Here is a 114,202-nt window from a genome sequence, read left to right on the forward strand (position 1 = left end):
TCGCTAGAGTCCCGCGCATGTCCGTACTTCCGCTGGTCTTCACCAGCGGCTGGGCGAGCGGGATCAACGCCTACGCCGTCGTGCTGCTGCTCGGTGTGATGGGCAGGGCGGGTATCACCGACGAGGTGCCGCTCTCGCTCCAGCGCACCGATGTGCTGCTGATCGCGGCCGCCCTGTTCCTCTGCGAGGCGGTGGCCGACAAGATCCCTTACGTGGACTCGGCGTGGGACGCCGTGCACACGGTGATCAGGCCGGTCGCGGGCGCGGTGGTGGCGGCGCTGCTGGCCGGGCAGTCGGGTTCGCTGTCGGAGCTGGCGGCGGGCGCGGTCGGCGGGTCCACGGCGCTGGCCAGCCATCTGGTGAAGGCGGGCACGAGGCTGGCGGTGAACACCTCGCCCGAGCCCGCGAGCAATATCGTGGTCAGCCTCGCCGAGGACCTGGGCGTCGCGAGCATCGTCACCTTCGCGCTCTTCCATCCGCTGCCGGCCGCGATCATCGCGGCGGTGCTGCTGGTGCTCGGCATGACCGTCGTGCTCCTGCTGCTGTCCCGGATCCGGCGCGCGCTGCGCCGCCGCAGGGAGCGCAGGGAGCGCAAGAACCGGAACGGCACCCCGGCGCCCACCTGAGAGCCTGTCGGGCGGCCTTCGATACAGTCCCTGCCATGGCACGGATTGCGGTGATCGGCGCGGGTATGGGCTCGCTGGCGGCGGCGGCCAGGCTCGCCATCGGCGGCCACCGGGTGGTGGTGCACGAGCGGTCGGCGACGTACGGCGGCGGTGTGGGCCGGGTCGAGAGGGACGGTTTCGCCTTCGACACCGGCCCCGGTCTCCTGCTGCTGCCCGCCGTGCAGCGCGATCTGTTCGTCAAGACCGGCCGGGAGTCGCTCGAACAGTCCGTCGGTCTGGCGCAGGCCGATCCGGCCGCCCGCCACGTCTTCGCCGACGGTACGGATCTGACGCTGCCCAACGCCTCGCGCTCCGGGGTCATGGAGGCGCTGGACGGCGCTCTGGGCGCCGGAAGCGGCGAGCGGTGGAGCGAGGTCATGCTGCGCGCCCGGGAAGCCTGGGAGGCCACTCGCAGGCCCTTGTTGGAGGACGCGGTGTCCGGGGCGACCGCCGCGCTGCGCGAGGATCCGTATCCGGCGGCCGGGAAGCGCGGTCTGCTGCGGCGCCCGGCGCGGGCGCGGACCCTGTCCGCCGTCGCGGACGGCGAGTTGCGCGACCCCCGGCTGGCCGCGCTGCTGGAGAGCTATCCGCTCGACTACGGCCTCGACCCGCGCACCGCTCCCGCCTCGGCGACCGTACTGGCGTACGTGGAGCAGACCTTCGGGGTCTGGTACGTGCCCGGCGGGCTGCGGGCGCTGGCGGACGCGGTGTACGCGCGCTGTCTGGCGCGGAAGGTGGAGTTCCGGTTCGACGCCGAGGTCACCGGGGTGCTGGAGAAGGACGGCCGGGCCGCCGGGGTGGAACTGGCCGACGGCGGTACGGCGGAGGCCGACTTCGTGGTGGCGGGCGCGCCGCTGCCCGCGCTCTACCGGGACCACGTGCTGCCCTGGGAGTCCGAGGACGAGTTGCCCGACTGGGGCCCGCGGCACCCGCGGGGCGTCCTCACCGTCCACCTGGCGCTGCGCGGCGCGCGCCCGGCCGACGCCGTGCACCGTACGGTCGTGCACGCCCCGGACCGCGAGCGCGCGCTGACCTGGGCATTCGACTCCCCAGGCACCACGGACGCCGTCCCCACGGTGACGGTGCTGCGGCCCGACGACCCCGCGCTGCGCCCGGACGGGCACGAGGCGGTCACCGTGAGGGTGACCGTGCCGCCGCACGGCCGGGCCGGCCTGGACTGGACGGCTCCCGGCGCCGCCGACGCCGTCGCCGAGCGGGCGGTGGCCGCCGCGGAGGCGGCCGTACCCGGCCTGCGGGAGCGGGAGTTGTGGCGGATCGTGCGGACACCGGCGGACACGGAACGCGAGACCGGCGCACCGGGCGGCTCGGTCCCCGCCCCGGCGCTCGCGGGCGCGCACGGCTCACTGCTGCGCTCCCCCAACGCCGACGCGCTGCCCGGTCTCTACCGGGTCGGCGGCTGGGCCCACCCCGGCGGCGGACTGCCGCACGCGGGCATGTCGGGCGCGATCGTGGCCGACCTGATCATGGGCGGGCCCGGCGGCAGCCGGTGAACGGGCGTGCGCCGCGCGCTCGTTGACGGCCCGCTCGACGGATTCCCCTCCGCTGGCCGCCTCTTGCCGCCCCCGTTACCGCCGCGAAGATCCTTAAGCGGACCACCGCCCGGATTCAACCGATCGGACGGAAAAGCCCGGCGGGCGCTCCGGGGGCGCGCGGTGGCCGCCTAGCGTGAACGGCGGCCCGTGATCACCGAGCGGAAGGCCGTACGAAGCATGCCGCAGCCCTTCGAACTCCCGCAGTTCTACGTGCCGTATCCGGCGCGGCTCAACCCCCACCTGGAACGGGCCAGGGAGCACTCCAAGGCGTGGGCCCGCGAGATGGACATGATCGAGGGCTCAGGGATCTGGGACGAGGCGGACTACGACGCCCACGACTACGCGCTGCTGTGCGCGTACACCCATCCCGACGCGTCGGGTCCCGAACTGGACCTGGTCACCGACTGGTACGTGTGGGTGTTCTTCTTCGACGACCACTTCCTGGACATCTTCAAGCGCAGCCAGGACATGCAGGGCGCGAAGGCGTACCTGGACCGGCTGCCCGCCTTCATGCCGGTGGATCCCGGACAGCCGGTGCCGGAGCCGACCAACCAGGTCGAGGCGGGGCTCGCGGACCTGTGGGCGCGCACGGTGCCGACGATGTCGCAGGACTTCAGGGAGCGGTTCCACGAGAGCACGTACTACCTGCTGGAGGAGTCGCTCTGGGAGCTGTCCAACATCAACGCGGGCCGGGTCTCGAATCCGATCGAGTACATCGAGATGCGCCGCAAGGTGGGCGGCGCGCCCTGGTCGGCGAATCTGATCGAGCACGCGGCGGGCGCCGAGGTACCGGCGCGGATCGCCGGGAGCCGTGCGATGCGGGTGCTGCGCGACTGCTTCGCGGACAGCGTGCACCTGCGCAACGACCTGTTCTCGTACCAGCGCGAGATCGAGGACGAGGGCGAACTCTCCAACGCCGTCCTGGTCCTTGAGCGGTTCCTCGATCTGACCGCCCAGCAGGCAGCGGACCGGGTGAACGACCTGCTGACCTCGCGGCTGCACCAGTTCGAGCACACCGCTCTCACCGAAGTGGAGCCGCTGTTCGGGCAGTTCGGCCTGACCCCGCAGGAACGTCTCGGCGTCTTCGCGTACGTCAAGGGACTCCAGGACTGGCAGTCGGGCGGCCACGAGTGGCACATGCGCTCCAGCCGGTACATGAACGGCGCGGACGGCAGTTCCCGCGCGGTGGGCGCGGGCGCCGGTATCGGCGGCGGCGCGATCGGCGGGCCGACGGGCCTGGGCACCTCGGCCGCGCAGATCCTGCACTCGCTGGCCGCGACCTTGCCGCAGCGCGCCCGGTCCTTCTCGCACGCCCCGCACCAGCGCACCGACACGGTCCGGCGCGCCGAGATCCACATGCCGTTCGAGACCACGCTCAGCCCGCACTTGGACACCGCCCGGCGGCACAACATGGAGTGGGGCCGGGCGATGGGCATCCTCGGCGCGGAGCCCGGCTTCCCCGTCCCCGGCGGGCTGTGGAACGAACGCAAGCTCGCCGACTACGACTTCGCGCTGTGCGCGGCGGGCATCCACCCGGCGGCCTCGGCGGAGGAGCTGAACCTCACCACGGACTGGCTGACCTGGGGCACCTACGGCGACGACTACTACCCGCTGGTCTTCGGCCGGTCCCCCGACACCGGAGCGGCCCGGCTGGCCACCGAGCGGTTCAAGCTGTTCATGCCGCTGGGCGACGAGCCCGCGCCCACGCCGGTGAGCGCACTGGAACGGGGTCTGGCGGACCTGTGGCGGCGCACCGCGGGCCCGATGTCCCCCGACGCGCGGGGCAAATTCCGCTTCGCCGTCGAGGACATGTGCGAGAGCTGGCTGTGGGAGCTGGCCAACCAGAAGCAGAACCGGGTGCCGGACCCGGTCGACTACATCGAGATGCGCCGCAAGACCTTCGGCTCCGACCTGACGATGAGCCTGTCGCGGATCGGCCACGGTGACGCGCTGCCGGACGCCGTCTACCGCTCGCGGCCCGTGCAGTCCATGGAGGTGGCCGCCGCCGACTTCGCCTGCCTGCTCAACGACGTGTTCTCGTACCGCAAGGAGATCGAGTTCGAGGGGGAGATCCACAACGCGGTGCTCGTCGTGCAGAATTTCCTGGACTGCTCGCCGCAGGAGGCGATGGACGTGGTCGGGGATCTGATGGCCGCGCGGATGCAGGAGTTCCAGCACATCACCGAGAACCAACTGCCCACGCTCTTCGAGGAGTTCGCACTCGACGACGCGGCGCGCGAGGTGCTGCTCGGCTACGCGCAGGAGCTGCGCGACTGGCTGGCGGGCATCCTCACCTGGCACGAGGGCTGCCACCGCTACGAGGAGGAGACGCTGCGGCGGGACTTCCCACACGTGGCCGCCGTGCTGCCCGCCCAGACCTGGGCCGCGCCCAACGGCCTGGGCACGGCGGCGGCCCGGCTGCCGTCACTGCTGCACGCGGCCCGCACCCAGGCCGGGTAGCGGGCCGGGCGGCGGGACGAACTCTCAGTAGCGGTAGGGGTCGTACGGGTCGGCGTACTGCGGCTGCTGCTCCTGCTGCGGCGGTTGCTGCTGCTCGTACGGCGACTGGTACTGCTGCTGGGGGATGTACGGCTGCGCCTGCGGGTCGGGCTGCTGCTGGTACGGGTAGCCGTACGGGTCGCTGCCCAGCGGCTGTTGCTCCTGCTCCTGCTGACCGCCGTAGGTCTCGTACCGCGGCTGGGGCTGCGGATACGGGTACGGGTAGGGCTCGCCGCCGCCGGCCGGGGTGTCGTAGCCGTAGGGGGCGGGGGCGGGCTCCTGGTAGGCGCCCGGGTCGTAGCCGTACTCGTGGCCGCCCCAGCCGGACTGGTCGGAGCCGTCACCGGCGTAGGAGGCCGCCGCGGGCTGGGGTTCGCCGCCCCAGCCCGCATAGCCCTGCGCGCCGTACCCCTCGTAGCCGCCGCTGGTGTACGGGTCGGGGGTGTACGTCGACTGGCCGTCGTAGACCGGGTATTCGCCGCTGTCCTCGTGCATCGGGACCGGCTGGTAGATCTGGCCGGAGTCCAACGGCCGCCCGCCGCCGAACAGATCGGGCTCGTCCGCGTCGAGTTCGTCGCGCGGACCCGGCTGCCGGGCGGCGGCGAATTCCTCCGGGTACTCCTCCTCGACCGGGCTGACCTCCAGCACCGGCTCGGTCACCCCGCCCTTCCTGCGGCGGCGGCTGGAGCCGGGACGCCCGCCGAGCGCCCAGCCGGTGGAGAAGCCGCGCTTGTAGGAGAGCGTCACGAAGGACTGACCCGCGCCGAAGGCGAGCGCGCCGAGCACGATGATGATCACATTGCGCTGGGACACGCCGACGACCACGCCCAGGAACCCGGCGAAGGCCAGTACGCGATAGCGCAGCCGCGCCTTGTACTGGAGCAGTACCTCACCGAGCAGCCACAGCGCGACGATTCCGAAGGCGACGTACAGCACCGAGTAGCCCATGCGCCCACTTCCTTAACTGGACCGAGCCGACTGTACCGAGCCGGTCACGTCCGCTGGTGCAGACCGAGGTTCTCGTAGATCTCCAGCGACGCTGTCGAGTGGTTAAGAGTAATGAAGTGCAGCCCCGGAATGTCCTCCGCCATCAGACGGCGGCACATCTCGGTGGTGAACTCGATGCCGATCGCCCGGACCGCGACCGGGTCGTCCTGCACCGCGAGGATGCGTTCGGCCAGGTCGGAGGGGAAGGGGGCGTTGCCGAGCTGGGCGAAACGCTCGATCTGCCGGACGTTGGTGACCGGCATGACCTCGGGGATGATCGGGGTGCTGCACCCCGCCGCGTCGACCCGGTCGCGCAGCCGCAGGTAGTCCTCCGCGTCGAAGAACATCTGCGTGATGGCGAAGTCGGCGCCCGCGCGGCACTTGTCCAGGAAGTGCCGGGTGTCCTCGGCCGGGTCGGTGGAGCGCGGGTGCATCTCGGTGAACGCGGCCACGCCGACGCAGAAGTCGCCCGACTCCTTGATCAGCCGGACCAGTTCCGCCGCGTACGTCAGGCCCTCCGGGTGCGGCACCCACTCCGCGAGCGGGTCGCCCGGCGGGTCTCCGCGCACAGCCAGGATGTTGCGGATTCCGGCGTCCGCGTACTGACCGATGATGTTGCGCAGCTCCGCCACCGAGTGGTTCACGGCCGTGAGGTGCGCGCACGGGGTCAGCGTGGTGTCCGACACGATCCGGTCCGTGGCCCGCACCGTGCCCTCCCGCGAGGAGCCGCCCGCGCCGTAGGTCACCGACACGAACGTGGGGCCGACCGCCTCGATCCTGCGGATCGCGTTCCACAGCGTCCGCTCGCCCTTCTCCGTCCTCGGCGCGGCGAATTCGAACGAGTACGAGCGCTCGCCCCGCGCCAGGAGCTCACGGATCGTGATCGCCCGGTCTGTTCGCGTGGAAGGTGTCCCCAAAGCCATGCCTTGAAGGCTAGCCCCGGCTGGCCACCGTCCGTAACCGGACGGGGCGATATGACCTCGTACGTCCGTTTCCTGGCCACCGGCGGTCCACGGATTGGACACCGGGTGGGCTTGGCGCCCATGCCCGCGCCTTCCCCGGGGCGCGGCCCCGGGCGGTTCCTTTGCCAGGGGCGGCACGCCGGGTTTTCCGGGGGCGCGGGCCCGGGCGGTTTCTCTGCCGGGAGCGGCACGCCGGGTTTTTTAGGGGCGCGGGGAACTGCGCGCTCGGCCACGGCGGTGGCGCGCCTTTGAGAACCGGCCCCAGCGGGGCAGATGCTGTTGTTTCCGGGCTGACAGCCCGGTAGGGGGCTGGTCGCGCAGTTCCCCGCGCCCCTGAAAAGACCGGCCAGCCGCCCTGGCAGAAAGACCGCCTCGGGGCCGCGCCCCGAAAAGACCGGCTTGCCGCCTGCGGGAGAGGACCGTCCAGGGGCCGGGCCCCGGGAATGCTCACCGCCTAGGTGTCAGGCGAGGGCGGCGCGGAGGGCGGAGGCCGCACCGGCGGGATCGGCGGCCTCGGTGAGGGCGCGGACGACGACGACGCGGCGCGCACCGGCGGCGCGGACCTGGGCGATGTTGTCGAGGGAGATGCCGCCGATGGCGAACCAGGGCCGGTCGGTCGTGAGCCCGGCGGCGTGCCGGACGAGGTCGAGCCCCGGGGCGGGACGCCCCGGCTTGGTGGGCGTGGGCCAGACGGGCCCGGTGCAGAAGTAGTCGGCGCCGGGCTCCACGGCGGCGGCGTCCACCTCGGAAGCGGCATGGCAGGAGCGCCCGATCAGCACCTCGTCGCCGAGGATGGCGCGCGCGGCCGGGACCGGCAGGTCCCCCTGGCCGAGGTGCAGGACGTCGGCCCGGGCCGCGTGCGCCACGTCGGCGCGGTCGTTGACCGCGAGGAGCTTGCCGTGCCTGCGGCAGACCTCGGCGAGGACGGCGAGGGCCGCCAGTTCGGCCCCCGCCTCGATGCCCTTGTGCCGGAGCTGGATGACGTCCACCCCGCCGCTCAGTACCGCGTCCGCGAACTCGGCGAGGTCGCCGCGCTCGGTCCTGGCGTCGGTGCACAGATAGAGCCGGGCGGCGGCGAGCCGGTCACGGGCGGTGCCCACGGCGGTGGCGGCGGCGGTGGTCGTCATGCGGGCGGTTCCCCCTGAGGCGTACGGGTTACACGGCGAGCGCCTGCGCTCGGCGCTTCACCTCGGTCCCGCGATTCTCGCGCAGTGCCTGGGCGGGGGTGCCGGGGAGGCTCGGGTCGGGCGTGAAGAGCCATTCCAGCGCCTCATCGTCCGAGAACCCGTCGTCCTTGAGCACGGTGAGCGTGCCGGACAGGCCCTTGGTGATGGCGCCTTCGCCGACGAAGTCCGCGGGCACCATGAGCACCTTGTTCTCACCGCGGCGGACCGCGATGAGCTGGCCCTCCTTGATGAGGGGGCGAATCCGGGTGATGTCGAGTCCGAGCCGCTCCGCGACCTCGGGCAGCGTGAGCCACGAGGGGACGAGAGCGTCAATGTGTGCGTCAACCGACGAGAAAACAGTCACAGGACAAGGGTGCCACCCGCCGCCGACAACCGCTGCGGCACTGCGCCGTTAGCGGGACGCCCCGCTCAGCGCAGGACCGCCGACTTGAGCTGCACCGCCGGGTCGGCGGCGAGCGCCGGGTCCAGCACCGCCGCGCGGGCGACCAGCTTGCGGGCCTGCGCCAGGTCCCGCGGCCGGTCCACGGCCAGCAGCGCGGCCAGGGCGCCGCCGCGCAGCCAGCACACCGACCAGGACGGGCTCGCCGGGTCGCCGCGCAGCAGCATCGTGTCGGCGCCCGTGTGGTGCCCTGCGTACTGCACGAAGCGGCCGAACTGCTCGGACCAGAAGTACGGCACCGGGTCGTACGCCTCGTCGCCGCCGAGGACGTTGGCGGCGGCGGTCCGCGGGCCCTGCACGGCGTTGTCCCAGTGGTGGATGAGCAGCCGCTCGCCGTAGCGCGCGGACGGGAACGACGCGCAGTCGCCGACGGCGTACACGTCGGACGCGGTGGTGCGCAGCCGGTCGTCGGCGAGTACGGCGCCGTCCGGGCCGAGGCCGACGCCGGAACCGGCCAGCCAGCCGGTGGCGGGCCTGGCGCCGATGCCGACCACGACGGCCGCGGCGGGCAGCCGGGTGCCGTCGGCGAGCACCACGGCGCCGGGTTCGACCTCGGCGACGGGCGTGCCGGTGAGCAGCCGTACCCCGGCGTCGGCGTACCAGGCCCGCATGTGGCCGGTGATGGTGGCGGGCAGCGCGCCGGACAGCGGCCGGTCCGCGGCCTCCACGACGGTCACCTCGCAGCCCGCCTGCCGCGCCGCGGTGGCGAATTCGGCGCCGATCCAGCCCGCGCCGACCACCACGACGTCCTTGTGGGCGTCCAGCACCGGGCGCAGCGCCGCCGCGTCGTCCAGGGTGCGCAGCAGGTGGACGCCGGGCAGGCCCGCCGTGCCGGGCAGGGCCACGGGGTAGGCGCCGGTCGCGACGACGAGACGGCCGTAGCGCAGGCCGCCCTTGTCGGTGACGACCTCGTGGTCGCCTGGCCGCAGCCCCTGCGCCCGTACGCCCAGGCGCAGATCCACGTCCAGGGCGTCGAAGTCGACGTCGAAGCGGACGTCGGTGTCCTCGCCCGCCGTGCCGAGCAGGACCGCCTTCGACAGCGGCGGGCGGTCGTACGGAGGGTGCGGCTCGTCGCCGACCAGCACGATGCCGTCCCGCCAGCCCTGCTCGCGCAGGCAGACCGCCGTCTGCACCCCGGCCATCCCGGCCCCGACAATCACGACGTCGTTCACATGATTCACGGTAGTCGGTACGGGCCGCCGACGACGCCGGGCCACCCCCGGGCGGCGGGCGGGGATATGGTGTCGGGGCCAGAGAACACGCGGGAGCCCGGACGCACCGGGCTGAGAGGGCGGCTGGACGGCCGCCGACCGTACGAACCTGATCCGGGTCATTCCGGCGAAGGGAGGGCGGTATTCGATGGGTACACCTGAACCGGCGGCGCCGAGCGGACCGGCGGCTCCGACGGCCGCGCCGCGGAGTTCCCGCGCGGCGGCGTCGTACGACGTCCTGGTGGTGGGCGGCGGCATCATCGGCCTGGTCACCGCCTGGCGGGCGGCGCAGCGCGGCCTGCGGACCGCCGTGGCCGACCCGGACCCCGGCGGCGGCGCGGCGCGGGTGGCGGCGGGCATGCTGGCCGCGGTCACCGAATCGCAGTACGGCGAGCAGACGCTGCTGGACCTCAATCTGGCGTCGGCGCGCCGATACCCGGATTTCGTGGCCGAGTTGACCGAGGCGACCGGCCTCGACGTCGGCTTCCGCGCCTGCGGCACCCTGACCGTCGCGCTGGACGCCGACGACCGCGCGCACCTGCGCGATCTGCACGCCTTCCAGACCTCGCTGGGCCTGCCCTCGGAGTGGCTGAGCGGCCGGGACTGCCGCCGCCTCGAACCGCTGCTCGCCCCCGGTGTCCGCGGCGGACTGCGGGTGGACGGCGACCACCAGGTCGACCCGCGCCGTCTCGCCACGGCGCTGCTGCGGGCCGCGGAGCTGGCCGGTGTGGTCCTGCACCGCTCGGCGGTGGCCCGCGTCGAGATCTCGGGCGGCCGGGCCGTCGGCGCGCTGCTCGACGACGGTACGGCGGTCACGGCCGGTCGTACGGTGCTGGCCGCGGGCAGCGACAGCGGCCGGATCGCGGGCGTGCCCGAGGCCGCGCTGCCGCCGGTACGGCCGGTGAAGGGGCAGATCCTGCGGCTGCGCATCCCGCCGGGCCACGCGCCGTTCCTGTCCCGTACGGTCCGGGCGGTGGTACGCGGCAGCCATGTGTACCTGGTGCCGCGCGAGAACGGGGAGCTGGTACTCGGCGCGACCAGCGAGGAATTGGGCTGGGACACCACGGTGACCGCGGGCGGGGTCTACGAACTCCTGCGGGACGCGCACGAGTTGGTGCCCGGCATCACCGAACTGCCGCTCACCGAGACCCTGGCGGGCCTGCGGCCGGGGTCCCCGGACAACGCCCCGCTCCTCGGCCGCGGCGCGCTGGACGGCCTGCTGCTGGCCACCGGCCACCACCGCAACGGCGTGCTGCTCACCCCGATCACCGGCGACATCATGGCGGAGGCGCTGGTCACGGACGAACTGCCCGCGTACGCGCGGCCGTTCGCCGCCTCCCGGTTCGCGGCCGTCCCGGTGCCCGTCTTCCCCGTATCCGGTCCCCCGGCCGCCGCCGCGCGTGAGGAGCAGACCGTATGACGATCACGGTCCTGGTGAACGGCGAGCGCCGCTCCCTGCCCGCGCCCCTCGCCCTCGACGCCCTGGTGGCCGACCTCACCCCGGCCGCCTCCGGCGTGGCCGCCGCCCTCAACGAGACGGTCGTCCCGCGCACCCGGTGGGCGGCGACGCCGCTGTCCGACGGTGACCGCGTGGAAATCCTCACCGCCGTGCAGGGGGGCTGAGGGATGACGACTTCCGCTGTCGACGTCAGCGACCCGTTGCGGATCGGGGACGCCGTCTTCTCCTCGCGGCTGATCATGGGGACCGGCGGGGCGCCGAGCCTGGAGGTGCTGGAACAGGCGCTGCTCGCGTCCGGTACGGAGCTGACCACCGTCGCCATGCGGCGGCTCGACCCCACGACGAAGGGGCCGGTGCTGTCGGTGCTGCGGCGGCACGGCATCCGTGTGCTGCCCAACACCGCCGGGTGCTTCACGGCCGGTGAGGCCGTGCTGACCGCGCGGCTGGCGCGTGAGGCCCTCGGCACCGACTGGGTGAAGCTGGAAGTCATCGCGGACGAGCGGACGTTGCTGCCCGATCCGGTCGAACTCCTCGACGCCGCCGAGACGTTGGTGGACGACGGCTTCACGGTGCTGCCGTACACCAGCGACGATCCGGTGCTGGCGCGGAAGCTGGAGGATGTGGGGTGCGCGGCGATCATGCCGCTCGGGTCGCCGATCGGGTCGGGGCTCGGAATCCGCAACCCGCACAATTTTCAACTCATCACCGAGCGGGCCGGTGTTCCCGTCGTCCTCGACGCCGGGGCGGGGACGGCGTCCGACGCCGCGCTCGCCATGGAACTCGGGTGCGCCGCCGTCATGCTGGCCTCGGCCGTCACGCGGGCGCGGCAGCCGGTTCTCATGGCCGAGGGCATGCGTCACGCCGTTTCGGCCGGGCGCCTGGCCTTTCGTGCCGGGCGTATCCCCCGCCGCCACTTCGCCCTCCCCTCCTCCCCGCCCGAAGGTCTCCCCTCCCTCGACCCCGAACGCCCCGCCTTCTAGGCCCCGGGGCCCCGCGTCCACCGCGCACAGGACGTGCCCACTGCGACCCTTGAAGGATCGGGCCGCCGCCCTCCGTGAAGGGCCGTACAGGGGCGGAGCCCCGGGGAAGGGCGCCGACCCGGGCAGGGGGACGGGAGGTCACGGAAGCGTTGCGGCACGCAACAGGTGGGGTACAGACCGGGCGCGCAGCGCCGTTCGGGGCATTCCGGCCTCGTAGAATCGGCGATCGTGGACACGACCGTGCAGGACCCGCTCGTCGGGCAGACGCTCGACCGCCGTTACCGGGTCGAGGCGCGCATCGCTGTCGGGGGGATGGCCACGGTGTACAGGGCCGTGGACACCCGCCTCGACCGGGTGCTCGCGCTCAAGGTGATGCACCCGGCCCTGGCGACCGACACCGGCTTCGTCGAGCGCTTCATCCGCGAGGCCAAAGCCGTGGCGAAGCTGGCGCACCCGAATGTCGTCGGGATGTTCGACCAGGGCGCCGACGGCACCTACGTGTATCTGGCCATGGAGTACGTGGCCGGCTGCACGCTGCGCGACGTGGTGCGCGAGCGCGGGGCGCTCCAGCCGCGGGCGGCGCTGGACATCATGGAGCCGGTGCTGGCGGCGCTCGGCGCCGCGCACCGCGCGGGCCTGGTCCACCGCGACATGAAGCCGGAGAATGTGCTGATCGGGGACGACGGCCGCGTGAAGGTCGCCGACTTCGGCCTGGTCAGGGCGGTGGACACTCAGACCAGCGCGTCGACCGGCTCGCTGCTGGGCACCGTCTCGTACCTCGCCCCCGAGCAGATCGGGCACGGCGTGGTCGACCAGCGCACGGATGTGTACGCGTGCGGGGTCGTGCTGTACGAGACGCTGACCGGCCGCAAGCCGTACGACGGGACGACGCCCGCGCAGGTGATGTTCCAGCACCTCAACGAGGACGTGCCCGCCCCGTCCTCGGTCGTCGCCGGTCTGGCACCCGCGCTGGACGCCCTGGTGGCGCGGGCCGCCTGCCGTGACCCGCGGGGCAGGCCCGCGGACGCCGTGGACCTGCTGGCCGAGGTGCGCGACGTGCGGGCGGCGCTGACCCCGGCGCAGCTGGACCGCGAGCCCGCGGACACCATCGGCGAGATGAGCGGCGCCGGGTCCGAGGACCCGACCAGCGTCGTCCACCGCTATCCGTCGGCGGCCTTCGCGTCGGAGCCGATGCCCGCGTCCGCGCCGCCGGTACCGGCGGCGGCCGACAGCGGCGAGCTGAACCGTACGAGCAGGCTGCTGTTGCCGCCCCCGCCGCCCGAGGAGCCGCCCGCGGGTCCTCGGCAGCCGCGGCGGCGGGGCCGCGGGGACGGTGCGCCGCGGCGGCGCGGGCCGCTGGCGGTGGTGCTGGCGCTGCTGGTGCTGCTCGGGGTCGGCGCGGGCGTCTGGTACATCAGCGACGGGCAGTTCACGAAGGTGCCCGCGGTGCTGGCGCTGTCGCAGGCCGACGCGGAGAAGAAGCTGGACGCGGCGGGGCTGCGCGCGAAGGTGACGCGGGACTTCTCGATCACGGTGCCGCGCGGCAAGGTGATCTCGACGGATCCGGGTCCCGGCAAGCGCGTCCGGGACAACGGCACGGTGACGCTGAAGGTCTCCAAGGGCCCGCAGCAGGTCCAGGTGCCCGACGTCCGGGGCAAGCCGCTGGAGACCGCGCGCAAGGAGCTGAAGGACGCGGGTCTGACGCCCGGCACGGTGGCCCGGGAGTTCAGCGAGGACGTGCCCCGCGGTCAGGTCGTCTCCACCGACCCCGCCGGCGGCATCCGCCGGGCGCCCGACACCCCGGTGGCGATCAAGGTGTCGCGCGGGGCTCCGGTCGACGTGCCGGACGTGATCGGCGACTCGGTCACCGACGCGCAGCAGCAGCTCGAGGACGCGGGTCTGAAGGTCGTCCTGGCGCCGGACAAGGTGTTCTCCGACGTCGCGGACAAGGACCAGGTCGCGCTGGCGTCCCCGGAGGTGGGGACGCAGGTCGGCACCGGCGACACGGTGACGATCACCGTGTCCAAGGGCCAGCAGCAGTTCGACGTGCCGGGCGTGACGGGCAAGAAGAAGGACGAGGCCAAGCAGATCCTCCAGGACGCGGGCTTCGACGTCCGGGTGATCACCGTGTTCTTCGGCGACACCGTCTTCAGCCAGTCCCCCGACGGCGGCGGGCAGGCGCCCAAGGGCGCGACGATCACCATCTGGGTGCGCTGATGCGCGTGGTGACGGACGCGCCGACGGGTGCGGCGGGCTGATGCGGTCGCGCAATCCGGTGGGCAGCCATGTGCCGGTGGCCGGCGGGCTGGCCACCGTGGGGCTGGGGTACGCGGAGCGGATCGGCGCGGAGACCGTCCAGGTCTTCGCGGCCAATCCGCGCGGCTGGGCGACTCCGCCCGGCAGCCCTGTCCAGGACGAGGAGTTCCGGACGCGCTGCGCGGAGCTGGACCTGCCCGCGTACGTGCACGCGCCGTATCTGATCAACTTCGGCTCGCACACCGAGGCGACGGTGGACCGCTCGGTGGAGTCGCTGCGGCACTCGCTGCGCCGGGCGCGGGCGATCGGCGCGCTGGGCGTGGTGGTGCACACCGGCTCGGCGACCGGCGGCAGGACCCGCGAGGTGGCGCTGGCGCAGGTGCGCGAGCGGGTACGGCCGCTGCTGGACGAGCTGACGCACGACGACGACCCGTGGCTGCTGCTGGAACCGACGGCGGGGCAGGGCTCCTCGCTGTGCTCGCTGGTCGCGGACCTGGCCCCGTACATGGCGGCGCTCGACCGGCATCCCCGGCTCGGGGTGTGCCTGGACACCTGTCACGCCTTCGCGGCGGGGCACGACATGGCGGCGCCCGGCGGGATGACGGCGATGCTGGACGAGCTGGCGGCGACGGCGGGCGAGGGGCGGCTGCGGCTGGTGCACGCCAACGGCAGCAAGGACGTGTGCGGGGGGCGCAAGGACCGGCACGCGAACATCGACGCGGGCCATCTGGGCGCGGAGCCGTTCCGTGAGCTGCTGCGGCACCCGGCGACGGAGGGCGTGCCGCTGGTCATCGAGACGCCGGGCGGCCCCGAGGGGCACGCGTCGGACGTGAAGCTGCTGAAGGAGCTGCGCGGATAGGGGCTGTTCCCGCCCCCTCAGGAATACCCCCAGGGGGTATGTGGTTGTGCTGACCGCAAGGCACCGCACGCACTTCCTGAGGACGGGGACATCCCATGGCGTACGAGCACACGGCCCACGACCACGCGGCGCACGATCAGGCAGCTCATGGCCAGGCAACTCACGACCCCGCGGCCCACGACCACGCGGCGCACGCGCACCACGGCGGCAGCGGCGGCGGGGCGGGCTGGCGGACGGCCGCCCAGGCGACCCTGCACTGCCTCACCGGCTGCGCCATCGGCGAGGTCCTCGGCATGCTGATCGGCACGGCGCTCGGCTGGGACAACGTGCGGACGATGCTGCTGGCGATCGTGCTCGCCTTCGTCTTCGGCTACTCGCTCACCATGCGCGGCGTGCTGCGCGCGGGCCTGGACCCGCGCTCGGCGCTGCGGGTGGCGCTCGCCGCCGACACCGTGTCGATCATCTTCATGGAGCTGGCCGACAACGGCACGATCCTGGTCTTCCCCGGCGCCATGGACGCGACCTTGGCCGACGCCCTGTTCTGGGTGAGCCTGGCGCTCTCCTTCGTGGTGGCCTTCGCCGTCACGACCCCGGTCAACAAGTGGCTGATCGGGCGGGGCAAGGGCCACGCGGTGGTGCACCAGTACCACCACTGAGCCGCTACAGCTCGGGCCCGTCGCCCGGCTCCTCCTGGTACGAGTAGCGCTGCTCGTTCCAGGGGTCACCGAGGTTGTGATAGCCGCGCTCCTCCCAGAAGCCGCGGCGGTCCGCCGTCATGTACTCCACCCCGCGGACCCATTTGGGGCCCTTCCAGGCGTAGAGGCCGGGGACGACGAGGCGGACCGGAAATCCGTGTTCCGCAGTGAGGGGTTCGCCGCCCTTATGGGTCGCGAATATCGACTTGTCGTCGATGAAGTCCTCGATCCGCAGATTCGAGCTGAATCCGTATTCGGCCCACACCATCACATGCGTGACGTCGTCGGCGGGCGGCGCCAGTTTCAGCACGGTATCGGTGGAAACCCCGCCCCATTCGATGCCGAGCATCGAGAACTTCGTGACGCAGTGGAAGTCGGCGACGACCGTGGCATACGGCAGCGCGGAGAACTCCTCGTGGTTCCAGCAGGTCTTGTCGTTGTCGGCGGTCGCGCCGAAGACCCGGAACTCCCAGCGGTCCGCCGTGAAACGGGGTACGGGGCCGTAGTGCGTGACCGGCCAGCCCCGCTGGATCCGCTGCCCCGGAGGAAGCTCCCCCGTCTGGCGTTCGGACTGACCCATGTCTCCATGGTGACAGACGGGGCGTGATGCTTCCGACCGGGCGGGGTCTTTCCGGGCAAGCCGGGCCCCGGAACGTAAGCCTGCACTTACTGGATCAGATGCCTGAGCAGTGCGAAGATGCGCGGAACCTGACAGCCCGATCGGAAGGACGGCGTTGCCATGCAGGGCGACCCCGAGGTCATCGAGTTCCTCAACGAACAGTTGACCGCTGAGCTGACCGCGATCAACCAGTACTTCCTGCACGCGAAGATGCAGGAGAACTTCGGCTGGACGAAGCTCGCGAAGTACACCCGGTCGGAGTCGTTCGACGAGATGAAGCACGCGGAGATCCTGACCGACAGGATTCTCTTCCTCGACGGGCTGCCGAACTACCAGCGGCTCTTCCATGTCCGGGTGGGCCAGACGGTCACCGAGATGTTCCAGGCCGACCGCCAGGTCGAGGTCGAGGCGATCGACCGCCTGCGGCGCGGCATCGAGGTCATGCGCGCCAAGGGCGACATCACCTCGGCGAACATCTTCGAGTCGATCCTGGAGGACGAGGAGCACCACATCGACTACCTCGACACCCAGCTCGAACTGGTCGAGAAGCTGGGCGAGCCGCTGTACATCGCGCAGCTCATCGAGCAGCCGGAATCCTGACGGACGGTCCCGCCGGCCGGCGCGCCGCGGTCCCGTAGCCGCGCTTCGCGGCCCCGGTCAGGCCGCCTGCGCGGCGGCGGGCGGCTCGTTGGCGCCGGGCACGGCGATCCGCTCGGCGCGGGCCGCCGCCGGGACGTCCGGCTCGACCCGTGCCGCGGCCGGCTGCTCCGCGCCGCGGGCGTCCGCGAGCATCGCCGCGAGGCGCTGGGTGCGGGTGGTGGCCGGGGCGGCGCCGCGGCCGAGGAGGCCCTGGATGCGCTTGACGCAGGAGCCGCAGTCGGTGCCCGCCTTGCAGGCGGAGGCGATCTGGCGCGGGGTGCAGCGGCCGTCGTCGGCGTGCTGCTTGACCTGCTGCTCGGTGATGCCGAAGCAGGAGCAGACGTACACGCGGTCACCGCCGATCAGGGCCCAGGAGTGCCTCAGGAGCTGAGGTTACCCTTACCTTACCCGGCGCCCCTGGTCAGGAAAAGCGCCGAGGGGCGCGGATCGGTGTGATCCGCGCCCCTCTGGACGAAACGGCCGGTGGGGCCGCCGCGCGCTACTGCCCGCGGTACATCTCGGCCACGAGGAAGGCCAGGTCCAGCGACTGGCTGCGGTTGAGCCGCGGGTCGCAGGCCGTCTCGTACCGCTGGTGCAGGTCGTCGACGAAGATCTCGTCGCCGCCGCCGACGCACTCGGTGACGTCGTCACCGGTCAGCTCGACGTGGATGCCGCCCGGGTGCGTACCGAGGGCGTGGTGCACCTCGAAGAAGCCCTTGACCTCGTCGAGCACGTCGTCGAAGCGCCGGGTCTTGTGGCCGGAGGCCGCCTCGAAGGTGTTGCCGTGCATCGGGTCGGAGACCCAGGCGACCTGCGCGCCGGACGCGGTGACCTTCTCCACCAGCGTCGGCAGCTTGTCGCGCACCTTGTCGGCGCCCATCCGCACGATGAAGGTCAGCCGCCCCGGCTCGCGCTCCGGGTCGAGGCGCTCGATGTAGGAGAGCGCCTCCTCCGGGCTGGTGCCGGGACCGAGCTTGATGCCGATCGGGTTGCTGATCCGGGACGCGAACTCGATGTGCGCCCCGTCGAGCTGCCGGGTCCGCTCGCCGATCCACACCATGTGGCCCGACACGTCGTACAGCCGGCCGGTCCGCGAGTCGGTACGGGTCAGCGCGGTCTCGTAGTCGAGCAGCAGCGCCTCGTGGGAGGCGTAGAACTCGACCGTGCGGAACTCGGCCGGGTCGGTGCCGCAGGCGGCCATGAAATTCAGCGCGTTGTCGATCTCGCGGGCCAGCGCCTCGTAACGCTGCCCGGACGGCGAGGACTTGACGAAGTCCTGGTTCCACGCGTGCACCTGGCGCAGGTCGGCGTAACCGCCGGTGGTGAAGGCGCGCACGAGGTTCAGCGTGGACGCGGACGCGTGGTACATCCGCTTGAGCCGCTCGGGGTCCGGGATGCGGGCCTCTGGGGTGAAGTCGAAGCCGTTGACCGAGTCGCCGCGGTAGGTCGGCAGGGTCACGCCGTCGCGGGTCTCGGTCGGCTTGGAGCGCGGCTTGCTGTACTGCCCGGCGATCCTGCCGACCTTGACCACCGGCACGGACGCCGCGTAGGTGAGCACCGCTCCCATCTGGAGCAGCGTCTTGAGCTTGTTGCGGATCTGGTCCGCGCCGACGGCGTCGAACGCCTCCGCGCAGTCACCGCCCTGGAGCAGGAACGCCTCACCCTTGGCCACAGCCGCCAGGCGACTGCGCAACTGGTCGCACTCCCCCGCGAAGACGAGCGGCGGATACGAGGCGAGGTCGGCGATCACATCGCGCAGAGCCTCGGAGTCGGGCCACTCAGGCTGCTGCGCCGCGGGAAGAGAATGCCAGGTGTTGTCACCGGCGTGGATATCTGCGTTCACGGTCACGGGCCCAACATTACGGGGTCGTGTCACGTGCTTATGGCCCCGCTCAGGAAGTGAGACGGACCCGGTGGCCACCATCGGTCGAAAACGGAGGCGAAAGGTCCGGCGGGCGACACGGACCCGGTCCACTCCTGCCCCTTCCGTGACTGCTAATGTCTGGCCGCCTAGGCCCGTCGGGCTGATTGCACGAGCGGTCCAGCAGCCGAAGGGGCCCGTTCGCGATCCGCCGGACCGGCCTCAGGGCCGGTGACCGCCAAACCCCGCGGTCATCAAGGGGAGGGCGCGCGACTCGCGTGCCGGAATAGCCGAGGGCTGCGCGTTGACACGTAGACACCGCCGGAAGAAATCACTGATCGCTTACGGAGCCGCCGCCGTCGTGCTGGCCTCCGTCGCCACCTACGGCACCATCGCCATCGCGACACCGTCATCCGGGGGCGGGACGGACGCGAAGGCGGATGGCTCCACCACCTCGTTGCAGGACGCCTTCGCGTCCGCGGCGAAGGAGTTCAAGGTCCCGCAGAGCGTGCTGATGGCCGTTTCGTACCAGCAGACGCTGTGGGAAGCGCACAACGGACAGCCGAGCACCACGGGCGCGTACAACGTCATGGGGCTGACCCAGGTCGAGCCCGAGGACCTGGAGGAGTCGAGCACCGCCGACAAGCTGGCGGAGGTGAACCTCAGCGGCGACCCGGCGGTCACCAAGCACTTCAACGCCGCGCGGGCGCTCAAGTCCGACCCGGCGAAGGTGAACACCGACGACCCGCGGCTGCACACGCTGGACGCGGCGGCCAAGCTGACCCGTACCTCGCAAGAGGACGTACGCACCGACGAGCGGCAGAGCGTCCGCGCGGGCGCCGCGCTGCTCGCGCGGTACCAGAAGGAGGCCACCGGCTCGCTGCCGGCCGACCCCGGCCAGTGGTACGCGGGCATCGCGCGCTACAGCCAGTCGACCGACCCGCAGGGCGCGCAGCTCTTCGCGGAGCGCGTGCTGGGCTCGGTGAAGACCGGCGTCAGCCGGGTCACCACCGACGGCCAGTCGCTGACGCTGCCCGCCGACCCGACGGTGCGCGTGGTCAAGCCCGCCAAGGTCCCGGTGACGGCGACGTTCGCGAGCACGGCGGCCGTCCCGACCCCGGAGTGCCCGGCCGAGCTGCACTGCACCTTCGACCCGGCCGCCTACGCCAAGGCCGGTTCCGCGGCGGACGACTTCGGCAACTACAACGAGTCGAACCGGCCCGCCAACGGCGAGGACATCCGCTACATCGTCATCCACGACGCCGAGGGCACCTTCGCGGGCACCCTGGCGACGTTCAAGGACGTGTCCCGGTACGCCAGCGCCCACTACGTGGTCGGCGGCCAGGGCCAGGTCGCCCAGGCCGTGGAGACCAAGAACGAGGCGTGGCACGCTGCCAACAAGACCGTGAACATGCACTCGGTCGGCATCGAGCACGAGGGCTACGCGATCAAGAACGGCCAGTGGGTCTCCGAGCAGGAGTACCAGTCCTCGGCGACGCTGGTGAAGTACCTGGCCGCGAAGTTCAACATCCCACTGGACCGTGAGCACATCATCGGCCACGACGAGGTGCCGGGCGTGCTCGACACCAACGTCAGCACGCAGCACTGGGACCCGGGACCGTTCTTCGACTGGAACCACTACATGTCGCTGCTCGGCGCGCCCGACGGCGCCGGCGGCGCGGGCGGACCGGTCAAGGCCGGCCAGCTCGTGCGGGTCGTCCCGCCGTACAGCACGGCGAACCAGCCGAAGCTGACCAACGGCGGCACCGCGGTGGCCGCGCAGCCCGCGAACTTCCTGTACCTGTACACCTCGCCGTCCACCACCGCCGCGCAGCCGACCGACCCGTACGTCGGTACGGGCCCGCTGCCGACCGAGGGCTCCAACTGGTCGAACAAGGTCCTCGCGGGCGGCGCCTACGTCGTCGCCGAGGCGCAGAACGACTGGACGGCCATCTGGTACGGCGGCAAGAAGCTGTGGTTCCGCAACCCCGGCGGCCAGTACACCTCGGTCGTCACGCCGACCAGCGTGATCACCCCGAAGACCGGCGCGACCTCGATCCCGGTCTACGGCCGGGCGTACCCGGAGGACGCGGCGTACACCGGCACCAACGTGCCGGTGCAGTCGCAGAACAACGCGTCGCTGACGAAGTACAGCGTGCTGTCCGGGCAGGCGTACCCGACGGCGGGTGTGCAGAAGGCGGGCGACTACTGGTTCGCGGGGACCTTCGCGGGCACCGCGGCCGGTGACCGCACGCTGGTGCAGGGCAAGACGAACCTCTTCTACCCGATCCGGTACAACCACCGGATCGCCTGGGTGAAGGCCAGCGACGTCCAGCTCAAGACCAGCACGGCGGCGGACTCCGGCACCACGCGCTACAACCTGCTGGCCCGCGACGCCTCCGGCGGCCTGTACCAGTACCAGGGCACGGGCAGCGCGACCACGCCCTTCTACACGAAGTTCAAGGTCGGTCCCGGCTGGCAGATCTTCAACACGGTCACCGCGATGACCGCGCTGCGCGCGGACGGCACCGGTGACCTGGTGGCCCGCGACACCTCGGGCGTGCTCTGGTACTACCAGGGCAGCGGCAAGCCGTCCGGGCCGTTCAAGGCGCGGCTGAAGACCGGGGCGGGCTGGGGCGTCTACAACATGATCATCGGCGCCCGGGACATCACCGGGGACGGCAAGCCGGACCTGATCGCGCGCGACTCCTCGGGCAACCTGTGGCTGTACAAGGGCACGGGCAACCCGGCGGCGCCGTTCGCGGCCAAGGTGAAGATCGGTCCCGGCTGGAACATCTTCAATATGCTGATCAGCACGGGTGACATCACCGGCGACGGCAAGGCGGACCTGCTGGCCCGCGACACCGCCGGTGTGCTGTGGCTGTACAAGGGCACCGGCAGCCCCACCGCCCCGTACGCGGCGCGGGTAAAGGTCGGCGGCGGCTGGAACGCGTACAACACCATCGTCGGGGTCAGCGACCTCAACGGCGACGGGAAGCCGGACGCCGTGGCGCGGGACGCCTCGGGCACCTTGTGGTTCTACAAGGGCACCGGGACCGCGACGGGCGGACCCTTCGCTGCCAAGTCCCAGATCGGCGGCGGCTGGAACGCGTACAACCTGCTGTTCTGACCCACCGCCGCCGCGCGTGACCACGGGCCCGGCCCGCGGGTGGAATCGGCTGTCCCACCCGCGGGCCGTGCGCTAAGGTCGGCGGTATGAACGCGCCGACAACGACGATTCAGTCGCTGAACCAGAACTGGTGGTGGACCGCTCCTCCGGCGGCCCACTGATCGCGCGCACGACACTTCGCGAAGGCCGCCCCCAGGGGCGGCCTTCGGCGTTTCCCCGCCGGGCCGGCCGCCCCTTCCGAACTCCCTTGGAAGGAACCGCCGTGCACGTCACCCAGCCCACCCCGCACGCCCTCGTCGAGCGCCTGACCGCCCCCGGCTGCCCGCCGTTCGCGCTGCTGCACCGCCGTACGCCCGGCCGCCCGGACGCCGTGGTGGAGGTGCTGCTCGGCCCGGTCGGGTCCGTCGAGCGGCTGGCCGACATCCCGCTGCCGACGGGTGCGCCCGCCGACGGCTCCCCGGCCACCGACGCGCTCGCCCTCGTCCCGTTCCGGCAGATCCGCGAGCGCGGCTTCGACGTCCACGACGACGGCACCCCGCTGACCGTCCTGCGGCCCGACGAGTCGTACGCGTTCGCGCTCGCCGACCTGCTGGCCGCGCTGCCCGACCGCGAGGTACGCGTCGAGGGCGGCGACTTCGACGTGGACGACGACACGTACGCGGGCATCGTCGAGCGGGTCATCGAGGACGAGATCGGGCGCGGCGAGGGCGCCAACTTCGTGATCCGCCGCACCTTCCGGGGCACGGTCGCCGACCACGGCCCGGACGCGGCGCTCGCGCTCTTCGCCCGGCTGCTGCGCGGCGAGCGCGGCGCGTACTGGACGTATGTGGTGCACACGCCCGAGCGCACCCTGGTCGGGGCGAGCCCCGAGGTGCACGTACGGATGTCGGGCAGCGCGGTGGTGATGAACCCGATCAGCGGCACCTACCGCTATCCGGCCGAAGGGCCGTCGGCCGAGGGGCTGCTGGCGTTCCTGCACGACCCGAAGGAGGTGGAGGAGCTGACGATGGTCGTGGACGAGGAGCTGAAGATGATGTGCACCGTCGGCGACCTCGGCGGGGTCGTCGTCGGCCCGCGGCTGAAGGAGATGGCCCATCTCGCGCACACCGAGTACGAGTTGCGCGGGCGCTCCACCATGGACGTGCGTGACGTGCTGCGCGAGACGCTGTTCGCCGCGACCGTGACCGGCTCACCGGTGCAGAACGCGTGCCGGGTCATCGAGCGCTACGAGCCGGTCGGGCCCGACGGCGCGGGGCGCGGCTACTACGCGGGCGCGCTCGCCCTGCTCGGCCGCGACGCGGGCGGCGCGCAGACCCTGGACTCGCCGATCCTCATCCGCACCGCCGACATCTCCCCGGCCGGGGAGCTGAAGGTGCCGGTCGGCGCGACCCTCGTCCGGCACTCCGATCCGTACGGCGAGGTCGCCGAGACCCACGCCAAGGTCGCCGGGGTGCTGACCGCCCTCGGGGTCCGCCCGGCCCCCGCGGCCCCGGCGAGCGGGGTACGGCCGAGGCTGGCCGACGACATCCGGGTACGGGCGGCGCTGGACGCCCGGCGGGCGCACCTCGCCCCGTTCTGGCTGCGGATGCGGACCGCGCGCACGGACGAGGCGCCGCCGGCCGGGCACGCGCTGGTGGTGGACGGCGAGGACACCTTCACCGCGATGCTCGCGCACGTCCTGCGCTCCTCGGGGCTGGCCGTGACGGTACGGCGCTTCGACGAGCCCGGTCTGCGGGAGGCCGCCCTGGGCCACCCGGGGCCGGTCGTCCTCGGCCCCGGGCCCGGCGACCCGTCGGACACCGCCGACCCCAAGATGCGGCTGCTGCGCGGCCTGGCGGCCGATCTCGTCGCCCGGCACCGGCACGGCATCCTCGGGGTCTGCCTCGGCCACGAACTGCTCGCCGCCGAACTCGGCCTCGACATCGTCCGCAAGGCGCGTCCCGCGCAGGGTGCCCAGGAGCGGATCGACTTCTTCGGGCGCCCCGAGACCGTCGGCTTCTACAACACCTTCACCGCCCGCTGCGCCCCCGGTTCCGCCGTCGCGGAGGAACTGGCCATGCACCAGGTCGAGTTGAGCCTGGACCCCGCCACCGGCGACGTCCACGCCCTGCGCGGCCCCGGCTTCGCCGGCGTCCAGTTCCACCCCGAGTCCGTCCTGACCCTGAACGGCCCCGCCGTGGTGGCCGAGCTGCTGACGTCGGTGACGGTCGCCTGAAGGTCCGCTCGGCGGGCGGCGGTTCCTCGTTTCGTTCCTCAGGGGCGCGAGGAACCGCGCGGCCACGTCCCACCGGCCGGTGGGAGGGATCAGACCGCGAGCGGCTCGGCCTGCGGGGCGAGTGCCGCCACGCTGTGGCTGATCGCGCAGCTCCCCGCGCTCCTCGGGGGCAGCGTCATGAGCGCGGTCACCGCACGCAGCATCGACGCGCCGTCCGCCGTGCCGTCGAGCACGAGATCGGCACGGGCCCGGGACGGGGCGACGTAGGCCGCGTGGCGTTCGCGTCCGCTCTGAAGGTAGTTGAGGAGGGAGAGCCGCGGGTCCTGGCCGAGGACGTCGATCTTGCGGAGGATCTTCCGGGCCAGCCGGATGTCGTCCGGCGTGTCGACGTAGACGCGCCAGGTGGCGCGGGCGACGACGGCGGGGAGGGTGAGGGCGAACAGGCCCTCGACGACGACCAGCCGGTACCGCCCGCCGGAGGTCGCGGCGTCGACGGCCGCCGTGACGGCCCCCTCGTCGATGGAACCCGGATGGTTCCAGTCCAGCGTGTCGGCGCCCGAGGCGCTCCGCGTACGTACCCCGCGCACAGGATCGTGCGCGGGGACGTAGAAGTCGTCGAGATGGATGAGACCGACGGTCTCCGGGTCATGCCGCGCCAACGCCTCGGCAAGCGTGGACTTGCCGGATGCGGTGCCGCCTGCGACCGCCAGTAGGGGCACGTGCTGCCCACTCGCCACACCCGTCATACCGGGCGCTCCTCATGTGCTCAATGGGGGGAAACGAAGCGGCGGGACTGGACAGGTCCGATGCCGGGTGGAGGGAGAATAGGGCGAGGAGATCGCTGGTGACAAGCGGTGTCGGGCAAGCGACGGGCAAAAGAATTTCCGGCGGGGAGCAGCCCTAGCCGAAGAAGACGCCGACCTCCTCGTAGAGCAGCGGATCGACGGTCTTGATACGGGCGGTGGCGTCCGCGATCGGCACCCGGACGATGTCGGTGGCGCGCAGCGCGACCATCGTGCCGAAGTCCCCGTCGCGGACCGCCTCGATGGCGTGCAGGCCGAAGCGGGTGGCGAGCCAGCGGTCGAAGGCGCTGGGGGTGCCGCCGCGCTGGACGTGGCCGAGGACGGTGGTCCTGGCCTCCTTGCCGGTGCGCTTCTCAATCTGTTTGGCCAGCCATTCGCCGATCCCGGAGAGCCGGACGTGGCCGAAGGAGTCCAGGGTGCCGTCCTTGAGGACCATGTCGCCGTCCTTGGGCATGGCGCCCTCGGCGACGACCACGATCGGCGCGTAGCGGATCTTGAAGCGGCTCTCGACCCACGCGCAGACCTGGTCGAGATCGAAGCGCTGTTCCGGGATGAGGATGACGTTGGCCCCGCCCGCGAGGCCGGAGTGCAGGGCTATCCAGCCCGCGTGCCGTCCCATGACCTCGACGACCAGGACGCGCATGTGGGACTCGGCGGTGGTGTGCAGCCGGTCGATGGCCTCGGTGGCGATGTTGACCGCGGTGTCGAAGCCGAAGGTGTAGTCGGTGGCGTCGAGGTCGTTGTCGATGGTCTTGGGGACGCCGACGACCTTGACGCCGTGTTCGTCGTGGAGGGTGGCTGCCACGCCGAGGGTGTCCTCGCCGCCGATCACGATGAGCGCGTCCACGCCCTGTTCGACGAGATTGCGCTGGACGCGCTCCACGCCGCCCTCGACCTTGAGCGGGTTGGTGCGGGAGGACCCGAGTATGGTGCCGCCGCGCGGCAGGATGCCGCGCACGGCCGGGATGTCGAGCGGCACGATGTCCCCTTCGAGGGGACCGCGCCAACCGTCCCGGTAGCCGGTGAATTCGTACCCGTACTCCTGGACGCCTTTACGGACGATGCCGCGAATGACCGCGTTGAGACCTGGGCAGTCACCGCCGCCGGTCAGAACTCCGACCCGCATGGACTCTTCCCTTCGTCGCAAGCCAGCTGTGCCGGATGTGACAAACACCGGCCAAGCTAGCGTGACTTGGGTCACATGTCGCCGTCCAGGTCGCCGTCAAGACCGGCCTCGATCGCGTATCGGACAAGCTCGACGCGATTGTGGAGCTGGAGTTTGCCGAGGGTGTTCTGCACGTGGTTCTGCACGGTCCGGTGGGAGATGACCAGGCGCTGCGCGATCTGCTTGTAGCTCAGGCCCTTGGCGACCAGCCGCAGCACCTCGGTCTCGCGTTCGGTGAGCCGGGGCGCGGCGGGTTCGCCGGTCGTGGCGGGCGGCGGCACGGTCGCGAGCCTGCGGTACTCGCCGAGCACGAGTCCGGCCAGGCCCGGTGTGAACACCGGGTCGCCGACGGCGGTCCTGCGCACCGCGTCGACCAGTTCGTCCCGGCCCGCGGACTTCAGCAGATAGCCGGTGGCACCGGACTTCACCGCCTCCAGGACGTCCTCGTGCTCGCCGCTGGCGGACAGCACCAGGACGCGTATGGCGGGGTCGTCCGACATGACCTGCTTGCACACCTGCACGCCGGAGGCGCCGGGCAGGTTGAGGTCGAGGACGATCACCTGCGGGCGGGCGGCGCGCGCCCGCCTGATCGCCTCGGGGCCGTCGCCCGCGGTGGCCACCACCGTGAAGCCGGAGTCGGACAGATCGCGGGCCACGGCGTCGCGCCACATGGGGTGGTCGTCGACGACCATCACCGTCACGGACTGATCGGTCATGCGGTCCTGCTTCCCTCTGTCTCGCTGAGTACGGGCACGGGCCGGGACACGGAGTCAGGGCCGGATACGGGCGCGGGGTCGGATACGGGTGCGGGGTCGGTGTCCTCCGGCTCGGACACGGGCGGGGGTCCGGGCTCGGACACGGGCGCGCGGTCGGGGTCGGGCTCGGCAGCGGGCTCGAACGCGGGTGCGGGGTCGGTGTGCTTCGACGGCCCCCTGGGCAGCCGCAGTTCGACCTCCGTGCCCTGGCCCGGCACCGACTCCACCACGGCGGTGCCGCCGAGGTCCCGCAGTCGGCCGCGAATCGACTGGGCGACACCGAGCCGCCCCTCGTCCTCCGCCGCGGCCAGCCGCCCCTCGGTGATGCCCGGGCCGTCGTCCCGCACGCTGACCAGCACCGCGTCCGGCTCGTCCTCGACCAGAATCCAGGCGTGCGCGCCGTCACCCGCGTGCTTGCGCACATTGTCCAGCGCCGCGCCCACGGCGGCGGTCAGTTCGGCCGCCGCGTCCGGTGCGAGCAGGACGGGCGTGCCGGGCGCGGACAGCGTGACGCTCGCCGAGGCGTACGGCGTGAGGAGCGTGGTGAGGTCGTGCGGGCCTGAGGTCAGGGCGTCACCGGCGCCGCGCGCCTCGGGCAGCGGGCCGCCGGTGATCAGGGTGCGCAGCGCGGCCTCCTGCTCGCCCGCCATCCGGCCCAGCTCCGCGGCCTCTCCCCCGGCCTGGTTGCCGCGCCGCTGCACCATGGCGAGCACCTGGAGGACGCCGTCGTGGATGTCGCGGGCCAGCCGCTCGCGCTCCCGGGTGGCGGCCTCGATCTGGAGGGCGCGGGCCAGGGTGCGCTCACTGGCCCGCGCGACCTCGACCACATAGCCGATGGCGATGCTCGCCACCCAGATCAGCACGACATTGTGCAGGGTGTCGCGGCTGGGGGTGCCGCGCTCGATCAGGTCCGCGGCGGCGACCAGCGTGGAGGCGACCGCGGCCCACCGCCAGCCGCCCTTGACGGCGAAGGCCAGCACCGAGCCCGCGGTCCATATCGACGGCAGCGTGAAGGAGCCCGAGTCGATCCTGGCCTGGGTGTCGACCACGGCGGTGAGCAGGATGCCGGTGATCGCGACCGTGAGGTCGATGGTCAGGAAGCGCTTGGTGCAGCGCTCGGCCGACATCACGCGGCCGAGCGTGGACAGCGTCCACACCGCGAGCACCAGCATGTACGCACCCGCGCCGAGCGGGTGCAGCAGGTCGTGGTACGCGTAGACGTACAGCGACAGCGCGTAGCCGAGGGTCAGGACACGGTAGGCGACCAGCGCGCGCCACAGCGGCTGTTCGACGGACATCCTCATGCCGGGTCCCCTCCCCCGCGGCCGGTCACTGGCCTGCGGGCTGCTCCTGCTTTATGTCGCCGGGGCCGCCCTCGCCGGTTCCCCCGGAGCCGGAGTCCCCGGTGCCGGAGTCCCCGTCCGTACCGGATTCCCCGCCCGTACCGGAGTCGCGGCCCCCCGCCTTCTCCAGTTCGGCGGCGCGCTTGGCGGCCTCGGCGATCTGGCGCTTGGCGGCGGTGGCGTAGATGTCCACGTACTCCTGGCCGGACAGCTTCATGATCTCGTACATCACCTCGTCGGTGACCGAGCGCAGGATGAAGCGGTCGCCCTCCATGCCGTGGTAGCGGCTGAAGTCCAGCGGCTTGCCGATCCGGATGCCGGGGCGGATGGAGAGCTTGGGCATCACCTGGCCGACCGGCTGCACCTTCTCGGTGTCGATCATCGCGACCGGGATCACCGGGGCGCCGCTGGCCAGCGCGACACGGGCGAGCCCGCCGGGCTTGCCGCGGTAGAGGCGGCCGTCGGGCGAGCGGGTGCCCTCGGGGTAGATGCCGAACAGCTCACCGCGCTCCAGCACCGCGATGCCGCTCTTGACCGCGGCCTCGCCCGCGCCGCGCGCGCCCGAGCGGTCCACCGGGAGCTGCCCGACGCCCTTGAAGAAGGCGGCCGTCAGCTTCCCCTTGACTCCGGGGGAGGTGAAGTATTCGGCCTTCGCGATGAAGGTGACCTTGCGGTCCAGCATCGCGGGCAGGAAGAAGGAGTCCGAGAAGGACAGGTGGTTGCTCGCCAGGATCGCCGGCCCTTCCCTGGGGATGTTCTCCAGGCCCTCCACCCAGGGGCGGAAGGCAGCCTTGAGCGGCGAGCCGATGGCGATCTTCATCGCACCGTAGAACAACCGAGGACCTCCTGTAGCCGACGGGAAGACCTTAACGCCAGTCGGGCCCGGTCTCTCCCCACGCACCCCGGCACCGCGGCCACGCCGTGACGACATCACGGCACCGTCGTGCCGCCGCCATGAAGGTGCCATGGTCACGCCACGGCCGCCCGGGCCACGCTCGCCGCGGCCACCGACGGGGCTTACCGCTTGGTATCCGGTCCGCGTACGCTGAACCTCTCACCTTCGTGTACCCGCGATCGCGCCCTCGAACAGGAGACCCACGGTGCCGCTCATGCCCGGAGCCGAGCCGTACCGCCATGACGGCGGCGAGATCGGCGTCCTGATCTGTCACGGATTCACCGGTACACCGCAGTCCATGCGTCCCTGGGGCGAATATCTGGCCGCCCGCGGGCTGACCGTCTCCGTTCCCCTGCTGCCCGGCCACGGCACCCGCTGGCAGGACATGCAGGTCACCGGCTGGCAGGACTGGTACGCCGAGGTCGACCGCGAGCTGCGGTCGCTGTCCGACCGCTGCTCGCAGGTCTTCGTCTGCGGTCTGTCGATGGGCGGCACACTGGCGCTGCGGCTGGCCGAGCGGCACGGCGCCGCGATCAGCGGGCTCGTGCTGGTGAACCCGTCGGTGAAGGCCGACAGCCTCCAGCTCAAGGCGGTGCCCGTGCTGCGGCACCTGGTGCCGTCGGTGCCCGGTATCGCCAGCGACATCGCGCGTGAGGGCGGCGCCGAACTCGGCTACGACCGGACGCCGCTGCACGCCGTGCACTCGCTCAGCAAGTTCTGGCCCGTCGTGCACGCCGGGCTGCCGCAGGTCACCCAGCCGCTGCTGCTCCTGCACAGCAGGGTCGACCATGTGGTGCACCCGTCGAATTCGGCGGTGGTGCTCAGCAAGGTCTCCTCGACCGATGTCACCGAGCGGGTGCTGGAGCGCAGCTTCCACGTCGCCACGCTCGACCACGACGCCGAGCAGATCTTCACGGAGTCGTACGACTTCATCCAGCGGCTGTCCCGGCCGGGTGGGGAGCCCGCAGGGGACCTCGCCGAGGGCGGCGCGGCCGACGAAGCGGTAAAGGGGGGTACGGCCGGTGGCTGACCGCGAGGACGAGGGCACCGCACCGCAGGAGGAGCCGGCCCGTCCGCCGCTCGACGAGGACGCGGCGTGGGCCGCGCTGATCGCCGGATACGACGACGAGCCCGAGCCGGGGTCGGTGGCGTGGCCGGACTCGGAGAACGTCACGGAGACGGCCTCGGGACCCACCACGTCGGGCACGGGTCAGCGGCCGGGCGACCGGTCGGCGGACGGCTCGGGGGCCGGCTCCGGGCGCGCCTCGGGGAACAGCCCGGGGGACGGCTCGGCGGACGCGGAGAAGGACGGCGAGAAGGACGACGAGGGCGAGGCCGGGACCGGCACGAAGGCGGACGCCGGACGTCCCGCGCTGCCCGGCTCCAGCCGCAGCATCGTCGTGCACCCGGTCATCCAGGGTCCGCGCGACTACGAGCTGGCCGACGACGACGAGGACGCGCATTACGTGCCGCCCGAGCCGCCGCCGCTGCCCGACGCGGACGTCACCACGAAATTCGCCTGGATCGCGGTCCTGGGCGGACCGCTGCTCATGCTGGGCTTCGTCCTCTTCCAGGTCGAACTCACCTGGTGGGCCATCCTCTTGGGCGTCGGCGGATTCCTCGGCGGCTTCACGACGCTGGTCGCGCGGATGCGTACGGGAGAGGACGACGACGACCTGCCGGGCGGCGGGGCCGTCGTCTGAGGCCCCGCGTCCCTGACGAGGAGCGGCGGCGGGGCTAACCCGCCGCTTCCACCTCGGCTTCTGCCTCGGTACCGGCCCGCGCGTCCGCCCCGGCCTCCGCTTCCGCGTGGCCCTCCGCTTCCGCCTCCATCGCGGTGGCGGGTACGCGGAGCGCGGCGAGCACCGGCATGTGGTCGGTGGCCGCGTACAGATCGGCCTCGTTGACTCCGGGCAGGCCCAACGGGACCCCGCAGCCCAGCACCTCGATGCCCGGTGTGCTGAAGACGGCGTCGATCCGCTGGAACGGCGCCCGGTGGTTGGTGATCTCGGCGCCCCACGGCGCGGTGGCGTAGCCGTCCTGGAGGACGTCGGCGATCCGGGAGAAGCCGGGGCGGTCCGGCGGCTCGTTGAAGTCGCCGCCCAGCACCACATACGGCTCGCCCATCGCGGCCACCCGGTCCAGTACGTATCCGGCCTGCTCGTACCGCTCGGCGGGCGACAGGCTCAGGTGGGTGGAGACGGCGGCCAGCCGCGCGCCGCCGATCCTGAGCACGGCGGTCGCGAACCCCCGCTGGTGCAGCGGGGGCCGGTGCGGCATGAGCGGATCCTCCACCCGCTCCACATGCGCGCGGAGCGAGGAAAGGATCATCGGGCCCGCGGCGGTCGCCCCGCCGGTCACGTACACCAGGCCGGACGCACGGGCGAGGCGGGCCGCGGCCTTACGCCATCGGAAGAACCGCGGAGCCTCTTGGACGAGGACGAGATCGGGGGCGCAGGCTCGGATCACCCGGGCCAGCGCCGCCGTGTCGTCCCGCATGGAACGGATGTTGTAGCTGAGCACGCGGACGACCGCCGAGCCCCCCGGCTCGGTGGCGGAACTCGGCAGATCCTCCACTGTCATCGTGTCAGCCCTGTCGTGCCAGGTCGGCCGCGCCCACCAGCCCCGCCTTGCCGCCGAGTTGGGCGGCCAGCACCTGGGCGTGCGGACGCCACTCCCCGCCGATCAGCCAGCGCCGGAAGGACTTGCGGATCGGGTCGAGGACCAGTTCGCCCTCGTCCGACACACCGCCTCCGACGATGAACGCCGACGGGTCGAAGAGCGAGGCCAGGTCGGCCAGCCCCGCGCCCGCCCAACGGGCCAGCTCGCGGAAGGAGTCGACGGCGACCGGGTCGCCCTGGCGGGCGGCGGCACTGATGTGCCTGCCCTCGATGCCGTCGACCGTGCCGTCGCCGAGGGCGAGCAGCACTTCCGCGTTCTCCGGGGTGGCGTTGGCCCGCTGCTTCGCGTACCTGACCAGCGCGCGCCCGGACGCGTACTGCTCCCAGCAGCCCTGACTGCCGCAACCGCACAGCAGCCCGTCGGGCACGACCCGGATGTGACCGAACTCGGCCGCGACGCCGAACCGGCCGCGCCGCAGCTTGTTGCCGATGATGATGCCGCCGCCGAGACCCGTTCCGAGCGTGATGCAGATCACATCGGAATGGCCCTGCCCGGCACCGAACCGGTACTCGCCCCAGGCCGCCGCGTTGGCGTCGTTCTCCACGACCACGGGGAGCCCGACACGCTGCTCGACCTTGTCCTTCAGTGCCTCGTGCCGCCAGTTGATATTGGGGGCGAAGAGGACGGTGGCGCGCTTGTCGTCGACATAGCCGGCGGCGCCGATGCCGACGGCTTCGATCTGGTGACCGGTGCTGACCTGGCGTACCGCCTCCACGATCGCGTCGATGACGCCCTCGGGAGTCGGCGGCGTCGGCACCTTGACGGTCTCGAGAATCGAGCCTTCCTCGTCGACCACGCCGGCCGCGATTTTGGTGCCGCCGATGTCGACGCCGATGGTGAGTCCCATGTGTCCCTCAGTTTTCGGTCGATCCCCGCTTAGGAGAACCGTACCGGAGGGGAGGTCAGTCGAGGTCGATGTGTTCAGTCGGTGAACTCGGAGCGCGGTCCTCGCCCGTCCACCGCGTCTCGTGTTGGGCCACCGCAGAGCGGTATGCGGCGAGCAGTTCGGCTCCCGCGGCCGTCAGATGGTCGAACACATCCGGATTACGGTCCTTGATGGGTTCGACAACTGAACGCACCTGGGACATGACGCCCTGGGCGGCCATCTGTACCGCGGGGTTCCGCAGCGCCCCCAGTTTGTCCGTGACGGCCTCGCCGAACGCCTCCGCGAGGCGGCGCAGCTCCTCGCCCGCGCTGCCGACTCCCTGCCCCGCCTGCTCGCGCCGTCTGGCGTGCTCGGCCGCGATGTCCTCGGCGCTGGCCTTCGCCCAGGCGTCGGCGTCGGGACGTTCCGTGGATTCGCTCATGATCGGCTCCAAAAGCCGGCGCTCCGGGCTGGTTGCGTCGGCTCCCTCGACGGTACCCGACCGGCCGACGGGACAGCGGGTACCGGCGGCAGGCAGCCGGGAACGGGCAGCCGGCGCCGGGGAGCCCGGGGAGGGCCGGGGGCGCCCGCTCAGTTCGGCCAGAGCGCCGGGTCGGGCGTGAACCGTACGCGCAGCACGCCGTCCCGCAGCGCGGCGCCGGAGACCGTACAGCGGCGCAGGGCGGACGGCAGCGGCACGATCCGCCGGAAGCCGCCCGCGTCCAGGACGAGTTCGTCGCCGCGGCGGACCAGGTCGAGCCCTTCGCGGCTCGCGCCGGGCAGCGGCAGCGACCACACGAAGTGGCCCTCGGCCGCGAGGCGGTCGTCGACACTCCAGGGGTCCGCGGCCCGCGAACCCGAGACACCGGCACGAGGAGAGCGGTGCTCGAAGGTGTCGACGGCCAGCGCCGCCAGTTCCGCGGGTCCTCGCGGTTCCGCGCCCAGGTGCGGCAGTTCGCGCAGCGCCACCGCGTCGGCCGCGCAGGTCTCGGCCATCGCCTTGAGCCGGTCCTGCTGGCGGGCGCCGAGCCCGGCGAGGAAGGGGTCGGCGGAGTCGGCGGGCAGCAGCCGGTTGGCGACCACGGCTTCGAGGCGGTGGCCGAACAGGGCGAGTCCGGTACGGGCGTCGCGCAGCACGCGCTCGGCGTGCGGTCCCGGCTCCACGACGACCGCCACGGTCGTCCCGGTGTCCTCGATCACCGACTGCACGGCGGACAGCTCGCGGTCGGCGCGGGCGGCGGCCTCGTACGCCCACTCGGCGGGCATCGGGACCCCGGCGAGCTGGGCGAGCACCGGGCGCAGCGCGCGGGCGGCCTGCCGGTCGGCGGGCAGCAACCGCCGCAGGTAGCGCCGCAGTTGTTCCGGCAGGGCGAGCAGCGCGACGGCGTCGCGCACGGGCGGCAGGTCGACGACGACCAGGTCCCACGGCGGCCGGTCGTCGTGGCCGACGGTGTGCACGTCGCGCAGCGCCCGCAGCAGGGCGAGCGCGTCGGCGCCGGGGACCTCGGTCAGCTCCTCGGGGTCGAGGGGGGCCGCGCCGAGCATGTCGAGCAGGGTGCCGATCCGCTGCTGGAGGTCGAGGGTGGCGGCCCGGTAGGAGGCGGCGGTGTCGACGGCCGCGACCCGCAGTTCCGGCACGCCGTCCACCGCGCTGGGGCGGCCGAGCGCGGGTGATCCGGACAGCGGTCCGGCGGCCTCGGGCGCGGCGGACAGCGGCAGCAGGGCGGCCACGTCGGCGCGGTCGCCGGTGAGCAGCACCGTACGGACGCCGTCGCGGGCGGCGGCCACGGCGGTCGCCGCCGCGACCGTGGTGCGGCCCGCGCCTCCGTGGCCGGTGACGAGCAGGGTGCGGGGCGGTCGCGGGGCGCGGGTCACCGGGTCAGGCCGGGTCGTCGGGCTTGGCGGCGGAGTCGGCCGCGGCGTCGGCGGAGTCCGGCACGCCGGCCGCGTCCCCGCCCTCACCGCTCCCGGACTCGACGCGCTTCTTCAGGCCCGCGAGCGCCCGGTCGATGATGACCTTCTCCGCCTTGCGCTTGATCATGCCGAGCATGGGGATCTTGACGTCCACGGTGAGCTGGTACGTCACCTCGGTGCGCGTGCCGCCGTCGCGCGGCGCGAGGGCGTAGGAGCCGTCGAGGGTGCGCAGCATCTGGGACTTGACCAGCGACCAGCGCACCTCGGTGGCGCTGATCCAGGTGTACGCCAGGGTGTGGTCGTCCTTGATCGCCCCGGCGTCGAGCACCAGCCGGACCTGCTCGGCGCGGCCTTCGGCGTCGGTGGCGAGGACTTCCGCCTCCTTGACCTCTCCCGTCCACTCCGGGTAGCGGCCGAAGTCGGCGATGACGCCCATGACGGCGGCCGGAGCCGCCTCGATCGTGATGCTCGACTTCGTGTGTTCCGCCATCGCCGTAGCCCCTCCGGGACATCGCATGCCATTGCTGCTGAAGGCTACCGCGTGCAGGTGGGGCGGCCGTCACCGCTGCGGGCGCCGCCGGTCGCGTCCGGCGGCGCGGTCACCACTCCAGGACCCACGGCCGACGGGTGTGGTTGAAATGCCCGACGTTGACGCATTCGGTGCGGCCGATCCGGGTGCGCGGCACCAGCGGCTGGTGGACGTGGCCGAAGAGCGCGAATTTGGGCCGGACGGTGTGGATCGCCTCCAGCAGCGCCTGGCTGCCGCGCTCGAAGCGCCGGGCGGCGGTGTCGTAGCAGAGTTCCGGGATCGCGGGCGGGATGTGGGAGCAGAGCACGTCGACCGGGCCGAGGGCGGCGACCTTGGCCGCGTACTCCTCCTCGGAGATTTCGTACGGGGTGCGCATCGGGGTGCGCAGGCCGCCGCCGACGAAGCCGAAGACCCGGCCGCCGATCTCGGCGGTCGCGCCGTCCAGGACGGTGGTGCCGGGGCCCGCGTACTCCGGCCAGAGGGCCGGGATGTCGACGTTGCCGTAGGTGGCGTACGTCGGGGCGGGGAAGGCGGCGAACAGCTCCGCGTACTGCTTGCGTACCGCGGACTCGATGGCGGTGCGCCGGTCGGTCCCGGCCCACAGCTCCTGGTCCAGGACCCTGGCCTCGTCGAAGCGGCGGGCGGTGCGCAGCTCGACCATCCGGTCGGCGTTGGCGACGCCGAAGAGGTCGGGGAAGATGCCGCGGGAGTGGTCGGCGTAGTCGAGGAAGAGGACCAGGTCGCCCAGGCAGACCAGCGCGTCCGCGCCGTCCCCGGCCCGGCTCAGGGCCTCGGCAGCGCCATGGACGTCACTCACCACATGGACCCGCATGCGGACACTTTATAGCCGGACAGACCCTAGCGGGTCAGCGGCGGCCCGGCCGCGCGCTGGACTACTCTTCCGGGCAGGAACCCAGCCGCTCCGCCCCGGTGTGTGAAGCGCGTGTGATGTGTGTGTGACGCTGAGAACATCTGTACGGCCCCCCTATCGCCAGAGCTTTACCGATGGGTAACGTCCACGCCGTCCACATCTTCCCTCCGGGTGCGCCGTGGCACCGATGAGGAGCAGCCGCCTTGCGTGAGTTCAGTCTTCCGGCCCTGTACGAGGTCCCCGCGGACGCCAATCTGACGGATCTGATCCGCCGCAACGCCGCTCAGCATCCGGACACCGCCGTCGTCGCCCGCAAGGACTCCGCGGGCCGGTGGCAGGACGTCAGCGCGACGGGTTTCCTCGCCGAGGTGCGCGCCGCGGCCAAGGGTCTGATCGCCTCGGGCGTGCAGCCGGGCGACCGGGTGGCCGTGATGTCCAGGACGCGGTACGAGTGGACGCTGCTGGACTTCGCGATCTGGAGCGCGGGCGCGGTCACCGTGCCGGTCTACGAGACGTCGTCGGCGTCCCAGATCGAGTGGATCCTCAGCGACTCGGGCGCGGTCGCGGCGGTCGTGGAGTCCGAGCCGCACGAGAGCGCGGTGGAGTCCGTACGGGAGCGGCTGCCGCGGCTCAAGCACCTGTGGCGGATCGACACCGGCGCGGTGGACGCGCTGAACGCGGCGGGTACAGACATCTCCGACGCGGTGGTGGACGAGCGCAGCGCGAGCGCGGGCGCCGACTCCCCCGCGACCGTCGTCTACACCTCGGGCACCACGGGCCGCCCCAAGGGCTGTGTGCTGAGCCACCGCAGCTTCTTCGCGGAGTGCGGCAACGTGGTGGAGCGGCTGAGCCCGCTGTTCCGTACCGGGGACTCCTCGGTGCTGCTCTTCCTGCCGCTGGCCCACGTCTTCGGGCGGCTGGTCGAGGTCGCGGCCGTGATGGCGCCGATCAGGCTCGGCCATGTGCCGGACGTGAAGAACCTCACCGACGACCTCGGCTCGTTCCGGCCGACGATGGTCCTGGGGGTGCCGCGGGTCTTCGAGAAGGTCTACAACACCGCGCGGGCCACGGCGGAGGCGGGCGGCAAGGGCAAGATCTTCGACCGCGCGGCGGCCACCGCGATCGAGTACAGCCGGGCGCTGGACACCACGGCGGGCCCGTCGCTGAAGCTGCGGTTCACGCACAAGGTCTTCGACCGGCTCGTCTACGCCAAGCTCCGCGCGGTCCTCGGCGGCCGGGCCACCCACGCGATCTCCGGCGGCGCGCCGCTGGGCGAGCGCCTCGGCCACTTCTACCGCGGTATCGGCTTCACGGTGCTGGAGGGCTACGGCCTCACCGAGTCCTGCGCGGCCACGGCCTTCAACCCCTGGGACCGTACGAAGATCGGTTCGGTCGGCCAGCCGCTGCCGGGGTCGACCGTGCGGATCGCGGACGACGGCGAGGTGCTGCTGCACGGCGAGCACCTGTTCACCGGGTACTGGAACAACGAGGCGGCGACCGCGGAGGCGGTCTCCGACGGCTGGTTCCACACCGGTGACCTGGGCTCGCTCGACGAGGACGGCTATCTGTCGATCACCGGCCGGAAGAAGGAGATCATCGTGACGGCGGGCGGCAAGAACGTCGCGCCCGCGGTGATCGAGGACCGGATCAGGGCGGACGCGCTGGTCGCCGAGTGCATGGTGGTCGGTGACGGGCGCCCGTTCGTGGCGGCGCTGATCACCCTGGACGAGGAGTTCCTGCCGCACTGGGCCGAGCAGCACGGCAAGGCGGGCGCGGGCGTCGCCGAGCTGGCGGCCGACCCGGAGCTGCTGGCGGCCGTGCAGCGCGCGGTGGACGAGGGCAACGCGGCCGTCTCCAAGGCCGAGTCGGTGCGGAAGTTCCGTATTCTGCCGACCCAGTTCACGGAGGAGTCCGGCCACGTCACGCCGTCGCTGAAGCTGAAGCGGAATGTCGTCCTGACGGACTTCGCGGCGGAGATCGAGGCCCTTTACCAGCGCTGAGGTTCTGTCCTCACACGCCGGACGGGCTGATTTCGGCGAGGGCGCTGTCCATGAGCCGCTCCGCGAGCGCGGTGATCGTCACGAACGGGTTGACGCCGATGGAGCCGGGGATCAGGGAGCTGTCGGTGACGTAGAGGTGGTCGTAGCCGCTGACACGGCCGTACGCGTCGGTGGCGCGGCCGAGCGGCAGGCCGCCCAGCGGGTGGTAGCAGAAGTCGTCGGCGAAGGCTTTGTTGCCGCCGAAGAGGTCGTAGCGGTAGATCGTGCCCTGCTTGCGGTTGATCCGGTCGAAGAGGGTCTTGGCGGCCTTGACCGAGGGCTGGTTCTGGGCGAGCGTCCAGTTCAGCCGGGCGGAGTCGGTGGCGGCGTCGTAGGAGAAGGTGCCGCGTTCGGGGTTCTTGGTGATGGCCAGGTAGAGGCTGATCCAGGTCTCGAAGCCGATCGGGAGCGGCGCGATCTCGGCGAAGACCGGGTTGCTCGCGTTGGACCAGTCGTCGATGCCCATGACGGGGATGGTGGACTGGTGCGCCCCGGTGGGATTCCACAGGTAGTTGGCGCGGGCGAGCATGATGTTGCCGTTGCCGCCCCAGGCGGTGCCCACGCTCGCGTTGAGCCGCGGGAGGGTGCCGGTCTCGCGGGCCCTGACCAGGATCTCGGTGGAGCCGAGGCTGCCCGCGGCGAGGAAGAGGTAGCGGCAGCCGACCTCGCGGGTCTCCACGACCGCGCCGGTCAGGTCGATCCGGTCGACGGTGAGCACGTACGTGCCGTCGGCCGCTCTTCTCACGGCTCTGACCCGGCTGAGGGTCTCTATGGTGACGTGCCCGGTGCCGAGCGCCGAGGCCAGATAGGTCTTGTCGACGCTGCGCTTGCCGTGGTTGTTGCCGTAGATGACCTCCTGGTCCAGCGCGGACTTGGTGGCGGTGCCCGCGGCCTCGGCCTTCATGTACGAGAAGTCGTACACGTTCGGCACGAAGGTGGTGCTGAGGCCGGCGCTGTGGGCCTGGTCGCGGGAGACGCGGGCGAACTGGTACCACTCGGTGGACTCGAACCAGGCGGGGTCGACGGTGTTGACGCCGAGCATGCTGGTGGCGCGCGGGAAGTACGTGGAGTACATCGCGGTGGAGTCGACCTGCGGGAGGACTTCCTCGAAGTACGCGCGGGACGGGGTGACGGCCATGCCGCCGTTGACCAGGGAGCCGCCGCCGACGCCGCGGCCGACGTAGACGGACATGTCGCCGTAGTGCACGCGGTCCAGGACGCCGGGGTAGGGGGTGATGTCCTTGTTGACGAGGTCGAGCCAGAGGAAGGTCGCCAGCGGCGCCTCGGTGCGGCTGCGGAACCACATCGACCGCTGGTCGGGCGAGCTGGTGTTGCAGAAGATCTTGCCGTCGGCGGCGGGGGTGTCCCACAGCCGTCCCATCTCCAGGACGGTGGTGGTGACACCGCGCTGGCCGAGCCGGAGGGCGGCGACGGCGCCGCCGTAGCCGGAGCCGATCACGATCGCGGGGCTGAAGGTGGTGGCGGCGGGCTCCGCCTGCGCGGCGGACGCGGGGGTCGCGGAGAGCGCGATACGGGTGAGGCCGAGTGCTGCTGCGGTCTGGAGGGCGCCGAGTCCCAGAAAGTGACGGCGCGTCAGGTCTGATGTCATGCGCGCATGATGGGCGGGTCCGCGTGAACCCTCCATGCCCATGACGCATGGTCTTTTACGGCGGCCGGTTCTCGTACGACGACGGCGCCGGGACGGCGGCCGTGACCGCGCCCATCGGGTTACAGCAGGGACGTGAGCCGCTGCGCCAGCAGGTCCCAGCGCCAGGCGTCCTCGACCCAGCGACGGCCGCGCTCGCCCATCCGGGCGCGCAGTTCGGGGTCGCGCAGCAGGGTCAGGACGCGGTCGGCGCACTGCGCGGGCGAGCCGCCCGCGACCACCCAGCCGGTCTCGCCGTCCAGGACCGCGTCGGGCGCGCCGCCGGAGTCGCCCGCGATCACCGGCAGCCCGGTCGCGGACGCCTCCAGGTAGACGATGCCGAGCCCTTCGACGTCCAGGCCGCCGCGCCGGGTCCTGCACGGCATCGCGAAGACGTCACCGGCGCCGTAGTGGGCGGGCAGCTCCTCCCACGGCACAGGCCCGGTGAAGCGCACCGCGTGGCCGACGCCGGTCCGCTCCGCCAGCTTCTCCAGGTCCCCCCGGTACGGTCCGCCGCCGACGATCAGCAGCGCGGTGTCCGGCACCTCGTGCAGGATCCGGGGCATGGCCTGGATCAGCGTGTCCTGGCCCTTGCGCGGCACCAGCCGCGACACGCACACCACCACCGGGCGGTCGGCGAGGCCGAGCCTGGCCCGTACCACCGCGCCGCCCGAGCCGGGGTGGAAGGTCTTCTCGTCGACGCCCGGCGGCAGTTGGACCATCCGGGCGGCGGCGGCCGGGGTCAGCGCGGCGGCGATCCGGGAGCGGGTGTACTCGCCGAGGTAGGTGAGGGTGTCGGTGCCCTCGCCGATCCGGCGCAGCAGCGAGCGGCTGGCGGGGAGCTGCGCCCAGCCCGCCTCGTGCCCGTGCGTGGTGCCGACCAGCCGCCGCGCGCCGGCCTTGCGCAGCGCGGGCGCCATCAGGCCGAGCGGGGCGGCGGCGCCGAACCAGACGGAGGAGCAGCCGTGTTCCCGCAGCAGGTCGGCGGCGCGCCGGGTGACCCTGCGGGTGGGCAGCAGCATCGAGGTGCGGTCGCGGACCACGGGGAAGGGCTGCTCCGCGTCGAAGCGGGCGACCTCGGCGCCGTCCTTCCAGGTGGAGGTGTAGACGACGACCTGTCCCGGGTCCATCCGCAGCGCCATGCTGTGCACGAAGGACTGGATGCCGCCGGGCCTGGGCGGGAAGTCGTTGGTCACGATCAGGGTCTTGTCCATCGCCGCCGACAGTACCCGCTCACGCGGTGTTCACCCGGCTGGCCGCCACCGGCCGCGTCCGTCCCGCGACCGGGCCGCCGCTCACCGCATGATGCGTATCGTGACAAACACACATATCAGCGGTCGGGGCTGGGCCGTGCTCACCTGGGTCGTCACCCGAGCCGCGTTCTTGTTGTTCGTGTTCGAGGTCGTCCACTTTCCCGGCCAGTACATCGCCCACGATGTCTCGTCCGTCTACCACCGCTGGTACGGGGTGCTGAGCACGGGCAGCTTCCCGCTGCACGACGTGACCTGGCAGTACCCGCCGGGGGCCGCGCTGGTGATCCTCGCGCCCGGCCTGCTGCCCTTCCTCAGCTACACCGCCGCCTTCTTCTGGCTGGCCTTCCTGGCGGACGCGGTGATCCTGGCGGTGCTGCTGCGCGACTCGCGGGTCAGGCGCGGCGGCCGGATGGCCGGGGTGTGGGTCTGGGTCGGCGGCGGCGCGCTGCTCGGCCCGATCATCTACGCCCGCTACGACGTGATGGTCACCGCCGTCGCCGTGGCGGGGCTGCTCCTGCTGCCCCGCCGCCCGAAGGCGGGCGGGGTGCTGGCCGGGGTGGGCGCCATGCTCAAGGTGTGGCCGCTGCTGCTGCTCATCGGGACGCCCCGCGGCCGTACCACCCGGCGGTCGTGGATCTCGGCGGCGGTGACGATGGCGGTGATCGCGCTCGCCTTCCACCTGGCCATGCCGGGCTCGCTGTCCTTCCTCACCTTCCAGCGCGACCGCGGCACCGAGGTCGAGTCGCTGGGCGCCACCGTCTTCCACATCGCCCGGCACTTCGGCTGGCACGGCACCGCGCGGATGCACTACGGGTCGGTCGAGTTCATCGGCCCGCATGTGCACCTGGTGAGCACCGCGGCGATGGCGCTGTCCCTGCTGGCCTTCGCCTGGCTGCTGCTGTGGCGGGTGCGGGCCCGCTCGTACTCGGTCGCCACGCCCTTCGACGCGGCCTTCACCGCGGTGCTGGTCTTCACCACCACCAGCCGGGTGATCAGCCCGCAGTACATGGTGTGGCTGGTCGGCATCGGCGCGGTCTGCATGACGCTGCGGGAGTCGGTGGTACGGCGGCCGGTCGCGCTGATGCTGGGCGCGACGCTCTTCACCACGCTGGAGTTCCCGATCTTCTTCGAGGACATCGCCCACAGCGACAAGCTGGGCGTGGCGCTGATCGTCACCCGTAACGGCCTGCTCGTCCTGGCGTCCCTGAGCGCCTGCCGTCGGCTGTGGGCGGCCACCGTGCCGCGCCGCGCGGCGCGCGGCGCGGTCGAGGGGGAGCCCGCCGACGCCCCGGCCGCGGTGCTCACCCGAGCCGAGCGGGTCGGGGTGCACGACAAGGGCTAGAGCGTGTCCTGCGGGGCGGCCGGGCGCCAGGCGCGGGCGGCGGCGATGCGTTCGGCGGGGGTGGGGTGGGTGCCGAACATCAGGTGCAGGGCGCGCGGCGGGTCGGGGTCGCCGATGTTCGCGACCGTCAGGCGGCGCTGCATCGCGATGAACTCGGCCGGGTCCGCGGTCAGTTCGAGGGCGTGCCGGTCGGCGCGCCGCTCGACCCCGCGGCTCACCGCGCAGCCCAGCGGCCCGGCGACGGCGCCGCCGACAGTGGCGACGGCCGCCAGCAGCCAGGCGGAGCGCGGGTCCGCGAAGTCGTCGGCGCCCGCGAGGTCGAGCAGGGGCCGCCAGGTCACCACGGCGGCCAGGACGCACACGCCGACGGCCGCGCCCAGCGCGCCGAGCGCGGTGCCGCGCGGCACGTCCCGGTGCACGACGTGGCCGAGTTCATGGGCGACCACCAGTTCCACCTCGCGCGGCTGCGCCGTGGTCAGCAGGGTGTCGTAGACGACGATGCGGCGGGTGCGGCCGAAGCCGGACACATACGCGTTGAGCGCGGTCGTACGGCGCGAGGCGTCGGCGACCAGCACATCCTCGACGGTGACGCCGTCGCGGGCGGCGAGCGCCAGCAGTGCGTCCCTGAGAGGGCCCGGCTCCATCGGCGTGAAGCGGTTGAACAGCGGCTCGAAGATCATGGGCGCCGCCCAGGACATCAGGACGGTCAGCGCGGCGGCGCCGAGCGCGGCCCACACCCACCATTGGCCGGTCGCCCCGGCGAGGGCGTAGACGGCGAAGAGCGCGCCGAAGGTGAGCGGCAGCGAGATCAGCAGGCCGCGCAGCACGTCCGCCCACCACCCGCCCCAGCCCTGCGTCACCAGGCCGAACCGGCGGCGGACCACGCGCCCGCGCGCCGCGAAGGGCAGCCCCAGCACCTCGGGCAGCAGCACCAGGGACACCGCCGCGCCCGCCACCCGGCCGCTCCACGTCCCGCCGCCGAACGCCGCGACCAGCCCCGCTCCCCCGGCCGTCAGCCCCAGCCCCAGCATCAGCCCCAGCGCTGCCACCCGCCCGCCGAGCGCGACCGGCCACACCCCCCGCCGCAAAGCCCGCGCCCGCCCGACCTCCTCCGCACTGAAGTCCCCCACCCCCGCAGCAGAAGACCCGGCATCCGCCGACGGCGAAGATCCTGCTGGCGGCGGGGTGTGCGGGGGGCGTCCTGGGGCGGCGTTCGACGGAGGCGGGGGCCGGTGGGCCGGGGGTTCCGCGGCGGGGTCACGGGTCATGGCAGCTCCTGGTGGAGGTAGGCGCGCCAGCGGGCGGTGAAGGCGGGGAGGGTGGTACCGAGAGTCGTGCGCAGGTGGGAGTCGACGGTGCCGCCGGAGGCGACGGCGCGGTAGAAGGCGACGAGCGCGTCCGGGGACCACTGGTCGGCGATCAGGCGGCAGGCGAGCCAGCCGCCCTCGTAGGCGCGGGAGAGGGTGTCGGCGTCGGCGGAGTGGAAGTCGGCGTCGGCGGGCAGCGCGGCGGGGACGCGGCCCGCGGCCACGGCGGCGGCCAGCTCCGGGGCGAGCTCGCGGGCGGTACGGCCCGCCGTACGGTAGGCGGTCCAGTCGGCGGCGCCCTCGGAGAGCCACAGCGGGGTGCGGGCGGTGGTCCACGCGCGGGTGGCGACATGCGTGGTCTCGTGGGTGAGCACGGTCTGCCGGCCGAAGGCGGAGAGCCCGCTGAACGCCTCGGGGTTGATGATCACCCGGTCGGAGCCGACCCGCGCGCTGCCGCCGCCCTCCCCCGTGGTGACGGCGGCGATGTTCCGGTAATCGGCCGGGTCCGCGTCGGCCAGCGCGGCCATCTGGTCCAGCGTGCGCGGCACCTCGACCACCACCTTGCCCGACCACCCGGCGCCGCCCCAGGTCCGCCGGACCTCCGGCACCGCCCGGTCCACGTCCTCGGCGTAGCCGCGCAGCCCGGCGGCGTCGCCGAGCCCGAGCACCAGGCTGTCCGTGCCCCGCACCACCGTCACCCGGCCCTGGTCCCACAGCTGTACGGCGCCGCGGTGCCCGGACGCGGCGCCGTCGTCGTCCCCGGCCACGTACCAGCTCCCGCCCCGCCGGGACAGCGTCAGGTAGTCGGTCGCGGCGACCGGCGCCGCGTCGAATCCGCTGAGCCGGTAGCGCAGTTGGACCTCGGCCGCGGCCCGTACCGTGCCGTCGGCGGTCGGCGGCAGCCCGAACGCGCCGGTCCGCACCAGCCGGTAGGACCAGTCGGCCAGCGGCACGTCCGCGATGTCGGTGAACATCGCCTTCTGCCGGTCGAGGAAGCGCGTCGCCCGCGGGTCGATCCCGGCGAGGAAGGCCGCCCGGTCGTGGTGCAGCACCGCGGCGGCCCGCCGGTCGAGCGCCTGCCGGATCCCGCCGTCGGTGGCGTCCGCCGTGGGCCGCCCGCCCGAGGCGGTCCCGCCGCACCCGGCGACGAGCGCCGCCAGCAGCGCCAGGGACAGGCCGAGCGCCGCCGCCCGGACACGGGAAGCGGTCGGCGTACGTCGGAGGGGCGCCACGGCCATGGGCCCGATCGTACGGCCCCGAGGACGCCCCCCACGGCCGGGGCGCCGCGCCCTTACGGCCGGGTCACGGCCGTGATCGGCATCATGCCGACCGGGTCGTAGCGGACCCTGGCGCCGGGGTAGGGGGCGTGGATGACCTGGCCGCCGCCGACGTACATCCCGACATGGCTGGCGTCGCCGCGGTAGATCACCAGATCGCCGGGCCGCGCCTGGTCCAGCGGCACCCGCTGCCCGGCGTTCATCTGCTCCTGCGAGGTGCGCGGCAGCGCGACCCCGGCCCGTGCGTACGAGTACTGCATCAGGCCCGAGCAGTCGAAGGAGTTGGGCCCGGTGGCGCCCCAGACGTAAGGGGCGCCGACCATCTGGCGGGCGGCGGCCACGGCCATCGCGCCGCGCCCCGAGGCGGCGGGCAGATTCGGGATGGCCGGCAGGTCGGCGGTCGTACGGTCGCGGGAGGCGCGCCCGGCGTCCATGCCGGGCCGGTATCCGGCGCGCTGGGCGGCGGGCATCGCGTTGAGCAGCCGCTGGGCCTCGGCGAGCGCCCGCTGCACCGACCGCTTGCGGTCCTGGAGCACCGCCCCGGCCTTGTCCAGTTCGGCGAGCTTGCCCGCCGCCTGGGAGCGCTGCTGGAGCAACAGCCGCTCGGCCTCCTGGAGTTGGCGCAACCGCCCGGCCTGCTGGGCGCTGAGCCGGTCCAAGGTGGTGGCCCGGTCCAGGTACTGGTCGGGGTCCGAGGACATCATCAGGGCGAGCGAGGGGTCGATGCCGCCGCTGCGATACTGCTCGGAGGCGAGCGAACCCAGCTCCTGCCGCATGTCGTTGACCCGCTGCTGCCCCTCGGCGGCCCGGTCCTGGAGGGTGGTCAGGTCGGCGCGGAGCCGCTTGGCGTGCTCCTGCGCCGCGTTGTACTTCTCGGTGGCCTGCTCGGCCTGCTGGTAGAGCCGGTCGAGCCGGGACGCCGTGTCGGGTGCGCCCCCGCCGGGATCGGCCGAGGCGACCTGCGCCGCACCGCCGGACAGCGCCGCGGTGGCCGCGGCGGCCGCGGACAGCACGGTGACCCGGGTGGTGCGGGCGGCGAAGCCCGGCTGTGGGGAGCGTCGATGGGAAGCCACGGGAGCTGACAGTAGTCAGCGCGACGCGGAGAGTTCAAAGAAGGCGCGGCCCCCGCATCGCCGCGCCGCGCCTCCCGCCCAGGTCACACACCCGCACCGGGCGGCACCGGGCACTTGTTCATCACCCGAACGCCGTAGGAGTCCGAACGCCGTATGAAAGCACCGGGGTCCGCGGGAGACTCCCGCGGACCCGTGAAATCGGTGAGGAACGACGCCGGAAGACGTCAGATGCGGACGCCGAACTGGAACGGCATGTTGCCGATCGACTCGTAGCGCACCGAGGCGCCCGGCTTCGGCGCGTGCAGCACCATGCCGTTGCCCGCGTAGAGGCCGACGTGGTGGTAGTCGCCGTAGAAGATGACGAGGTCGCCGACGGCGAGCTGGGAGGTGGAGTAGATCCGGGTCCCGGCGTTCGCCTGGGCCTGCGAGGTGCGCGGTATCGTCACGCCGGCCTGGTGGTACGCCCACGAGGTGAGGCCGGAGCAGTCGAAGGAGCTGGGGCCCGAGGCGCCGTACACGTACGGCAGGCCGACCCTGGACTGCGCGGCGGAGAAGGCGGCGGCGGCGCGCTGCGAGGCGGGCTTCGCGTCGCCGAGGTCCACGCGGGTGGTGGAGCGGTTGGCGCGGGCGTCGGCGGCGGCGATGGACGCGCGCTGCGCGGCCGTCAGCGAGTTGAGGATCTGCTGGGCCTGGGCCAGCTTGTCCTTCGCCTCGGCCTTGCGCTTGGCCAGCTCGGTGCGGGTGGTCTGGAGCTCGGTCAGCTTGGCGGTCGCCTCGGCGCGCTGCTGGTCCAGGGTCCGCTTGGCGTCCTGGAGTTGGTGCAGCGAGTCGGTCTGGATCGACGTGAGCTGGTTGAGCGTGGTCGCCTGGTCCAGGTAGTTGTCCGGGTTGGACGACAGGAAGAGCTGGAGCGACGGGTCGATGCCACCGCTGCGGTACTGGGAGGCGGCGATGGCGCCGAGGCCGTCCCTGAGCTGGTTCAGGTGCTGCTGCTGCCTGGCCACCTGGTCCTGGAGAGTGCCCGCCTCCTTCTGGAGGGTGTGCAGCTTCTCGTTGGCCCCGTCGTACTTCTCTGAGGCCTGCTCAGCCTGCTCGTACAGCGCGTCCACCTTCGCCTTGGCGTCCTTGACGGTCGGCTTGGCGGGGGCGGCCTGGGCCGCCTGGGAGGTGAGGGCCACCGCGGCTGCGGCGGTGGCGGTCAGCACGGTCACGCGCGTGCGGCTTGCCGGCTTGGGACGACGGTGGGACGCCACGAAGGCGAGCTCCTTCTTCCTTCAGCCGCCTACCGGTTGACTGGCGGGCGGCCCCCGGCGCGCCATCCGGATTGGATGATCGACTGCGCGGAGGTTCGACGCCCGACCTTAGTGACCTATCTGTGATCGGTTCAAATCCTTGTTGGCAAAATCTCGACCGGTTCGCACATTCTTTACGACCTTCGTACGCGCAGTGAGGGTGGATCAACGCTCCGTCGACGATGGCGCGTTCGCGAACCGAATACTCGAACGAATAGTGATGTGTTCGGTGGTGCGGCGACCGGGAGCCGGGGGGCCGGAGGCGCGGGCGGCGCGAGCGGCAGGCGCGGTTCAGACGCGTGCGAGACGTTTCAGCAGCAGGACGGAGGCGACCGGGCGGGCGCCCGCCTTGGCCACGCCGTCGGCGACTTCGCGGTCCGCGGAGACCACCACGATCTGCCGGCCGGGCGGTTCCGCCCGCACCAGCCGCCGGATCAACTCGTCAGCGGTCTCACCGGCCTTGCTGAACAGCACCCGCACCCCGCGCGGCGGCGCGAGCAGCACCGGCATGTCCAGGTCGGCGCCGTCGAAGACACAGGTGACCTCGGCGCCGCTCTGCGCGGCCAGCGCCGCGAGCCCGCCGAGCAGCCGCAGCCGCTGTTTCTCCAACGGCATCGACGGATAGCCGGTCTTGGTGACGTTGTAGCCGTCGACGACGAGGTGCGCCTGCGGCAGCGCGAGCAACTGGTCGAGCAGCGCCGGGTCGGTCTCGGACAGCGCGCGGGTGGCGATGTCGCGCGGGCTGAAGGCCCCGGGCGCGACCGCGTCCACCGTGTCGGCGGGGCGTACGCCCAGGGTGTCGCGCGGCGGCAGCGCCAGTTCACGGCGGAGCCCCGAGGCCGCGTCGAGGACGGTGTCCAGCAGCAGGCGCAGCCGTACGTCCTCGATACTGCGGCCCTCGCGGGCGGCGCGGCGGCCCGACTCGACCGCCGCCTCGGCCTCGGCGAGCCGGGTGCGCAGCCGCCGTGCCTCGCTCTCCGCGGCGGCCTTGTCCTGGGCGGCGGCGGCCCGCGCCTCGTCCAGTTCCGCCTGGATCTTGCGCTGGGCGGCCTCGGCGCGCTTGACGTCGCTGAGGGCGCTGCGCAGCTTGCGGTGCACCGAGTCGCCCTCCTTGCGGACGGCGTCCAGTTCGGCGCGGGCCCGTACGGCGTCCGAGCGCAGCTGCGTGTGCAAACCCTGGACCTCCTCGCGGAGCTTGGCCAGTTCGCGCAGCGTCTCCTCGTCGGCCCGCTCGGCGTGCGCCCGTTGGGCCTCCTCGCCCGCGGTGGTGACAAGCTTGGCCCAGCCCGCGGGGCGCAGCAGATAGGCCGCGGCGGCCACGTCGAGCGGGTCCGCGGCGGGCGGCGGGGTGCCGGCGTCCAGCGCCCCGGTCAGCTCCGGCTGCGCCTCGCGCAGTTTGCCCGCGACCTTGTGCCGGAAGGCCGGGTCGCCCTCCAGCGCGGTGGCCAGCGCGGTGGCCGCGTATTTCACACGTCTGGACGGGGTGAAACGGGCGTACGGCCGTAGCGAGACCGGCAGTTCGGCGAAGGTGAACCCGCCGAAGGCGTCGGCGGCGATGGCGACGACGCGGTGGCGTACGCCTTCGGGCAGCGGCCGGTCGAGCGCGGGTTCATGAGCGGCGTCGTCATGAGCGGCGTCGTCATGAGCGGCGTCGTCATCGGCAGTGACACCGGTGTCGGCGGGGTCACCGGGAGCGTCGGCGCCGGGGGCAGCGTTGCCATCGGGAGCGCTGCCGGAGACGCTGCCGGTAGAGCCGTCGGGAGTGCCGCCGCCGTCACGGCCGGGCGGTGCTTCGGCGCCCGGTTCGTCGTCGGCCCGCGGTGTGTCGGGGTCCTGCGCCGCGGCGCCGGACGCGTCGGCGCCCGGCCCGTCGGCGGCATCCGTCTCGGACCCCCTCGCCTCGGCCCGCGGAAAGCCGCCGATACCGTCCACCAGTCACTCCCGTCCGGTTACACGGCGCCTCCCCGGCCCCCTTCGATCCCTCCGGCCGCCGCCTCTTGCATCCATTGTCCCCGTAAGGAGGCTCAGTCCCGCGCCGAACCGGTCTCCGCGTCCGCGCCGGAGTCCGTTTCCCCGGCCGTTCCCTCGGACGTTCCCGCGGCCACGGCCGCGCCCGGCCGGTCGACCAGCTCGATCTGGTCCGCGGCGTTGCACCAGCGGCACCGCACGGACTCGACCGTCTCGGTCAGCACGTCGGTCTCCTCGATCCGCGGCTCGCCGCCGAGGTCGAGATGGACGTACTCCACGACCCGCGTGGAGCGGGTCACGTCGAACCGGGTCAGATTGCCGCACTGCGTGCAGCGCCACCGGGTGGTGGCGGTGGGCATGGGCACCGGCATCGGTCCTGCACCTCTTCCTCGGTCGGGCGTATCAGTGCTGACGGGCGTACGTCGGGGTCACCTTACGGCCTCCGACCCGCGACGCGCTGCGGCGAGGCGGCCTATGTCCGTTACGACCGCTGCGTCATCATCGGTCCATGGTCATCCCGGTGTACGACAAGAACCCGGTCCGCCGCACGCCGGTCGTGACGTATGCGCTGATCGCCCTGTGCACCGTGGTCTTCCTCCTCGGACCGCTGTCCGGCTTCAACCCCTCCTACGGCACGGGCGACAAGCTCCAGTGCGCGCAGGCCGTCTACTTCGCGCACTGGGGTGTCATCCCCAGTGAGCTGTTCCACGGCCGGCTCCCGATGGACCGGCTCGACCTGCCCGCGGGCTGCGCGGCCCCGCACGCGTACGCGAAGTCGCCGCTGCTGTCGGTGCTCACGGCGATGTTCCTGCACGGGAGCTGGCTGCACCTGATCGGCAACATGCTCTTCCTCTACGTCTTCGGCGACAACGTCGAGAACCGGATGGGCCGGGTGCGCTTCGCGCTCTTCTACCTGGTCGCGGGCTATCTGGCGACGTACGGCTTCGCGCTCGCCAACCCCGAGTCGACGCAGAGCCTGGTCGGCGCGTCCGGGGCGATCTCCGGGGCGCTGGGCGCGTATCTCTATCTGTACCCCAAGGCCCGGGTGACGAGCCTGTTCCCCTTCCTCTTCTTCATCCCGCTGCGCTTCCCCGCGTGGATGGTGCTCGGCTTCTGGTTCGTCCTCCAGTGGCTCGCCGCCCAGACCGGCAACAACGGTCCGGGGGTGGCGTATCTCGCCCATGTCGTCGGCTTCGCCTTCGGGTTCCTGTGCGCCTGGGTGTGCTACCGGCCGCGTCGTAAGCTGAGCGTCGTAGTCGGGTCGACCCAAGGAGACATCCAGCCGTGATCACCGCGATCGTGCTCATCAAGACTTCCGTCGACCGGATTCCGGAGATCGCCGAGGCCATCGCCGCGCTGGACAACGTCAGCGAGGTCTACTCCGTGACCGGCACGTACGACCTCGTCGCGCTGGTCCGCGTCGCCCGCCACGACGACCTGGCCGACATCATTCCGGGCCGGATCTCCAAGATCCCCGGCGTCGAGGCCACCGACACCCATGTCGCCTTCCGCACGTACTCGCAGCACGACCTTGAGGCCGCGTTCGCGATCGGCCTCGACGCCTGAGGCTGATTCCCTCTACGGATTCCGCCTACGGGTTCGTCCTACGGATTCGGCCTGCGCTCCCGGTACGCGGTCACGCGCGGGCCGCGTCGAGCAGCGGGCCCAACTCCCGTGCGGCGGTGGTGAGGGCGCGGACGTCGCGCTCCGCCCTGGCGATCAGGATCGCGCCCTCCAGGGTGCTGATCATGAGGGTCGCCAGCGGTACGGACCGGTCCTCGGGAACGCCCATGCCGGTCAGCGCCGCGGCCACCGGCGCGGTCCAGGCCGCGAAGGCGGCGGCGGTCGCCTTCCGGGTGGACTCGGTGGTCCGCGCGCAGTCCACCGAGGCGGCGGCGACCGGGCATCCGGCGTCGAAGCCGTCGGCCGCGTACTCGTCCGTCCACTGGCCGACCATCGCGGCGAACAGCCCGCCGGGGGTCGGCTCGGGCAGCGCGGCCAGGAAGCGGGCGACGCGCTTGGCGGCGTAGTTCCCCGCCCAGACGACCGCCTCGTTGACGAGCTGTTCCTTGCCGTTGGGGAAGTAGTGCTGGAGCGAGCCGCGCGGGGCGCCCGCGTGGGCGGCGACCTCGCGCATGCCGGTCGCGCCGACGCCCTCGCGCCGGATGAGCTGGGCCGCGCTGAAGACCATCCGCTCGCGCGGTCCGCGTTCTGACCCGGCCATCGTCGACACCTCCACGGAGCTACTGCGTTCCGACCCCTGCCGCCCGGGTCGTCCGGGCCACCTTATAGACGGCGGTCAGACCGTCCGGGGTGTACGACGCGCGGACCGGTTCCAGGCGGCGGCCGAGCGCGGCGAGCAGGCCCCGCCTGCCGTGCGGGACGTTCACCGTCACGTGCTCGACGCCCCTGGCCCGCGCGCGGGCGAGCAGCAGGCCGACCATGGCGGTGCCGACGCCCCGGCGCTGCCAGGCGTCCACGACCAGCACGCCCAGCTCGCCACCGGTTCCCGGCCCGGCGGTGTCGTCCGCCGCGAAGCCCGCGATTCCCACCAGGCGGTCCCGGCCGCCGCGGTACGCGACCACGGCGTCGTGCGCCGCGGGCGGTCCTGCCAGCAGACGGTCCAGGTGGGCGCGGGGGAATTCGCGCGCGCCGCCGAGGAAGCGCAGCCGGACCGTCTCCGGGGAGCAGGCCGCGAAGAGGGCGGCCACCGCGTCCGCGTCGGCGGGCCTGAGCAGGTCGATCCCGTCGGCGGGAGCGGCCGCCCGCCGCTCCGCACCCTCTATGACCACTGTCATAACGACCAGTATTATGACGGCTGTCATAAACGGCAAGAGAGGCGGCGGTGCGTCGTGGACATCGGTTTCCTGGGGCTCGGGGTCATGGGCCGGCCCATGGCGCTCAATCTCCTCCGCGCCGGGACCCCGCTGGTGGTGTGGAACCGCAGCGCGCCCGCCGCCGAGGCCCTGCGGGCGGCGGGCGCCGAAACCGCCGACAGCCCCGCCGACCTCTTCCGCCGCGCCGGGACCGTCTTCGTGATGCTCGCCGACGGCGCCGCCATCGACTCCTGCCTCGGCCGCGGCACCCCCGCCTTCGCGGCGAACGTCGCGGGGCACACCCTCGTGCACATGGGCACGACCTCGCCCGAGTACTCGCTCGGCCTCGAAGCCGAGGTCCGCGCGGCGGGCGGCCACTACGTCGAGGCCCCGGTCTCCGGCTCCCGCGCCCCGGCCGAGGCGGGCCGCCTGGTGGCGATGCTCGCGGGCGAGGACGCCGTCGTCTCAGCGGTACGGCCGCTGCTGGCGCCCATGTGCCACGAGACCTTCGTCTGCGGGCCGGTGCCCGGCGCCCTGCTCATGAAGCTGTCGGTCAACCTCTTCCTGATCACCGTGGTCACCGGGCTCACCGAGGCGTTCCACTTCGCCGAGCGGCACGGCGTCGACGCCCGTCAGTTCCTCGCCGTGCTCGACGCGGGGCCGATGGCCAGCGGCGTCTCCCGTATGAAGTCCCCCAAGCTGCTCGCCCGCGACTTCACCGTCCAGGCCGCCGCCGCCGACGTCCTCATGAACAACCGCCTCATCGCGGAGGCCGCCCGCGCCTCCGCCACCGCCACTCCCCTGCTCGACACCTGCCTCGCCCTGTTCACCGAGACCGCCGCCACCGACCCGGCCGCGGACATGATCGCCGTCCTGAAGGCCATCGAGTCCCGCACCGAAGGCGCCGTTCGTGTTCGGCCGGACAGGCGCTAGCGCCTGTCCGGCACGCAGCGGCCGTCCTCCGTGCGGTAGTTCCACTGGGCGCCGTCGCGCACGAGGGTGCGGACGGCGTGGACGAAGCGGTCGACGTGCTCCTCGGGGGTGCCCGCGCCGAAGCTCACGCGGATGGCGTTGAGGACGCGCTCGCCGGGCGCGGCCTCGGGAGCGCCGCACTCGCCCGGGTCGTCGCCCTCGGCGCCGAGGAGCGTACGCACCAGCGGGTGGGCGCAGAAGAGACCGTCGCGGACACCGATCCCGTACTCGGCGGAGAGCGCGGCGGCGAAGTGCGAGCTGTTCCAGCCCTGGACGACGAAGGAGAGCACGCCGACCCGGGGCGCGTCCTCGCCGAACAGGGAGAGCACCCGCACCTCGGGCACGGAGGCGAGCCCTTCCCGCAGCCGGGCGAGCAACCGCTGCTCACGGGTGACGAGTTGGTCGAACCCGGCCTCGGTCAGCGCCTTGCAGGCCGCGGCGATGGCGTAGACGCCGATGACGTTCGGCGACCCGGCCTCGTGCCGCGCCGCGGTGGTGTGCCACTCGACGTCGACTCCGCCGTCCGCGCGCCGCGCGACCTTGCGGCTGGCGCCGCCGCCCGCGAGGTACGGCTCGGCCTCGCGCAGCCAGTCGGCGCGGCCCGCGAGGACACCGGAGCCGAAGGGCGCGTACAGCTTGTGGCCGGAGAAGGCGACCCAGTCGACGTCGAGCGCGGCGATGTCCACCGGGTGGTGCGGGGCCAGTTGGGCGGCGTCCAGGACGATACGGGCGCCGTGCCGGTGCGCGGCGGCGGCCAGCTCCCGTACCGGCCACAGCTCACCGGTGACGTTGGAGGCGCCGGTGACGCAGACCAGCTTGGGCCCCTTGGGGGCGCCGTGCAGGGCCACGTCGAGCGCGGCGACGGCCTGCTCGGGCGTCCGCGGCGCGCCCAGGACGGTGACCCGCGCGTCGTCCCGCGTCTGCCACGGCAGCAGCGAGGCGTGGTGCTCGGTCTCGAAGACGAAGACGTGGGTGCCCGCCGGGATGACGGCGGCGAGCAGATTGAGCGAGTCGGTCGTCGAACGGGTGAAGATCACCTGGTCCTCGGCCCGACAGCCGAGGAATTCCGCGACCGTGACCCGGCTCTGCTCGAACAGGTCGGTGGAGAGCTGCGAGAGGTAGCCGGCGCCGCGGTGCACGCTGCCGTAGTAGGGGGCGTAGGCGGCCACGTCGTCCCACACCCGCTGGAGCGCGGGGGCGCTGGCGGCGTAGTCGAGCGCGGCGTACGTCACTTCGCCGCCCGTCACGAGCGGCACGAGGACGTCCCGGCCCAGAACGGGCAGCGGGGTACAAATCTCACGGTCGGTGGCAGCGATGGACACAGTCATGGCGATCTCCCGGATTACGGCAGGCGAAATCACCGCACATCTGAAGCCGAAAAGGAATGGCTCGCGGTACAGAAGCGCGGGATGGAAACGTCGAACGAAAGGCGGAACGGCGGAACCGGGCCGACAGGCCCTATCGCATTCGCTTGCTCATGAAAGAACTCCCCAAGTCCGGCTTGCCATGAGCCTCGCTGCTCACGGCCTGGTCATCACCCGGGGCACCCCGCCTCGGACGGAGGGTTGCCGGACAGCGAGCCGGGGCCTTGACGCTGTCACTCGTGACCTGGACAGCATTCTGCCACAAGGCGCCGAACGCACAAGACGCCGTCCAGAAATTGGACAGCGTCGTGTGCTCGGTCCCCGGGGGACCTATCCGAATTCCGCCACAGTGGCGATTACGCGTTGCTCGCCGCCGCCCACCGCTCCAGCGTCGCCGCCGCCGCGCCCGAGTCGATCGACTCGGCCGCCGTCACCAGACCGGCCGCGATCTGCTCCTCCAACGGCCCGCTGCCGGGCCGCAGGGCCACCAGCGCCGCCGCCGAGTTGAGCAGCACGGCGTCCCGTACGGGCCCGGTCTCGCCCGCGAGCAGCCGCCGGGCGACGTCCGCGTTGTGGGCCGCGTCGGCGCCGCGCAGCGCCTCCACGGGCACCAGGGGCAGGCCGACGTCCCGCGGGTCGAAGGCGGTCTGCTCCACCTTGCCGTCGCGCACCACCCACACCTGGGAGGTGGCGGTGGTGGTCAGCTCGTCCAGGCCGTCGTCACCGCGGAACACCAGTGCGGACGAGCCGCGTTCGGCCAGCACGCCGGCCATGATCGGCGCCATCCGCGGGTCCGCGACCCCGGTGGCCTGCGCCCGTACCCGGGCCGGATTGGTCAGCGGGCCGAGGAAGTTGAAGACGGTCGCCACCCCCAACTGGCTCCGGGCGGTGCCCGCGTGGCGCAGCGCGGGGTGGAATTTGATCGCGAAGCAGAAGGTGATGCCCGCCTCCTCCGCGACCTCCACGACCCGCTGCGGCGTCAGTTGCAGATTGACGCCGAGCTCTCCCAGGACGTCGGAGGCGCCGCTGGCCGAGGACGCGGCGCGGTTGCCGTGCTTGACGACCTTCGCCCCGGCGCCCGCGACCACGATCGCCGACATGGTGGAGATGTTGACGGTCTTCGCCCGGTCGCCGCCGGTGCCGACGATGTCCACGGTCGCGCCGGGCACCTCGATGGTGTTCGCGTGCGCGTACATCGACCGCACCATGCCGGAGACCTCTTCGACGGTCTCCCCCTTCGCCCGCAGCGCGACGACGAACCCGGCGATCTGCACGTCGCTCGCCTCGCCGCGCATGATCGCGTCCATCGCCCACGCGGTGTCGTCCCCACCCAGATTCCGCCCTGCCAGCAGCGTGGTCAGCACGTCCGGCCAGGACCGCGTCGCCGGACTCTCGCCGCCTGCCGGGGTCACAACGCTCATGGTCCACGCTCCTGGTGGTGGGATGGGGAACTGCGCGCTCAGCCTATCCGCGCCGCGGGGCCCGACGGCTCCCTGCCCGCACTGCGGACGGCGGACGCCGAAGGGCCGGGCCCGGGACTCCCCTGAGGGGGATTCCCGGGCCCGGCCCGTGGGTGGCTCAGCTCAGCGGCGGCGGCTCAGTGGTGGCCGTGTCCGCTGGTGATCTCCTCGTACTCCTCGGCCGTGGGCTTCGGAATCTGGCTGTGCTCGCCGTAGAAGCCGCGGGAGAGCTTGGCCCGCGCCTTCTCGATCGGGTTGAGCTTGCGCTCCACGCCGTTCTCGTCCACCTCGGGGCCCGCGTCGATCGGCTCCGGCTGGACGTGCGCGGTGAGGATGTGCCGCTGCTCCTGCGAGATCGGCTCGTGCACCTCGATGTACTCACCGTGCGGCAGCCGCTTGATGATGCCGGTCTCACGACCGTGCAGCACCTTGTCGCGGTCACGCCGCTGGAGACCCAGGCAGATCCGCTTGGTGATGATGAAGGCCAGGACCGGCGCGACGAAGAAGCCGACGCGGACGAACCAGGTGATCCAGTTGATCGACAGGTGGAAGTGCGTGGCCCACAGGTCGTTGCCGCCACCGATCAGCAGCACGAAGTACTCGGTCAGCCAGGCCACACCGAAGCCGGTGCGCACCGGGCGGTTGCGCGGCCGGTCCAGCAGGTGGTGTTCGCGCTTGTCCCCGGTGACCCACGCCTCGATGAACGGGTAGACGGCGATGGCCGCCAGCACCACCGGGAAGACCATCAGCGGGATGAACACGCCCAGGACGAGTGTGTGTCCCCAGGCGTTGATCTCCCAGCCGGGCATCACACGGATCAGGCCCTCGGAGAAGCCCATGTACCAGTCCGGCTGGGCGCCGGTGGACACTTGGTCCGGCCGGTACGGTCCCATCGACCAGATCGGGTTGATCGACACGGTCGCGGCGATGGCCGAGATCACGCCGAATACCAGGAAGAAGAAGCCGCCCGCCTTCGCGGTGTAGATCGGCAGCAGCGGCATGCCGACGACGTTCTTCTCGGTCTTGCCCGCACCCGGGAACTGCGTGTGCTTGTGGTAGAAGACCAGGATCAGGTGGGCGGTCAGCAGACCGGCCATCAGACCCGGCAGCAGCAGGATGTGGATCGAGTAGAACCGGCTGACGATGTCGTGGCCGGGGAACTCCCCGCCGAACAGGAAGAACGACAGGTACGAGCCGACCACCGGGGTGGCGAGCACCGCGCCGTCGGCGAACCTGATGCCGGTGCCGGACAGCAGGTCGTCCGGGAGCGAGTAACCGGTGAAGCCGGTGAACATGCCGAGGAACAGCAGCGTCCAGCCGAACAGCCAGTTGATCTCACGCGGCTTGCGGAAACCGCCGGTGAAGAACACGCGCATCATGTGCACGATCATCGCCGCGATGAAGATCAGCGCGGCCCAGTGGTGGATCTGCCGGATCAGCAGACCGCCGCGCACCTCGAAGCTGATGTGCAGGGTGGAGGCGTACGCCTCGGACATCCGCACGCCCTGGAGCGGCGCGTACGGGCCGTGGTAGACGACCTCGTTCATGCTGGGGTGGAAGAACAGCGTCAGATACACACCCGTGAGGATGAGGATGACGAAGCTGTAGAGGCAGATCTCGCCCAGCATGAAGGACCAGTGGTCCGGGAAGATCTTCCGCATGTTGGCCTTGGCCAACTTGTAGATACCGAGCCGGGGGTCAGTCCACTCGGCGGCCCGCTGGCCGACCGGCTTTTTGCCCCGACGGGTCGAGCTTTCCGTCGTAGTACTCATCCGCGCTCCCAGAATGCCGGACCGACGGGCTCATCGAAGTCGCCGAGAGCGACGAGATTGCCCTCACCATTGACGCTGATCCGAAGCTGCGGCAGCCGGTGCCCCGCCGGGCCGAAGATCACCCGCGCGCCGTCCGACAGGTCGAACGTCGACTGGTGGCACGGGCAGAGCACGTGGTGCGTCTGCTGCTCGTAGAGGCTGATCGGGCAGCCCACGTGTGTGCAGATCTTGGAGTAGGCCACGATTCCCTCGTGGGCCCAGTCACGCTCGCGCTTGTCCTTGATGTCGTCCGGCTTGATCCGGACGATCATCAGAGCCGCCTTGGCGATCTGCTCCTGGAAGTCCTCCTGGGACTCCTCCAGACCCTCGGGCATCGCGAAGGTGAGCGAGCCCACCACGATGTCCTCGGGGCGCAGCGGCTTGTTCGTGTTCTGGTTGATCAGCACCTTGCCCTTGGCCCACAGGGTGTGCCGGAGCTTGTCCTCCGGCAGCGGGCCGAGGTCGCGCAGGATCACGACACCGGCCAGCGGGACCAGGGTCAGGGCGCCGAACATCGTGTTGCGGATCAGCTTGCGCCGTCCGAACCCGCTCTCGCGGGCGCCCTGCGCCCACTGCTGCTCGATGTTCTCGCGCAGTTCCTCGTCCGCGCCCGCCGCGTGGCGTTCGTCGGCGAACTCCTCGTCGGACATCAGGGTGCGGGCCCAGTGGACCGCGCCCGCGCCGATGCCCAGCAGCGCCACGGCGAGCGTGAGGCCGAGCGAGAAGTTCAGCGCGCTCACGTTGCCGAACGGGAAGATGAAGACGATCTTGTCGACCGGGAAGATCACGAAGCAGGCGATGAACGCGACGGTGCCGAGCATCGACAGGCCGAACAGCCCCGCCACGACCCGCTCGGAGTGCTTCTCGGCCCGCTCGTCGATGTCCTGACGGCGGTACTCGTGGGGGGGATGGCCGGGGTTGGCGAACGGGTCGTCGGGGACCGCTGGTTCGCTCCCGTGAGCGCCGTGCTCACTTGGCAGGTTCTCTGACACGTCTTTGTGAGATCCAGTCTCGCTCATGACTTCTTGGCCTTGGTCGTCCGGGCGGCGATCCAGGTGGTGCAGACGAGCAGGAAGCCGAGGCCGAAGACCCAGGCGACCAGACCCTCGGACACCGGACCGATGCTGCCCAGCGAGAGACCGCCGGGGTTCTTCGTCTCGCTGCTGTTGACCTCGTGGAGGTACGCGATGATGTCCGCCTTCGTGTCCTGCGGCATCGTGCTGTCCGGGAAGGACGGCATGCTCTGCGGACCCGTCAGCATGGCCTCGTAGATGTGCTTGGGCGAGGCGCCCTGGATCGTCGGCGCGTACTTGCCGTTGGTCAGCGCACCGCCCTTGCCGACGAAGTTGTGGCACTGGGCGCAGTTGGTGCGGAACAGCTCCCCGCCCTTGCCGGCGTCCGCGCCCGCGGGGTTGTACTGGTCCTTGCTCGGCACGGCGGGGCCGGGGCCGAGGGACGCGATGTACGCGGCGAGCTGGTCGATCTCGGCCTGGTCGTAGATGACCTTCTTCTTCGGGATCTGCGCGCCGGGCTGCTGCGCGGGCATCCGGCCGGTGCCGACCTGGAAGTCGACGGCGGCGGAGCCGACGCCGACCAGGCTCGGTCCGTCGGAGCTGCCCTGGCCCGAAGTGCCGTGGCAGCTTGCGCAGCCGACGGAGTACAGCTTCTTGCCCTCAGTGATCGCGAGGGACTGGGCCGCGTCGTCGGCCTGCGCCTTCGGCGCCGGCGCGAGCGCGGCGTACAGCCCCCCGGTGACCGCGAGCGCGAAGAGTAGGACGACAAGCGCCGCCAGCGGGTGGCGCCGTCGTGCGGAGAGCTTTTTCACGGATTACCCCGGTGTCAGGATCTCTTGCGTCGATGCTTCTGGAATGTGTGTGCGGTGTGCGACCGGCTACTTGATCAGGTAGATCGTGGCGAAGAGGCCGATCCACACGACATCGACGAAGTGCCAGTAGTAGGACACGACGATGGCTGCGGTGGCCTGCTGGTGGGTGAACCGCTTGGCCGCGTACGTCCGCCCGAGTACCAGCAGGAACGCGATCAGTCCGCCCGTCACGTGCAACCCGTGGAACCCGGTCGTCAGGTAGAACACCGAGCCGTAGGGGTCCGAGCTGAGCGAGATGCCGTCCTTCTTGACCAGTTCGGTGTACTCGAAGATCTGCCCGCCGATGAAGATCGCACCCATGATGAAGGTCACGATGAACCAGGAGCGGAGCTTCTTCACGTCGCCGCGCTCAGCGGCGAAGACGCCCATCTGGCAGGTGAAGGAGGAGAGCACCAGGATCGTCGTGTTCGTCGCCGAGAACGGGACGTTCAACGCATGGGCGTGTTCCTTCCAGAAGTCGGCACCCGTGACCGACCGAAGGGTGAAGTACATCGCGAAGAGGGCCGCGAAGAACATCAGCTCGGAACTCAGCCAGATGATGGTTCCGACGCTGGTGAGGTTCGGCCGGTTGACCGACGGGTGCGCGTGCCCGGTATCTACTGCTGTTGCTGTCGCCACGTCCGACATTATGTCGGTCGCTTATCTGGCGCTGACTCCGGGGGGTGCCATTCGGTGTGTCAAGGCCCGCAGGAGACCCGCGTGGCCTAGCGCCGCCGTCCCCCGAAGGAGGGATGACGGTGCGTCGGACGACCGGGCCGCCGATCTTCGCGGGCTACGAACCCTCCTCGCGAAGGCGCTGGCGGGAGTAGCATCCGACGCACTTGAGAACGCCTTCACGAGGAGGAACCACGATGCAGGCGACCGCCACGGTGCTGGTCTACAGCGACGACGCGAACACCCGGGAGCAGGTCCGGCTCGCCGTCGGCCGCAGGCCCGCCGCCGACCTGCCGCCGGTGGAGTACGTGGAGTGCGCGACGATGCCCGCGGTTCTCACCGAGTTGGAGCGCGGCGGCATCGACGTCTGCGTCTTCGACGGTGAGACCTCCCCCGCCGGCGGCATGGGGGTGTGCCGTCAGGCGAAGGACGAGATCTTCCGCTGCCCGCCGGTGCTGGTGCTGATCGGCCGTCCCCAGGACGCCTGGCTGGCGACCTGGAGCCGGGCCGACGCGGCGGTCGCCCACCCCGTCGACCCGGTCGCCCTCAGCGAGTCCCTGGCGGGGCTGCTGCGGGCCAGGCTGGCGCCGAGGACCACGGCCGTGGCGACGACGGCGCACTGAGCGCCGCGGCGGCCGGTCAGAGCGCCTGGGGGCGCAGCCGGGCCGGGTTGGAGACGGTGGCGGTGGTGGCGGTGTTCTGCGTCGCCGCGGACTGACCCGCGGCGCCGAGGGCACTGCCCTTCTTCCACTGCGCCCAGCTCAGATTCCAGTCGCCGAAGCCGTTGTCGAACGGCGTCATCGTGTCGCCGAGGCTGTGAGTGACCTCGACGATGTCGCCCTGCCGCACGTTGTCGAAGAACCAGTGGGCGTTGTCCATGCTCATGCCGGTGCAGCCGTGGCTGACGTTGGCGTACCCCTGCGAGCCCTCGGACCACGGCGCGGCGTGCACGTATTCACCGCTCCATGTCACCCGGGTGGCCCAGTAGACCGGCAGGTCGTAGGAGTCGGAGCTGCCCGCGGCGATGCCGATGCTCTCGCTCTGCATCCGGACGAACTGCTCCTTGCCGAGCACCACCTTGACGCCGTTGCGGGTGGAGAAGCCGGGCTTGCCGGTGGTGACGGGGAGCGTACGGACCACCTTCCCGTTCCGCTTGAAGGTCATCTGGTGGGTGCCGGCGTCGGTGAGCGCCTCGACCCGGTCGCCGGTGTGCAGCTCCAGGGACTTGTCGGTGCCGCCGTAGAGCCCGTCCTGGACGCGTACGCCGTTCAGGGTGCTGGTCACGTCGATCGTGGCGTCCGCGGGCCAGTACGTACTGGGCCGGTAGTGCAGGGTGCGGTCGTCGACCCAGTACCAGGAGCCGGGGGCGGCCTGGGGGGTCGAGCTGACCTTGAGGTTGCCCTCGACCGCGGCGCGGGCCGCCGGGTCCTTGACCGGGACGCTCAGCTCGGCGGTGATCGGCTGTCCGACGCCGTACGTACCCGCGTCGGGGCCGAAGGCGACGTGCAGTCCCGCGTCCGCGGGCGTGGTGTCGAAACCGAGCGTCTTACGGCCGGGGCGGCCGTCGGAGTCCTCGGTGCTCACCCGGACCGTGTAGTGCGCGCCTGCGGCCAGCGCGCCGGTGGAGTGCCAGCTCAGGCCGTCGGAGCCGAGTTCGCCGCGTACGTAGCGCCCTGCGGCGTCCGTAGCGGTCACGTCGGTTATCCGGCTCCCGTCCTTCTTGATGGTCACCTGGAGTGGTTTGGACGGGTCGGCCTTGCCTCCGGCCGCGGAGCCGAACGCGACCTTGGCGGCGGCGTCGTGCGGCGTGGCGGCGAGCGGATTGCCGCCGCCGCCACAAGCGGTGAGCCCCACCGCGAGGGGCGCCACCAGCAGGGAGCAGCGCAGCGCGTTACGGCGTAGAGAATTGTGGCTCATGCACTCAAGTTAGGAACAACCGGGTGATTTCGCTCGGTGGATACGTGCAAAAGAGGTCGGGCGCGCGAACGGGCGGGCCCGGACACCTGAGTCGGTGTCCGGGCCCGCCCGTACTTCTGTTCCCCGGGTGACGCGGGTCCCGTGGGGGCCGCGTCACCGCCCTGCCCGGCTACTGGGTGCGGTTCTCACCGCGGTAGTACTCGAACACCCAGCCGTACACGCCGATCAGGATCACCGGCAGCGAGACGAACAGCAGCCACCAGCCGAAGATGATGCCCATGAACGCCAGCGCGCCGCCGGTGGCCAGCGCGAGCGGCTGCCAACTGTGCGGGCTGAAGAAGCCCAGCTCGCCGGCGTCGTCCGCGACCTCCGCGTCCTCCCGGTCCTGCGCGCCGGTGTCGGCCCTGCGCGCGGTGAACGCGAGGTAGAAGCCGATCATCGTGCTCAGCGCGAAGGCGAGGAAGAGCGCCGTGGTGCCCGCGGGCTCCTTGGACCACAGGCCGTACACGATGGCCGAGGCCAGGATGAAGACGGCCAGGCCGAGGAACATCTTGCCTTGGACCCTCACTGACCGGACTCCTTACGGTCGTGGTGCAGGTCGCCACTGACGCCCGAGAGCGCCTGGTCGGGACCCCGGTTGACGAGCGAGTCGATCGCCGAGATCTCCGGGTGGTGCAGGTCGAACGCCGGGGATTCGGAGCGGATGCGCGGCAGCGTGGTGAAGTTGTGCCGCGGCGGCGGGCACGAGGTGGCCCACTCCAGCGAACGGCCGTAGCCCCACGGGTCGTCGACTTCGACCTTCTTGCCGTACTTGGCGGTCTTCCACACGTTGTAGAGGAACGGCAGTATCGACAGACCGAGCAGGAACGAGCTGATGGTGGAGATGGTGTTCAGCGTGGTGAACCCGTCCGCCGCCAGGTAGTCCGCGTACCGGCGCGGCATGCCCTCGGCGCCCAGCCAGTGCTGGACGAGGAAGGTGCCGTGGAAGCCGAAGAAGAGCGTCCAGAAGGTGATCTTGCCGAGCCGCTCGTCCAGCATCTTGCCGGTCATCTTGGGCCACCAGAAGTGGAAGCCCGCGAACATCGCGAACACGACGGTGCCGAACACCACGTAGTGGAAGTGCGCGACCACGAAGTACGAGTCCGAGACGTGGAAGTCCAGCGGCGGCGCCGCCAGGATGACACCGGTCAGACCACCGAAGGCGAAGGTGATCAGGAAGCCGATGGACCACAGCATCGGGGTCTCGAAACTCAGTGACCCCTTCCACATCGTGCCGATCCAGTTGAAGAACTTCACACCGGTCGGCACCGCGATCAGGAAGGTCATGAACGAGAAGAACGGCAGCAGCACCCCGCCGGTGACGTACATGTGGTGCGCCCACACGGTCACGGACAGACCGGCGATGGAGATCGTCGCGGCGACCAGGCCGATGTAGCCGAACATCGGCTTGCGGCTGAAGACCGGGATGACCTCGGAGATGATGCCGAAGAAGGGCAACGCGATGATGTACACCTCTGGATGGCCGAAGAACCAGAAGAGGTGTTGCCAGAGCAACGCGCCGCCGTTGGCGGCGTCGAACACATGCGCCCCGAATTTCCGGTCGGCCTCCAGGGCGAGCAGCGCGGCGGCGAGCACCGGGAAGGCCAGCAGGACGAGGACACCGGTCAGCAGCACGTTCCAGCAGAAGATCGGCATGCGGAACATCGTCATACCGGGTGCGCGCATGCAGATGATCGTGGTGATGAAGTTGACCGCGCCGAGGATGGTGCCGAAGCCGGACAGGGCCAGGCCCATGATCCACATGTCGGCGCCGATGCCCGGCGAGCGGACCGCGTCCGACAGCGGCGAGTACGCGAACCAGCCGAAGTCGGCCGCGCCCTGCGGGGTCACGAAGCCGCCGACCGCGATGAGCGAGCCGAACAGGTAGAGCCAGTAGGCGAACATATTCAGCCGCGGGAACGCGACGTCGGGGGCGCCGATCTGCAGCGGCATGATCCAGTTCGCGAAGCCCGCGAAGAGCGGGGTCGCGAACATCAGCAGCATCACGGTGCCGTGCATCGTGAACGCCTGGTTGAACTGCTCGTTCGACAGGTACTGGTTGCCCGGCCGGGCCAGCTCCGCGCGCATCAGCAGCGCGAGCACGCCGCCGATGAGGAAGAAGGCGAACGACGTGATGAGGTACATCGAGCCGATCGTCTTGTGGTCCGTGGTGCTCATCCACGTGACGATGACCGAGCCGGGCTTGCGCCGGCGTGCCGGGATCTCGTCCGCGTAGGAGTCGTCCGCCGCGGCGGCGCCCTGCGGTTCGTTCAGAATGCTCATGTGGTCTTGGGCTCCGAGTTCTTCGCGTTGCCCGTGGTGGCGATGCCCGCCGGGATGTACCCGGTCTGGCCCTTCGCCGCCAGGTCCTTGAGGTGCTGCTTGTACTCCTCGGGCGAAACGACCTTCACGTTGAAGAGCATCCGGGAGTGGTCCACACCGCAAAGCTCGGCGCACTTGCCAAGGAAGGTGCCCTCCTTGCTCGGAGTCACCTCGAAGACGTTGGTGTGGCCGGGGATGACGTCCATCTTCATCAGGAACGGAACGATCCAGAAGGAGTGGATGACATCACGCGAGGTGAGGACGAACCGCACGCTCTCTCCCTTGGGGAGCCAGAGCGTCGGACCGGGGTTGCCGGTGTCCGGGTTCCTGCTGGCCGGCGTGCCCACGTCGTAGACGCCCTCGGCGCCGGGGGGCAGCAGCAGCTTGTTCGCGGGGATCTCGGACAGTTCCTTCGGCACGCCCGTGGGGGTCGCCGGGTTGCCGTCCACGTCCTCGACGTAGTTGAAGCCCCAGCTCCATTGGAAGCCGACCACGTTGATCACGTGCTGCGGCTTCTTGGAGGTGTCCAGGATCTTCGACTCGTCACGGGCGGTGAAGTAGAACAGCACCGCGATGACGATGATCGGGACGATCGTGTACAGGGCCTCAAGGGGCATGTTGTAGCGCGTCTGCGCGGGGACCTCGACCTTGGTCCGGCTGCGCCGGTGGAAGATCACGCTCCACAGGATCAGGCCCCAGACAAGGCAGCCGGTCACCAGCGCGGCGGCCCAGGAGCCCTGCCAGAGCGCGAGGATCCGGGGTGCCTGTTCCGTGGCAGGACTGGGCATGCCGAGGCGGGGATAGTCCTTGTACGAGCAACCAGTGGCGGTCGCAAGGACCAGGCCCGCGGCCAGCGCCCGCGGCAGCCATCGCCGCACCGGGCGCCGCGACGAGGGGGTACCTCCCACGCCGTTCTGGCCGTGGGGGAGGTCGGAGCCGTTGGGACTCACGTAGCGCCTTCCCGAGAGTCTCGCCCGAGCGTCCGGGTGCCCGGCCGCCTGCTGGTCGGTCGGTCCGTGCACGGGCAATTAGGTGTGGATGTTTATGCGGACCAAACCCTACTGGACGCTATTTGAGGTCACGCGGGGAGGGGGTACAACGCGCCGGGGCACACCCCGAAGGGATGGAATCCCGCACTCCGGGGGCCTTCTGACAGTGCGCCCGGCCGGTCGGCGCGGGCGGGTTGTAGCGTGCTGAGGTGTCCTATTTCGATACGGCTTCGGCCGCTCCGCTGCACCCAGTCGCCCGGCAGGCGCTGCTCGCCGCCCTCGACGAGGGGTGGGCCGACCCCGCGCGGCTGTACCGCGAGGGGCGCCGGGCGCGGCTGCTGCTCGACGCGGCCCGCGAGGCCGCGGCGGACGCGGTCGGCTGCCGCCCCGACGAACTGGTCTTCACTCCTTCGGGGACACGCGCGGTGCACACGGGTGTGTCCGGCGCCATGGCGGGCCGCCGTCGGACGGGCCGTCAGGTGGTGGTCTCGGCCGTCGAGCACTCGTCGGTGCTGCACGCGGCGGAGGCGTACGAACGGGTGACGGTGGGCGTCGACCGGTCGGGGCGGGTGGCCGCCGCGGACTTCGCGGCGGCGCTGCGCGCGGACACCGCGCTGGCCTGCCTCCAGTCCGCCAACCACGAGGTGGGTACGGTGCAGCCGGTCGCGGAGGCGGCGGCGCTGTGCCGGGCGGCCGGGGTGCCGCTGCTGGTGGACGCGGCGCAGTCGCTGGGCTGGGGGCGGGTCGAGGGCGAGTGGTCGCTGCTGACGGCGAGCGCGCACAAGTGGGGCGGGCCGTCCGGGGTCGGGCTGCTCGTGGTCCGCAAGGGCACCCGCTTCGCGCCTCAGGGGCCCGCGGACGAACGGGAGTCGGGGCGCGCGCCCGGCTTCGAGAACCTGCCCGCGATCGTCGCCGCCGCCGCGTCGCTGCGGGCGGTGCGCGAGGAGGCGGCCCGGGAGGCCGTCCGGCTGACGGCGTTGGTGGACCTGATCAGGTCGCGCGTGCCGCGGGTCGTGCCGGACGTGGAGGTGGTCGGCCACGGCACGCTGCGGCTGCCGCACCTGGTCACCTTCTCCTGCCTGTACGTCGACGGCGAGGCGCTGTTGACCGGTCTCGACCGGGCCGGTTTCTCGGTGTCGTCCGGATCGTCGTGCACGTCGAGCACGTTGACGCCCAGCCATGTGCTCAAGGCGATGGGTGTGCTGTCCGAGGGGAACGTACGGGTGTCGCTGCCGCCGGGGACCGCCGCGGAGGACGTCGAGCGCTTCCTCGCGGTGCTGCCGGGGGTCGTGGCCGAGGTCCGCTCGGCGCTGGGCGCGCCGTCGGCCGCGTCGGCCGGGCCCGGCCGACAGGGCGGGCGGGAGCCGCGGGAGTCCGCTCTGGTCGTGGACTCGCTCGGCAAGCTCTGCCCGATCCCGGTCATCGACCTCGCGCGGGTCATCGACGACGTGCCGGTCGGCGGCCTCGTCACCGTGCTGTCCGACGACGAGGCCGCCCGGCTCGACATCCCCGCGTGGTGCGAGATGCGGGCCCACGACTATCTGGGTGAGCGCCCGGCGGAGCGCGGCACCGCGTACACGGTGCGGCGCAGGGCCTGACGGGCGCTCATCCGGGAGCGTTCAGCGCGCGCCGAGGTGCGTGCGGACCTCTTCGGCGGCGGTGTCGCCGTACGCCTTGCTGAAGCGCTGCATGAAGTGGCCGCGGCGCAGCTCGTACTCCTGGGTGCCGACGGTCTCGATGACGAGGGTCGCCAGCATGCAGCCGACCTGCGCGGCGCGTTCGAGGCTGACGCCCCAGGCGAGCCCGGACAGGAAGCCGGCGCGGAAGCCGTCGCCCACTCCGGTGGGGTCGGCCTTGGTCTGTTCCTCGGCGCAGCCGACCTGGACGGGCTCCTCGCCCTTGCGGTCGATCCGGACGCCGTGGGAGCCGAGGGTGGTGACGCGGGTGCCGACCCGGTCCAGGATCTCCTCGTCGCTCCAGCCGGTCTTGGCCTCGATGAGGCCCTTCTCGTACTCGTTGCTGAAGAGGTACGCGGCGCCTTCGAGCAGGACGCGGATGTCGTCGCCGTCCATCCGCGCGATCTGCTGGGAGAAGTCGGCGGCGAAGGGGATGCCGCGGGTCCTGCACTCCTCGGTGTGCCGGATCATCGCCTCGGGGTCGTCGGCGCCGATCGAGACCAGGTCGAGGCCGCCGACGCGGTCGGCGACGGCCTGGAGCTCGATCAGCCGGGCCTCGCTCATGGCGCCGGTGTAGAAGGAGCCGATCTGGTTGTGGTCGGCGTCGGTGGTGCAGATGAAGCGGGCGGTGTGCAGCACCTCGGAGATCCGTACGGACGAGGTGTCCACGCCGTGCCGCTGGAGCCAGGCGCGGTACTCGGCGAAGTCGTTGCCCGCCGCGCCGACCAGGATCGGCGAGGTGCCGAGCTGGCCCATGCCGAAGCAGATGTTGGCGGCGACCCCGCCGCGCCGCACGTCGAGACCGTCCACGAGGAAGGACAGCGAGACCGTGTGGAGCTGGTCGGCGACGAGCTGATCGGCGAAACGGCCGGGGAAGGTCATCAGATGATCAGTGGCGATGGATCCGGTTACGGCGATACGCACGGCGGCAGGCTCCTGCGGGGGATCGACGAGAAGAGCAGGCGTCCCACGCTACCGGGTGCGGCGTAGCAGTCGGACACGGCGAAACTACCCGATAGTAGGGCTTTCTCGATGGTCCGCCCGTGCCTAGGGTCGAGGTATGAGGTCTACCCCCGCCGCACCCGTGCCGTCCTCCGCTTCCGCCCTTTCGGCCACGCCTCCGGTGTCCGCGTCGTTCCCGCTCGCCGAGCCCGAGTCGCTCGACCAGTTGCTCGGCGACTGCCGCCGGATGGCCGCGCACTGGCACACCCCGGCCGCCAAGGCCCAGGCCGTGGTCGCCCCCGCCAGCCTGCACGGCATCGTCGTCCCGCCCGCGTCCGCGCACGTGGTGCGCGGTATGGCCGAGTTCGGCGACTAGGGCCTGTCCGGCGTATCACGAACGGCCCCTTCGGCGGGGCCCGCGTCGCCGTTCCCCCGGACGGCGCAACGGGCCCGGCGGAACCGGAATCCGGCCCGCCGCGTCAGATCCGCATCTGACGTACGGAGCCGAAGGAGCACGCGGTGAGCACCGAACGCGACGACGACAACGCGGACCCGACGACGGAAGAGCCCCGCCCCGAGCGGTCCGCGCCCCGGCCACGGCTGTTGGTGGCGGCGGTGGCCGCCGCCGTCCTGCTGGCCGGTGGCGGCGGGGCGTACTGGGCGGCGACCGCGAACGAGGGCGGTCACCCGAAGGCCGGGCCGGCCCCGCTGCGGCTGAACGACGCCCCCGGCGAAGGCTCGGGCAGCGCGGACGGCGGCGGCGCGGACAACGGGACGAGCAGCGGTCCGGCGAGCGGCGGCACGTACACGCTGACCGGCTCGCTGCCCAAGGGCCCCGACTCCGCCGCGGTCTACCGCGGGGAGGGTCCGGTCGTCGCGGCCGACGCGGAACGGCTGGCGAAGCTGCTCGGGATGAGCGGCCCGGCCACCGCGCAGGGCGACTCGTGGCGGGTGGGGCCGGGCGACGGCGCGGGGCCGACGCTGCTGGTCACCAAGGCCGCGCCGGGCACCTGGTCGTACAGCCGGTACGGCGCGACCACCGTCAACCCGGCGGAACCTGCCTATCCCCCGCGGCCGGTGAACCCCGGCGGCCCGGAGAAGAGCGGCCCGGGGACGGACACCGGCACGGGCTCCAGCGATTCGAGCAACGCCGACAGCCCCGGCAGCCCCGGCACGAACGGACCGGTGTCCTCCGCCCCCGCGAGCGGTACGACCTCGACGCAGGCGCCGACGCCCGAGCCGCCGGTGTCCGAGCAGCGCGCGAAGGCGGTGGCCGCGCCCGTACTGGCCGGTCTGGGCCTGTCGGGCGCCACGGTCGACGCGCACGAGACGGCGGGCGCGCTCCGCGCGGTGACGGCCGACCCGGTCGTGGACGGCCTGCCCACGCACAACTGGAGCACCGGCCTCGACGTCGGCTCCGACGGGCTGATCACGCTGGCGCACGGCCGCCTCTCGGCGCTCGACAAGGGCGACAGCTATCCGGTGGTGAGCGCCGCGCAGGCGCTGAAGGACCTCAACGGGCAGGTGATGCACCCCGATCACGGGATCGCCGCCTGTCCGGCGAAGTCGGCGCCCGCGCCGAAGCCGAGCGCTCTGCCGACCACGCCCGGCGAGGACAGGACGCTCCCCCACACGCTGCCGTGCGTGCCGGGCAACGGCCATCCGATGGACGTGCGCGGCGCCGAGTTCGGCCTGTCGCTGGACTACGTGTCCGGCGCCCAGGTGCTGGTGCCGTCCTGGCTCTTCGAGGTCGCGCAGCCCGGTGTGAGCCGGTCGAGCGTGGAGGCGCAGCCCGCGGTGGACCCGGCGTACATCCAGCGTGACGCGCCCGGTACCGCCGTGCCGCCCTCCGGCGTGCCGGAGCAGCCGAGCGGGCCCGCCCAGCGGCACCACACGGTCGGTCTGACCACGTACCACGCGGACGGCGGCACGCTGTCGCTGACCTTCTACGGCGGGGTGTGCAGCACGTACAGCGCGAAGGCCGCGGAGTCGGCGGACGAGGTGCGGGTGACGGTGACCGCGGCCGACAAGGGCGGCACGTGCGTCACGCTCGCCAAGGAGTTCACCGAGAAGGTGACGCTGGACAAGCCGCTCGGCGGCCGTACGGTGGTGGACACCTCCAGCGGGCACCCGCTGAAGGCGCGCTGAGCGCACCGCCTAGGCCGGGCACACGTGAAGGCGGCGGCACCCCCTCGCAGGGGTGCCGCCGCCTTCGTGCTCCGGTGCGGCCGGGCGTGGGCCCGGCCGCGGACCGGTTAGCTGAACGAGTCGCCGCAGGCGCAGGAGCCGGTGGCGTTCGGGTTGTCGATCGTGAAGCCCTGCTTCTCGATGGTGTCGACGAAGTCGATCGAGGCGCCGCCCAGGTACGGGGCGCTCATCCGGTCGGTGACGACCTTGACGCCGCCGAAGTCCTTGACCACGTCGCCGTCGAGCGAGCGCTCGTCAAAGAAGAGCTGGTAGCGCAGTCCCGAGCAGCCACCGGGCTGGACGGCGACGCGCAGAGCGAGGTCCTCACGGCCCTCCTGCTCCAGCAGGGTCTTCACCTTGATGGCGGCAGCGTCGGACAGGAGGATGCCGTCCGTCGTGGTGGTCTCGTCCTGAACCGTCATGTGCTTCTCTCCCGGGTTGTACGGACTGCTGGCTACCGACTGCTAACCGGCAACCGCGCGGATTCATTCCGTGCGTGTCGAGGTCCGCTACGACTTATTCCCCTCCATGCTCGCACACCGCGGCGGCGGCGAGGGAGGGCGCGGGGAGCGGTGAGAGCGAATGCGTCACATTGACGAAACCGGCATCGTCAATCTGACACGAACGGGCTATCATAGATAACGTCAAGTAGACGAAAAGGTCTGCGCTGCAAAGAAAGGGCTACGGGCCCGTGACCACGACGCAACCGCTGGACGTACAGCCCACGCCTCTCGCACTCCTCCTGCTCGGCCGGGAGTCCGACCCCCGCAGCGAGCGCGGAGTCGAGTGCCCCGGGGACCTGCCCGCACCGTCCGACCCGGACCTGGTGGAGCGCGCCCGCGCCGCCAAGGCCCGCCTCGGCGACAAGGTCTTCATCCTCGGCCACCACTACCAGCGCGACGAGGTGATCGAGTTCGCGGACGTCACCGGCGACTCCTTCAAGCTCGCGCGGGACGCCGCCGCCAGGCCGGAGGCCGAGTACATCGTCTTCTGCGGTGTGCACTTCATGGCCGAGTCGGCCGACATCCTCACCTCGGAGCGGCAGCAGGTCATCCTGCCCGACCTCGCCGCGGGCTGCTCGATGGCCGACATGGCCAGCGCCGAGCAGGTCGCGGAGTGCTGGGACGTGCTCGCCGAGGCGGGCGTGGCCGACGTCACCGTGCCGGTGTCGTACATGAACTCCTCCGCCGACATCAAGTCCTTCACCGGCCGCCACGGCGGCACCATCTGCACCTCGTCCAACGCCCGGCGCGCGCTGGAGTGGGCCTTCTCGCGGGGCGAGAAGGTGCTCTTCCTCCCCGACCAGCACCTCGGCCGCAACACCGCCGTACGCGACATGGGCTTCTCGCTGGACGACTGCGTCGTCTACAACCCGCACAAGCCGAACGGCGGTCTGACCGTCGAGCAGCTCCGCGCGGCCAAGATGATCCTGTGGCGCGGCCACTGCTCGGTGCACGGCCGCTTCTCGCTGGAGTCGGTCGAGGACGTCCGCGCCCGGATACCCGGCGTCAACGTCCTGGTGCACCCCGAGTGCAAGCACGAGGTGGTCGCGGCGGCGGACTACGTCGGCTCGACCGAGCACATCATCACGATGCTGGATGAGGCCCCCGCCGGTTCCGCGTGGGCGCTGGGCACCGAGCTGAACCTGGTGCGCAGGCTCGCCAACTCCCACCCCGACAAGCAGATCGTCTTCCTCGACAAGACCGTCTGCTTCTGCTCGACGATGAACCGGATCGACCTGCCGCACCTGGTGTGGACGCTGGAGTCGCTGGCCGACGGCAAGCTCGTCAACCGCATCCAGGTCGACGCGGAGACCGAGCACTTCGCGAAGCTGGCACTGGAACAGATGCTGGCCCTGCCGTAACGCGCGGCGCGATGATGGACGCGTGATCCTTCGACCGGTACGTGACGACGAGGAGGACGCCGAAGTCGTGCGGGTGATCTCGTCCGCCGCCTTCGGCGCCTCGCACGTGCTGAAGGGCGAGGCGCCGCAAGGGCCGTTACCGGCCGCGGAGATCGCCAGACAGCACAGCACCACCCGGCACCTGGCGCGCAGCGACCCCGGCGGCTGCTGGCTGATCGAGGACGGGACGGCGGGCCCGGTCGGGGTCGCGCTGTCCACCCGGCGCGAGGGCACCTGGGGCCTGTCGCTGCTGGCCGTGGTGCCCGGCGCACAGGGCAAGGGCGTCGGAAAGGCGCTGCTCGCGCGGGCGTTGGTGCACGGCAGGGCGTGCCTGCGCGGCATCATCTGCGGCTCGCGGCACCCGGTGGCGGCCCGTACGTACCGCAGGGCGGGCTTCACGCTGCACCCCGCGATGCGGCTCACGGGCCCGGTGGACGCGGCCGGTCTCAAGCCGCCGGACGGCGCGGTGCATGAGGGCACCGCCCGCCACCGCGACCTGCTGGACTCCCTCGACCGCAGGACCCGGGGCGGCGCGCACGGCGCCGACCACGAGGAACTGCTGCGCCACCACCGGCTGTTCGTGGTCGACGACCTCGCGGGCAGCGGCTACTGCTACCTGCGCGGCGGCAGCGTCGAGCTGATCGCCGCCACCTCGCGGCGTCTTGCCTCCCGCCTCCTGACCGCCGCGCTGCTGAGCGTCCCCGAGGGCGAGACCGCCCGCGTCGACCGGCTGACCGCCGAGCAGGACTGGGCCCTGGACGTCGGGATCGCCGCCGGCCTGGAGATCGCCAACGCCGGATTCGTCTGCCTGCGCGGCATGCGCCCGCCGATGCCGTACATCCCCTCGGAGACCTTCCTCTGAGGAGTCTGACGAGGCGGCTCCGCTGCGGGCGGGCGGGCGGGCGGTGGCGGGGCGGGCGAAGGGCCCGGCCGGGGGCGCGGTCAGCGGGGGTGGGGGCGGACCAGGCCCGACTCGTAGGCGGCGACGACCAGTTGGGCGCGGTCGCGGGCGGCGAGCTTGGCCATGGTGTGGTTGATGTGGGTCTTGACGGTGAGCGGGCTGACGCCGAGGCGCGCCGCGATGGCCGCGTTGGACAGCCCGCCCGCCACCTCGATCAGCACCTCCCGCTCCCGGACGGTCAGCGCGTCGAGACCGGCGACCGTACGGACCCCGGCGTCGATCTGCTGCGACACGAAACGCGCGATCAGGCTCTTGGTCGCGGACGGCGACAGCAGCGCGTCCCCCGCCGCCACCGTCCTGATGCCGCCGAGCAGTTCCTCCGGCTCCGCGCCCTTGCCGAGGAAGCCCGCGGCCCCCGCGAGGATCGCCTGCACCACGTACTCGTCGGCCTCGAAGGTGGTCAGCACCAGCACCGCGACCCCGGTCAGCTCCGGGTCGGCGGTGATCTCGCGGGTGGCGGCGAGGCCGTCGGTACGGGGCATCCGGATGTCCATCAGCACCACGTCGGGGCTTGCGGTCCTGGCCAGTTCGACCGCCTCCGCGCCGTCGGTGGCCTCCCCGACCACCTCCATGTCGGGCTCGGACTCCACCAGGACGCGCAGCGCGCCGCGCAGCAGGGCCTGGTCGTCGGCGAGGACGACGCGCAGCGGTCCCCGCGCGCGCTCGTCGGCGAGGCGGCCGGTGCCGATCATCCGGCGCTCCCATGGGCGCGCGGCGGGACGGCCGGGGCGGCGGCCGGGTGCGGGGGCGTGGAGAGCGGGAGCCGGACCCAGACGCGGAAGCCGCCGCCGGGGCGGGCGCCGGTGCGGCACATGCCGCCGAGCGCGCTGGCCCGTTCGTGCATGCCGAGCAGGCCGTGGCCGCCGGGGGCGCCGTCGCGCGGATCGGCGGGACACAGCGGGCCGCCGTCCCCCGTACCGCCCGCGCCGCCCGTACTGCCCGTGCCGCCTGCACCGCTGCCGCGCCGGGGCCCCGGCAGCGCGCCGGACGGCAGCAGCGAGGCGGCCTCGCCGGGCGCGCCGTCGTCGTCCACCACGACTTCGAGCACGCCCGGCTCACGGCGGATGCGGACGACGGCGCCCGCGCCGGGGCCCGCGTGCTTCTGCACGTTCGTGAGGGACTCCTGGATCACGCGGTACGCGGTGAGGTCGACGCTGGCGGGCAGCGGCGGCACGGCCGGGTCGTCCGCCGCGCTCCCGCCCCGCTCCCCCGGCCCGGCACGCGCGTCCTCGCGCACCTCGTGGCCGTCGACCGCGCATTCGACGGTGACGCGCAGCCCGGCGCGCAGGAAGCCGTCGAGGAGCTGATCGAGGACGGCGAGGCCCGGCGCCGGTTCCATCGGCGCCTCGGGCTCTCCCGACTGGCGCAACAGGCCGACGGTGGCGCGCAGTTCGTGCAGGGCGGACCGGCTCGCCTCGCGGACGTGCGCGAGGGCCTGCTTGGCCTGGTCGGGCCTGCTGTCCATGACGTGCGCGGCGACCCCGGCCTGCACATTGACCAGGGCGATGTGGTGGGCGACCACGTCGTGCAGCTCGCGGGCGATCCGCATCCGTTCCTCCGCCACCCGCCGTCTGGCCTCCTCCTCGCGGCTGCGTTCCGCGCGCAGCGCCCGTTCCTCGACGGCGGCGACGTACGCGCGGCGGCTGCGGGCCGCGTCACCGGCCGCCGCGGCCATGCCCGTCCAGGCGAAGACCCCGAAGTTGGACTGCCCGTACCAGGGCCCCGGACCGCAGGACATGGCCAGCGCGGTCAGTCCGACGCTGACCAGCAGGCCGGTCACCCAGGTGGTGTGCCGGTCGGTGCGGGCGGCGACGGTGCACAGGGCGAGGGCCACCGCGAAGATCACCGGGATCCGGCCGTCCACCGGGCGCAGCGCGATGAAGACCGCGGAGAGCACACAGGTGAAGACCAGCACCGCCCACGGGACGCGGCGGCGCAGGACGAGCGACCCGCAGGCCAGCGCCGCGAGCGCGGTGTCGACCAGGCCGAGCCGGTACGTCTGGATCCCGGCCACCGTGCCGGCCAGGATCACCGCGAAGACGAGGGCGGCGAGACCCGCGTCAGCCGTCCCCTGATGCGCCCGCAGCCAGCGGCTGGGGCCCACGAGAGGATTCCTCGGCGGAAGCGGATACTGCACGGTAGGCAACGGTACGGGAAGCCCGGCGCGCCCCGTACCCGCCCGGTGCCCCGCCCTCAGCCCGGGATCAGTCCGTCGTCGTTGAGCAGTTCACGGACCTCTTCGAGGCTCGCGTCCGGCGACGGCAGGATCAGTGTCGACGGCTCCAGGGAGTCGTCGGGCACCGGCTCCCCGAAGCGGCGGACCGCGTCGAGCAGGGCGCCCAGCGTGCGCCGGAAGCCCTCCTCGTCCCCGTTCCTGACCTCGGCGAGCAGCTCGTCGTCCAGCTTGTTCAGCTCGCCGAGATGGCTCTCGTCGAGCCCGACCTGGCCCTCCCCCATGATCCGTACGATCATGACGGCCTCCTCCGTAACCCTGCTGACGTGCCGCCCGGCGGCCGAGCCTGCCTGTCCTGCGTACCCCTGCGGCGCGCGTCCCTGTCCACGTCCACCGCAGTCCACATCCACCGCTGGTCACGACCTACCGCCGGTCATGACCTCCTGCCGGTGAGACCTACTGCTTGTCGAACCGCGGGGTGTCCTGCGGTTCGGGCTTGGCGGCCTGACCGCCCTGCCCGCCCTCGATCGCCTGCGGCGCGCTGCCGCCGGCCAGCTCGGCCTTCATCCGCTGGAGCTCCAGCTCGACGTCGCTGCCGCCGGAGAGACGGTCGAGCTCGGACTGGATGTCGTCCTTGGCCAGACCGCTCGGGTCGTCGAGGGCGCCCGAGGCCAGCAGCTCGTCGAGAGCGCCCGCGCGGGCCCTGAGCTGCTCGGTCTTGTCCTCGGCACGCTGGATCGCCATGCCGACGTCGCCCATCTCCTCGGAGATGCCGGAGAACGCCTCGCCGATCTGGGTCTGCGCCTGGGCCGCGGTGTACGTGGCCTTGATGGTCTCCTTCTTCGTGCGGAAGGCGTCCACCTTGGCCTGGAGCCGCTGGGAGGCGAGCGTGAGCTTCTCCTCCTCGCCCTGGAGCGTGGTGTGCTGCGTCTCCAGGTCGGCGACCTGCTGCTGGAGGGCGGCCCGGCGCGACAGCGCCTCGCGGGCCAGGTCCTCACGGCCCAGCGCCAGCGCCTTGCGCCCCTGGTCCTCGTAGGTCGACGACTTCTTCTGCAACTCCGTGAGCTGCAATTCGAGCCGCTTACGGGAGGTGGCGACGTCCGCCACGCCCCGCCGTACCTTCTGCAGCAGTTCGAGCTGCTTCTGGTACGAGTAGTCGAGCGTCTCGCGCGGGTCCTCGGCCCTGTCCAGGGCCTTGTTGGCCTTCGCGCGGAAAATCAGTCCCATCCGCTTCATGACACCGCTCATGGGCCTCGCGCGCCCCCTTCTCCGGCAACTGCTCCAGCATGCCTCAGCACCTCTACAGACCCCAGCCTACGGGCCCTGGTTCCATTACCGCACTGTTCGGGTGCGGATGCGGTCATCCGTAGGGACGATCACGGTTCGGTGACCTCAGGCCCAAGGAGTAGGTGAGGGGCTGGGGCCGGGCCCGGGAACCACGTAACCTGGAGGTGTGTTCCGACGTCGTTCCGAAGATGAGCAGGTCTCGACCACCGCGGTGATCGAGGACCAGGTACGTGACCCGCAGGCTCCCAAGGGTCGCCCCACTCCGAAGCGCAGTGAGGCCCAGAGCCAGCGCCGCAAGGCCGTCACCGCGCCGACCGACCGCAAGGCGGCCACGCGGCAGGCCCGCGACGCCCGCCGCACCGAGATGGCCAAGCAGCGCCAGGCGCTGGCCGGTGGCGACGAGCGGTATCTGCCGGTCAGGGACAAGGGGCCGGTGCGCAAGTTCACCCGCGACTACGTCGACTCGCGGTTCCGGGTGGCCGAGTTCTTCCTGCCGGTCGCGGTCCTGATCCTCGTGATGAGCATCATCGGCTCCCTCCAGAGCCTGTCGCTGCTGCTGTGGCTGGTCGTGATCGTGGCGATCGTGGTCGACTCGTTCGTCACCGCGTTCCGGCTGCGCCAGCAGTTGCGCAAGCGGCTCCCCGACAAGAGCCACAAGGGCGCCGTCGCCTACGGGCTGATGCGCACCCTCCAGATGCGCCGTCTGCGGCTGCCCAAGCCGCAGGTGCAGCGCGGCGACCAGCTCTGAACGGCGGCGGATCCTGAACGACGCGAGGGCGGCCGACGCCGCCGGTTTCGGTGCGCCCGCTCCGGGCGGGGACGACCCGTCCGCCGGGTCCTTCGGCGCGGTGACGCCGTACGGGTCGGCGTATCCGGCCGGCGCGTACGGCTTCGGGACTCCGGCCGCCGGCGTGCCCGTCCCGCCCCCGGCTCCCGCCGCGGAGCCGCCCGGCGCGGGCGGCTTCTCCGGCGGCGCGGGCAACTGGCTGGCCGGGCTCGACGGCCTGCGCAACACCGTCAGGCAGGAGCTGGTCTCGCGCCAGCTCGACGAGCGCCTCACCGCGCACTTCCCGCCCAGCGGCGGCGCCCACGCCCGGCACCAGCGGTCGCTGCGCGTGCTGGACATCGGCCCCGGCCAGGGCACCCAGGCGCTGCGGCTGGCCCGCGCGGGCCACATCGTGACCGGTCTGGAGTCCGACCCGGCGATGCTCACCGCCCTGCGGGCCGCGGTCGCCGCCGAGCCGCAGGACGTACGCGACCGGATGGCGCTGCTGCGCGGCGACGGCCGCCAGACCGGCCGCCACTTCGGGCCCGCCTGCTTCGACGTCGTGCTCTGCCACGGCGTGCTCATGTACGTGCCCGACCCCGAGCCGCTGCTCGCCGCGCTCGCCAGGGTGCTGGCCCCCGGCGGCCTGCTCTCGCTGCTCGTGCGGAACGGCGACGCGCTGGCCATGCGGCCGGGGCTGCTCGGCGACTGGTCGGGCGCCCTGGGCGCGGTCGGCGCCACCGGCTACACCAACCGGCTCGGCCTGACCACCCGCGCCGACCGGCGCGAACGCCTCACGGCGACGCTCGCCGGGATCGGTGTGCCCCTCCAGGAGTGGTACGGGGTGCGGGTCTTCACCGACACCGCGCCGGACGGCGCGCGCCCTCCGCAGGACCCGCACGAGCTGGCCCAACTGCTCGACGCGGAGGAGGCCGCCGGGCGGACCGATCCGTACCGCGCGGTGGCCGCGCTGCTGCACCTGTGCGGCGTGCGCTGCTGACCGCGCCTGCGTGAAGGTTGTCCGCACGGAGGTCCGCGTGGAGGCCCGTACGGAGATCCGCGTTATGGCCGCGGGGAGGTCCGAGTGAGGTCCCGGGTGGGGGCCCGAGTGAGGTCCCGCGGGGAGGCCCGGGCGGAGGACGGTGTCCCGGCGGAGGCGAGACCCGTTTGGCCGTGCGGGCCGGGTCAAGGGCAGCTTCAAACGTGACAATTCAGGCATGAGTGGATCGCGTACCCCTTGGCACCGCACCCGGTTCCTGCTGCCCGGCGCCGCCGCCGTCTGCGCGACGGCGATGTTGGCCTCCGGTTGCAGCTCCGACTCCGGCTCGGCGGCGAGGTCGGCCCCCGCCACGGTGGCGCCCGCGGCTGACACGTCCTCGTCGGGGAGCAACGACCTCCAGACGTCGTACGAGAACACCGTGAAGAACGTGCTGCCGTCGGTCGTGCAGATCACGACGAACTCCGACCTCGGCTCCGGGGTCGTCTACGACGACAAGGGCGACATCGTCACGAACGCCCATGTGGTCGGCACCGCGAAGAGCTTCCAGGTCAATCTGGCCACCGGCGGCAAGGCGCTGGCCGCGACCCTGGTGGCGACCTACCCGGCCGAGGACCTGGCCGTGATCAGGCTGTCGTCGCCGCCGAGCGGTCTGCACCCGGCGAGCTTCGCGGACTCCTCGAAGGTGGCGGTCGGCCAGATCGTGCTGGCGATGGGCAATCCGCTGGGGCTGTCGAGCAGCGTCACCGAGGGCATCGTGTCGGCGACCGGCCGCACGGTCAGCGAGGGCGCCACGGGCGGCGGGACCGGCGCGACCATCCCCGACATGGTGCAGACCTCGGCGTCCATCAATCCGGGCAACAGCGGCGGCGCGCTGGTGAACCTCGCCAACCAGGTCATCGGCATCCCCACGCTGGCCGCGACCGACCCGCAGCTCGGCAGCGGCTCGGCGCCCGGCATCGGCTTCGCGATCCCGTCCTCGACGGTCACCCGGATCGCCGGCCAGATCATCAAGGACGGCAAGGTCGTGGACTCCGGCCGGGCGGCGCTCGGCATCACCGTGCGCGGCGTCGTGGACAACGGGCTCCAGCCCGCGGGCGCCGCGATCGTCTCGGTGACCAAAGGGGGCGCCGCCGAGAAGGCCGGGCTCACGACGGGCGACGTGATCACCAAACTGGGCTCGACGCCGATCACCACGGCGCAGACGCTGACCGAGGCGCTGGCCTCGTACAAGCCGGGCGACAAGGTGCGGGTCGGCTACGAGCAGGACGGGGCGGCGAAGACCGTGGAGGTCACGCTGGGCTCGCTGTGAGCGGTACGGCATGACGACGGCGGTGCCGCACCCCGTGCGCGGGTGCGGCACCGCCGTCGTTCCGGACAGGCCCCGAGGTCAGTCCTCGTCGCCGTGCAGGCTCATCGGGCCGTAGATCTTGGTGTCGCCGTCGAAGAGGTGGACCTGGTCGGTGCCGCCTTCCAGCAGTTCCTTCCAGACCTCGCCCACCCAGGACTCCGCGTCGCCCTGTGTGGTGAACTCCTCGGGCTGCACCGCGGGCTGCACCTCGGTGCCGTCGGCCTTCTCGAACCGCCACGTCCACGCCATGTGTGTCTCTCCTCGGTCCCGTCGGTCCACCGTGCCGCCCGCACTCCCGTTCCCGCCGCCGCGAGCTGCGGGGATCACCGGGCGCGTGCCGCCTGCACCGCAGCGTATCGGGAGTCCTCGCCGTATCGGGAGTCTCCGCATGGCGGACCCCGCGCGCTCGGCGCGGCAGGACGCGAGACGATCGTCCCGTGGAACTGACTCTGCTCGGCACCGGCGGCCCCGAGGGGCTGCCGCTGCCCGACTGCCCCTGCGCGGCGTGCGCGCTCGCCGTCGGCGCGGGCGCGCGCGGCGCGACCGCCGTTCTGGTGGACGGTGTGGTGCTGCTCGACCTGACGCCCGGGGTGGCGCTGGCCGCGGCGCGGGCCGGGCACACGCTCGGCGGGCTGCGCCTGGTGCTGCTCTCGCACCCGCACGACGGCCCGGCCGTGGAGATCCCGCCGGGGCTGCCCGCCCCGACCCGCGTCCCCGACGGGCAGCGGCTCGCGCTGATCACCGGGCACCATGTGCAGGCCGTCGCCATGGACGCGCCCGGCACCGGGTACGCCGTCGAGTCCCCCGACGGGCTGCGCGTGCTCTACCTCCCGCCGGGCGGCGCGCCCGCCGGGACGCCGGACGGGCAGGTGCCGTACGACCTCGTCCTGCTCGACGCCGTCGGACGGCCGGACGCCCTCGCCCGGCTGCGCGCCGCGGGCGCCGTCGGGCCGACCACCGACGTGGTCGCCGTCCACCTCGACCACGGGGCGCCGCCGCGGCCGGAGCTGGGCCGACGGCTGGCGGCCCTCGGGGCCCGCGCGGTCCCCGACGGTACGACGCTGACCGTCGGGGACTACCAGGAGGTGCCGGACATCCCGCGCCGGACCCTCGTGCTGGGCGGGGCCCGCTCGGGCAAGTCCGCCGAGGCCGAGCGGCGGCTGGCCGGTTTCCCCGGGGTCCTCTACGTCGCCACCGGGGGGTCTCGCGACGGCGACGACGAGTGGGCCCGCCGGGTGGCCGCCCACCGCGAGCGCCGGCCCGCCTCGTGGCGCACCGAGGAGACCTGCGACCTCGTCCCCCTGCTGACCGCCCCCGGCCCGCCCCTGCTCATCGACTGCCTCGGCCTCTGGCTCACGTCCGTCCTCGACAAGGCCGACGCCTGGGCGCCGGGGGCTTCCCTCGACGAGGTCCGCGGCCGTACCGCCGAGCTCGTCGCCGCCTTTCGCCGCACCCCGCGCACCGTCGTCGCCGTCTCCAACGAAGTCGGCTCCGGCGTCGTCCCCTCCCACCCCTCCGGCCGCCTCTTCCGCGACGAGCTCGGCCGTCTCAACGCCGCCGTCGCCGCCGAATCCGAATCCGTCCTCCTCCTCGTATCCGGCCTCCCCCTCCCCCTCCGCTGACCCCTTCGCCCGGACGGCGAACCGACCTTCTAGCGGCGTGGGGAACGCTCCCGCACGTCACCACCCGCCCCGGCGGGGCAGATCGGTCGTCCCCGGACCACCGGCCGGTGGGGGCTGGCCGCGCAGTTCCCCGCGCCCCTGACGGGGCGGGCCGTCCTTCGCGCGGACGGCGAACCGACCTTCTAGCGGCGCGGTGAACCCGTGAGGCCACGCCGGCGAGGCGACCGGTAGGGTTCCACGGGTGAGCGGCATCGACTTGGACGACTTCGGCTCCCTCGTGGAGCGGCCCGACGCTGGGGTTCGACGCGACTCGCAGGAGCGCTGGCAGAAGCTGGTGCGTCCGGCGGGAGGGCTGGGGAAACCGGCCGAGCTGGCGGACTGGCTGGCGGCGGTGCGCGGCGAGGTGCCGACCGGGCCGATCGCGGCGCCGCGTGCGCTGATCTTCGCGGCCGACCACGGCGTGGCCTCGCTGGAGGTGTCGGCGCGTAAGGCCGGTACGGCCACCGAGTTGGTGAAGGCGGTGCTGGACGGCACCGCACCGGCCAGCGTGCTGGCGCGCCAGTACGGCGCGCACGTCGACGTCATCGACATGGCGCTGGACTGCGACCCGTCCGAGCTGCCGGACTACGTGACGGCGCACCGCGTGCGCCGCGGCTCCGGCCGGATCGACATCGAGGACGCGCTGACGCGGGAAGAGGCCGAGCAGGCGTTCCGGGTCGGCATGACCGTCGCGGACGAGCAGGCGGACTCCGGCACGGACCTCGTACTCCTCGGCGACCTGAGCGTCGGCGGCACGACGCCCGCCGCCGTACTGATCGCGGCGCTGTGCGGCACGGACGCCTCCGTCGTGACCGGCCGCGGCTCCGGCATCGACGACCTCGCGTGGATGCGCAAGTGCGCCGCGATCCGTGACGCGCTGCGCCGGGCCCGCCCGGTCCTCGGCGACCAGCTCGCGCTGCTGGCCGCGGTCGGCGGCGCCGACTTCGCCGCGATGACCGGCTTCCTGCTCCAGGCGGCGGTCCGCAAGCTCCCGGTGGTCCTCGACGGAGTCGTCAGCGCCGCGTGCGCGCTGGTCGCCCAGCGGATCGCCTTCCGGGCGCCGGACTGGTGGCTGGCGGGTCACGCCAGCGGCGAGCCGGGCCAGGCGAAGGCGCTGGACCGGATCTCCCTCGAACCGCTGCTCGACCAGGGCGTGCACCTCGGCGGCGCGGCCGGCTCCCTGCTGGCCCTCCCCCTCCTCCAGGCCGCGGCGGCGCTGTCGGCCGAACTCCCGTACCCGGCGGAGAAGCCGGACCCGGAGCCGGAGAAGGACGCCGAGGACACCGAGGACGCCGAGGAAGCCAAGGACCCCGAAGAGGCAGAACCGCAGGCAAAGGCCGAGACGGAGCCGGCGCCGCAGCCGGAAGCCGACCCCGCCTCGTAACCGAAAAGCCCCTCGGCGGAACCGTCCCCGCCGAGGTGCGAGCGGCCCGGCGCGACCCTAAATCGGGCATTACGTCATAAAATCCCCTCCTATGGGAACGGGCAGCACCACCAGCACACAGCCGCGCCCTCACGCGTGTCCGGGACGCGCGGCCACCTTCGCCGTCCGCTACCTGCGCACCGTCGCGTGCGTGAATCTCCTCGGCGCCGTCTGGGTCTCCTTCGGCCAGGACATCCGCCGCCACAACGTCGAGGACTACTTCACCCCGTACCTGCTGAGCGCGGGCTTCACCTCCGGCGCCTTCGCCCTCTTCCTGGCCGTCACCATGCGCCGCCGCAAGCGCGCCGCGTGGATCCTCAACCTCGTGCTGTGCGGGCTGTTCCTGGCCGCGCTGTCGGTCAGCATGGTGTGGCCCGACATCCACCGGCACGCGCAGAACTGGATCTCGCTGGCGCTCACCGCCGCCTTCCTGGCGGCGCTGCTCGTCGGCCGCGGCGAGTTCCGGGCGAAGGGCGACCCCGCCAACCCGCGGGACGCGGCCCTGGTGGCCGCCGCCGGTCTGCCGCTGGCCGCGCTGCTCGGCACCGCGCTGGTCACGGTCACCAACGACGACCAGGGCGCGGGTTTCGGCGACTGCCTCGGCTACGCGGTCCTGCGGCTGGTGTCCCTGGTGCCGGACGACAGCGGCTCGCTGACCATCTCCACGCCCGGCTGGGTGGACGTCGTCATCAACGCCATGAGCGCACTGCTCTTCCTGCTCGTGCTCTTCGTCGCCTTCCGCTCGCCGCGCGGCCGGGCGCTGCTGTGCCCGGCGGACGAGGAGCGGCTGCGCGGCCTGCTCGACCGGCACGGCGACCGCGACTCGCTCGGCTACTTCGCGCTGCGCCGCGACAAGAGCGTCATCTGGTCGCCCAGCGGCAAGTCGGCCATCGCCTACCGGGTGGTGGGCGGTGTCTCGCTGGCGTCCGGCGACCCGATCGGCGACCCCGAGGCATGGCCCGGCGCCATCGAAGCGTGGCTGGCGGAGGCGGCGGGGCACGCGTGGGTGCCCGCCGTGATGGGCGCGAGCGAGGAGGCCGGTACGGTCTACGCCCGGCACGGCCTGGACGCGCTGGAGCTGGGCGACGAAGCCATCGTGGACACCGCCGAGTTCACCCTTGAGGGCCGCGCGATGCGGACGGTCCGGCAGGCGTACAACCGGGTCGCGCGCTCCGGCTGCACCGTACGCATCCGCAGGCACGCCGACATCCCGGCCGCGGAGATGGCGGCGCTGCTGGAGCGGGCCGACCGGTGGCGGGACGGCGGCACCGAGCGCGGCTTCTCGATGGCGCTGGGGCGGCTGGGCGACGCGGGCGACGGGCAGTGCGTGATGGTCGAGTGCCACGACGGCGACGGCGTGCCCCGGGCGCTGCTGAGCCTGGTGCCGTGGGGTCCGCGCGGGCTGTCGCTGGACCTGATGCGGCGTGACCGGGGCGCGGACAACGGGCTGATCGAGTACATGGTGATCGAACTCGTCCAGCGGGCGGACGAGGTCGGCGTGGAGCAGATCTCGCTGAACTTCGCGATGTTCCGGTCGGTCTTCGAGCGCGGCTCACGGCTCGGCGCGGGGCCCGTCCTGCGGGTGTGGCGGTCGCTGCTGACGTTCTTCTCGCGCTGGTGGCAGATCGAGTCGTTGTACCGGGCGAACGCCAAATTCCGCCCGATCTGGGAGCCCCGCTATCTGCTCTTCGGCAAGTCCAGCGAACTGCCCCGGATCGGAATCGCGGGCGCCCGCGCCGAGGGTTTCCTCGAAGCGCCCAGAATGCCGTCGCCGCTGCGCCGCAGAGAACGGTTCACCGCCAAGTGAGGGGCCCCGCGCGGGCCGCCGGGGAGCCCGGCCCCGCGGAGGCGCGGTGAGCGCGTCCGACAAGGTGCGGGAGTTCGCGCGCGCCGAGTGGGGGCAGATGGCGTACGACGTACGCGACCGGCTCTGGGCGCGCGGGCTGCGGGCGATTCCGCTGACGCTGTGGTCCTGCGTGGGCATCCTCTGCCTCCAGCTCGTCCAGCACGCGCAGGGGCCGAGCGACTGGGTGGACCGGCTCGGCGGCATCTACTGCACCCTGCCGTGGTGGAAGGCGCTGCTGCGCACGCCCCTGTCGCTGTTCATCCCCGATCCGACGCTGCCGATCTGGGGGCTTGTCATCCAGGTCGTGGTGGTCTTCGGGATCGCCGAGACGACGCTGGGCGCGCGCCGGACGCTGGCCATCGCGCTGTACACGACGCTGGCCGGCACGACCTTCGCCCGCTACTCGTACTGGGTCGGCCCCGACGGCTTCCTCGGGCTGCCCGTCGTCGAACTCATCGGCCGCGACACCGGGCCCTCCGCCGCGGTCGTCGCGCTCGGGGTGTACGTCGCCTGCCGGTACCACGCCTGGTGGACGGCGGCGGCCGTGGCCATGTCCATGGTCATCGAGGTGCTCGCCCTCGCCAATCTCGCCGGTTACGAGCACCTGACCGCGATCATCGCCGTCCTGCTGCTCTTCGCCGTCGAGACCTGGTGGGCGCGGCGGCGGCGCCGTACCGATTCCTCCGGGGACGGCCCCTCGGGGGCCGGCGGCGACGACCACGCCGACCTGGTGCGCTGAGCCCGCGGCCACGCTGACCTGGCGCGATAGCCTCACGCGGTGACCGAACCCGAACCCGAGGCCGTGTCCGGGCCCTTGCCCGAGCCCTTGCCCGAGCCCGGCGGCAGGGCGACCGTCGGCGACGCCCTGCGCTTCGCCTTCGGCACGCTCAGCGTGCTGCCGGTGACGGTGACGCGCTGGGACCGGGCGGCGGCGCGCGGCGGGATGCTGGCCGCGCCGCTGGTCGGCGCCGTCGTCGGTCTCGGCGCCGCGCTCGGCGGCGGCGTCCTGACCGCACTCGGCGCGAGCCCGCTGCTCGCCGCCGTCGGGGCGGTCGCCGTGCCCGCCGTCGCCACTCGCGGCCTGCACCTGGACGGGCTCGCCGACACCGCCGACGGGCTCGGCAGCGGGCTGCCCGCCGAGGGGGCGCTGCGCGTCATGAAGCAGTCCGACATCGGGCCCTTCGGCGTCCTCACCCTCGTGCTGGTCCTGCTCGCCCAGACCGCCGCCCTCGCCTCCTGCTACGCGCACGGCTGGCGTTACGGCTGCACCGCCGCCGTGCTGTCCGCCGTCCTCGGCCGCGCCGCCATGACGCTCGCCTGCCGTACGGGTGTACGCGCCGCCCGGCCCGGCGGCCTCGGCGCCGCCGTCGCCTCCGCCGTGTCCCTGCGGGGGGCCTGGTCGGCCGGCGTCCTCTGCTGCGCCCTCGCCTGCGCCGCCGGCCTCCCCTTCGGCGGCCTCACCCCCCTCCGCGCCGGCCTCTCCGCCGCCCTCGCCCTCCTCTGCGCCGAACTCCTCCTCCGCCACGCCGTCCGCCGCCTCGGCGGCACCACCGGCGACGTTTTCGGCGCCCTCTGCGAAACCGCCACCACCACCTCCCTCCTCCTCCTGGCCCTCCGCTGACCCCCTCCGGGGCGTGCGGTGACCCGCGGCAGCGTTCCCCGCGCCCCTCAAAAGACCGGCCCGCCGCCCGGACAAAAGACAGTGCGCCCCACCAGGGGCGCGAGGAACTGCGCGACCAGCCCCCACCGGCCGGTGGCCCGGCGACAACCGAACTGCCACGCCGAGGCGGGTGGTGACCCGCGGCAGCGTTCCCAGCGCCCCTGAAAAGACCGGCCCGCCACCCGGACAAAAGACAGCGCGCCCCACCAGGGGCGCGAGGAACTGCGCGACCAGCCCACACCGGCGGGTGATCCGGGAACAACCGGATTGCCCCCCGGGGCGGGTCATGACCTGCCGAAGCGTCGTGGGTGAGCGCGCGCACGCGGCGGCAGGTGGGGGGCGGGGAGGAGTGGCGGGAGAGGGGTGGGTGGGGGAGCGCGCCGCAGGCGTAGGGTCGGGGATTGGGCAACGGGCGCGTGCCGCCCCGCTGATGTGGCGGAATACGATGCCCGGGGCCGGGCCGGGCCAACCAACCGGCCGCAGCACAGGACCTCGACCGAATAGGACCCCCTCCACCGTGACTGCTCTGACACTCAGTACCTCCTCCGCCGCAGCGTTGCGTGCGGACGCCGTCGTCGTGGGCGTGACCAAAGGGGCCAAGGGCCCCAAGGTCGCACCGGGGGCGGAGGCGGTGGACAAGGCGTTCGACGGAAAGCTGGCCGCCGTACTGGAGACGCTGGGCGCCTCGGGTGCGGACGGCGAGGTGACCAAGCTCCCGGCACCCGCGGGCCTGAAGTCCGCGGTGGTGGTCGCGGTCGGCCTCGGCGACACCCCCGAGGACGGCACCGGCTTCGACGCCGAGGCGCTGCGCAGGGCCGCGGGCGTCGCCGCCCGCGCGCTCGGCGGCGCGAAGAAGGCGGCGTTCGCGCTGCCCGCCGCCGACCCGGCGGACCTGGAAGCGGTCGCCACCGGCGCGCTGCTGGGCGCGTACGCGTTCACCACGTACCAGGCCGAGAACGGCAAGGGCACGCTCGGCGAGGTCGCCGTGACCGGTGCCAAGCCGCGCGACAAGGCGCACAAGGCCGCGGCGGCCCGCGCCGTCGCGGTGGGCGCCGAGGTGAACCGGGCGCGCGACCTGATCAACACCCCGCCCAACGACCTGAACCCGAAGGCGTTCGCCGCCGCCGTACAGGCCGCGGGCAAGGAGCACGGCCTCAAGGTCGAGGTGCTGGACGAGAAGGCGCTGGCCAAGGGCGGCTACGGCGGCATCCTCGGCGTCGGCCAGGGCTCGGCGACGCCGCCCCGGCTGGTCCGGGTGGCGTACACCCACGCCAAGGCGACCCGTACCCTCGCCTTCGTCGGCAAGGGCATCACGTACGACTCGGGCGGCATCTCGCTGAAGCCGCCGGGGCACAACGAGACGATGAAGTGCGACATGAGCGGCGCCGCCGCGGTGTTCGCCGCGGTCGTGGCGACCGCGAAGCTCGGCCTCGAGGTCAATGTGACCGGCTGGCTCGCGCTGGCCGAGAACATGCCGGGCGGCGGCGCCACGCGCCCCGGCGACGTGCTGAAGATGTACAGCGGCACGACGGTGGAGGTGCTGAACACCGACGCCGAGGGCCGTCTGGTGCTGGCCGACGCGCTGGCCCGCGCCTCCGAGGAGGCCCCGGACGCGATCGTCGACGTGGCGACGCTGACCGGCGCGATGGTGCTGGCGCTGGGCGAGGGCCGGTTCGGCATCATGTCGAACGACGACGGCTTCCGTACCCGGATCCACACCGCGGCGCTGGCCGCGGGCGAGGACTCCTGGCCGATGCCGCTCCCCAAGGAACTGCGCAAGACCTTCGACTCCCCCACCGCCGACATCGCCAACATGGGTGTGCGGCCGGGCGGCGGCCTGATCGCGGGGCTGTTCCTGAAGGAGTTCGTCGGCGAGGGCATCACCTGGGCCCACCTCGACATCGCGGGCCCCGCCTTCCACGAGGGCGCGCCCTTCGGCTACACCCCCAAGGGCGGCACCGGCACCGCGGTCCGCACCCTGCTCAGCCTGGCCCACCAGGCCGCGGACGGCGATCTCCTCTGACCGCCGCGCCGCACCCTGCTCCGAACAGGTGAGATAGGTCACTTACGGCCCCGGACGGCGCGTCCGGGGCCGTATTCGACGGGTCTCACCCCACAGGCCGATGACCCGTCCGCCGCGAACAAGTGCGAAGATGTGGTTCGGCACGACAGGGCCCCCTTTTAGACAAAGCGGCCGAACCAAAGCCGCCGCCCGGTCATGGTGGACCGGCTCCGGCGAACCCATGCATGGAGGACGTGACGTGGCGAACGACGCCAGCACTGTTTTCGACCTAGTGATCCTCGGCGGCGGCAGTGGCGGCTACGCAGCCGCGCTGCGTGCCGCGCAACTGGGACTGGACGTCGCCCTGATCGAGAAGAACAAGCTCGGGGGCACCTGTCTGCACAACGGCTGCATTCCCACCAAGGCGCTGCTGCACGCCGGTGAGATCGCGGACCAGGCTCGCGAGAGCGAGCAGTTCGGCGTGAAGGCCACCTTCGAGGGCATCGACATCGCGGCCGTCCACAAGTACAAGGACGACGTGATCGCGGGCCTGTACAAGGGCCTCCAGGGCCTGGTGGCCTCGCGCAAGGTGACATACATCGAGGGCGAGGGGAAGCTGTCCTCCCCCACCTCGGTGGATGTGAACGGCCAGCGGATCCAGGGCCGGCACGTCCTGCTCGCGACCGGTTCCGTACCGAAGTCGCTGCCGGGCCTGACCATCGACGGCGACCGGATCATCTCCTCCGACCACGCGCTGGTCCTGGACCGGGTGCCGCAGTCGGCGATCATCCTGGGCGGCGGCGTGATCGGCGTCGAGTTCGCCTCGGCGTGGAAGTCCTTCGGCACCGACGTGACCATCGTCGAGGGTCTGCCGCACCTGGTGCCGGTCGAGGAGGAGAACAGCTCCAAGCTGCTGGAGCGCGCCTTCCGCAAGCGCGGCATCAAGTTCAACCTGGGCACCTTCTTCCAGAGCGCCGAGTACACCGACAGCGGTGTCAAGGTCACCCTGGCGGACGGCAAGACCTTCGAGGCCGAGGTGCTGCTGGTCGCCATCGGCCGCGGCCCGGTCTCGCAGGGCCTGGGGTACGAGGAGCAGGGCGTCGCGATGGACCGCGGCTATGTCCTGGTCGACGAGTACATGCGCACCAACGTGCCGACGATCTCGGCCGTCGGCGACCTGGTCCCGACGCTCCAGCTCGCGCACGTCGGCTTCGCCGAGGGCATCCTCGTGGCGGAGCGGCTGGCCGGTCTCAAGACCGTGCCGATCGACTACGACGGTGTCCCGCGCGTCACGTACTGCCACCCGGAGGTCGCCTCCGTCGGCATCACCGAGGCGAAGGCCAAGGAGCTGTACGGCGCGGACAAGGTCGTCACGCTGAAGTACAACCTGGCGGGCAACGGCAAGAGCAAGATCCTCAAGACGTCCGGCGAGGTCAAGCTCGTCCAGGTGCGCGACGGCGCCGTCGTCGGCGTCCACATGGTCGGTGACCGGATGGGTGAGCAGGTGGGCGAGGCCCAGCTCATCTACAACTGGGAGGCGCTGCCCGCCGAGGTCGCGCAGCTCATCCACGCGCACCCGACCCAGAGCGAGGCGCTCGGCGAGGCCCACCTGGCCCTCGCGGGCAAGCCGCTGCACTCGCACGACTGACCCTCCTCCACGCCACCCCATCCGCACAGATCGTTAGGAGTAACCGCAACCATGGCGGTTTCCGTAACCCTGCCGGCGCTCGGCGAGAGCGTGACCGAGGGCACTGTCACCCGCTGGCTGAAGGCCGAGGGCGAGCGCGTCGAGGCCGACGAGCCGCTGCTCGAGGTCTCGACCGACAAGGTCGACACCGAGATCCCCTCCCCCGCGTCCGGCGTGCTCGCGTCCATCAAGGTCGCCGAGGACGAGACGGTCGAGGTCGGCGCCGAGCTGGCCGTCATCGACGACGGCAGCGGCGGCGGCGCGCCCGCGGCTGCCCCGGCTGCCGCGGCCGAGCCCGAGCCCGCCCAGGCGCCCGCGGCTCCCGAGCCCGCCCAGGCACCTGCGGCTCCCGAGCCCGCTCAGGCGGCTCCGTCCACCGAGCAGGCGGCGCCCGCGCCCGCCCCGACCGCCGAGGCGGCCAGCGGTGGCGGCGGCGCGAGCGGTACCGACGTCGTCCTGCCCGCGCTCGGTGAGTCCGTCACCGAGGGCACCGTGACCCGTTGGCTGAAGGCCGTCGGCGAGAGCGTCGAGGCCGACGAGCCGCTGCTGGAGGTCTCGACCGACAAGGTCGACACCGAGATCCCGTCGCCGGTGGCGGGCACCCTGCTGGAGATCCTGGTCCAGGAGGACGAGACCGCGGAGGTCGGCGCGAAGCTGGCCGTGGTCGGCGCCGCTGGTGCCGCCCCGGCCGCGGCACCCGCGCCCGCGGCCCCGGCTCCCGCCGAGGCACCCGCCCCGACTCCGGCTCCGGCCCCCGCGGCTCCCGCCCCCGCCGCACCGGCTCCCGCACCGGCTCCCGCACCGGCCGCTCCGGCACCGGCACCGGCCCCCGCGCCTGTCGCCGCCGCTCCGGCTCCCGCGCCCGCCGCGCCCGCGCCCGCCGCTCCGGCACCGGCGCCCGCTCCGGTGGCCCCGGCCGCCCCGGCTCCCGTCGCCACCAGCGGTGACGACGGCGCCTACGTCACCCCGCTGGTCCGCAAGCTCGCCTCGGAGAGCGGCGTGGACCTCGGCTCGGTGCGCGGCACCGGCGTCGGCGGCCGCATCCGCAAGCAGGACGTCATCTCCGCCGCGGAGGCCGCCAAGGCCGCCGCGTCGAAGCCGGCGCCCGCCGCGGCCCAGAAGGCGGCGCCCTCGGTGTCGCCGCTGCGCGGCCAGACGGTCAAGATGACCCGGATGCGCAAGGTCATCGGCGACAACATGATGAAGGCCCTGCACTCGCAGGCGCAGCTCACCAGCGTCGTCGAGGTGGACCTGACCCGCGTGATGCGGCTGCGCAACGCGGCGAAGGACGCCTTCGCGGCCCGTGAGGGCGTGAAGCTGTCCCCGATGCCGTTCTTCGTCAAGGCGGCGGCCCAGGCGCTGAAGGCCCACCCGGTCATCAACGCCCGGATCAACGAGGACGAGGGCACGATCACCTACTTCGACTCCGAGAACATCGGGATCGCGGTGGACTCCGAGCGCGGTCTGATGACCCCGGTCATCAAGGGTGCGGGCGACCTCAACATCGCCGGTATCGCCAAGAAGACCGCGGAGCTCGCGGGCAACGTGCGGGCCAGCAAGATCACCCCGGACGACCTGGCGGGCGCGACCTTCACGATCAGCAACACCGGTTCGCGCGGCGCGCTGTTCGACACGGTCATCGTGCCGCCGAACCAGGCCGCCATCCTCGGTGTCGGCGCGACCGTCAAGCGCCCGGTGGTCGTCGAGACCCCCGACGGCACGGTCATCGGTGTCCGGGACATGACGTACCTGGCGCTCTCCTACGACCACCGGCTGGTGGACGGCGCGGACGCCGCCCGTTACCTGACGGCGGTCAAGGAGATCCTCGAAGCGGGCGAGTTCGAGGTCGAGCTGGGCCTGTAAGGCCGCACACGGGCCTGTACGGCGTGTATGACGGAGCCCCCGTCCCTCTTCCGGGACGGGGGCTCTTTCGCGTCCCGGCGGGCCCCCGCAGCGGCCTGCGGGGAGGCAGCGCCGCTTCCTGGTCGTATCGTCTATGTCACGCAAACCGTGAAGGAGCGCCCCATGGCCCCTGCCGTCGTCCAGCACCTGGTCGTCCACAGCCTGCGTGAGCAGATCCGGGAGCACATCCTCGAAGGCATCGTGAGCGGGCGCTGGAAGCCGGGCGAGCGGATCGTGGAGCGCCGGATCGCGGTGGAGCTCCAGGTCAGCCAGACGCCGGTGCGGGAGGCGCTGCGGGAGCTGGAGACGCTGCGGCTGATCGAGTCCGCGCCGAACAAGGGCGTACGCGTACGGAGCCTGACCGCCGCCGACCTCAAGGAGAGCTATCCGGTGCGCGCCGGGCTCGAACAGGTCGCCGCGGAACTGGCCGCGGCCCGGCTCGCCGCCGACCCCGCCGCCCTCGAGCGCGAGGTGGCCGCCCTGCGCGACGCCGACGCCGCCCTGGACAGCGAGGCCCAGGTCAGGCACACCGTCGCCTTCCACCACGAGCTGGTGCGCGCGGCCGACAACGCCGTATTGCTGCACGCCTGGGAGTCGCTGGGCATCGAGGTCTGGACGACGCTGTCCATCCGCTGGCTGAGCCCGGAGCCCCGCCCGTACGCGGCCGAGCACCAGGACATAGTCGACGCCTTCGTACGCCGTGACCCGGACATCTGCGGTCTCATCAAGTCCCACGTCCTGAGCTGCGCTCCCCAGGTCTGACGACATCCCCCGCGGCCCCGGCGGCCGGCGGTTTCCGTGACATGCAAGGCCACAAGGCCGAGGCACCCCGTGCCTTAAGGTCTGGCACCCCGTGCCGTCTTGGAATTACTGGCCCGGAAGCCATTGATCGATCATCGATCGTCGGCGTATCGTCGTCGGTGGGGAACAGCCCTGTCGTGCCGACAAGCGCATTCCCCACCCCCAACCTCCGTTCGAAGGCGGCACCCATGCCCGACGACGTACGCCCCCCGCGGGGCCAGCTCGACCAGATCCCGGACCGCGACCCGGAAGAGACCTCGGAGTGGCTCGCGTCGCTGGAGGCGGTCGCCAAGGCGGCCGGTCCGCACCGGGCCGCGTATCTGATGCGTCGCACCCTGGAAAGCGCCGGGGCGGGCGTCGGGCTTCCGTCGCTGCTCGAAACCGAGTACATCAACACGATCCCGACCTCCGCCGAGCCCGCCTACCCGGGCGACGAGGCACTGGAGGCGCGGATCACCGCGTGGAACCGGTGGAACGCGGCGGCCATGGTCACCCGCGGCAGCCGCCTGGGCCTCGGCGGCCACATCGCGACCTTCGCCTCGGCGGCCTGGCTCTACGAGACCGGCTTCCAGCACTTCTTCAGGGGCAAGGAGGGCGCGGGCAGCGGGGACCAGCTCTATCTCCAAGGCCACGCCTCCCCCGGCATCTACGCCCGCGCGTTCCTCGACGGGCGGCTGACCGAGGGCCAGCTCGACCGCTTCCGCCAGGAGGCGAACGGCGACGGCCTGCCCTCGTACCCGCACCCGCGGCGGCTGCCCTGGCTGTGGGAGTTCCCCACCGTCTCGATGGGCCTCGGCCCGCTGTCGGCGATCTACCAGGCGCGGTTCAACCGCTATCTGGAGCACCGCGGCATCAAGGACACCTCGGACTCCCACGTGTGGGCGTTCCTCGGTGACGGCGAGATGGACGAGCCCGAGTCGACCGCCGCCCTGGCGCTGGCCGGCCGCGAGGGCCTGGACAACCTCACCTTCGTCATCAACTGCAATCTCCAGCGGCTCGACGGCCCGGTCCGCCCCAACTTCAAGATCGTGCAGGAGCTGGAGTCCCAGTTCCGCGCGGCGGGCTGGAACGTGGTCAAGTCGCTGTGGGGCGCGGCCTGGGACGACGTGCTCGCCCAGGACGTGGACGGCGCGCTGCTCAAGCGGCTGCGCGAGGTCCCGGACGCGCAGTTCCAGACGTACGCCACGCGCGACGCGGCCTATCTGCGCGAGCACTTCTTCGGCGCGGACCCCTCGCTGCGCACCATCGGCGCCCGGCTGACCGACGCCAAGCTGACCGAGCTTTTCCAGAGCTCGCGCGCGGGGCACGAGCCGCGCAAGGTCTACGCGGCCTACCGCGCGGCCGTCGAGCACAAGGGCGCGCCGACGGTGATCCTGGCGCAGACCGTCAAGGGCTGGACGCTGGGCGCGGGCTTCGAGTCGCGCAACGCCAACCACCAGATGAAGAAGCTGACGGGCGCTCAGTTCCGTACGATGCGCGACCTGTTGGAGCTGCCGATCCCGGACAGCGCGCTGGACGCGGACGTGGTCCCGTACTGGCACCCCGGCGAGAACTCGCCCGAGGTGCGGTACCTGCGCGAGCGGCGGGCGGCGCTCGGCGGTCTCGCCCCGGCCCGCAAGGTGGTCGCCAAACCGCTGCCGCTGCCGCCGGACAAGGCGTACAAGGCGTTGGAGAAGGGTTCGGGCACGCAGGAGATCGCCACCACGATGGCGTTCGTGCGGCTGGTCAAGGACCTGATGCGGGAGAAGGAGACCGGCCGCCGCTGGGTGCCGATCGTCCCCGACGAGGCCCGCACCTTCGGCATGGAGTCGCTGTTCCCCTCCGCGGGTCTGTACTCGCCGAAGGGGCAGACGTACGACCCGGTCGACCGCGACCAACTCCTGTACTACAAGGAGGCGAAGGACGGTCAGATCCTCAACGAGGGGATCACCGAGGCCGGTTCGCTCGCCGACTTCACGGCCGCCGCGACCGCGTACGCGACGCACGGCGAGCCGATGATCCCGTTCTACATCTTCTACTCGATGTTCGGCTGGCAGCGGACCGCCGACCAGTTCTGGGCGCTGGCCGACCAGCTCGGCCGCGGCTTCGTGATCGGCGCCACCGCGGGCAAGACCACGATGACCGGCGAGGGCCTGCAACACGCCGACGGCCACTCGCACTTGATCGCCTCCACCAACCCGGCGGCGCTCTCGTACGACCCGGCGTTCGCGTACGAGGTCGCGGTGATCGTCCGCGAGGGTCTGCGGCGGATGTACGGGCCGGACGCCGAGGACGTCTTCTACTACCTGACGGTCTACAACGAGCCGAAGGTGCAGCCCGCGATGCCCGAGGGCGTCGAGGACGGCATCCTCAAGGGCCTCTACCGCTTCCAGCAGGCGCAGGACCCGGCGGCGGACGCGGCCAGGCTGCAACTGCTGGCGTCCGGCACCGCGATCCACTGGGCGCTGGACGCGCAGCGGATGCTGGCGCAGGAGTGGGGTGTGGCCGCCGACGTGTGGTCCGCGCCGTCCTGGACCGAGCTGCGGCGCGAGGCGCTGGAGTGCGACGCGGCCCGGCTGCGCGGCGAGGAGCGGGTGCCGTACGTGACGCGGGCGCTGGAAGGCGCGCCGGGTCCCGTGGTCGCGGTCAGCGACTGGATGCGGGCGGTGCCCGACCAGATCGCGCAGTGGGTGGAGCAGGACTGGACGTCGGTGGGCACGGACGGCTTCGGCCTGTCCGACACCCGCGACGCGGCCCGCCGCCACTTCGGGGTGGACCCGCGGTCCCTGGTGGTCGCGGCGCTCGCCGCGCTCGCCCGGCGCGGCGACATCAAGCCCGAGACGGTCAAGGAGGCCGCCGAGCGGTACGGCCTGTAAGGCCGATGGCGGACGGGCGCGGTACGCGTCCCGTCCGCGCCCCGAACAGCCCTGGTACGGCCGCGCGCGGACCTTCGCACCCCGCGCGGCCGTATCCGCCTCAGAGAATATTCATAGGTTTCAGCAGACGTTTCCGGCCACCCGCGAGTCACCCCGTGCCACCGGCCGCGGCGGCCCTCCGCAGAGCCCGCGAAACCGCACGCGGCCCGTACCGTACGGGATGTGCGGCGGTACGGGTGCGGCCCGGTGGAACGCGAGAGGTGCGTGAATCGGCTATCGCTCGCTCCCGTCCTGGCCGGAAAGAGATTGCGGGCGCATACAGCTACCGGCTACGTTCCCTCGGATGCCACCAAATCCCAGCCCTCTGACGGCTCCGACCGCCGAGGATTTCCGCGCCTGGCACCGGGTGCAGTCGGCCGCTCTCGCACACGACCGGCCAGGTGAGCCCGTGCTGTCCGCCACCGCCCTCCAGGCGAAGCTGACGACGACGGGGAACCGCAGCAGGCTGCTGCTGTGGCTGGTGCGCAACGCAAACGAGGAGCCGGTGGCCACCGCGACCCTGCGGCTGTTCAGCGAACCGGGGCGCAGCCACCTCGCCGAGGTCAGGATGACCGTCCACCCCGCCTACCGGCGGCTGGGCACCGGCTCGCGGCTGCTGTCCACGGTGACCGAGGCCGCGGCCGAGGCGGGCTGCCGCAGCGTGGTCACCGAGGTCATGGCGGGTACCCCGCACGAGGGATTTCTGGCCACCCGCGACTTCCATCCGGTCCTGCGGCTGACCTGGCAGCGGCTCGCGCTCGACGACGTACCCGACCGTATCCACAAGCTCCCCGACGTCCCGCACCCCGGTTACCGGCTGACGTCCTGGGACGGGGTCGTCCCCGACGCGCTCGCCGAGAGCTTCGCGGACGCCCGGCGCGCCATGGACGACATGCCGACCGGCGCAATGGACTTCGGCGAGGTGCGCTGGGACGTGGCCGCGGTCCGCGAGGCCGCCGAGGTGATCGCCCGGCGCGGCGAGCAACTGCTGACGGTCGCCGCGGTGGACGCGCTCGACGGCTCCGTCGCCGGTTACACCGAGCTGGTGATCCCGGCGGAGGGCGCGGGCACCGCCCAGCAGTACGACACGGCCGTCCTCCCCGCGCACCGCGGCCACGGCCTCGGGCTGTGGGTGAAGGCCGAGATGCTGCGCCGGGTACGGGAGGAATTCCCGCAGCTCACCGCCGTGCAGACGGACAACGCCGACGACAACCGCCACATGCTGGCCCTCAACACGGCGCTCGGCTTCCGGCCGCTGCGCCGCACGGTCGAGTACCAGCTCACCCTCGGTCGGCGCTGACCCCCCGGACCTCGTACAGTGGGCGACCCACCCCGCACGGATGGAGTCCGTAACGACACGGGCGCATCCGGGGCACTCCGCGTGCGGGTGCGCGCGGCAACCGGGAAGCTGGACCAGTGATGGACGAGACGGAGTTCTGGGAGATCGTCGACCGTACGCGAGAGGCGGCGGACGGCGATCCGGAGGAGCATGCCGACCTGCTGATCGAGCGGCTGGCCCAGCTCGACCCGGACTCCGTGGTGGACTTCGCCCGGCACTTCGAGACCCGGTTCGTCCGGGCCTTCCGCTGGGATCTGTGGGGCGCCGCCGACATCATGCTGGGCGGCGCGGACGACGAGTCCTTCGACTACTTCCGCTGCTGGCTGATCGGCCAGGGCCGCCATGTCTTCGAGGGCGGTCTGGCCGCCCCCGACGACCTGGCCTTCCTCGTCACCGAGTTCGACCCGGAGACGGACGGCGACGCGGAGGATCTGGGCTACGCGGCGGACGAGGCGTACGAGCAGCTCACCGGGGTCCGGCTGCCGGACCTCGAACTCGCGCAGCCGGAGCAGCCGGAGGGCGAGTCGCTGGACATGGACGACGAGCGGGCGATGGCGGAGCGGTATCCGCAGCTGTGGTCGCGCTTCGGCTGAGCCGGCTCTGGCGGCTCGGTTCTGTCGGGTTCTGTCGGCGCGGCTCTGTCGCTCGGCTCGGCTTTGTCGGCGGGGCTCTGTCGGCTCGGTTCTGTCGACGGGGCTCTGGCGGCGCGGTTCTGTCGGCTCAGACCGCCGTGAGGTCGACCGCCCGGCCCATCAGGACGTCGTCCACGTAGGCGCCGTCCAGCAGGAACTCCCCCGGCAGCACGCCCTCCACGGCGAAGCCGACCGACTCGTAGAGCCGTCGGGCCGGGGCGTTGTGCCCCAGCACCCGCAGGGTGATCCGGACGGCGCCCTGCCGCCGCGCCTCGGTGACGGCGGCGTCCATGAGCGTGCGCGCGATGCCGCGCCCGCGCGCCCAGGTGTCGACGGCCAGACCCTGTATCTGCCGCACATGCGCGTTGCAGGCCAGGGCGGTCGGCGGGACCAGCTTGAGATATCCGGCCAGCCGGCCCTCGGCCTCGGCGACCAGGACGTACCGGTGTCCGTCGGGTGAGCCGTAGAAGGCGGCGCCGGGCGCCGGGGCTGGCTGTACGGAGTGCAGCGGGGACCAGGTACGGGCGTCGAGCGCCGCGAGGGCGGAGTCGTCGGCGCGGGTCGCGGGCCGGACGGTCGCTGAGGTCATGCCGGTCACTGTGCCATGGCGCGCCGCGCGCCGGCATCGGACGTCCCGGGCCGTCGGCGGGCACAATGCGAATATGCGTATCGCAGTCACGGGTTCCTCCGGTCTGATCGGCTCCGCCCTGTCCCGCTCGCTCGCCGCGGACGGCCACGACGTCGTACGGCTGGTGCGGCGCGCGCCCGTCGGTCCCGCCGAGGTGCGCTGGGATCCGGCGCGCGGCACGGTGGACTCCGCGGGTCTCGAGGGCTGCGAGGCCGTCGTGCACCTGGCGGGCGCCGGGATCGGCGACCGCCGCTGGACCGACAGCCGCAAGAAGGAGCTGGTGGACAGCCGGGTGCTCGGCACTGGCGCCGTCGCCAAGGCCGCCGCCGCGCTCGACACCCCGCCTCGGGTCCTGGTCAGCGCGAGCGCGATCGGCATCTACGGCGACACCGGCGACACGGCCGTCGACGAGGACAGCCCGGTGGGCAGCGGCTTCCTGGCCGAGCTGTGCCAGGAGTGGGAGGCCGCGGCCGATCCCGCCCGCGCGGCCGGCATCCGTACCGTCCACCCCCGTACGGGCCTGGTCGTCGCCAAGGGCGGCGGCGCGTGGGCGCGGCTGTTCCCGCTGTTCAAGGCCGGGCTCGGCGGACGCCTGGGCGACGGACGGCAGTTCTGGAGCTTCATCGCCCTGCACGACGAGGTGGCCGCCATTCGCTACGCGCTGGACACGGCCGATCTGTCCGGGCCGGTCAACCTCACTGCGCCCGAGCCGCTGACCAACCGTGAGATCACCGCCGAGATGGGGCGCGTCCTGCACCGCCCCACCGTGGCCGCGGTCCCGGAGTCCGTCCTGCGCCTGGTCCTCGGCGAACTGGCCCAGGACGTCACGGGCAGCCAACGGGTCCGCCCCAAGCGCCTCTTGGACTCCGGCTTCCGCTTCGCCTTTCCCGAATTCGCGCAGGCCGTGACGGCGGCTCTCGCCGAATAGCCGCTGCCGCGGCGCCTACGACGGCGGGGCGGGGCGGCTCGCGGGCGGCGGGGCGTCGCGCGGGCGGCGGGGCGGCTCGCGAGCGGCGGCCGGATTGGCGACCGGGCAGGAGAGGTGACCGGGCCGGAGAGGTGACCGGGCCGGAGACATTCGGCCGGGGGTGCCGAAAAGCGCTGGATAAGGGCTGGAATCGGCGGGTTGCCCCGGCATCAGATGGCTTTGATGAGGGCATGACCTTTACCAGCGTTCTGCGACGCCTCGGGCGTGACGCCGACGTGAGCGGGGATTCGAACCCGACCTCGGGGAGGGGCACAGTGCTCTCACCAGCACGCCGTGACGTCGCGGGAATCGTGGACGTCGTCGTGATCGGCGCAGGCATATCCGGGCTGTCCGCCGCGCATCAACTCATCGGCGGCGGCCTGTCGGTCACCGTCCTGGAGGCCGCCGACCACGTCGGCGGCCGCATGGCCACCGACGTGGTGGACGGCTTCCGGCTCGACCGCGGCGCTCACCTGCTCAACACGTCCTATCCGGAACTGCGCCGCACGCCGGGGCTGCGGGGGCTGCCGCTGGCGCCGCTCGCGCCCGGCGCCCTGGTCAGAGCCGACGGGCGCGGTTACCGGGTCGGAGACGCGCGCGGCTCCCGTACCGTTCGCGGCTCGGCCCGTGCCCCGATCGGCTCCACGCTGGACCGGGCCCGGCTCGGCACCACCCTCAACCGCCTTGCCGCGACGCCCGCCTCACGGCTCGCCAGCCGCCCCGAGACGACCGCCGCGCGGGCGCTGAGCGCACGCGGTTTCGCGCCGCGGACCGTCGAGGGCTTCGTACGGCCGCTGCTGGCCGCCCTGTTGTGCGACCCGGAGCTGCAAACCTCCAGCCGCTGCGCCGACTTGGTACTGCGCGGCTTCGCCCGCGGCCGTACGTGCCTGCCCGCGACGGGCGCGGCGTCCGTACCGCGGCGGCTCGCCGCGGGGCTCCCGCCGGGCGCGGTACGGCTCGGCACGCGCGCGGTGCGGGTCGCCGTCAACTGCGTGCAGACCGAGGACGGCACCGAACTGCCCTGCCGGGCCGTGCTGGTGGCCACCGGGGCGCGGGCCGCGGCCGAACTCCTGCCGGGGCTGCGGGTGCCGTCCTTCCACGAGGTCACCGTCCTGCACCACGCGGCGCCCGTCCCACCCGTACGCGAGCCGGTGCTCGTCCTCGACGCCGACCGCATGGGGCCCGTCTCACACACTCTCCCGGTCAGTGAGATCGACCCGAGCCGGGCGCCGGCCGGGCGCGCCCTCGTCACGTCCGTCGTCCTCGGGCCGCCGCCCGACGGGGCGGGCGACAAGACCGTCCGCGCTCACCTCGCCGAGCTGTACGAGACCTCCACCGACGCGTGGGAGCTGCTCGCCGTCCACAACGATCCCGAGGCCGTGCCGGCCATGCCCGCGCCCCACGATTTGCGGCGTCCCGCCCGGCTCCTCGACGGTCTCTACATCTGCGGTGCCCATCGCACCACCAGCACTCCCCAGGGCGCCCTTCTCTCCGCCCGCCGCGCCGCCCACAGCATCCTCCGCGACGCCGTCCCCCACCCCGCCGACACCCCCACCCCCCGGGCCGCCTAGCCCCTGCCCCACCGGGGCCTCTTCTTCGCCCGCGCCACCGTCGGTGGCCGAGCGCGCACTTCCCCGCGCCCCTAAAAGGATCGGCTCACCGCCCCGACGAAAGACGGCCCGCCCCGTCAGGGGCACGGGGAACTGCGCGAGCAACCCACCACCGGCCAGTGGCCCGAACACCACCGAACTGCCCCGCCGGGACCGGTGGTGACCTGCGGTCTGGACGAAAGACGGTGCGCCCCGTCAGGGGCGCGAGGAACTGCGCGAGCAACCCACCACCGGCCCGGTGGACCGAACACCGCCGAGCTGCCCCGCCGGGGCCGGTGGTGACCCGCAGGAGCATCGTGGCTGAGCGCGCAGTTCCCCGCGCCCCTAAAAGACCGGCTCACCGCCCCGACGAATGACGGCACGCCCCGCCAGGGGCGCGAGGAACTGCGCGGCCCGCCCCCACCCGCCCGGTGGACCGAACACCACCGAACCGCCCCGGCGGGCCGGGGGAACGTCAGGGGACCGCGCCCCTGGGGGGGGACCCACTTGCGGGAGGTGGGTAAGGGACCGTGACCGGAGGTCGTCATGGGGCGACCAGCCCCAAGGCGACGGCGCGGTCGCGAAAGGCGCGAACGGCCGCGGCATCGCGATACGGCTCAAGGCGCCGCCCGAAGTCCCGCACGTACTCGACGGCGCGAGCCGACCGCATCTCGGCGGCCTGCTGCATGACCTCGATGCCGAGAGCACAGGCGACGTCCACCTCCCCGAGCCCGAGGCGAGCGGAAGCGAGCACGGTGCGGCAGAAGAGCCGGCTGCGGGCGTACGCGGGGGCGCGGAGCTGGAGGGAGCGCTCGGCGTGCTGCGCGGCGGCCCGGTGCAGTTGGAGGTCCCGGTGGCAGTGCCCGAACTCGTCGGCGAGCTGGGCCTCGTCGAAGAAGCGCGCCCAGGAGGGCACCTCGTCACCGGGGCGGGCCGCCCCGAGCGAGCGTTCGGCCCGCGCGAGCGCCGCGGAACACGCGCGGATCTCACCGAGCAGCCCGTGCCCGCGCGCCTCGGCACTGTGCAGCAGGGCCTGGACGACGGCGGGCGCGCCGGAGCCGACGCCCTGCTGGGCGACCCGGGCGAGCTGGACGGCCTCGCGGCCGTGCCCGAGGTAGACGGCCTGGCGGCTCATGGTGACGAGCACGTAGCCGCCGTAGACCCGGTCCCCCGCGGCCTGCGAGAGCCGTAGCGCCTGGACGAAGTAGCGCTGCGCGAGCCCGTGCGCGCCGATGTCGTACGACGTCCATCCGGCGAGCCGGGTGAGGTCGGCGACGGAGGAGAACAGGCGGCGGCCGAGTGCCTCGCCGTAACTACCGCGCAGCATCGGCTCGGCCTCGTGCTCCAGGTAACGGACGAGGGCCTGGCGGGCGTGGCCGCCGCCGTACGCGTGGTCGAGCCCCCGGAAGAGGTCGCCGACGGCGCGCAGGGCGGCGATGTCACCGGCACCGACCTTGGCGCGGGGCGGCCCGGCCTTGGCGGCGAGCCCCGGCGCGGGTCCGGGCGCGGCGGACGGCGGGAGCCCCAGGGGGCCGGGGCCGCGACTCTGCGCGGGCACCCGTACCGGCGCGGCGTCGGCGCCCCGCGCGACCCTCTCGTCGGCGCGGCCGATCAGCCAGTCGCGGCTGGGCACGACGAGCCCGGCCGCGGTGAAGGCGATCTTCCGCAGCTCCGTCTGGTTGCCGGTGTCCTTGCGCCACAGGCCGCTGACGATGTCCACCGCCTCGTCGGGCGACCCGGCGAATTCGAGGCCCGCGTAGACCGGCGCGCACGCGTCGAGCCCGAGGTCCTGGGCGGAGAGCCGGCGGCCGAGCCGTTGGGTGAAGACCTCGGCGATCAGCGCGGGTGTGGTGCCGCGTGGCTGCTGGCCGCGCAGCCAGCGGGTCACCGAGGTCTTGTCGTACCGCAGGTCGAGGCCGTGCTCTATGCCGAGCTGGTCGACCCGGCGGGCGAGCCCCGCGTTGGAGAAGCCTGCCTCCGCGATCAACGAGGCGAGTCTGCTGTTGGGACGGGTCGGGGTTCGCTGCGTGGAACGGTCCGTCATCGGCAGTGCGGTCCACTTCCTGGGACTGGGGAGGTAACCGGAACGGCGTGAATGTAACGGTCGGTACCGGGAAGCTCACCGTAAGACCTCGTTATTCGCCCGAATGGGCGATAAGGACCCTCAAGGGTCGGTAAACCGCCCCGGTCGGTCGGAGGCGCCGTGCTATGGCGCCGCCTCAAGCCCAGCCCCCACAGGACGGGAAGCTTCGGCCCCGCTCGGGCCCCACGGACCCGCCGCCGTACAGTGGCAGAGGCGCGAAACAAGCACCGCCGGGCACGCAGAGGAGTGGTCATGGGGTTTCCGCAGGACGCCGCGCGGACGGACGAGCTGCGCTTCGTCCACCTGGGGTTCGGGGCCGACGCCGTCGAGTACACCGAGGCGTGGCAGGAACAGCGCCGGGTGCACGCCGCACGCGTGGAGAACGAGATCCCCGACACCTGCCTGCTCCTCGAACACCCGCCGGTCTACACGGCGGGACGCCGTACGACCGACAGCGAGCGCCCCCTGGACGGCACCCCCGTGGTCGACGTGGACCGCGGCGGCAAGATCACCTGGCACGGCCCCGGCCAGCTCGTCGGCTACCCGATCCTGAAGCTGCCGCGCCCGGTCGACGTGGTCGCGCACGTACGCCGTCTGGAAGAGGCGCTGATCCGTACCTGCGCCGAATTCGGTCTGGAGACCACGCGCGTGGAGGGCCGCAGCGGGGTGTGGGTGCTCGGTGACCCGGTGGCGGACCGCCCGGCGGTCAACGGCCTGACCCTCGACCTCGACCCGCGGGTGGGAGCGGGCTCCCCGTCGAAGGGGGGCGAGGACAGCGAGTTCGACCCGCGGCTGAACGGCCCCGAGTACGCGCCCTCCAACGCCGGACAGCGCCGCGAGGACCGCAAGCTCGCCGCGATCGGCATCCGCGTCGCCAAGGGCGTGACGATGCACGGCTTCGCGATGAACTGCGACCCCGACAACACCTGGTTCGACCGGATCGTGCCCTGTGGCATCCGTGACGCGGGCGTCACCTCGCTCTCCAACGAACTGGGCCGCGACATCGGCGTCACCGAGGTGCTGCCGGTGCTGGAACGGCACCTGGCGGACGTCCTGGGCGCGGTCGTGCCGCTGCCGCGGGCCGTATAGCCGGGGCGGTGGGCCGTACGACGGGGGCTCACGGGCCGTATCGCCGGCCGTACAACCGGGGGCTGACGGCCGGGGCCGGTGGCCGTACCGCCGGGCCTCGGCGGTAGCAGGTATCCGGCCGGGAATGCGGCTACGACACGGCTGGTTGCTTCCAGAGGAAGCCGCACGGATCAAGCCGTACGAATCACGGGCGTACTCTGGTGTTCGCCGAAGAATCGAAGCTTTAGGGAGCCGGTCGTGTCCGCAGTCGCACCCGACGGACGCAAGATGCTGCGCCTGGAGGTCCGCAACAGCCAGACCCCCATCGAGCGCAAGCCCGAGTGGATCAAGACCCGCGCCAAGATGGGCCCCGAGTACACCCAGATGCAGAAACTCGTGAAGAGCGAGGGGCTGCACACGGTGTGCCAGGAGGCCGGCTGTCCCAACATCTACGAATGCTGGGAGGACCGCGAGGCGACCTTCCTCATCGGCGGCGACCAGTGCACGCGGCGCTGCGACTTCTGCCAGATCGACACCGGCAAGCCGCAGGCGCTCGACCGTGACGAGCCGCGCCGCGTCGGCGAGTCCGTCGTCACGATGGACCTCAACTACGCCACGATCACCGGCGTCGCCCGCGACGACCTGGAGGACGGCGGCTCCTGGCTGTACGCGGAGACCGTCCGGCAGATCCACGCCATGACGGCGGCGCGCGAGGGCGGCCACACCAAGGTCGAGCTGCTCATCCCCGACTTCAACGCCGAGCCCGCGCAGCTCGCCGAGGTCTTCGGCTCCCGCCCCGAGGTGCTCGCGCACAACGTCGAGACGGTGCCGCGGATCTTCAAGCGGATCCGTCCCGGCTTCCGCTACGAGCGCTCGCTCGAAGTGATCACCCGCGCCCGCGAGGCCGGTCTGGTCACCAAGTCCAACCTGATCCTGGGCATGGGCGAGGAGCGCGAGGAGATCAGCCAGGCGCTCCAGGACCTGCACGACGCGGGCTGCGAGCTGATCACCATCACGCAGTACCTGCGGCCGTCCGTGCGGCACCACCCCGTGGAGCGCTGGGTGAAGCCCGCGGAGTTCGTGGAGCTGAAGGAGGAGGCCGAGGAGATCGGCTACGCGGGCGTCATGTCCGGGCCGCTGGTCCGTTCCTCGTACCGCGCCGGACGGCTCTTCCAGCAGGCCGTGGACAAGCGGCTGCGGGAGGGCGAGCGGCTGGCCGTGGGCCCGGTGGCGGCGCCCTCCGTATGACGCCCTCCGTATGACCCCGGCCGTGACCCCCGTCATGGCCCCGTTCCGACCCTCGGTTCCGACCCTCGTCGTGTGAGTCCGCTCACCGCCGACGACGCCCCGCCGGGCGAGTGACCTGGCGGGGCGCCGTGCTGCCGGAGTGAGGCTTTCATGCGAGATTGACCGAGTGGTCACCGACTGGTAACACGTTGTGGCGACCCTGGTGTCACGCACGGGGCTCTTCGAGTCACCGGCGCTGCCCGCACCACGCGCGTCATCACGTACCGCCCCGCACCTTCCTACTCTCAGCTCTCAGCCGCATATGAGGGGGACGCCATGCCGTCCGAGTCCGTGCACATCCGTCCGGCCGTGGCGCTGCGCGCCGTGGAGTCCTTTCTGCTGCGCGGCGGGCAGCAGACAGCCCGCCGTAACGCCTGGGCAGCCGTCGTCGAGGACCGCCGCAGGGCCCGGGACCGGCGGGAGGCGCAGCACGAGATGGACGCCCTTGTGAGCGCCGCACGGGGAAGCGCCCTCAACGACTGAGCGGGCACCCCCCTCGCGTATCCTGAGCGGCATGGCGAGGAAGGAAACACCCGAGAACCCCGAGAATTCTGGACGACTGAAGCAGATCGTCCAGACCTACAAGATGACCAGGCAGGCCGACCCCAAGGTCGGGCTTGTCGTTGCGGCTGTGGGAATCGTCACCTTCGGTGTCATCCTCGCCCTCGGCTTCTTGATCGGTCACCCCATCTACGCAGGCATCCTTGGCTTCCTGCTGGCCTTCCTCGCGATGGCGGTCATCTTCGGCCGCCGGGCCGAGAAGGCCGCGTTCGGGCAGCTCGAAGGCAAGCCGGGCGCCGCCGCGGCCGTTCTGCAGAATGTCGGACGCGGCTGGACCGTCACCCCGGCCGTCGCGATGAACAAGAGCCAGGACGTGGTGCACCGCGCCGTCGGCAAGGCCGGTGTCGTCCTGATCGGTGAAGGCAACCCGAACCGCGTGAAGGGCCTGCTGGCCGCCGAGAAGAAGAAGGTCAACCGGGTCGTCTTCGACGTGCCGGTGCACGACTTCATCGTCGGCAACGGCCCGGACGAGCTGTCGCTGAAGAAGGTGCGCACCACGCTGCTGAAGCTGCCGCGCGTGCTGTCCGGCCCGAAGACGACCGAGGTGAACGACCGGCTGCGGGCGCTCGGGGATCTGATGAGCAACATGCCGATCCCGAAGGGCCCGATGCCCAAGGGGATGCGGATGCCGAAGGGCCGCTAGGCGGTCGGGGCACGGAGGTCGTTGTACGAAGGGGGTCCGGGGACAGCGTCCCCGGACCCCCTTTTTCTGTGTCCTCTTCCGTGCCTTCTTCTGTGCCTTCTTCCGTGTCTTCTTCTGCGTCCCGGCTGGGTCAGATCCGTACCTGTACGGACTTGGCGGCCTTGTCGTGCAGGCCGCGGGTGTCGCGGTCCCAGATGACGGCGGGGACGACGAGCAGCAGCAGCGCCGTACGGATGACGACGGCGACGGCTCCCAGACGGCCGCCGTCGAGGCGTACGACGCGCAGGCCCATCAGCCGCTTGCCCAAGGTGGTGCCGACGGTCAGCAGCAGGACGACGCTGACCACGCCGAAGACGACGAGTGTCCAGGTATTGGACTTGCCGGCGTCACGGTGCGCGATCAGGCCGTATGCGATCAGCAGGCAGAGGAACCAGTCGATGAAGAGCGCCACGACGCGGCGCCCCACCGGCGCGATGGAACCCGGCCCGTTCTCCGGCAGTCCGAGGCGCTGCCCGCGGTAGCCGAACTCCACGCCCATCTGCTCGGCGGCGGCACCCGGGCCCGACAGCCACGATCCGATTGCATCCCTGTTGTCCACCCGACCACGGTAACCCGGCGCCGTCCGCGGCCCTACAGCGCGGTCGCGGACGGGGCCTTCCGGACGCCCACCCGTACGGCGCTGCCCGGGTGCCGCCCCGGCGTCGCGGTTAACGCCTCGGAAACAAATGGGTCATGCTGGAGAAATCCCTGATCCCTATGGTCGGGGCAGTGTGCGCCACCGCACTGGCGCGCCTCGAGTTGTCAACCCGACCCGTGGGGCCGGGCCTAGGAGGAGTGGGATGTTCCAGAACGCCGACGACGTCAACCGGTTCATTACGGACGAGGACGTCAAGTTCGTCGACGTCCGGTTCTGTGACCTGCCCGGCGTCATGCAGCACTTCACGGTCCCGGTCTCGACGTTCGACCCGACCGATGAGCTTGCTTTCGACGGCTCGTCGATCCGCGGCTTCCAGGCCATCCACGAGTCGGACATGGCGCTGCGCGCCGACCTCTCGACGGCCCGCGTGGACCCGTTCCGCCGGGACAAGACGCTCAACATCAACTTCTTCATCCACGACCCGATCACCGGCGAGGCGTACAGCCGTGACCCGCGGAACGTGGCGAAGAAGGCCGAGGCGTACCTCGCCTCCACCGGCGTCGCCGACACCGCGTACTTCGGCCCCGAGGCCGAGTTCTACGTCTTCGACAGCGTCCGCTTCCAGACGTCGGCGAACGAGTCCTTCTACCACATCGACTCCGAGGCCGCGGCCTGGAACACCGGTGCGGTCGAGGACAACCGCGGCTACAAGGTCCGTTACAAGGGCGGCTACTTCCCGGCCCCGCCGGTCGACCACTTCGCCGACCTGCGCGCCGAGATCTCCCTCCAGTTGGAGGCCTCCGGCCTCCAGGTCGAGCGCCAGCACCACGAGGTGGGCACCGCGGGCCAGGCGGAGATCAACTACAAGTTCAACACGCTGCTCGCCGCGGCCGACGACCTGATGCTCTTCAAGTACATCGTGAAGAACGTCGCGTGGCGCAACAACAAGACCGCGACCTTCATGCCCAAGCCGATCTTCGGTGACAACGGCTCCGGCATGCACGTCCACCAGTCGCTGTGGCAGGGCGGCACGCCGCTCTTCTACGACGAGCAGGGTTACGCGGGCCTGTCCGACATCGCCCGCTACTACATCGGCGGCATCCTCAAGCACGCGCCGTCGCTGCTCGCCTTCACCAACCCGACGGTGAACTCGTACCACCGCCTGGTCCCCGGCTTCGAGGCGCCGGTCAACCTGGTCTACTCGCAGCGCAACCGGTCCGCCGCGATGCGCATCCCGATCACGGGTTCCAACCCGAAGGCCAAGCGCGTCGAGTTCCGCGCCCCGGACCCGTCCTCGAACCCGTACCTCGCCTTCTCCGCCCTCCTCCTCGCGGGCCTCGACGGCGTCAAGAACAAGATCGAGCCCGCCGAGCCGATCGACAAGGACCTCTACGAGCTCGCCCCCGAGGAGCACGCGGGCGTCCCCCAGGTCCCCACCTCCCTCCCCGCCGTCCTCGACGCCCTCGAGGCCGACAACGAGTACCTCCAGGCCGGCGGCGTCTTCACCTCCGACCTGATCGACACCTGGATCGACTACAAGCGCACCGCCGAAATCGCCCCGATCCAGCTCCGCCCGCACCCCCACGAGTTCGAGCTGTACTTCGACATCTAAAACGGGGGTGCCGCCCAGCTGCGGCGATCACCGATAGATGCCCGCTGAGCTGCGAAAACAGCTCTCAGCATCTCTCGCTGATCCTCACCCGTCCTCGTCCTCATGTGGACCAGATGTGGACCAGAGCCCAAATCGACTGATAGTTCGTCAGCTGACAGGCCCTCATAGGAGCCCCGCCACGCTCCCTCACGGAGCGTGACGGGGCTCCCGTGTGTCGCCCAACTGAGCGACCGCCGCCGATCACCCCCGACACTCTCGCCGGTCCCCTCGCGACGGCGGGACGAACCGGTCCGGTTGGTGGGCATATGCGCTGGCGTCCGGTTCACCCCCGCGCCTGCGGGACGGACCGGGCCTGGAAGACCCCCGAGGACACCGACCGCGGTTCACCCCCGCGCCTGCGGGACGGACTCCATCAGTTGCCGCCACGCACCCCCAGCGTCGGTTCACCCCCGCGCCTGCGGGACGGACCGTGAGGGCCTGACGGGTCATCGCCTGGGTGGCGGTTCACCCCCGCGCCTGCGGGACGGACCACCCGCACTGAGGCCAAGGCCGCATGGCTGGCGGTTCACCCCCGCGCCTGCGGGACGGACCCGGCGGATCCTGGCCGCAAGTGGTGGGGCTGCGGTTCACCCCCGCGTCTGCGGGACGGACTGATGGAGCGCGCGGCGGAGGTTCGGCGGGGTCGGTTCACCCCCGCGCCTGCGGGACGGACGTAGATCTCGCGGTAGATCCAGACGCGCCCGTCGGTTCACCCCCGCGCCTGCGGGACGGACGCGCTGCCGCCGACTGTCATGCCCGCCCCAGTCGGTTCACCCCCGCGCCTGCGGGACGGACGCGTCGACTACGGCCTCAACCTGGCCGCGTCCCGGTTCACCCCCGCGCCTGCGGGACGGACCTGGTTGTCCCGCACCCCCTCTACCGGCGCTACGGTTCACCCCCGCGCCTGCGGGACGGACTCGTAGTAGGAGAACCACTCGCCACCCGTCAACGGTTCACCCCCGCGCCTGCGGGACGGACTACCGGGCCATCGGCGAACTCCTCGGCATCCACGGTTCACCCCCGCGCCTGCGGGACGGACTTCTTGATCTGGTCGGGCTTGAGGCGGTAGATCGGTTCACCCCCGCGCCTGCGGGACGGACCCGGAGGTGTCAGTTGGCCGTCCAGCCCCAGGCGGTTCACCCCCGCGCCTGCGGGACGGACGTGTCGACGCCGGGGTGGAGGTTGCCAACAGCCGGTTCACCCCCGCGCCTGCGGGACGGACGGGCGGCTTCTGGGAGCCAGCTGGGAGTGGATCGGTTCACCCCCGCGCCTGCGGGACGGACCACCCTAGATCGCCCTCTCGTTGGATTCCGTGCGGTTCACCCCCGCGCCTGCGGGACGGACGTTCCGCCGTCGGTGATGCGTGCGGCCTCGGCCGGTTCACCCCCGCGCCTGCGGGACGGACCAGAAGGGCTGACCGATGGGTCGCCGACTCAGCGGTTCACCCCCGCGCCTGCGGGACGGACGCCTTCAGGGTGGCCTCACCGCCAGCGACGGGCGGTTCACCCCCGCGCCTGCGGGACGGACCTGCTCCTCGGCAGCGGCTCGACCTGGACCACGGGTTCACCCCCGCGCCTGCGGGACGGACGCAGCGGTCGCCTCGGCCATCAGCTCGGCGTGCGGTTCACCCCCGCGCCTGCGGGACGGACTCCGGAGAGTTGGTCGATCTTGATGCCGGTGGCGGTTCACCCCCGCGCCTGCGGGACGGACCACATCGACCCCCGCCACCCCGGCGCCCAGGACGGTTCACCCCCGCGCCTGCGGGACGGACGGCCCGTCGATCCGCAGTCAGATCGAGGGGCATGGTTCACCCCCGCGCCTGCGGGACGGACACTTCGCGACCTGCGGCTTAGCGGGGGCTTTGCAGTTTGTTTGCCTCTGCCCTTGGATCGACATGCGCGGTCATGCGCATCAGGGTGAGGCCGTCGAAGTCTTCGGGGACGCGGCGGCGGGTGCCGGCGGTGCGGATCTCGTAGCCCTGTTCGGTGGGGGCGGGGTGGACGAGGACTGCGGCACCGTCAGAGACGACTTCGGCGACGGATTTCCAGAGTTCGTCGCGGACGCGGGCGGAGACGGTGCCGACGAAGATGCCGGGGACGACTTCGATGGTCCATCGGCTGAGTGCTCCGCGCAGGTGGTCGGGGACCGCCGTGGTGGCGATGACGAGCATGGAGGGCATGTCAGTCCGTCTCGCGGGCGTAGTTGAGACCGGCGGGGAGGACGCCCGCGTGGGGGTCCCAGAGGTGGACCATGTCTACGTCGAGACGTTCAGACTCGTCGTCTTCGGCGACGCTTCCGGGAGCGAGGAGTTTCTGCACGTCCTGGACGATGCGGGGAAGCAGGCGGAGGAGTCTGAGTTCGTCGCGGAATTTGCGGCGTGCTTCCTGTTCCGGGTTGGTGGACTGGTGCAGGGAGAACGCGACGGGAAGCGTCGTCCGGGCTTTGTAGAGGTCGGCGATGTCGTAGACGAAGGCGTGTTGGGTGCCCGCGTGGACGAAGCCGAGTGCCGGGGAGCAGCCGAGGGCGAGCAGGGCGGCGTGGACGATGCCGTACAGGCAGGCGTTGGCGGCGGACAGCGCGAGGTTGACGGGGTCTTGCTGGTGCCACTGGTCGGGATGGTAGTCGCGGCGGAAGCGACCGATGCCGTGCTGTTGGGCGAGGATGCGGTAGAGGCCCTTCATGCGGTGGCCCTCCATGCCGCGGAGCTGCGCGAGCGTGACGCTGTCGGGAACGTCGTCGTCGAAGCGCATGCGGTACATCCGGATGGCTACGGCCAGGCGTTGTTCGGTGTCGGCCCAGGCCGCGGCTTGCTGTTCGAGCCAGTGGGTGGTGAGGGAGTCCGGGAGGATCCCCGCGTAGGCGCGTACGCCACCGTCCCCGGTACAGACGACGCTGGTGCCGTGCCGGGCGAGTGTGGCCATGGCGCGGGTGGTGACGGAGACGCCGGGGCCGAGCAGCAGGCAGGAGATCGCGGCGGTGGGGATGTAGACGGTGTCGATGCGGTCGTTGCCCGTTTGGATCTGGGCGCAGACGCCGGTGTCGTCCTGCACGAGCCGGACTCTGTCGAGGTAGAGGAAGGACAGCGAGTCCGCGACGCGCGGAAGCATGGCGAGCGTGGGCGCGGCCAGGCGTCGGCGTGCGTCGCTGCTTTTTCCGGGGGCGCTCATGCCGCGGTGGCAGGGGCGAGGCTGAGCAGACCGGCGCCGTAGGGCTTGCCGCGCCCGATACCCGTCAGGAGCGCGGTGACCAGCGCGTCGGGGTCGGTGACGGTGGCGGTTCCGTCGAAGCGGATGAGGCTGTGCTCTACGGACTCGGCGGCTCGGGGGCGGGAGCGTGCGGGGCTTTGCGGGGTGGCGACGGTGGTGTGCAGGTGGAGACCGGCTTCCCCGGCGCGGCGGGTCCACCACTGGTCGGCGTCCGCTCCGAACAGGGGGACGATCCTCCCGCGCTTCCTGTTGGTGCCCAGAGGGAGGCGTTCGGTCTTGGTGGGGCTGACGGTGATGCGGTAGCGGACGGCGCGTTGCTTGCCGAGCGCGGTGAACATCGGTGTGAGGTCTCTGGTCTCGGCGCGGCCGTATCCGGCGGGGAGCCTGCCGGGGTCCAGGGGGATGGTGGCCTGGACGAGGAGGGTGCTGGCGTCTTCGCCGTGGTCGACGCGGTAGAGGATGCCGGTGTCGCGCCGTGGGGTGTCGCCGAGATGGTCGGGGAGCATCCGCATGAGGGTCTTGTGCATCTCGGCGGCGTAGAGCAGGTCGCGCTGGACATCACGGTTGTGCGGGTTCAAGCGGATGCGGGCCAGGGTGGCGCGGGGGCTCATGCCTCCTCCTTGGCGTAGTCGATGAGCTGTTGGTGGAGTTCTTGCTGGCGCGTACGGGGCCGGTCGGGCAGGTGCTCGGTGGTGCGGTGGACGGTGCGTGTGCCGTGGCTGCGGCCGTGCGGGGCGAAGCTGCTCGGTACGTCGTAGGCCGTGGCGGTGGTGGCGCCGTCGGGCAGCGGTCCGCGGTGGTAGGTCTCCCAGACGAAGTCCACCAGGGGCTCGTTCGGGGATACGTCGGGGCGGTCCTCGGTGTTGCGGGGACTGAGCGGGACATGTCCCAGCAGTTCCCGTACGGGGTCGTCGGCGTGGGCGCGCAGGAGGAACGGTTCGTCGGGGACGCAGGAGCGGCGGCCGAGGTAGGGGTTCCAGTGCGGGCGGTGCAGGGCTCGCGCGATGCGGGCGGTGTCGGCTTCGGGTCCGGTGACTGCGACGACGAAGACGGCGTCGGCCAGGTAGTAGCGGCGGGTGATAACCGCGTCGCCTTTGCGGGCGCCGCCGCTGGTGGCCGCGGTGCGGTCCTTCGGCTGCCCGCCGCCGACGGTGTGAAAGTCCTCGATCCGCTGCCCGGGGCGGTCGATGCGGACAGTGAATTCCAGGTCGGCGTAGTAGCGGGGGTCCTCGTGACGGCTGCGTCCCTCCGCTGCGGAGAACATGCCGATGAGGCCGGAGCGGGTGGGGAACGCGGCGGTGTCACGTTCTGGGGAGAAGGCCGAGCGTTCCCCCCAGGACTGCAAGGGGCCAGCCAGCCGCAGGATCAGCCCGGTCACTGCTGCGGGCCGCTTTCGGGCAGCGCAGCCTCGACGGCGGCCTTGACCAGGCCGGGGTAGGAGTCGTGCACGGTGCCGAGTCCGTCAAAGGGGTCACGGCTGACGCCCGCATGACCGTGAAAGGGCCGGTCGCGGTCGCCGGTGAGCCGGTTGATGTCCTGCGCGTAGGTGGCCAGCGCCTGACGGGACGGCGTGGAGAAGCCGCCGGAGCGGTCGGCGGCGACGGGAGTCTCGAAGGCCGCGGCCAGCGAGACCGGGCGACGGGTGCGCACGGCGAGGTACGCGAGGTCGGGCAGGGTGTGCGGGGCGGTGCTGTTCTTCTTGGCCTGCGGGAGCGACATCAGGAACTGCTCGGCGAAGGAGGCCAGCACCTCGCGCGCGGTCTTGTGATCACCGTCAAGGTTCTTCAGCAGGTCGGTGATGTTGACGGTGGCGAAGCGGTAGAAGACGCCGGAGCTGAACTCAGCGGTGCTCAGGTGCCCGCTGCCGGTCTCGTCGGCGCTGAGCCAGTCGTCGACGGCGGTGAAGTAGTCCCGCTGCGGCTCGCTGGCGTGCGTGGTGAAGGCGTGGGCGACTTGCGCGGCGCCGTCGACGTTGGCTCCGGGCAGTTCGGCGAGCATGCGCCCCAGGAGGCTGATGGACACCGTCTTCCGCTTGAGGATCTCCTCGATACGGTCGGTGGGCAGCAAGGCCCCCGGCTTGGCCTTGCCGAGCCCCTTCTCCAGCGCCTCGCGGTTCTCGACACATACGGCGGTCAGTTCGTCGATGCCGTTGGAAGGAAGGAACAGCAGGACCGAGGTGTGCCCCTCCTTCTCTGTGCTGAGCGCCTTCTTCGCGCTGGCGCTGGCGGCGACCTGCGCTCCTGCGAACGCGGCCAGGTCCGGCGCCCAACCGGCTTTGACCAGCGCTTCCTTGACCTTGACCGGGACCAGTCGGGTGCGTGCCGCGGTT

General features: G+C 72.2%; 101 protein-coding genes, 1 CRISPR repeat array and 2 riboswitches (1 of these 104 cut by a window edge). Of the genes, 47 read left to right on the forward strand and 54 right to left on the reverse strand.

Going from position 1 to position 114,202, the window contains the following annotated elements; translation table 11 throughout:
• Positions 1-17: 17 nt before the first annotated feature.
• The 3 genes from ACFY9V_RS06330 (at position 18) to ACFY9V_RS06340 (ending at position 4,678) form a co-directional block, all read left to right on the forward strand.
• Positions 18-626, forward strand: a complete 609-nt coding sequence (locus ACFY9V_RS06330; RefSeq protein ID WP_355334153.1) for a DUF4126 domain-containing protein — start codon at positions 18-20, stop codon at positions 624-626.
• A 35-nt stretch (positions 627-661) separates the two neighbouring features.
• Positions 662-2,176, forward strand: coding sequence for an FAD-dependent oxidoreductase (locus ACFY9V_RS06335; RefSeq protein WP_391159777.1), 1,515 nt, complete (start codon positions 662-664; stop codon positions 2,174-2,176).
• 219 nt (positions 2,177-2,395) lie between these two features.
• Positions 2,396-4,678: a germacradienol/geosmin synthase gene (locus ACFY9V_RS06340; protein ID WP_391159779.1), complete on the forward strand. Its 2,283-nt coding sequence runs from the start codon at positions 2,396-2,398 to the stop codon at positions 4,676-4,678.
• Positions 4,679-4,702: 24 nt separating this feature from the next.
• Here the strand turns inward: ACFY9V_RS06340 and ACFY9V_RS06345 are convergent, their stop codons facing one another.
• The 5 genes from ACFY9V_RS06345 to ACFY9V_RS06365 all read right to left on the reverse strand — a co-directional run bounded on the left by ACFY9V_RS06345 (position 4,703) and on the right by ACFY9V_RS06365 (position 9,434).
• A complete protein-coding gene (locus ACFY9V_RS06345; protein ID WP_391159781.1) occupies positions 4,703-5,665 on the reverse strand; it encodes a hypothetical protein in 963 nt (320 codons plus the stop codon).
• Positions 5,666-5,709: 44 nt separating this feature from the next.
• A complete protein-coding gene (gene metF / locus ACFY9V_RS06350; protein WP_355334163.1) occupies positions 5,710-6,627 on the reverse strand; it encodes a methylenetetrahydrofolate reductase [NAD(P)H] in 918 nt (305 codons plus the stop codon).
• A 500-nt stretch (positions 6,628-7,127) separates the two neighbouring features.
• Positions 7,128-7,793 (reverse strand): thiamine phosphate synthase, encoded by a 666-nt coding sequence (gene thiE, locus ACFY9V_RS06355; RefSeq protein ID WP_391159783.1) that lies wholly within the window; start codon positions 7,791-7,793, stop codon positions 7,128-7,130.
• Between the two features lie 28 nt (positions 7,794-7,821).
• Positions 7,822-8,196, reverse strand: a complete 375-nt coding sequence (locus ACFY9V_RS06360; protein ID WP_355334168.1) for an Rv2175c family DNA-binding protein — start codon at positions 8,194-8,196, stop codon at positions 7,822-7,824.
• A 65-nt stretch (positions 8,197-8,261) separates the two neighbouring features.
• Positions 8,262-9,434, reverse strand: coding sequence for an FAD-dependent oxidoreductase (locus ACFY9V_RS06365; RefSeq protein ID WP_391160578.1), 1,173 nt, complete (start codon positions 9,432-9,434; stop codon positions 8,262-8,264).
• A 109-nt stretch (positions 9,435-9,543) separates the two neighbouring features.
• A riboswitch (TPP riboswitch) is annotated at positions 9,544-9,656 on the forward strand.
• On the opposite strand from ACFY9V_RS06365, the gene thiO reads away from it, so the two are divergent.
• The 6 genes from thiO to ACFY9V_RS06395 all read left to right on the forward strand — a co-directional run bounded on the left by thiO (position 9,652) and on the right by ACFY9V_RS06395 (position 15,713).
• Positions 9,652-10,923: a glycine oxidase ThiO gene (gene thiO, locus ACFY9V_RS06370; protein WP_391043936.1), complete on the forward strand. Its 1,272-nt coding sequence runs from the start codon at positions 9,652-9,654 to the stop codon at positions 10,921-10,923. It overlaps the preceding riboswitch by 5 nt.
• The gene (gene thiS, locus ACFY9V_RS06375; protein ID WP_188284340.1) at positions 10,920-11,126 is read left to right on the forward strand and encodes a sulfur carrier protein ThiS; all 207 of its coding nucleotides are present in this window, start codon (positions 10,920-10,922) and stop codon (positions 11,124-11,126) included. The genes thiO and thiS overlap by 4 nt, the downstream gene beginning before the upstream one ends.
• A 3-nt stretch (positions 11,127-11,129) precedes the next feature.
• Positions 11,130-11,942 (forward strand): thiazole synthase, encoded by an 813-nt coding sequence (locus tag ACFY9V_RS06380; protein WP_391159786.1) that lies wholly within the window; start codon positions 11,130-11,132, stop codon positions 11,940-11,942.
• 228 nt (positions 11,943-12,170) lie between these two features.
• The gene (pknB, locus tag ACFY9V_RS06385; protein ID WP_391159787.1) at positions 12,171-14,159 is read left to right on the forward strand and encodes a Stk1 family PASTA domain-containing Ser/Thr kinase; all 1,989 of its coding nucleotides are present in this window, start codon (positions 12,171-12,173) and stop codon (positions 14,157-14,159) included.
• A 40-nt stretch (positions 14,160-14,199) separates the two neighbouring features.
• On the forward strand, positions 14,200-15,057 hold the full coding sequence (locus tag ACFY9V_RS06390; RefSeq protein WP_391159789.1) for a deoxyribonuclease IV: 858 nt from the start codon (positions 14,200-14,202) through the stop codon (positions 15,055-15,057).
• Between the two features lie 95 nt (positions 15,058-15,152).
• Positions 15,153-15,713 carry a DUF4396 domain-containing protein gene (locus ACFY9V_RS06395; RefSeq protein WP_391159791.1) on the forward strand — a complete coding sequence of 187 codons (561 nt, stop codon included), beginning with the start codon at positions 15,153-15,155 and terminating at the stop codon, positions 15,711-15,713.
• Between the two features lie 4 nt (positions 15,714-15,717).
• On the opposite strand, the gene ACFY9V_RS06400 is transcribed toward ACFY9V_RS06395, so the two are convergent.
• Positions 15,718-16,332, reverse strand: a complete 615-nt coding sequence (locus ACFY9V_RS06400; protein ID WP_355334188.1) for a sulfite oxidase-like oxidoreductase — start codon at positions 16,330-16,332, stop codon at positions 15,718-15,720.
• 159 nt (positions 16,333-16,491) lie between these two features.
• On the opposite strand from ACFY9V_RS06400, the gene bfr reads away from it, so the two are divergent.
• Positions 16,492-16,971 carry a bacterioferritin gene (bfr, locus tag ACFY9V_RS06405; protein ID WP_188284346.1) on the forward strand — a complete coding sequence of 160 codons (480 nt, stop codon included), beginning with the start codon at positions 16,492-16,494 and terminating at the stop codon, positions 16,969-16,971.
• A gap of 57 nt (positions 16,972-17,028) precedes the next feature.
• Here bfr and ACFY9V_RS06410 read toward each other — a convergent pair whose 3' ends face one another.
• Both ACFY9V_RS06410 and ACFY9V_RS06415 read right to left on the reverse strand, forming a co-directional pair.
• The gene (locus ACFY9V_RS06410; RefSeq protein WP_391159792.1) at positions 17,029-17,358 is read right to left on the reverse strand and encodes a (2Fe-2S)-binding protein; all 330 of its coding nucleotides are present in this window, start codon (positions 17,356-17,358) and stop codon (positions 17,029-17,031) included.
• Positions 17,359-17,509: 151 nt separating this feature from the next.
• Positions 17,510-18,859 carry a class II 3-deoxy-7-phosphoheptulonate synthase gene (locus tag ACFY9V_RS06415; RefSeq protein ID WP_355334194.1) on the reverse strand — a complete coding sequence of 450 codons (1,350 nt, stop codon included), beginning with the start codon at positions 18,857-18,859 and terminating at the stop codon, positions 17,510-17,512.
• A gap of 376 nt (positions 18,860-19,235) precedes the next feature.
• On the opposite strand from ACFY9V_RS06415, the gene ACFY9V_RS06420 reads away from it, so the two are divergent.
• Both ACFY9V_RS06420 and ACFY9V_RS06425 read left to right on the forward strand, forming a co-directional pair.
• Positions 19,236-22,001, forward strand: a complete 2,766-nt coding sequence (locus tag ACFY9V_RS06420; protein WP_391160580.1) for an N-acetylmuramoyl-L-alanine amidase — start codon at positions 19,236-19,238, stop codon at positions 21,999-22,001.
• A gap of 262 nt (positions 22,002-22,263) precedes the next feature.
• Positions 22,264-24,216, forward strand: a complete 1,953-nt coding sequence (locus ACFY9V_RS06425) for a chorismate-binding protein (RefSeq protein WP_391043925.1) — start codon at positions 22,264-22,266, stop codon at positions 24,214-24,216.
• An 89-nt stretch (positions 24,217-24,305) separates the two neighbouring features.
• Here the strand turns inward: ACFY9V_RS06425 and ACFY9V_RS06430 are convergent, their stop codons facing one another.
• The 5 genes from ACFY9V_RS06430 to ACFY9V_RS06450 form a co-directional block, all read right to left on the reverse strand.
• Complete coding sequence (locus ACFY9V_RS06430) at positions 24,306-24,962, reverse strand: uridine kinase (protein ID WP_391159794.1); 657 nt, start codon at positions 24,960-24,962, stop codon at positions 24,306-24,308.
• Between the two features lie 154 nt (positions 24,963-25,116).
• The gene (locus ACFY9V_RS06435; protein WP_355334200.1) at positions 25,117-26,145 is read right to left on the reverse strand and encodes a 6-phosphofructokinase; all 1,029 of its coding nucleotides are present in this window, start codon (positions 26,143-26,145) and stop codon (positions 25,117-25,119) included.
• A 71-nt stretch (positions 26,146-26,216) separates the two neighbouring features.
• On the reverse strand, positions 26,217-26,900 hold the full coding sequence (locus ACFY9V_RS06440) for a response regulator transcription factor (protein ID WP_355334202.1): 684 nt from the start codon (positions 26,898-26,900) through the stop codon (positions 26,217-26,219).
• Positions 26,897-28,243, reverse strand: coding sequence for a MacS family sensor histidine kinase (macS, locus tag ACFY9V_RS06445; RefSeq protein ID WP_391159797.1), 1,347 nt, complete (start codon positions 28,241-28,243; stop codon positions 26,897-26,899). The genes ACFY9V_RS06440 and macS overlap by 4 nt, the downstream gene beginning before the upstream one ends.
• A 25-nt stretch (positions 28,244-28,268) precedes the next feature.
• Positions 28,269-29,117 (reverse strand): lysophospholipid acyltransferase family protein, encoded by an 849-nt coding sequence (locus ACFY9V_RS06450; protein ID WP_355334204.1) that lies wholly within the window; start codon positions 29,115-29,117, stop codon positions 28,269-28,271.
• A 265-nt stretch (positions 29,118-29,382) separates the two neighbouring features.
• Here ACFY9V_RS06450 and ACFY9V_RS06455 point away from each other — a divergent pair, with 265 nt between their 5' ends.
• The gene (locus ACFY9V_RS06455) at positions 29,383-30,207 is read left to right on the forward strand and encodes an alpha/beta fold hydrolase (protein WP_355334207.1); all 825 of its coding nucleotides are present in this window, start codon (positions 29,383-29,385) and stop codon (positions 30,205-30,207) included.
• Entirely contained in the window at positions 30,200-30,880 is a 681-nt protein-coding gene (locus ACFY9V_RS06460; RefSeq protein WP_391043914.1) for a hypothetical protein, read from the forward strand. The genes ACFY9V_RS06455 and ACFY9V_RS06460 overlap by 8 nt, the downstream gene beginning before the upstream one ends.
• 34 nt (positions 30,881-30,914) lie before the next feature.
• On the opposite strand, the gene ACFY9V_RS06465 is transcribed toward ACFY9V_RS06460, so the two are convergent.
• The 6 genes from ACFY9V_RS06465 to ACFY9V_RS06490 all read right to left on the reverse strand — a co-directional run bounded on the left by ACFY9V_RS06465 (position 30,915) and on the right by ACFY9V_RS06490 (position 35,999).
• Complete coding sequence (locus ACFY9V_RS06465) at positions 30,915-31,760, reverse strand: endonuclease/exonuclease/phosphatase family protein (RefSeq protein WP_391159799.1); 846 nt, start codon at positions 31,758-31,760, stop codon at positions 30,915-30,917.
• 4 nt (positions 31,761-31,764) lie between these two features.
• Positions 31,765-32,706, reverse strand: coding sequence for an ROK family glucokinase (locus ACFY9V_RS06470; RefSeq protein WP_355334214.1), 942 nt, complete (start codon positions 32,704-32,706; stop codon positions 31,765-31,767).
• Between the two features lie 55 nt (positions 32,707-32,761).
• On the reverse strand, positions 32,762-33,166 hold the full coding sequence (locus tag ACFY9V_RS06475; RefSeq protein WP_355334216.1) for a DUF5304 family protein: 405 nt from the start codon (positions 33,164-33,166) through the stop codon (positions 32,762-32,764).
• Positions 33,167-33,315: 149 nt separating this feature from the next.
• Complete coding sequence (locus ACFY9V_RS06480) at positions 33,316-34,599, reverse strand: ArsA-related P-loop ATPase (RefSeq protein WP_391159801.1); 1,284 nt, start codon at positions 34,597-34,599, stop codon at positions 33,316-33,318.
• Positions 34,600-34,603: 4 nt separating this feature from the next.
• Entirely contained in the window at positions 34,604-35,128 is a 525-nt protein-coding gene (locus ACFY9V_RS06485; protein ID WP_391124148.1) for an SRPBCC family protein, read from the reverse strand.
• A gap of 109 nt (positions 35,129-35,237) precedes the next feature.
• Positions 35,238-35,999 carry a metallophosphoesterase gene (locus tag ACFY9V_RS06490; RefSeq protein ID WP_355334223.1) on the reverse strand — a complete coding sequence of 254 codons (762 nt, stop codon included), beginning with the start codon at positions 35,997-35,999 and terminating at the stop codon, positions 35,238-35,240.
• Between the two features lie 242 nt (positions 36,000-36,241).
• Between ACFY9V_RS06490 and ACFY9V_RS06495 the strand changes: the two genes are divergently transcribed.
• Positions 36,242-38,038 (forward strand): AMP-dependent synthetase/ligase, encoded by a 1,797-nt coding sequence (locus ACFY9V_RS06495; protein WP_355334225.1) that lies wholly within the window; start codon positions 36,242-36,244, stop codon positions 38,036-38,038.
• A 10-nt stretch (positions 38,039-38,048) separates the two neighbouring features.
• On the opposite strand, the gene ACFY9V_RS06500 is transcribed toward ACFY9V_RS06495, so the two are convergent.
• Positions 38,049-39,686, reverse strand: a complete 1,638-nt coding sequence (locus ACFY9V_RS06500; protein WP_391159803.1) for a GMC oxidoreductase — start codon at positions 39,684-39,686, stop codon at positions 38,049-38,051.
• Positions 39,687-39,805: 119 nt separating this feature from the next.
• Positions 39,806-40,936 (reverse strand): glycosyltransferase family 4 protein, encoded by a 1,131-nt coding sequence (locus ACFY9V_RS06505; RefSeq protein ID WP_355334230.1) that lies wholly within the window; start codon positions 40,934-40,936, stop codon positions 39,806-39,808.
• A 91-nt stretch (positions 40,937-41,027) separates the two neighbouring features.
• On the opposite strand from ACFY9V_RS06505, the gene ACFY9V_RS06510 reads away from it, so the two are divergent.
• Positions 41,028-42,317 carry a glycosyltransferase 87 family protein gene (locus tag ACFY9V_RS06510; RefSeq protein ID WP_391043902.1) on the forward strand — a complete coding sequence of 430 codons (1,290 nt, stop codon included), beginning with the start codon at positions 41,028-41,030 and terminating at the stop codon, positions 42,315-42,317.
• Here ACFY9V_RS06510 and ACFY9V_RS06515 read toward each other — a convergent pair.
• From ACFY9V_RS06515 to ACFY9V_RS06540, 6 genes are all read right to left on the reverse strand, one after another.
• Complete coding sequence (locus ACFY9V_RS06515) at positions 42,314-43,447, reverse strand: M48 family metalloprotease (protein WP_391159804.1); 1,134 nt, start codon at positions 43,445-43,447, stop codon at positions 42,314-42,316. The two genes, ACFY9V_RS06510 and ACFY9V_RS06515, sit on opposite strands and share 4 nt — an antisense overlap.
• A 134-nt stretch (positions 43,448-43,581) precedes the next feature.
• The gene (locus ACFY9V_RS06520) at positions 43,582-44,862 is read right to left on the reverse strand and encodes a hypothetical protein (protein WP_391159806.1); all 1,281 of its coding nucleotides are present in this window, start codon (positions 44,860-44,862) and stop codon (positions 43,582-43,584) included.
• Positions 44,863-44,915: 53 nt separating this feature from the next.
• Positions 44,916-45,974, reverse strand: coding sequence for an NlpC/P60 family protein (locus tag ACFY9V_RS06525; RefSeq protein ID WP_391159808.1), 1,059 nt, complete (start codon positions 45,972-45,974; stop codon positions 44,916-44,918).
• 224 nt (positions 45,975-46,198) lie between these two features.
• A complete protein-coding gene (locus tag ACFY9V_RS06530; protein WP_391043892.1) occupies positions 46,199-47,227 on the reverse strand; it encodes an NlpC/P60 family protein in 1,029 nt (342 codons plus the stop codon).
• 330 nt (positions 47,228-47,557) lie between these two features.
• A complete protein-coding gene (locus ACFY9V_RS06535; RefSeq protein WP_391044265.1) occupies positions 47,558-48,856 on the reverse strand; it encodes an NYN domain-containing protein in 1,299 nt (432 codons plus the stop codon).
• Positions 48,857-49,290: 434 nt separating this feature from the next.
• Positions 49,291-49,605, reverse strand: coding sequence for a hypothetical protein (locus ACFY9V_RS06540; protein ID WP_391043890.1), 315 nt, complete (start codon positions 49,603-49,605; stop codon positions 49,291-49,293).
• A gap of 137 nt (positions 49,606-49,742) precedes the next feature.
• Here ACFY9V_RS06540 and ACFY9V_RS06545 point away from each other — a divergent pair, with 137 nt between their 5' ends.
• Both ACFY9V_RS06545 and ACFY9V_RS06550 read left to right on the forward strand, forming a co-directional pair.
• A complete protein-coding gene (locus ACFY9V_RS06545; RefSeq protein ID WP_355334249.1) occupies positions 49,743-50,522 on the forward strand; it encodes a rhomboid family intramembrane serine protease in 780 nt (259 codons plus the stop codon).
• Positions 50,519-50,800 (forward strand): Lrp/AsnC ligand binding domain-containing protein, encoded by a 282-nt coding sequence (locus tag ACFY9V_RS06550; RefSeq protein ID WP_188281460.1) that lies wholly within the window; start codon positions 50,519-50,521, stop codon positions 50,798-50,800. The genes ACFY9V_RS06545 and ACFY9V_RS06550 overlap by 4 nt, the downstream gene beginning before the upstream one ends.
• A 70-nt stretch (positions 50,801-50,870) precedes the next feature.
• On the opposite strand, the gene ACFY9V_RS06555 is transcribed toward ACFY9V_RS06550, so the two are convergent.
• Together ACFY9V_RS06555 and ACFY9V_RS06560 are read right to left on the reverse strand one after the other, a co-directional pair.
• Entirely contained in the window at positions 50,871-51,458 is a 588-nt protein-coding gene (locus ACFY9V_RS06555; RefSeq protein ID WP_391159810.1) for a TetR family transcriptional regulator, read from the reverse strand.
• Between the two features lie 19 nt (positions 51,459-51,477).
• Entirely contained in the window at positions 51,478-52,032 is a 555-nt protein-coding gene (locus ACFY9V_RS06560; protein WP_391159812.1) for a GNAT family N-acetyltransferase, read from the reverse strand.
• Positions 52,033-52,086: 54 nt separating this feature from the next.
• Between ACFY9V_RS06560 and ACFY9V_RS06565 the strand changes: the two genes are divergently transcribed.
• On the forward strand, positions 52,087-52,983 hold the full coding sequence (locus ACFY9V_RS06565; RefSeq protein ID WP_391159815.1) for an NAD(P)-binding domain-containing protein: 897 nt from the start codon (positions 52,087-52,089) through the stop codon (positions 52,981-52,983).
• On the opposite strand, the gene ACFY9V_RS06570 is transcribed toward ACFY9V_RS06565, so the two are convergent.
• The 6 genes from ACFY9V_RS06570 to ACFY9V_RS06595 all read right to left on the reverse strand — a co-directional run bounded on the left by ACFY9V_RS06570 (position 52,980) and on the right by ACFY9V_RS06595 (position 60,169).
• Positions 52,980-54,350, reverse strand: a complete 1,371-nt coding sequence (locus tag ACFY9V_RS06570) for an aminotransferase class V-fold PLP-dependent enzyme (RefSeq protein ID WP_355334257.1) — start codon at positions 54,348-54,350, stop codon at positions 52,980-52,982. The two genes, ACFY9V_RS06565 and ACFY9V_RS06570, sit on opposite strands and share 4 nt — an antisense overlap.
• A gap of 164 nt (positions 54,351-54,514) precedes the next feature.
• Positions 54,515-54,631, reverse strand: a riboswitch (SAM riboswitch).
• A gap of 111 nt (positions 54,632-54,742) precedes the next feature.
• The gene (gene trpD / locus ACFY9V_RS06575) at positions 54,743-55,807 is read right to left on the reverse strand and encodes an anthranilate phosphoribosyltransferase (RefSeq protein ID WP_391159817.1); all 1,065 of its coding nucleotides are present in this window, start codon (positions 55,805-55,807) and stop codon (positions 54,743-54,745) included.
• A 176-nt stretch (positions 55,808-55,983) separates the two neighbouring features.
• A complete protein-coding gene (locus ACFY9V_RS06580; protein ID WP_355334263.1) occupies positions 55,984-57,618 on the reverse strand; it encodes a cytochrome bc complex cytochrome b subunit in 1,635 nt (544 codons plus the stop codon).
• Positions 57,615-58,676 carry a Rieske 2Fe-2S domain-containing protein gene (locus ACFY9V_RS06585; RefSeq protein ID WP_355334266.1) on the reverse strand — a complete coding sequence of 354 codons (1,062 nt, stop codon included), beginning with the start codon at positions 58,674-58,676 and terminating at the stop codon, positions 57,615-57,617. Before ACFY9V_RS06585 ends, ACFY9V_RS06580 begins: the two co-directional genes overlap by 4 nt.
• On the reverse strand, positions 58,673-59,482 hold the full coding sequence (locus ACFY9V_RS06590) for a c-type cytochrome (protein ID WP_355334269.1): 810 nt from the start codon (positions 59,480-59,482) through the stop codon (positions 58,673-58,675). Before ACFY9V_RS06590 ends, ACFY9V_RS06585 begins: the two co-directional genes overlap by 4 nt.
• A gap of 66 nt (positions 59,483-59,548) precedes the next feature.
• Positions 59,549-60,169 carry a heme-copper oxidase subunit III gene (locus ACFY9V_RS06595; protein WP_355334271.1) on the reverse strand — a complete coding sequence of 207 codons (621 nt, stop codon included), beginning with the start codon at positions 60,167-60,169 and terminating at the stop codon, positions 59,549-59,551.
• Between the two features lie 224 nt (positions 60,170-60,393).
• Here ACFY9V_RS06595 and ACFY9V_RS06600 point away from each other — a divergent pair, with 224 nt between their 5' ends.
• The gene (locus tag ACFY9V_RS06600; RefSeq protein WP_355334273.1) at positions 60,394-60,819 is read left to right on the forward strand and encodes a hypothetical protein; all 426 of its coding nucleotides are present in this window, start codon (positions 60,394-60,396) and stop codon (positions 60,817-60,819) included.
• 16 nt (positions 60,820-60,835) lie between these two features.
• Here the strand turns inward: ACFY9V_RS06600 and ACFY9V_RS06605 are convergent, their stop codons facing one another.
• From ACFY9V_RS06605 to coxB, 4 genes are all read right to left on the reverse strand, one after another.
• Positions 60,836-62,113 (reverse strand): Ig-like domain-containing protein, encoded by a 1,278-nt coding sequence (locus ACFY9V_RS06605; RefSeq protein ID WP_355334275.1) that lies wholly within the window; start codon positions 62,111-62,113, stop codon positions 60,836-60,838.
• A gap of 169 nt (positions 62,114-62,282) precedes the next feature.
• The gene (locus tag ACFY9V_RS06610; protein ID WP_188281472.1) at positions 62,283-62,681 is read right to left on the reverse strand and encodes a cytochrome c oxidase subunit 4; all 399 of its coding nucleotides are present in this window, start codon (positions 62,679-62,681) and stop codon (positions 62,283-62,285) included.
• The gene (ctaD, locus tag ACFY9V_RS06615; RefSeq protein ID WP_355334278.1) at positions 62,678-64,435 is read right to left on the reverse strand and encodes a cytochrome c oxidase subunit I; all 1,758 of its coding nucleotides are present in this window, start codon (positions 64,433-64,435) and stop codon (positions 62,678-62,680) included. Before ctaD ends, ACFY9V_RS06610 begins: the two co-directional genes overlap by 4 nt.
• Positions 64,432-65,424 carry a cytochrome c oxidase subunit II gene (gene coxB, locus ACFY9V_RS06620; protein WP_188281474.1) on the reverse strand — a complete coding sequence of 331 codons (993 nt, stop codon included), beginning with the start codon at positions 65,422-65,424 and terminating at the stop codon, positions 64,432-64,434. The genes ctaD and coxB overlap by 4 nt, the downstream gene beginning before the upstream one ends.
• Positions 65,425-65,672: 248 nt before the next feature.
• Here coxB and ACFY9V_RS06625 point away from each other — a divergent pair, with 248 nt between their 5' ends.
• Entirely contained in the window at positions 65,673-67,061 is a 1,389-nt protein-coding gene (locus tag ACFY9V_RS06625; RefSeq protein WP_391159820.1) for an aminotransferase class V-fold PLP-dependent enzyme, read from the forward strand.
• Positions 67,062-67,082: 21 nt separating this feature from the next.
• Here the strand turns inward: ACFY9V_RS06625 and ACFY9V_RS06630 are convergent, their stop codons facing one another.
• Positions 67,083-68,063: a carbohydrate kinase family protein gene (locus tag ACFY9V_RS06630; protein ID WP_355334284.1), complete on the reverse strand. Its 981-nt coding sequence runs from the start codon at positions 68,061-68,063 to the stop codon at positions 67,083-67,085.
• Between the two features lie 136 nt (positions 68,064-68,199).
• Between ACFY9V_RS06630 and ACFY9V_RS06635 the strand changes: the two genes are divergently transcribed.
• Positions 68,200-68,457, forward strand: coding sequence for a hypothetical protein (locus ACFY9V_RS06635; RefSeq protein ID WP_355334286.1), 258 nt, complete (start codon positions 68,200-68,202; stop codon positions 68,455-68,457).
• Positions 68,458-68,600: 143 nt separating this feature from the next.
• Complete coding sequence (locus ACFY9V_RS06640; RefSeq protein ID WP_391159821.1) at positions 68,601-70,229, forward strand: hypothetical protein; 1,629 nt, start codon at positions 68,601-68,603, stop codon at positions 70,227-70,229.
• A 107-nt stretch (positions 70,230-70,336) separates the two neighbouring features.
• Here ACFY9V_RS06640 and ACFY9V_RS06645 read toward each other — a convergent pair whose 3' ends face one another.
• A complete protein-coding gene (locus tag ACFY9V_RS06645; protein ID WP_188281477.1) occupies positions 70,337-70,690 on the reverse strand; it encodes an iron-sulfur cluster assembly accessory protein in 354 nt (117 codons plus the stop codon).
• A 269-nt stretch (positions 70,691-70,959) separates the two neighbouring features.
• On the opposite strand from ACFY9V_RS06645, the gene nadA reads away from it, so the two are divergent.
• Both nadA and ACFY9V_RS06655 read left to right on the forward strand, forming a co-directional pair.
• Entirely contained in the window at positions 70,960-72,132 is a 1,173-nt protein-coding gene (gene nadA / locus ACFY9V_RS06650; protein WP_355334291.1) for a quinolinate synthase NadA, read from the forward strand.
• A gap of 22 nt (positions 72,133-72,154) precedes the next feature.
• A complete protein-coding gene (locus ACFY9V_RS06655) occupies positions 72,155-73,033 on the forward strand; it encodes a GNAT family N-acetyltransferase (RefSeq protein ID WP_355334294.1) in 879 nt (292 codons plus the stop codon).
• An 80-nt stretch (positions 73,034-73,113) separates the two neighbouring features.
• On the opposite strand, the gene ACFY9V_RS06660 is transcribed toward ACFY9V_RS06655, so the two are convergent.
• The 4 genes from ACFY9V_RS06660 to ACFY9V_RS06675 all read right to left on the reverse strand — a co-directional run bounded on the left by ACFY9V_RS06660 (position 73,114) and on the right by ACFY9V_RS06675 (position 76,553).
• A complete protein-coding gene (locus tag ACFY9V_RS06660; protein ID WP_391124074.1) occupies positions 73,114-73,824 on the reverse strand; it encodes a response regulator in 711 nt (236 codons plus the stop codon).
• Complete coding sequence (locus tag ACFY9V_RS06665; RefSeq protein WP_391159824.1) at positions 73,821-75,236, reverse strand: histidine kinase; 1,416 nt, start codon at positions 75,234-75,236, stop codon at positions 73,821-73,823. The genes ACFY9V_RS06660 and ACFY9V_RS06665 overlap by 4 nt, the downstream gene beginning before the upstream one ends.
• 89 nt (positions 75,237-75,325) lie before the next feature.
• On the reverse strand, positions 75,326-75,604 hold the full coding sequence (locus tag ACFY9V_RS06670) for a hypothetical protein (RefSeq protein WP_188282672.1): 279 nt from the start codon (positions 75,602-75,604) through the stop codon (positions 75,326-75,328).
• A gap of 157 nt (positions 75,605-75,761) precedes the next feature.
• On the reverse strand, positions 75,762-76,553 hold the full coding sequence (locus tag ACFY9V_RS06675; protein ID WP_355334301.1) for a PspA/IM30 family protein: 792 nt from the start codon (positions 76,551-76,553) through the stop codon (positions 75,762-75,764).
• 205 nt (positions 76,554-76,758) lie between these two features.
• Between ACFY9V_RS06675 and ACFY9V_RS06680 the strand changes: the two genes are divergently transcribed.
• From ACFY9V_RS06680 to ACFY9V_RS06690, 3 genes are all read left to right on the forward strand, one after another.
• Positions 76,759-77,340 (forward strand): DUF3043 domain-containing protein, encoded by a 582-nt coding sequence (locus ACFY9V_RS06680; RefSeq protein WP_355334304.1) that lies wholly within the window; start codon positions 76,759-76,761, stop codon positions 77,338-77,340.
• 238 nt (positions 77,341-77,578) lie between these two features.
• Positions 77,579-78,358, forward strand: coding sequence for a methyltransferase domain-containing protein (locus ACFY9V_RS06685; protein ID WP_391044264.1), 780 nt, complete (start codon positions 77,579-77,581; stop codon positions 78,356-78,358).
• Between the two features lie 217 nt (positions 78,359-78,575).
• Positions 78,576-79,667: a trypsin-like peptidase domain-containing protein gene (locus tag ACFY9V_RS06690; RefSeq protein WP_391159826.1), complete on the forward strand. Its 1,092-nt coding sequence runs from the start codon at positions 78,576-78,578 to the stop codon at positions 79,665-79,667.
• A gap of 78 nt (positions 79,668-79,745) precedes the next feature.
• Here the strand turns inward: ACFY9V_RS06690 and ACFY9V_RS06695 are convergent, their stop codons facing one another.
• Positions 79,746-79,955, reverse strand: coding sequence for a hypothetical protein (locus ACFY9V_RS06695; RefSeq protein ID WP_355334309.1), 210 nt, complete (start codon positions 79,953-79,955; stop codon positions 79,746-79,748).
• A gap of 188 nt (positions 79,956-80,143) precedes the next feature.
• On the opposite strand from ACFY9V_RS06695, the gene ACFY9V_RS06700 reads away from it, so the two are divergent.
• The 12 genes from ACFY9V_RS06700 to ACFY9V_RS06755 all read left to right on the forward strand — a co-directional run bounded on the left by ACFY9V_RS06700 (position 80,144) and on the right by ACFY9V_RS06755 (position 97,514).
• A complete protein-coding gene (locus ACFY9V_RS06700; RefSeq protein WP_391159828.1) occupies positions 80,144-81,328 on the forward strand; it encodes a bifunctional adenosylcobinamide kinase/adenosylcobinamide-phosphate guanylyltransferase in 1,185 nt (394 codons plus the stop codon).
• Positions 81,329-81,569: 241 nt separating this feature from the next.
• Positions 81,570-82,751, forward strand: coding sequence for a nicotinate-nucleotide--dimethylbenzimidazole phosphoribosyltransferase (cobT, locus tag ACFY9V_RS06705; protein WP_391159830.1), 1,182 nt, complete (start codon positions 81,570-81,572; stop codon positions 82,749-82,751).
• A 91-nt stretch (positions 82,752-82,842) separates the two neighbouring features.
• The gene (locus ACFY9V_RS06710) at positions 82,843-84,597 is read left to right on the forward strand and encodes a phosphatidylglycerol lysyltransferase domain-containing protein (RefSeq protein ID WP_355334317.1); all 1,755 of its coding nucleotides are present in this window, start codon (positions 82,843-82,845) and stop codon (positions 84,595-84,597) included.
• A 46-nt stretch (positions 84,598-84,643) separates the two neighbouring features.
• Positions 84,644-85,375 carry a hypothetical protein gene (locus ACFY9V_RS06715; protein ID WP_355334320.1) on the forward strand — a complete coding sequence of 244 codons (732 nt, stop codon included), beginning with the start codon at positions 84,644-84,646 and terminating at the stop codon, positions 85,373-85,375.
• A gap of 87 nt (positions 85,376-85,462) precedes the next feature.
• Positions 85,463-86,257, forward strand: a complete 795-nt coding sequence (locus ACFY9V_RS06720; RefSeq protein WP_355334719.1) for an adenosylcobinamide-GDP ribazoletransferase — start codon at positions 85,463-85,465, stop codon at positions 86,255-86,257.
• A gap of 556 nt (positions 86,258-86,813) precedes the next feature.
• On the forward strand, positions 86,814-88,319 hold the full coding sequence (locus ACFY9V_RS06725) for a leucyl aminopeptidase (RefSeq protein WP_355334322.1): 1,506 nt from the start codon (positions 86,814-86,816) through the stop codon (positions 88,317-88,319).
• Positions 88,320-88,557: 238 nt separating this feature from the next.
• Complete coding sequence (gene lpdA, locus ACFY9V_RS06730; protein WP_355334324.1) at positions 88,558-89,946, forward strand: dihydrolipoyl dehydrogenase; 1,389 nt, start codon at positions 88,558-88,560, stop codon at positions 89,944-89,946.
• A 51-nt stretch (positions 89,947-89,997) separates the two neighbouring features.
• Positions 89,998-91,848: a 2-oxoglutarate dehydrogenase, E2 component, dihydrolipoamide succinyltransferase gene (gene sucB, locus ACFY9V_RS06735; protein ID WP_391159833.1), complete on the forward strand. Its 1,851-nt coding sequence runs from the start codon at positions 89,998-90,000 to the stop codon at positions 91,846-91,848.
• Between the two features lie 162 nt (positions 91,849-92,010).
• Positions 92,011-92,649, forward strand: coding sequence for a GntR family transcriptional regulator (locus ACFY9V_RS06740; RefSeq protein ID WP_355334328.1), 639 nt, complete (start codon positions 92,011-92,013; stop codon positions 92,647-92,649).
• A gap of 227 nt (positions 92,650-92,876) precedes the next feature.
• Positions 92,877-95,543 carry a pyruvate dehydrogenase (acetyl-transferring), homodimeric type gene (gene aceE, locus ACFY9V_RS06745; protein ID WP_391159835.1) on the forward strand — a complete coding sequence of 889 codons (2,667 nt, stop codon included), beginning with the start codon at positions 92,877-92,879 and terminating at the stop codon, positions 95,541-95,543.
• Positions 95,544-95,991: 448 nt separating this feature from the next.
• Positions 95,992-96,882, forward strand: a complete 891-nt coding sequence (locus ACFY9V_RS06750) for a GNAT family N-acetyltransferase (protein WP_391159838.1) — start codon at positions 95,992-95,994, stop codon at positions 96,880-96,882.
• 119 nt (positions 96,883-97,001) lie between these two features.
• The gene (locus tag ACFY9V_RS06755) at positions 97,002-97,514 is read left to right on the forward strand and encodes a DUF4240 domain-containing protein (RefSeq protein ID WP_355334336.1); all 513 of its coding nucleotides are present in this window, start codon (positions 97,002-97,004) and stop codon (positions 97,512-97,514) included.
• A 127-nt stretch (positions 97,515-97,641) separates the two neighbouring features.
• Here ACFY9V_RS06755 and ACFY9V_RS06760 read toward each other — a convergent pair whose 3' ends face one another.
• Entirely contained in the window at positions 97,642-98,142 is a 501-nt protein-coding gene (locus tag ACFY9V_RS06760) for a GNAT family N-acetyltransferase (protein ID WP_391159840.1), read from the reverse strand.
• A 73-nt stretch (positions 98,143-98,215) separates the two neighbouring features.
• On the opposite strand from ACFY9V_RS06760, the gene ACFY9V_RS06765 reads away from it, so the two are divergent.
• Both ACFY9V_RS06765 and ACFY9V_RS06770 read left to right on the forward strand, forming a co-directional pair.
• Positions 98,216-99,109, forward strand: coding sequence for a TIGR01777 family oxidoreductase (locus tag ACFY9V_RS06765; protein ID WP_391159842.1), 894 nt, complete (start codon positions 98,216-98,218; stop codon positions 99,107-99,109).
• Between the two features lie 314 nt (positions 99,110-99,423).
• Positions 99,424-100,719, forward strand: coding sequence for an FAD-dependent oxidoreductase (locus ACFY9V_RS06770; protein WP_391159844.1), 1,296 nt, complete (start codon positions 99,424-99,426; stop codon positions 100,717-100,719).
• A gap of 562 nt (positions 100,720-101,281) precedes the next feature.
• On the opposite strand, the gene ACFY9V_RS06775 is transcribed toward ACFY9V_RS06770, so the two are convergent.
• Entirely contained in the window at positions 101,282-102,781 is a 1,500-nt protein-coding gene (locus ACFY9V_RS06775; RefSeq protein ID WP_391159846.1) for a regulator, read from the reverse strand.
• Between the two features lie 291 nt (positions 102,782-103,072).
• Between ACFY9V_RS06775 and lipB the strand changes: the two genes are divergently transcribed.
• The 4 genes from lipB (at position 103,073) to ACFY9V_RS06795 (ending at position 106,379) form a co-directional block, all read left to right on the forward strand.
• On the forward strand, positions 103,073-103,909 hold the full coding sequence (lipB, locus tag ACFY9V_RS06780) for a lipoyl(octanoyl) transferase LipB (RefSeq protein ID WP_391159848.1): 837 nt from the start codon (positions 103,073-103,075) through the stop codon (positions 103,907-103,909).
• Between the two features lie 237 nt (positions 103,910-104,146).
• Positions 104,147-105,136, forward strand: coding sequence for a lipoyl synthase (lipA, locus tag ACFY9V_RS06785; protein WP_355334351.1), 990 nt, complete (start codon positions 104,147-104,149; stop codon positions 105,134-105,136).
• Between the two features lie 315 nt (positions 105,137-105,451).
• On the forward strand, positions 105,452-105,658 hold the full coding sequence (locus tag ACFY9V_RS06790) for a hypothetical protein (RefSeq protein ID WP_355334353.1): 207 nt from the start codon (positions 105,452-105,454) through the stop codon (positions 105,656-105,658).
• 31 nt (positions 105,659-105,689) lie between these two features.
• Positions 105,690-106,379 carry a DUF4191 domain-containing protein gene (locus tag ACFY9V_RS06795; protein WP_355334356.1) on the forward strand — a complete coding sequence of 230 codons (690 nt, stop codon included), beginning with the start codon at positions 105,690-105,692 and terminating at the stop codon, positions 106,377-106,379.
• 130 nt (positions 106,380-106,509) lie between these two features.
• On the opposite strand, the gene ACFY9V_RS06800 is transcribed toward ACFY9V_RS06795, so the two are convergent.
• Positions 106,510-106,977, reverse strand: coding sequence for an RDD family protein (locus ACFY9V_RS06800; protein WP_188283232.1), 468 nt, complete (start codon positions 106,975-106,977; stop codon positions 106,510-106,512).
• Positions 106,978-107,218: 241 nt separating this feature from the next.
• On the opposite strand from ACFY9V_RS06800, the gene glnA reads away from it, so the two are divergent.
• Positions 107,219-108,628: a type I glutamate--ammonia ligase gene (gene glnA, locus ACFY9V_RS06805; RefSeq protein ID WP_188283233.1), complete on the forward strand. Its 1,410-nt coding sequence runs from the start codon at positions 107,219-107,221 to the stop codon at positions 108,626-108,628.
• Between the two features lie 257 nt (positions 108,629-108,885).
• A CRISPR array of direct repeats spans positions 108,886-110,499; the repeat unit is 29 nt; unit sequence CGGTTCACCCCCGCGCCTGCGGGACGGAC.
• Between the two features lie 17 nt (positions 110,500-110,516).
• On the opposite strand, the gene cas2e is transcribed toward glnA, so the two are convergent.
• The 5 genes in view from cas2e to cas7e are tightly spaced (at most 56 nt apart) and all read right to left on the reverse strand, a layout consistent with a single transcriptional unit that may run on beyond the window.
• On the reverse strand, positions 110,517-110,846 hold the full coding sequence (gene cas2e / locus ACFY9V_RS06810) for a type I-E CRISPR-associated endoribonuclease Cas2e (RefSeq protein WP_391159851.1): 330 nt from the start codon (positions 110,844-110,846) through the stop codon (positions 110,517-110,519).
• 1 nt (position 110,847) lies between these two features.
• A complete protein-coding gene (gene cas1e, locus ACFY9V_RS06815; RefSeq protein ID WP_391160583.1) occupies positions 110,848-111,774 on the reverse strand; it encodes a type I-E CRISPR-associated endonuclease Cas1e in 927 nt (308 codons plus the stop codon).
• Between the two features lie 56 nt (positions 111,775-111,830).
• Positions 111,831-112,484: a type I-E CRISPR-associated protein Cas6/Cse3/CasE gene (cas6e, locus tag ACFY9V_RS06820; protein WP_391159854.1), complete on the reverse strand. Its 654-nt coding sequence runs from the start codon at positions 112,482-112,484 to the stop codon at positions 111,831-111,833.
• Entirely contained in the window at positions 112,481-113,251 is a 771-nt protein-coding gene (gene cas5e, locus ACFY9V_RS06825) for a type I-E CRISPR-associated protein Cas5/CasD (protein ID WP_391159856.1), read from the reverse strand. Before cas5e ends, cas6e begins: the two co-directional genes overlap by 4 nt.
• Positions 113,248-114,202: the 3' portion of a type I-E CRISPR-associated protein Cas7/Cse4/CasC gene (gene cas7e, locus ACFY9V_RS06830; RefSeq protein ID WP_391159858.1), read on the reverse strand. The gene runs 173 nt beyond the window's last position; 955 of the gene's 1,128 nt are visible here — the last part of the coding sequence; the start codon falls outside the window, past its right edge — the gene reads right to left on this strand; the stop codon is at positions 113,248-113,250. The genes cas5e and cas7e overlap by 4 nt, the downstream gene beginning before the upstream one ends.

This window comes from Streptomyces sp. NPDC008317, assembly GCF_042955955.1.
In the GTDB taxonomy this organism is placed as follows: domain Bacteria; phylum Actinomycetota; class Actinomycetes; order Streptomycetales; family Streptomycetaceae; genus Actinacidiphila.

Bases quoted from the DNA above. Each gene is read 5' to 3' on its own strand.
- thiO (WP_391043936.1), top strand. From the start codon at position 9,652: ATGGGTACACCTGAACCGGCGGCGCCGAGCGGACCGGCGGCTCCGACG.
- ctaD (WP_355334278.1), bottom strand. From the start codon at position 64,435: ATGAGCATTCTGAACGAACCGCAGGGCGCCGCCGCGGCGGACGACTCC.
- aceE (WP_391159835.1), top strand. From the start codon at position 92,877: ATGCCCGACGACGTACGCCCCCCGCGGGGCCAGCTCGACCAGATCCCG.
- cas2e (WP_391159851.1), bottom strand. From the start codon at position 110,846: ATGCCCTCCATGCTCGTCATCGCCACCACGGCGGTCCCCGACCACCTG.
- macS (WP_391159797.1), bottom strand. From the start codon at position 28,243: ATGAGGATGTCCGTCGAACAGCCGCTGTGGCGCGCGCTGGTCGCCTAC.
- metF (WP_355334163.1), bottom strand. From the start codon at position 6,627: ATGGCTTTGGGGACACCTTCCACGCGAACAGACCGGGCGATCACGATC.
- ACFY9V_RS06635 (WP_355334286.1), top strand. From the start codon at position 68,200: ATGAGGTCTACCCCCGCCGCACCCGTGCCGTCCTCCGCTTCCGCCCTT.
- ACFY9V_RS06755 (WP_355334336.1), top strand. From the start codon at position 97,002: ATGGACGAGACGGAGTTCTGGGAGATCGTCGACCGTACGCGAGAGGCG.
- ACFY9V_RS06485 (WP_391124148.1), bottom strand. From the start codon at position 35,128: ATGGCGGAACACACGAAGTCGAGCATCACGATCGAGGCGGCTCCGGCC.
- ACFY9V_RS06690 (WP_391159826.1), top strand. From the start codon at position 78,576: ATGAGTGGATCGCGTACCCCTTGGCACCGCACCCGGTTCCTGCTGCCC.
- ACFY9V_RS06580 (WP_355334263.1), bottom strand. From the start codon at position 57,618: ATGAGTACTACGACGGAAAGCTCGACCCGTCGGGGCAAAAAGCCGGTC.
- ACFY9V_RS06740 (WP_355334328.1), top strand. From the start codon at position 92,011: ATGGCCCCTGCCGTCGTCCAGCACCTGGTCGTCCACAGCCTGCGTGAG.
- sucB (WP_391159833.1), top strand. From the start codon at position 89,998: ATGGCGGTTTCCGTAACCCTGCCGGCGCTCGGCGAGAGCGTGACCGAG.
- ACFY9V_RS06435 (WP_355334200.1), bottom strand. From the start codon at position 26,145: ATGCGGGTCGGAGTTCTGACCGGCGGCGGTGACTGCCCAGGTCTCAAC.
- ACFY9V_RS06470 (WP_355334214.1), bottom strand. From the start codon at position 32,706: ATGGGACTCACCATCGGCGTCGACATCGGCGGCACCAAAATCGCGGCC.
- ACFY9V_RS06585 (WP_355334266.1), bottom strand. From the start codon at position 58,676: ATGAGCGAGACTGGATCTCACAAAGACGTGTCAGAGAACCTGCCAAGT.
- ACFY9V_RS06380 (WP_391159786.1), top strand. From the start codon at position 11,130: ATGACGACTTCCGCTGTCGACGTCAGCGACCCGTTGCGGATCGGGGAC.
- ACFY9V_RS06400 (WP_355334188.1), bottom strand. From the start codon at position 16,332: ATGGGTCAGTCCGAACGCCAGACGGGGGAGCTTCCTCCGGGGCAGCGG.
- ACFY9V_RS06520 (WP_391159806.1), bottom strand. From the start codon at position 44,862: ATGGCCGTGGCGCCCCTCCGACGTACGCCGACCGCTTCCCGTGTCCGG.
- ACFY9V_RS06775 (WP_391159846.1), bottom strand. From the start codon at position 102,781: ATGACGGACCGTTCCACGCAGCGAACCCCGACCCGTCCCAACAGCAGA.
- thiS (WP_188284340.1), top strand. From the start codon at position 10,920: ATGACGATCACGGTCCTGGTGAACGGCGAGCGCCGCTCCCTGCCCGCG.
- ACFY9V_RS06760 (WP_391159840.1), bottom strand. From the start codon at position 98,142: ATGACCTCAGCGACCGTCCGGCCCGCGACCCGCGCCGACGACTCCGCC.
- ACFY9V_RS06475 (WP_355334216.1), bottom strand. From the start codon at position 33,166: ATGAGCGAATCCACGGAACGTCCCGACGCCGACGCCTGGGCGAAGGCC.
- ACFY9V_RS06790 (WP_355334353.1), top strand. From the start codon at position 105,452: ATGCCGTCCGAGTCCGTGCACATCCGTCCGGCCGTGGCGCTGCGCGCC.
- ACFY9V_RS06430 (WP_391159794.1), bottom strand. From the start codon at position 24,962: ATGACGGGTGTGGCGAGTGGGCAGCACGTGCCCCTACTGGCGGTCGCA.
- ACFY9V_RS06555 (WP_391159810.1), bottom strand. From the start codon at position 51,458: ATGGCCGGGTCAGAACGCGGACCGCGCGAGCGGATGGTCTTCAGCGCG.
- ACFY9V_RS06395 (WP_391159791.1), top strand. From the start codon at position 15,153: ATGGCGTACGAGCACACGGCCCACGACCACGCGGCGCACGATCAGGCA.
- ACFY9V_RS06505 (WP_355334230.1), bottom strand. From the start codon at position 40,936: ATGGACAAGACCCTGATCGTGACCAACGACTTCCCGCCCAGGCCCGGC.
- bfr (WP_188284346.1), top strand. From the start codon at position 16,492: ATGCAGGGCGACCCCGAGGTCATCGAGTTCCTCAACGAACAGTTGACC.
- ACFY9V_RS06330 (WP_355334153.1), top strand. From the start codon at position 18: ATGTCCGTACTTCCGCTGGTCTTCACCAGCGGCTGGGCGAGCGGGATC.
- ACFY9V_RS06645 (WP_188281477.1), bottom strand. From the start codon at position 70,690: ATGACGGTTCAGGACGAGACCACCACGACGGACGGCATCCTCCTGTCC.
- ACFY9V_RS06560 (WP_391159812.1), bottom strand. From the start codon at position 52,032: ATGACAGTGGTCATAGAGGGTGCGGAGCGGCGGGCGGCCGCTCCCGCC.
- cas1e (WP_391160583.1), bottom strand. From the start codon at position 111,774: ATGCTTCCGCGCGTCGCGGACTCGCTGTCCTTCCTCTACCTCGACAGA.
- ACFY9V_RS06605 (WP_355334275.1), bottom strand. From the start codon at position 62,113: ATGAGCCACAATTCTCTACGCCGTAACGCGCTGCGCTGCTCCCTGCTG.
- thiE (WP_391159783.1), bottom strand. From the start codon at position 7,793: ATGACGACCACCGCCGCCGCCACCGCCGTGGGCACCGCCCGTGACCGG.
- ACFY9V_RS06570 (WP_355334257.1), bottom strand. From the start codon at position 54,350: ATGACTGTGTCCATCGCTGCCACCGACCGTGAGATTTGTACCCCGCTG.
- ACFY9V_RS06765 (WP_391159842.1), top strand. From the start codon at position 98,216: ATGCGTATCGCAGTCACGGGTTCCTCCGGTCTGATCGGCTCCGCCCTG.
- ACFY9V_RS06510 (WP_391043902.1), top strand. From the start codon at position 41,028: ATGCGTATCGTGACAAACACACATATCAGCGGTCGGGGCTGGGCCGTG.
- ACFY9V_RS06340 (WP_391159779.1), top strand. From the start codon at position 2,396: ATGCCGCAGCCCTTCGAACTCCCGCAGTTCTACGTGCCGTATCCGGCG.
- ACFY9V_RS06335 (WP_391159777.1), top strand. From the start codon at position 662: ATGGCACGGATTGCGGTGATCGGCGCGGGTATGGGCTCGCTGGCGGCG.
- ACFY9V_RS06695 (WP_355334309.1), bottom strand. From the start codon at position 79,955: ATGGCGTGGACGTGGCGGTTCGAGAAGGCCGACGGCACCGAGGTGCAG.
- ACFY9V_RS06710 (WP_355334317.1), top strand. From the start codon at position 82,843: ATGGGAACGGGCAGCACCACCAGCACACAGCCGCGCCCTCACGCGTGT.
- lipB (WP_391159848.1), top strand. From the start codon at position 103,073: ATGGGGTTTCCGCAGGACGCCGCGCGGACGGACGAGCTGCGCTTCGTC.
- ACFY9V_RS06490 (WP_355334223.1), bottom strand. From the start codon at position 35,999: ATGCGGGTCCATGTGGTGAGTGACGTCCATGGCGCTGCCGAGGCCCTG.
- ACFY9V_RS06600 (WP_355334273.1), top strand. From the start codon at position 60,394: ATGCAGGCGACCGCCACGGTGCTGGTCTACAGCGACGACGCGAACACC.
- ACFY9V_RS06365 (WP_391160578.1), bottom strand. From the start codon at position 9,434: ATGGCCGGGGTGCAGACGGCGGTCTGCCTGCGCGAGCAGGGCTGGCGG.
- ACFY9V_RS06675 (WP_355334301.1), bottom strand. From the start codon at position 76,553: ATGAGCGGTGTCATGAAGCGGATGGGACTGATTTTCCGCGCGAAGGCC.
- ACFY9V_RS06440 (WP_355334202.1), bottom strand. From the start codon at position 26,900: ATGACCGATCAGTCCGTGACGGTGATGGTCGTCGACGACCACCCCATG.
- ACFY9V_RS06670 (WP_188282672.1), bottom strand. From the start codon at position 75,604: ATGATCGTACGGATCATGGGGGAGGGCCAGGTCGGGCTCGACGAGAGC.
- ACFY9V_RS06465 (WP_391159799.1), bottom strand. From the start codon at position 31,760: ATGACAGTGGAGGATCTGCCGAGTTCCGCCACCGAGCCGGGGGGCTCG.
- ACFY9V_RS06660 (WP_391124074.1), bottom strand. From the start codon at position 73,824: ATGATCGGCACCGGCCGCCTCGCCGACGAGCGCGCGCGGGGACCGCTG.
- ACFY9V_RS06595 (WP_355334271.1), bottom strand. From the start codon at position 60,169: ATGTCGGACGTGGCGACAGCAACAGCAGTAGATACCGGGCACGCGCAC.
- trpD (WP_391159817.1), bottom strand. From the start codon at position 55,807: ATGAGCGTTGTGACCCCGGCAGGCGGCGAGAGTCCGGCGACGCGGTCC.
- ACFY9V_RS06540 (WP_391043890.1), bottom strand. From the start codon at position 49,605: ATGCCGGTGCCCATGCCCACCGCCACCACCCGGTGGCGCTGCACGCAG.
- ACFY9V_RS06545 (WP_355334249.1), top strand. From the start codon at position 49,743: ATGGTCATCCCGGTGTACGACAAGAACCCGGTCCGCCGCACGCCGGTC.
- ACFY9V_RS06795 (WP_355334356.1), top strand. From the start codon at position 105,690: ATGGCGAGGAAGGAAACACCCGAGAACCCCGAGAATTCTGGACGACTG.
- ACFY9V_RS06345 (WP_391159781.1), bottom strand. From the start codon at position 5,665: ATGGGCTACTCGGTGCTGTACGTCGCCTTCGGAATCGTCGCGCTGTGG.
- ACFY9V_RS06500 (WP_391159803.1), bottom strand. From the start codon at position 39,686: ATGACATCAGACCTGACGCGCCGTCACTTTCTGGGACTCGGCGCCCTC.
- glnA (WP_188283233.1), top strand. From the start codon at position 107,219: ATGTTCCAGAACGCCGACGACGTCAACCGGTTCATTACGGACGAGGAC.
- ACFY9V_RS06390 (WP_391159789.1), top strand. From the start codon at position 14,200: ATGCGGTCGCGCAATCCGGTGGGCAGCCATGTGCCGGTGGCCGGCGGG.
- cas6e (WP_391159854.1), bottom strand. From the start codon at position 112,484: ATGAGCCCCCGCGCCACCCTGGCCCGCATCCGCTTGAACCCGCACAAC.